The organism is Flavobacterium sp. SH_e (assembly GCF_025717045.1).
GTDB lineage: Bacteria > Bacteroidota > Bacteroidia > Flavobacteriales > Flavobacteriaceae > Flavobacterium.
Genome location: NZ_JAOVZN010000002.1, coordinates 346,029 through 456,846 on the forward strand (window position 1 = coordinate 346,029; position 110,818 = coordinate 456,846).

Sequence of the window (110,818 nt, forward strand, 5' to 3'; positions counted from 1 at the left end):
TGCGTACAAACAAACGTATGTCTAACAAAACAGCTTCTGTTGGGCAACCAAAAATTCAGAATAACAAAAACAATAATAAAGGCGGTCAAAAAAAGACATTTCAAAAAAACAATAATCAAAAATAAAAAAGGGGCGAAGATGCTAAGGAGCTAAGACGCTAAGATTTTTACCTTAGAACCTCAGAATCTCAGAACCTTAGAACCTAAAAAGAATCTATGGGAATTTTTAAAATCGAAGGAGGAACTCCTTTAAAAGGAGAAATCACTCCGCAAGGAGCAAAGAATGAGGCATTACAAATTTTATGTGCCGTGCTTCTAACAGGAGAGAAAGTAAAAATTAATAACATTCCTGATATTATAGACATCAATAAATTAATCACTTTGCTGGGTAATTTAGGTGTGAAAATTCAACGCAACGAACCAGGTTCGATTACTTTTCAAGCTGACGAAGTTAACGTTGGATATTTAGAAACAGAAGCTTTCAAAAAAGAAGGTGGAGCGCTTCGTGGTTCTATTATGATTGTTGGACCTCTTTTGGCTCGTTTCGGAAAAGGATATATTCCAAAACCAGGAGGAGATAAAATTGGTCGCCGTAGATTAGATACTCACTTTGAAGGTTTTATTAACCTTGGAGCAAAATTCAGATATAACAGAGAAGATCATTTTTATGGAGTAGAATCTCCAGAAGAAGGATTGCAAGGAACAGATATGCTTTTAGATGAAGCTTCTGTAACTGGAACTGCAAATATTGTAATGGCAGCTGTTTTAGCAAAAGGAAAAACTACTGTTTACAACGCTGCTTGTGAACCTTATTTACAGCAATTATGTAAGATGCTAAACTCTATGGGAGCTAAAATCACAGGAGTTGGATCTAACTTATTGACTATCGAAGGTGTTGAAAGTCTTGGAGGATGCGAGCATACAATTTTACCAGATATGATCGAAATTGGTTCTTGGATTGGTCTTGCGGCTATGACAAAAAGCGAAATCACGATCAAAAATGTAAGTTGGGAAAATTTAGGTTTGATCCCAAATACTTTCAGAAAATTAGGTATTACAATCGAAAAACGTAACGACGATATTTACATTCCTGCTCACAAAGATGGATATGAAGTAAAAACAGATATCGACGGTTCTATCTTAACAATTGCCGATGCACCTTGGCCAGGATTTACACCAGATTTATTAAGTATCGTTTTAGTTGTAGCAACACAAGCAAAAGGAGACGTTTTAATTCACCAAAAAATGTTCGAAAGCCGTTTATTCTTCGTAGATAAACTAATTGATATGGGAGCAAAAATTATGTTGTGTGATCCACACAGAGCTGTAGTTATGGGACATAATTTTGAATCTCAATTGAAAGCAACAACAATGTCTTCTCCAGATATTCGTGCGGGAATCTCATTATTGATTGCAGCGCTTTCTGCAAAAGGAACTAGTACAATTCAAAATATCGAGCAAATCGATCGTGGATATGAGCGTATCGATGAGCGTTTAAGAGCTATTGGAGCTAAAATTGTGAGAGCATAAGAATATTAGCCACAAATTCATGAATTACAATTAATTTTTAATTCGTGGCAAAAAAAATAGTCTGAATGACAAATGAACAAAAAGCTATAAAAGCTACATACTTTAGTATAGCTGGAAACACCTGCTTGGCCTTGATTAAAGGTCTTGCAGGTTTTTTTGGCAATTCTTATGCCTTAATTGCAGATGCGATTGAGTCGACTACAGATATATTTTCATCATTTTTGGTTCTGTTCGGAATCAAATATTCGAATAAACCTGCAGATGAAAATCATCCTTATGGTCATGGTCGTGCAGAACCTTTAATTACATTTTTGGTTGTTGGGTTTTTAATTACTTCAGCGACAATTATTGCTTACGAAAGCATTTCTAACATTGGAACTTCGCACGATTTGCCAAAATCGTGGACATTATATGTCTTAGGTGCAATTATCATTTGGAAAGAATATTCATTCCGTTTGGTGATGAAAAGAAGCCGACAAACAAACAGTACATCTTTGGCTGCCGATGCATGGCACCATCGAAGTGATGCAATTACTTCTGTTGCAGCATTTATTGGGATTTCGGTTGCCTTGATTATGGGAAAAGGCTACGAATCTGCCGATGATTGGGCAGCACTTTTTGCAGCTTTTTTTATTTTGTATAATAGTTATAAGATTTTCAGACCTGCGCTTGGCGAAATTATGGATGAAAATCTAAACGACGATTTAGTAGAAGAAATTCGTGTTGTCGCTTTGACTGTTCCTGGAATTCTTGGAACCGAAAAATGTTTTATTCGTAAAGCAGGAATGCGTTATCACGTAGATCTTCATGCAATTGTTTCGGCTAAAATTTCAGTAAAAGAAGGACACGATTTGTCTCATAAACTTCAAGATACTTTAAAAGAACAAATTCCACAGTTAGGAAATGTTTTGATACATATTGAGCCAGATGATTATCATTGTTAAAGGCTTAAAGTTGCAAAGGTTCAAAGTTACAGAGTTTATCTGTAACTGAAACTTTGTCAAAGGTTGAAATAAAAAAAACGTTTATTCTTAAGAATAGACGGTTTTTTATACAAGAAATGTTTCTCAGTTCAAGCGCCTCGAAGCTTCGGAAAGAATTTCGCAAAGTATTTAAACTTTGAACCTTTGTAACTTAATCAAGCGCATTCAAAATCTTCAATCCAAATACAACACCGTTTTGCTGAATTCCGCCTTGATAAGAATGCACATAATCTACACGGAATAATTTGAATTTTCCAAAACCTAAATTATCTAAACCAACCGTAAATTCAGAATATGGTTTTCGATCAGGAACTGCTAAAGCATGAAATCCGATATTCATTGTCGATTTTAGAAGATTTAACAACGGAATTTTATTCATAACAAAACCCGTGTCATTGTATTCAGTATGCATTTCGAAATAACTGTCGTTTGTACTATTAGAATAATACGGCATCATATTGAAAACATTCAAATAACGTTCGCTTGTTCCTATATGAGTCTGATTTCCGTTAAAATGTCTGTAATCGATAAATGATATATTTTCTGCATTAAAGAATTTTCCTGCTCTAAAATTGGTTCCTAAAACACCTTTGTTTCCAAGAGATAAATCGTAAAGTACAGAAGCACCAATTCTTTCATATTCATATTTTTTTTCGCTTGCCGCGAATGTTTTTTCGAAAGATAAATATACTGTCGGATATTTATCATCTTTAAAATTAAATCTTCCGTCTGGTCTTGAAATATATTTATTTCCAAAATTAATTCTTGATGTTACAAGAGCTTTAAATAAATGATGCTGATCAAAAGCTGGAGTTGTAAAATCGTCTGGTGCCAATGGATTATTAGACGAATAAATATCATCTTTTTTAAAGAAAGAATAATCAGTTGTATTAAAAAGCGGTTTGCGCTGTTCGTAACCAATTCTTCCTGTAAGATTTATTCCGTTTGCAATGTCTTGTCCGTAATTGATTTGAACAAATTCTAGATTGTATAACTTCATATAATTATCTTTAAAAAACAAAGAGCTTATGGAGTTGATAAACTTGCTTATAGGTTCTGCACTATTAAATTGTGCTGTTTTTGTTCCTCCAGAGCCCCAAATTGTAGCGTAATTGATATTGTTGAATCGATGGCTGAATTCGCCAATTGGACGAAAACGTTCATCTGAAAAACCGTAATTAAAAGTTGTGCTTATTGAAGTGCTTTTTCCTTCCTCTTCATTCCATTTTTTAAAAGAGAAACCTGTATCGAGATTAAAACCTTGAACCGTATTAAAACTTAAAGAAGAAATATTTAGAAGACCTTTGTATTCAAAAGAATATTTCTTGAAAGTGTTTTTATAATCATAACCCATAAAAACATCCCAAACCTTGAATTTATTGTTTTTTGCATCAATAGAATCGGTGTATTTTTTTGATTTTCTAATAATTTGCAGACTGTCTTTTTTAGCGTAATCACTGCTTTCTTCAATAGTTAAAGGAATTGGGCGAATTTCGTTCCAGAAAGCATCATCTTTTTTATTTGCATTGAGGTCAAAAGCTACCAGTTCATTCCCGAAAGTTTTCTTTTCGAAAGACGCTGGGAATTCATAATTTGAGTACACATAATTAAAGTTTCCAGAGAATTTGACACCAAAAATACCCGCATTGAATGAAAGTGTTTGCGCATTTTTAGTCCATATTTTATTTTTTGTATTGTAGCTGAAACTCTGTTTTAGAGTCATTATTTCTGTAAATTCATTTTTCATTCTGTAGCCTTTGATATTCAAATCAATGGCATAAATCGCAAAACTGTCATCTACAATATAAATGTAACCTTCAAAAACGGGTTCTTTATCGCGTTTTGGAGTCACTTTAATTTTGTTAATCTGCTGATTATTATCGTCATAAAAAGTACTTTCCAATTTGTATTTGTAATAGCTGAAAGCATTGTCTGCAATAGGAGAAATCATTTTCACATCAAAATCTAAAGTATTGTCGTAAAAGTCATAATTTGATAATGCAGCTGTGTTGTAACTGTAACCGCGGTTGTTTCCAGAAACTTTAGAAGCAATAATATTTTCTTTAAACTTGTTTGGCTTTTCGAGACTAACCTTAGAAATGGTTTCAGATAAATACAAAATTCCTGTTCCAGTCGAATCTAAATTTGAAGCCATATCTTCGCCTAAATCTACTTTTTGTCCAAGTATTTTTTTAGGAAGGTCTTTTACTTTGAACATTCCTTTCGAATAAAAATCGGCGGTATATCTTCCTGTTTTATCTGAGTTTTCTTTTTTGTTTGTAATAGCACTTCTAATAATTGCATTGGCAGGGTTGTTTTTAGGATCGATGACAACTTCGTTTAAAGCAAAACTTTCTTCTTGAAGCCTTACATCTAAAATGATCGTTTTTGATCCCGAATCAACGGCTATTTTTTGCGTTTTAAAACCTAAATATTGAAAAGTGATTTTGTTTTTTCCAATTTCTTTTACATTCAGCTGATACTTTCCTTGTTCATTTGATGTAGTACCTGCGTATGTGTTTTCTTCAAAAACCGAAACAAAAGGTAATGGATTTCCTTTATCATCTGTTATAGTTCCTTTGATTTGAGCAAAGTTTGAAATTGAAAAAAATAGAAAGGCAATTAAAGTAAAGTTTCTCATGTAAGGTGGTATATCTTACAAAAATAGAATAAGTTAAATCTGAGCTTATTAATAATTTGTTAAATTCTAAGAGAAGCTAAATGAGTAAGTTGTAAAACTTGAAGAGAGAATTATTTGGTTGAACGAAGTCGAAGCGAAGAAACTTCAATTTCGTTCAACTAAATTATTTTTTATAAAAAAGACTGAATTGCCAATTCGTAACTTTTAAGTCCGAAACCTAAAATAACGCCTTTTGCATTTCCAGATAAATAAGATTGGTGTCTAAAACTTTCGCGCGCATAAGTATTAGAAATATGAACTTCTATTACCGGAGTTGTAACGGCTTTCATCGCATCGCCCAAACCAATAGAAGTATGCGTGTATGCGCCTGCATTTAAAATAATTCCGTCAAAAGTGAAACCACATTCTTGAATTTTACCAATCAATTCGCCTTCAATGTTGCTTTGATAATAAGAAAGTTCAATGTTTGGGAATTTTTGTTTCAACGATTCAAAATAATCTTCAAAAGTCTGGCTTCCGTAAACTTCTGGTTCTCGTTTTCCTAAAAGATTCAAGTTCGGTCCGTTGATAATACAGATTTTCATAAAGTAATTTTGTTTTTAATTAAGTTATGTGCATGCATTTTACATTTCGCAAATCACATTTCACACATAAGTGTAAAAATAAAAAAAACCGCACTAATAAATAGAGCGGTTTTTATAAAAGTATGTGATATATTTTTAGAACATGAATCCAGCAGAAATCTGGAATACAGAGTTTTTGATATCAGCATTTTTAGAAGCTTCTGTCAAACCTAAACCGTAACGACCTTGTAAAAAGATACTTTCAGTAAGTTTAACACCTAAACCTGCATTTACACCGAATTCGAATGTTTCCCCGTTTTTAACATCGAAATCATTTCTTTCGCTTACTAAGAAAGAAGCTTGTGGACCAACCTCTAAGCTGAAAGTGTTATTTAAATAGAATTTAGCCATTACTGGTATAGAAATATATCCTAGTTCGTTTTTTACATCTTCACTTACTTCACTAAATTTATAAGATGCACCAACAGTAGAGTATAAAAGCTCTGGCTGAATAGAGAATTTGTCTAATAATTTTACTTCAGCTACCAAACCAGCATGGTAACTAGTAATTCCGTCTTTATTAATTTGGTCTGGAAAGTCTCCAGTTTGGCTTGCAAAGTTAACCCCTGCTTTAACCCCGATTTTTAGTAATTGTGCTTGTACTGCCGCTGATGTTGCAATAAACATAACAGCTGCTAAAATTATTTTTTTCATAAATAGGTTTTTAAAAATTGGTATTTTAAATGTTATCTAAAGTTCAAAACTACATATTTAGGATTTTATTGCATTATATTTTGGATTAAATAATTACTAAAATTCCCACTGAAAAGCGTTTTTTAAGCGAAAAAAACTACTAATTAGAATTTAATATTCTGATTATCAGTTCTGTTTTTCGTAATTTTTTTCTGTCTTATTTTAATACTTTTTGAACTTATTGGGGAGTTATTTTTGTAGTCCTAATCTTAGTTTTGTTGATGTTAAATCAAATTAATATTTAAAAATTATGAAAAAAATTGTTTTAGCTGCTATTGCAGTAATGACTTTTGGATGGGCAAATGCTCAAGAACAAACAGCAAAAGGAAAATGGTTAATTGAAACTAATACTTCTTTCGGAGCTACTAATGTTGGTAATACAGGATTCTCATTATCTAGTGTTGATGGAGAAACTACTTGGGGGTTAGGAGCAGAAGGAGGATATTTTGTAGCTGATAATTTAGCAGTTAAAGTTGGTCTTGGTTATAATGATTTTGGACATAGCGACAATGCATTTTCTTATAAAGTAGGAGCAAAGTATTATTTATTAAATAAGTTTCCTTTAGAAGCTTCTTACACTGGAGCTAGTATAAAAGGTTACGATGAAAACCCTGCTTTTATAGGTTTGCAAGGTGGTTATGCTTGGTTTCTTGGGAAAAATGTTTCTGTTGAACCAGGTTTACGCTACAATATTGGTTTAAATGACTATAAAAACGTTTTCCAATTAAACGTTGGTTTCGCTTTACACTTCTAATATTTAGTTAATCAAGTGTTTTTTTGAAAGCCTCTTCAGTAAAATGAAGAGGCTTTTTTTATGCTGAAAAATTCTAATTTTTAAATAGGCTTAATTTAAAATTAACAATTAGGATATTATTTACTATTTTATTTGTTAAATTCCTAATATAGATTTGTGAAGAAAATTTTTATATTTGATCTAATTAATTTAACCCAAAACAAATTAGAATGAAAAAAATTATCTTATCTGCCATTGCAATTATGGCTTTTGCATTTACAAATGCTCAGTCAACAAGATTTGGAATAAAAGGAGGTCTTAATATTTCAAATGTAGTTGGAGGAGATGTAGACAATAATAAAACATTAGTAGGTTTTCATATTGGCGGTTTAGCCGAAATTCATGTAGTTGAAAAGTTTTATATTCAGCCGGAGCTTTTATACTCTGCTCAAGGAGCTAAATTTGATGGACCTTTTGGATCTGATGGCGACTTAAAATTGAATTATTTGAACATTCCTGTATTAGCAAAATACTACATTGTTGATAATAAATTTAGTGTAGAAGCAGGTCCACAGCTTGGTATTTTATTATCAGCTAAAGCTGATGGTGAAGACTTTAAAGATTATACAAGGTCAACAGACTTAGGTTTTAATTTAGGAGCTGGTTATAATTTTACAGATAATCTTTCAGTGGGTCTTCGTTACACTATTGGTTTATCTCCTATTTCAGATAATGATATTGATAATTCAGAAGATTATTATGACAGTGCAAAAAATAGCAACTTGCAGCTTTCTTTAGCTTATAAATTCTAAGTAGCGATTTTTAAAATATTTCAAAAACCTTCTCTCTTAAGAAGGTTTTTTTATGTCTATATTTTTATACATATTATTTTATTTGTTAAATAAATTCATTTTTTAGTAAGTATATTTTTATATTTGACTAAATTATCTAACCCAAAAACAAATTAGAATGAAAAGAATTATTTTATCTGCAATAGCAGTTATGATGTGTGCATTTGCAAATGCACAGGAACTTAAGTATGGCGTGAAAGGAGGTTTAAATCTTTCGAATTTCACAGGTGACACTGATGGTGTTAATTTGAAATCAAAAGCAGGATTTGATTTTGGAGGATTTGTAGAAATTAAATTGTCTGATAAATTCTCTATTCAGCCAGAGCTTTTGTATTCAACTCAGGGATCAAAAGCAAAAGATCAAGTACAACAAGTTGATGATATTCTTTACAATGCAGATGTATGTTTCAATTTATCTTATCTTAATATGCCTGTAATGTTTAAATATTATGTTGCAGATAAATTTAATGTTGAAGTAGGTCCCCAAATAGGGTTTTTAACTTCTGCAAAAACAAAAACAACCCTTGATGGTTATAGTGGATCTCATGAAATGGATGTAAAAGATATTTTCGAGTCAATTGATTTTGGTCTTAATCTTGGGACTGGTTATGATTTTACAGATCATTTATCTGTAGGTTTGAGATATAACTTAGGTTTAGCAAATATTGCAAAAACGGAGTCTGGTGATGATACGAAATTGCACAATGGAGTTTTTTCAATAAATGTTGGATACAAATTCTAATCTGAAATCTAAAAGTATTTGAAAAACCTTCCTTCCAAAAGGAAGGTTTTTTTATGCCAAAAAATCATTTACTTTGTAGATATGAATTGGAGCAGATATATAAAAGATTATCAATCCTATTTAAGGATTGAAAGAGGTTTGTCTAAAAATACAATCGAGAATTACGGCTTTGATATTGAGCGTCTGTGTCTTTTTTTAGAAACCAATCAGATCGATGTTTCTCCAATAAAAATTTCCGATGAAACCTTACAGCAATTTATTTATTCGGTTGCTAAAGAAGTAAATCCGAGATCTCAGGCAAGAATAATTTCTGGATTAAAAAGTTTTTTTAATTATCTGGTTTTTGAGGATTATAGAAACGACAATCCTTTAGAATTAATAGAAGCACCAAAAACAGGACGTAAATTACCTGATACTTTATCACTTCAAGAAATTGATGCTTTAATAGAAACAATTGATCTAAGTACCAATGAAGGTGAACGAAACCGTGCGATGCTCGAAACCTTGTATGGCTGCGGACTTCGTGTTTCGGAATTAATTTCGCTCAAAATCTCTGATCTATTTTTTGATGAAGGTTTTATTAAAATAACTGGTAAAGGAAATAAAGAACGCTTTGTTCCAATTGGTTCTCTAACTCAAAAATATATTGATATTTATCGAAACGCAGTACGTACTAATTTGAATATTAAAAAAGGAGCTGAAGATACTTTGTTTTTAAACCGAAGAGGAAATCAATTAACTCGAGCTATGGTTTTTACGATAATTAAAGATCTTGCTCAAAAAATGGGATTGAAAAAAAGTATCAGTCCACATACACTTCGTCACTCTTTTGCAACGCACCTATTAGAAAACGGTGCAGATCTAAGATCAATTCAGTTAATGCTTGGGCATGAATCTATTACGACTACAGAAATTTACGTTCATTTGGATAGACGTTTTTTAAAAGAAGTAATGCATAGTTTCCATCCAAGAAAATAATTTTTTAGAATTATTATATTTATTATTACAAAAATTAATATATTGTGTTAAAATCTTATTGCAATAAAAACGAAATCGCATAAATTTGTGATTTTTCTCTCTTTTTTTGAAGTGAAAGCTTAGAATGTTTTATTTACATAAAAAAGTAGTATATGGTTTTTGATTTATATGGGAATGAAGATTGCTTAGAGGTAAATAATTTTTATAAGAAATTGTTGGCCGAAATGCCCGACTTACTTTTTCAGTTTGTTATCGATGCTGATAATAATTACTCGTTTCCTCTAATAAGTAAATCGGCAGATGAAATATTTGAACTTTCTGCACTAAATTTTAATAATGATATAAAACTAATAGTTTATGATCGAATTGTGCCGCAGGATCGTGAACTTTTTTTTCAATCTTTAATCAAAGCCAGAAAAGAAATAAAACCTTGGGAAATAGAGTTTAGGGCTACTCTTCCACAAAAAGGAATTCGCTGGTTTAAAATATCTTCCAAAACAGAATCAGGAATAAATGGAAATGTGATTTTTTATGGTCACGTTACGGATATTACAGAATTAAAAGATAAAGAAGAAAAACTGAGAATATCCGAAGAACGTTTTCAGTTTGCACTCGATGCTTCAACTGCTGGTGTTTGGGATTGGGATATGGTTACAAATAGGGTTTTTTACTCTTCTTTATCTCTTAAAATTTTGGAGCTTGATTCTGCTGATATTTTTGATGATCCCGAACGCTGGGATAAAATTGTGCATCCAGATGATCTTCCAAAATATTATTCTGATATCCACGAACATTTTGAAAATAAAATTCCATACTATGAAAATTATCATCGAGTAATGACGTCGAGTGGTAATTATAAATGGATTTTAGATCGTGGAAAAGTGATTAAACGTGATGAAAATGGAAAACCATTGCGTGTGATTGGAACTCATACAGATGTTTCAGCTCAAAAAGAAAAAGAACTTGAGCTTATGAAAACCATGAAACTCTATAGCGATCAGAATAGTCGTTTATTGAATTTTTCGCATATTGTTTCGCATAATTTAAATACGCAGGCGGGAAATATAAAATCAATTTTAGATCTTATTGATGCTGATGTTAATAAACAGACTGTGACAGAAATGTTGGAATATTTGCGTGCTGTTTCTAATGATCTCAACGATACCATTTCAAATCTTACTCAAATTGTCAAAACGCAAAGTAATATTAATATTGCTGTTGTTCCGTTAAAGCTTTGTGAATATATCGAAAAAACTATTTCGACAATTAAAGGATATGATAAACAGCGAAATGTAACCATTGTAAATAATGTTCCGAAGTATTTGACGATTAATTTTAATCCTGCATATATGGAAAGTGTTTTATTGAATTTTACGACAAATGCCATTAAATATGCACACCCAGATCGAGATCCAATAATTACATTTGATTTTGCAATAGAGCGCGAAGGTTTTAAATCTCTTAAGATTACAGATAACGGCCTCGGAATTGATTTGAAAGTTTACGGTGATTTATTATTTGGAATGTATAAGACCTTTCATAAACACGAGGAAGCCCGAGGTATTGGATTATATATTACGAGAAATCAAATTGAAGCGATGAAAGGAACGGTCGAAGTAGAAAGTGAAGTAGGAGTGGGAACAAGCTTTAAAATCGTTTTTAATGATATGTAAAACGTAAAAAGAAGGATAAAAATAAAGGCTGTCAATTGACAGCCTTTATTTTTTATTTATGATCCTTGATTATTTAGCAATATTTACAGCTCTTGTTTCTCTAATAACTGTAACTTTTACCTGTCCAGGATATGTCATTTCTGTTTGGATTTTTTGTGAAATCTCAAAAGATAAGTTTGCGGCATTATCATCAGAAACTTTTTCGCTTTCTACAATTACACGAAGTTCTCTACCAGCTTGAATTGCATATGCATTTTTAACTCCGCTGAATCCATAAGCTACATCTTCAAGATCTTTCAAACGCTGGATATAAGAGTCTAAAACTTGACGTCTAGCACCTGGTCTTGCTCCAGAAATAGCATCACAAACTTGAATAATTGGAGACAATAAAGATTTCATTTCAATCTCATCGTGGTGCGCTCCAATTGCGTTGCAAACTTCTTCTTTCTCACCATATTTCTCAGCCCATTGCATACCTAAAAGTGCGTGTGGTAAGTCACTTTCTGTGTCTGGCACTTTTCCAATATCGTGTAATAAACCAGCTCTTTTAGCTAGTTTTACATTTAATCCTAATTCTGCAGCCATGATACCGCAAAGTTTAGAAACCTCTCTTGAGTGTTGTAATAAGTTTTGTCCGTAAGAAGAACGGTATTTCATTCTACCCACAACTTTAATCAATTCTGGGTGTAAACCGTGAATTCCTAAGTCGATTACAGTACGTTTTCCAACTTCAATAATTTCGTCATCGATTTGTTTTGCTGTTTTAGCAACAACTTCTTCAATTCTTGCAGGGTGAATACGTCCGTCAGTTACTAATTTGTGTAAAGACAAACGGGCAATTTCTCTACGAACAGGATCAAAACAAGAAAGAATGATAGCTTCCGGCGTGTCATCAACAATGATTTCAACTCCAGTTGCAGCTTCAAGAGCTCTAATGTTACGACCTTCACGACCGATAATTCTACCTTTTACATCGTCAGATTCGATATTGAAAACAGAAACACAGTTTTCAACAGCTTCTTCAGTTCCAACTCTTTGAATTGTGTTGATGATAATTTTTTTAGCTTCTTGCTGTGCAGTAAGTTTTGCCTCTTCAATAGTTTCTTGAATATGAGACATCGCTTTTGTTTTAGCTTCAGCTTTTAAGCCTTCAACCAATTGCTCTTTTGCTTCTTCGGCAGAAAGTCCAGAAATTACTTCTAATTGCTGCAATTGGCTTTTGTGAAGTTTGTCAACTTCAGCTTGTTTTTTGTCTAAAACTTCAATTTTATTATTGTATTCAGCTGTTTTAGCTTCAAACTCATCATTTACTTTTTTAGCTTTTGAAAGTTCGTTAGAAACTTGAGATTCTTTATCACGCACGCGTTTTTCTACTTCAGCAACCTTTTTGTCTCTTGCTAAAATAACTTGTTCGTGTTCAGATTTAAGTTCGATAAAACGTTCTTTTGCTTGAAGAATTTTATCTTTTTTAATATTTTCAGCTTCTAAATTAGCATCTTTCAAAATTGAAGCAGCCTCTTTTTTAGCGTTTTTGATTAGGTTTGAAATATTACTTTTCTCGATAATTTTAGCTATCGCAAATCCCGCCGCAATACCTACAATACCAATAATGATCGTTATGATGTCCATGTTTGTTAGGGTTTATATATAAAAAAAGCCTACATTAATTGCTTGTATAAACTCGTAAAGACAAGTTTTGAGCTAACTCACTGTTCAAGTTTCCCAGCCAAATGGAGGGCATACTATAGTAGCGACGATTTGCTCATTCTAAATTGTTAGTGTTGAGTTTACCAAATGTGAACTAATGTAGGCAGTATCTTAGTTTCTGTAAAGAACGTTTATTTTTCGAGATATTGATCTAAAAGCGTATTTAATCTTTTAATTCTTTCGATAGTTTCTTCTCCATCGATTGCGTTATCAATTTGTTTTTGTTCAACTTGCGATGCGAATTGTAATGCGCACATTGCTAGAACATCTTGTTTGTCGCGAACAGCGTAATTTTCTTCGAATTGCTTTATCATGGCATCAATTTTTTTTGAAGCACTTCTAAGTCCTTCTTCTTGAGCGGGTTCAACCGTAAGTGGGTAAACGCGATCGGCAATTGATATTTTAATTTTAAGCTTTCCGTCCATATTACTAATCTGATAATTGTGCTATACAGTAATCAATTTCGCGAATTAATGAATTTATTTTAAGCTTTGTCTCTCTCTTGTTATTGTCGCTGCCGAGCAACGAATTGGCTATCTTAAGTGTTTCATTTTGCTTTTTCAAAGCCTCCATTTCCTCAGATTGTTTCTGGATAATTTGCGCAGCTTTGGCTAATTCTAATCGTAATACTTGATTATTTTTCTCCAAGCCTTTTGATTTTTCAAAAAGCTTTTCGACTTTATATTCAAGAGTATCAATTATTTCGGCAATTACACTCATTATACATCCTATTCATTACTTAATCCTACAAAGTTAATATTCCTTTTTATTAATGCAATTTTTTATCGATTTTTTTGCATTAAAATAGATAAATAAGTGTATTTCAATTAATTGTGTTTTTGAAGCTTTTTTCTTGCTTTTATTGGTTTATTTTTAGTTATCTTAGCAAAAATGTTGCTTATGAGATTTTCCGTACTTACCCTTTTGATTTGTAATTTTATATTTGCTCAGACGCAATATCCTAAAGATTATTTTAGACCTCCGCTTGATATTCCAATGCAGCTTTCCGGTAATTTTGGAGAGTTAAGACCCAATCATTTTCACGCTGGTTTTGATTTAAAAACCAATCAAAGAGAAGGGTTAAGTGTGCATGCCATTGCTGATGGTTATGTTTCAAGAATTAAAATTTCGACTTTTGGAAATGGAAAATGTATTTACATCACGCATTCAAATGGCTATACTTCTGTTTATGGACATTTGCAGACTCCAGTTGGGGCAATTCTGGATTATGTAAAAGCGACGCACTATAAAGAAAAGGCATACGAAATCGAAATGTTTCCAAAACCTGGAGAACTTCCTGTTTCAAAAGGAGATATTATTGGTCTTTCAGGAAATACTGGTTCTTCGGAGGGGCCGCATCTTCATTTTGAAATTAGAGATACCAAAACAGAATTTGTTATAAACCCAATTTTCTTTGGCTTTGACCAAAATATAAAAGATACAAAAAAGCCAACTTTGTCTAGTTTATACGTTTATCCTTTAGATAATGCAACCGTAAATCAGTCCAAACAGCCATTGTTGTTAAGTATGGCGCTTCAAAAAGATGGAACTTATTTGGCTTCTAAAGTGAAAGCGAACGGAAAAATAGGTTTCGGAATCAATGCTATAGATACTGATGACGTTTCGTTTAATAAGAATGGTGTTTTTAATGTCACTACTTTTTTAAACGGAAATCCGAATTATAATTATCAGTTTAATACCTATTCTTTTGATGAAATGCGTTACATTAATGCTTTCATAGATTATCAGCGTTATAAAAAAACAGGACAGCGTGTACAGAAACTTTTTATGAAAACGCCTTTTGCTTTAAGTATTATCAAAACAGATTCTTTAAGAGGTATCATAAAAACAGAACCAAATCTGGCTTCTTCTTATAGAATTGAAGTTTCTGATTATTTCGGAAATCTAAATTCTGTGACCGTTCCAATTGAATTTGATGATGCAACTCCTTTTGTAGAAGCGGAACCAATCACTTCGAAATATTTTGTGAAATACAATAGAGATAACAATTTTGAGAAAGATAATATGTCTGTTTTCTTTCCAGCCGGAACTTTCTATGAAGATTTTAATATGAATTTTGATGTTAGAAATAACAAGATTTATATTCATGATGATACAGTTCCAGTGCATTCTAATTTTACAATTACGGTAAAAGATGATTCTTATCCTGAAAATTTACGTGATAAACTTTATATAGGAAAAGGCACTAGTTATAATGGAACGATTAGAAAAGATGATATTTTTACTGCTAAAGCAAAAATTTTAGGGCAGTATGGTTTGGTTTTAGATACAATTCCGCCTGTTATAAAAATTGCAAAACCGGTTGAAGGAAAATGGATTAGTGATCAAAAGAAAATCGATTTTACAATCAGCGATTCTTTGTCTGGTATAAAATCTTATAATGGATATTTAAACGGAACCTGGGTCTTGTTTGAATATGAAAATAAAGCGAGAAGAATTACTCACACTTTTGATCCGCAATATTTAGCTGAAGGCGAAAATGTATTGAAAATTGAGGTTGTTGATAATGTAGGAAATACTACTATCTTTGAAACTCGTTTTTTTAGAAGTCAACAAAAATAAAACCCAAAATCTTTGAAGTATAATAGGTTTATATTCGTTTTTCTTTTTTCGTTTTTTAGCTGTATTGTACTAGCTCAGAATGCTCGTATAAAAGGAGTGATTTTAGATGCAGATAAACATCCTGTTCCGAGTGTGAATATTTCTTCGCAAGGAACATCAGTGCAATCAGATTTGAATGGTTTTTATGAAATTGAAGTTCCATCAAACAAAAAAGTTTCGCTGATATTTACCCACGTTTCTTTAAAAATGATGAGTTTGACGGTTAGCTTGAAAACAAATGAAGTTTTTGTTTTTAATCCGATAATGAATAATTCACAGGAACAAATGGGAGAAGTTTTTGTTTCTTCGGGTAATCGAAAAAGAGTTCAAGGAATTGCAACGATTGATACAGAAACAATAAAGAAAATTCCAGGTGCCAATGCCGGAATTGAAAATGTTTTGAAAACACTTCCAGGGGTAAATTCAAATAACGAACTGAGCACACAATATATGGTTCGTGGCGGAAACTATGACGAAAACCTAGTTTATGTAAATGAAGTAGAAGTGTATCGTCCGTTTTTGATTCGTTCGGGACAGCAAGAAGGTTTGAGTTTTACCAATACAGATTTAGTTCAAAACGTTGAATTTTCTGCAGGTGGATTTCAAGCGAAGTTTGGAGATAAATTATCTTCTGTTTTGGATATTACTTATAGAAAACCAACTCATTTTGGCGCTGCTTTTGAAGCAAGTTTTTTAGGAGGAAGCGCTGCGGTCGATTTGGTTTCGAAAAACAAAAAATGGTCTGCAGTAACTGGAGTGCGTTATAGAAACAATAGCCTTTTGGTAAATAGCCAAGATACTCAAACGAATTACAAACCAACTTTTGCAGATGTTCAGACAAATATAAATTATGATATTTCTGAAAAATGGCAAATGAGCTTTTTAGGAAATATTTCTCAGAATAAATATTCCTATCAGCCTTTGGTTCGCCAAACTAATTTTGGGACTTTAGATCAGCCAATGGCACTTTCAGTTTATTATGACGGACGGGAAAAAGATCAATACGATACTTATTTCGGAGCTTTAAAAACCACTTATAAAGCTTCGCCGACACTGACTTTAAAATTAATTGGTTCTTTATTCCATACCACAGAAAAAGAGCATTTCGATATTTTGGCGCAATATCGTTTAGGAAATGTAAATTCTGAAGATTCAGGAGATGCCTCTTCAGTTGATTTTACTCGCGGAATTGGTTCTCAATTAAATCATGCAAGAAATGATTTGGATGCTTTAATTGCTAATATCGAATTGAAAGGTACTAAAGATTGGAAAGAAAGTCAGTTGGAATTTGGTTTAAAATATACAAGAGAATCTATCCGAGATCGAGTAGTGGAGTGGGAAGTAATCGATTCTGCAGGATTTTCAATAAATCCACCTTTAGTTATCTTGCCAGAAAATAATCAGCCATATACACCTTATACAGGTCCACTTTTACCTTATCAAAATATACGAGCAACAAACTTTAATACGATAAATAGATTCTCTGGTTATGCCCAATGGAACAAACAATCTGAAATTGGCTCAAGCCGAATTTGGTATCATTTGGGTGCTCGTTTTCAAGGTTGGAATGTTTCTGGAGCTTTAGAGGAAGGAAAAACACAATTTGTAGTAAGTCCGCGAGCACAATTTGCTATAAAACCAGCTTGGGATCGTGATATGGTTTTTAGGATTTCAGTAGGATTGTATCATCAGCCACCGTTTTATAGAGAATTACGAGATTTAGACGGCGTTGTAAATCCAAATGTGAAAGCGCAGGAAGCAATTCACGTCGTTTTAGGAAATGACTATAATTTCAAAATGTGGAATCGCCCTTTTAAATGGGTTACGGAACTTTATTATAAATCACTTTCAGATGTCAACGTGTATTCGATCGATAATGTTCGTATTCGCTACGTTGCCAATAATAATGCAAAAGCTTATGCACAAGGTTTGGATTTTAGATTGAATGGCGAATTTGTGCCTGGAACAGAATCTTGGGTAAGTTTTGGCTATTTGAAAACCGAGGAAAATTACGAAGACAAAGGTTATATTGCACGTCCAACAGATCAGCGTTTGAAATTTGCTATATTGTTTCAAGATTATATGCCGAACATTCCAAGTGTGAAAGTATATTTGAATTTAGTCTACAATACAGGTTTGCCAGGTGGTGCGCCAGCTTACTCAGATCCATACTTATACCAAAACAGATTGAACGATTATAGAAGAGCAGATATTGGTTTTGCAAAAGTTTTTGTAGACGGCAGTACACAAAATACAAAAACGGGTTGGCTGAAAAAATTTAAAGAACTATCGTTAGGTCTAGAAATCTTTAATCTTTTCAATAATCAAAATGCGATTACTAATACTTGGGTTCGTGATGTGTATTCTAAAAATCAATATGCGATTCCAAATTATATGACTTCGAGAGTTTTTAACGTTAAGATAAATGCGAGGTTATAATTTGCTTCGTTATGAAACTAGTAAAATTCAATAAAAACAAAAATTACAATCAAAAATAGTATATTTGGTAATCGTATATAACCATTGTAGATGAAAAAGTATTTTAAATATATCGCCCTAATACTTGTCGGAACAGTAATTAGCTGCCGAGAAGAAGTTCAAAAACCAAAAGTAAGCTACGGTGCTTCAAATAAAGTAAGTATTACTAAAACAGATACGACTCAAATTGAAATCGCCGATTTGCCAATTCAGCTTGAAGGGACTAATTATTTAATTCATCCAGTTGGCGATTTAAGAGTTTATGAAAGGGGTTCTAAGGCTAGATTTGGTTCTTCGAGCGTGAATGATGTAAGTTTTACGATTTCTAATTTAGGAGAATATGAAATTACAGGATATCTTCAGAATTTAAAATTTCAAAAAGTAGATTCAGATTCTATTCGTCCTTTGTCAGATAAACCAATTTTGATTTTAACAGCAACTTATTTAAAACCTGTTGCAGATAAAACTCATAATAATGTTATGGTTTACACACTGACAGATTCTGATACCAACAAAGATGGTAAAATAGATACAAGTGATATTAAAACTTTGTATTTAAGCGATATCAGCGGAGAAAACTTCACAAAAGTCTCAGCTGATTTAGAAGAATTGGTAGATTGGAGTTTAATTGAATCAAAAAACCGTCTTTATTTTAGAACAATTGAAGATACTAACCAAAATGGTCAGTTTGATAAAAGCGATGTTTTGCACTATAATTATATAGATTTGGCTTCTAAAAAATGGGAAGTGAAGAGTTATAAACCTATTTGAGTTTCTAAGACACTAAGGTTTTGAGAGGCTAAGATTCTAAGTTTTTTTTAGCTTTTGATAATAAGTCTTCTCGAGTATCATATTATAAAAGCCCTGCTGAAATATAATTTTCAGCAGGGCTTATTTTTTATGTACAAAGATTAAAAAAACTTAGCTCCTTAGAGGCTCAGAACCTTAGCACATTTAAATCAATATATCACTTTCTAAATCTGATTTTTCGATTTCGAAGCCAAAATCCAAACGCTCAACCAGTTCGATTACGAGTTTTTTATACCAGTTTTCAGATTTTGGATGAATATATATTTTTTCAATCAATTGATTGATATCTACATTGATTTTTAGTCCGTCATTTAGTTTTATGTCACTTTTTGAAGTGTCGGTAATAATGCGGACTTCGCGTTCGTATTGAAAGCTTTTTCGTTTAAATAAAAAGGGAAAAAACAAATCATCAAACGGAATATATTCTTTTTTGTAGTCGATGTAATTTACTTCGCCAATATATTGGTCAAAATTATTTTCTGGTTTTAATGCTTTCTGCAATCTTCCAATAGTTGATTGAATTGCTAAGCCTTCGCTATTTTGAGTGAAAATCTGCCACATCGCAAAAGATTCATATTCATTAATATGCCAGCTGCTTATCGCAACCTGCTCGCGATGTGTTTTGTAGTAATTCAAAAAGTCCGGATTGTCAATGGCTAGCTTTTTAATTTCTTCAAAAGTAGGTTCGCTGAAAGTGCCTTCGTATTGATCTTCAAACTTGTCTGAACGCGACATGAATAATTTCTTCGAAAGCAGTAAATCCAAAAATTTTGATAAATCCAGATATTTCCATACAACGGTATCAGGGTCGTCAGGAAGTGTGATGTTTGGGTTGTTAAGATACATTTTTGTGAGGTTAAATGATTTATTCTTTAACTAACCTAAAGTTATAAAAATAAACACAGATTAAAGAAATTAAACTGAGTTTTAATATTTCCTTAATCTGTGTAAATTAATTTGGATGGATGCGCTTCTTAAGATTCGAAAGACTGCATCGTTACCAGTTTATTGTAAGTTCCGTTGAGTGCGATTAATTCTTCGTGCGTTCCTTGTTCAACTATTTTTCCTTTTTGCATTACAACAATCACGTCTGCTTTTTGAATAGTAGAAAGACGGTGTGCAATTACGATTGAAGTTCTGTTTTGCATCATGTTTTCAAGAGCAATCTGAACAAATTTTTCACTTTCTGTATCTAATGCTGAAGTTGCTTCGTCTAAAATCATAATCGGTGGATTTTTCAATACGGCACGAGCGATTGATAAACGTTGTTTTTGACCTCCAGAAAGTTTGTTTCCGCTGTCTCCAATATTAGTATAGATTCCTTGCGGAAGATCTTTTACAAACTCATAAGCATTAGCAATTTTAAGGGCTTCGATAATTTCGTCATCAGTAGCGTCTAATTTTCCTAAAGCGATGTTTGCTTTAATCGTGTCATTAAATAAAATACTGTCTTGTGTTACCAATCCCATCAAACTACGAAGCGATTGTAAATTCATGTCTTTAATATTGATTCCGTCAATCGAAATAGAACCGTCATTAACATCATAAAAACGAGTCAATAAATTGGCTATAGTACTTTTTCCGCTTCCAGATTGTCCAACAAGTGCAACAGTTTGTCCTTTTTTAATTTGAAGAGAAAAGTCTTTAAGGACAGTTTCTTCTTCGTATTTAAAGTTCACATTTTGAACGCTGATATTGTTGTCAAAAGTTGTTTTCTCAATTGCATTTTCTTTAGAAACAATAGTGTTTTCTTGTTCTAAGATTTCGAGAACACGTTCTGCGGCGGCATTTCCTCTTTTTACTCCATAAGAAGCTTTAGAAATGGCTTTTGCAGGAGTCAGAATGTTGTATGCTAATCCCATGTAAGCAATAAATGCTGCACCTTGTAAAGTTTTATCAATCAAAACCATTTGACCTCCATACCAAAGCAAAATAGCGATTACAGTAATTCCCATAAATTCGCTGGCAGGGGAAGCCAAGTTTTGACGGTTTCCAATACTATTTGATAGAGTAAAAAAACGTTCTGTAGAGTTTCTAAAAACAGTATTGAAATAGTTTTCAGAATTGTAACCTTTCACAACTTTTAATCCGCCAATTGTTTCTTCAATTGTAGATAGAAATCTTCCTTGCTCTTCTTGAGCTTTGGTTGATTGTTTTTTAAGCTGTTTTCCAATCAATGAAATGATATATCCAGAAACTGGAATAAAAATGAAAACAAATAAAGTCAGCTTAGCGCTGATGATAAGCATAGTGGTTATCGTAAAAATAATCGTTAACGGCTCTTTTACAATAAGCTCTAAAATAGCTAAAAATGAGTTTTGGACCTCATTTACGTCAGCAGAAATTCTAGAAATTACGTCTCCTTTTCTTTTTTCAGAATAAAAAGCCAAAGGAAGCTCTAGCGTTTTTTTATACAAGGCATTTCGCATATCTTTTAAAACACCATTTCTCAAGAAATTGATAAAAAACATTGCTAAATAATCGGCTAAGTTTTTTAGTAAGAAAATAGAAATGATGATGGCTACCATTACAGATAAAACGTAACCTGGTTCATGGTTTTGCTGCGCAGTTGTAATATAATAGGCTAAATAGTCTTCGGCATATTCTTTAATTTTAAAAATACCTTGATAAACTGGCTCTATTTCGACTTTTTTTCCTTTTTCAAATAATACCTGAAGCATTGGAATTAAAGCAACAAACGAAAGTGTGCTGAAAAGCGCATACAAAATATTGAAAAAGATATTTAGGAATGCGTATTTTTTATACGGGTATATAAAAGGAACTATTTTTTTGAAATTACTCATTTATTTTTTTGATATTATTTTCTTTTAATGCGATAGCGTTTCTCAGTATTGAAATTATTTGAGCACGCAATTTTTACTGCACAAAATTAATCCAATTGAGGTGTTTTCAATTTCTTTTTAGTTTTTTTTATAAAAAAAACTCTGATTTACTTTCAAGATTGTAAATCAGAGTTCAAAGATATCGAACTTGCTAATTTTGCGTACAATCTGCAAAATTGCATATATTCAGATTTTAATTCAATTGCATGTCTGCAATGATGTTTTGTATTTTTTTATCTAAGAATTTTTCTGCTTCATCAAAATCTGAAACCGATTCGATTTCAGCATTTACGCTGATATAGAATTTAATTTTTGGCTCAGTTCCACTTGGTCTTGCACAAATTTTAGAACCATCTTCTGTATAATAAATTAATACATTAGATTTCGGCATATCCATTATTGATTCTTCGTTTGTCAATAAATTCAAAGCTGTAGATGATTGATAATCTTCGACCATAATCACTCTTTGTCCGTTGATTTCTTTCAGAGGATTTTCACGTAAGTTAACCATCATCTGATTGATTTCTTCTAAACCTTCCATTCCTTTTTTAGTTAAAGAAACTAAGAATTCTTTATAGAAACCGTTTTCAACATAAAGTTGTAAAAGCTCTTTGTAAACTGAACTACCTGTAGCTTTTGCCTGAGCAGCAACTTCGCATATTAATAAAGTAGCAGCAACTGCATCTTTATCTCTAACTGCGTCTCCAACCATAAATCCGAAACTTTCTTCACCACCACCAATAAATTGAAGTTCAGGAAAATCTTTGATCATTTTAGCAATCCATTTGAATCCTGTTAAACCAACTTTGCATTCAACGCCATAGCTAGTTGCCAATTCCATGATCATTGGAGTCGATACAATTGTAGAACCTACGAATTGTTTACCATTAAGTTTTCCTGCTTTTTTCCATTGTTTCAAAAGGAAAGAAGTCATTAGAACCATAGTTTGGTTTCCGTTAAGTAAAATCATTTTACCGTCGTTATCACGAACAGCAACACCTAAACGGTCGCAGTCAGGATCTGTTCCAACAACAATATCAGAATTTGTTTTGTCAGCTAAAGCTAAAGCCATTGTTAAAGCTTCTGGTTCTTCTGGATTTGGTGATTTTACAGTTGGGAAATCTCCATCAGGAACTGCTTGTTCTGGCACAATGTGAACGTTTTTATAACCAGCTTGCGCTAAAACGTCTGGAACAGATTTAATAGAAGTTCCGTGCAATGAAGTGAAAACAATATGAAGATTGTCTTTTGCTTCAGCAGGAGTATTGAAACTTGCGTTTTCGATTGATGATTTTATAAAAGCTTTATCAATTTCAGTGTCGATATACTGAATTAAACTTTCGTTTGCGTTGAATTTGATTTTGTCATAGCTTAAAGCTTCAATTACATTGACAATTTCTTTGTCTTGCGGAGGAACAATTTGTCCGCCATCTTGCCAATATACTTTGTAGCCATTATATTCTGGCGGATTATGAGAAGCTGTTAAAACAATTCCGCATTGACATTTTAAATATTTAAGAGCAAAAGATAATTCTGGTGTTGGTCTTAAATCAGAAAACAAATAAACTTGAATACCATTTGCAGAGAAAACATCAGCTACCACTTTTGCTAAAGTGTTACTGTTATGACGGCAATCGTAAGCAATAACTACTTTTAAAGGTTCATTTGGAAAAACTTCATGCAGATAATCAGATAATCCTTGAGTGTTTTTTCCAAGTGTGTATTTGTTAATTCGGTTGTTTCCAACTCCCATAACACCTCTCATACCTCCAGTACCAAATTCTAAGTTTTTGTAGAAACTTTCTTCAAGTTCTTTTGGAGAAGTTGTCATTAATTCTTTAACTGCAGCCTGCGTTTCTTGATCGAAAGTTGGTGTCAGCCATTCGTTTACAGCGCTTAAAATATTAGGTGCTATGTTCATGTGTACTATTTTTTATGTTTTAATAAAGATAGTTTTTCAGTAAAAGTTAATTTGACTCAAAAAGATTTTTTTTTCCTGATTGGTGTCAAAAATTTACTTCGCGTGCTACTTTATATCGTTCTTCATTGTTTTTGGTTCTTAAAATAATTTCTCCTAAAAATCCAGCCAAGAAAAGCTGAGTTCCTAAGATCATTGTTGTTAGTGCAATATAAAACCAAGGGTTATTGGTGACCAAACTATATTTCATACCATTATACATATGATACAGTTTTGACACCCCAATATATCCAGCCGATAAAAAACCGATGATAAACATTATTGAACCAATAAAACCAAATAAGTGCATCGGTCTTTTTCCAAATCTTGATAAAAACCAAATGGTAATTAAATCCAGAAAACCGTTTATAAAACGCTCCATTCCGAATTTAGTTTCACCATATTTTCTAGCTTGGTGAATGACTACTTTTTCGCCAATTTTTCCAAATCCAGCATTTTTCGCCAAAACAGGAATATATCGGTGCATTTCACCAGAAACTTCGATGTTTTTAACTACGACATTTTTGTAAGCTTTTAATCCGCAGTTAAAATCATTTAATTCAACGCCCGAAGTTTTTCTAGCCGCCCAGTTAAATAATTTTGAAGGAAGATTTTTAGCTACAACAGAATCGTAACGTTTCTTTTTCCAGCCAGAAACCAAATCATATTTTTGAGCTGTAATCATTTCATACAATTCAGGGATTTCATCTGGGCTGTCTTGTAAATCAGCATCCATTGTGATAATAACATCACCTTTTGCTTTTGCAAAACCAGCATGCAAAGCCTGAGATTTACCAAAGTTTTTCATGAAACGAATGCCTTTTACATTCGGATTTTCATTAGAAAAACCTTCAATAATTTGCCAAGAACTATCTGTACTACCATCATCTACAAAAATGATTTCATAAGAGTAATTATTAGATTGCATCACTTTAATGATCCAAGCATAGAGTTCTTTAAGTGATTCCTCCTCGTTTAGAAGCGGTATAAGTATAGATAAATTCATTTATAGTTTTATTCTTGTGTAGATTTGCTTTTGAAAAATGCTGCGAAAATTAATCCAAAAATGGCACTAATTACGATTGCAAAAATAGATCCTTTTAATAATTCGAATGTAGAATAAGGACTGCTTTCTTTCATCTTAGCAACAGCTTCATTAATTGCTGAGGCTGGTGTGCCAAATTTCTGCATCATACCAACAGTATATTTGATCATAATTTCGTTCAAAGTCTCCTTTGCGCCTGGATCAATTACATTAAAAAGTACAATGTTAAAAGTTGTAGATATTAAAATACCAATTACTGCAGCTATAAAATAAGTAGTAAAAGCATCTTTAAAAGGAAAAACGCCATTTAATTCTTTCTTGGTTTTAGAAAGTAAAATGATGCTAATTGTAATACTTATTACAATTCCTAGTATTCCCATCCACCAAGCTGTAAATAAGTTTAAATCAATAGCATAGATTGTAGCGGTAACCAAAGCAGATGCAATTCCGATCATTACACCGTATGTAACTCCATTCTTTTTTATAACTTCATTAATCATATTTCTATATGTTTAAAATTAATCCACAAATATAGTAATTCCCACTATAATCGGATATAAAAAAAGCTTTTCGAAATAAACTAAAAAAAAGTGAGCTAAGTATTTGTTTATTAAAAAAGAATTGTAAATTTGCACACTCAAAAATAATTAAATTTTTAAACAAAAAAAGAGTAGAGTTGTTTACACCTTTTTCTAACCATGAGAAAGCTTCAAAATAAAAATGCTCTAAAAACAATAAATAAAAGAAAAGATGAAAAAAGGAATTCACCCAGAAAATTACAGATTAGTTGCATTTAAAGACATGTCTAATGATGACGTTTTTATCACTAAATCTACTGCAGATACAAAAGAAACAATTGAAGTTGACGGAGTTGAGTATCCAGTTGTAAAAATGGAGATTTCTAGAACATCTCACCCTTTTTATACTGGTAAATCTAAACTTATCGATACTGCAGGACGTATTGATAAATTCAAAACTAAATATGCAAAACACGCTAAAAAATAATAGCTGTTTTTCTTTAAGTACAAAAGCCTTCCGCTCTGGGAGGCTTTTTTTATGCGTTAAATTATGCTTATCATTAAAATGGCATTTTATGAAACCAGATAAATATTTGTAACTTTGGGGCAGGTAACCAAACTAATTTTTAATAAACTCAATTATTTATGAACTACATTCTTTTCGACGGCCCCGTTCGGAATGCTTTATTACCTTTTACTTTTACGAGACCAGTTGCAGATATTCTAGTTGGAATTATGACGATTCGCCAGAAATGGGAAAAATATCTTGGATCTACAATTACCACTATTACAGAGGAATATTTGTCTGAAAAATTCCCAATGGTTGAAATGGAAGAAAACGTAATGATCAATGCAGCATATTTGCCAAATGATACTCTTGCTGAGATGGTTTCTAATTTAACAGAAAATCAGGCGATTTTTAAAGGTGAAGATGTAATCGCATTTTTTACAAATGAAAACCAAGAAGAAGTCGATTTTGATTCTTACGAAATTATTCCATACAATGAAGATTGTATAACTATTGAGCATACTTGGGATATTTTCTCTAAAAATGATGCAGCAATTCGCCAAGATTTTAAATATCTGACGGAAGACCGCACGTCGCAGCCTATTCCTAAAAGCGTAAATGTAATTTCGCCAGAAAATATTTTTATCGAAGAAGGGGCAAAATTAGAGTTTGTAACTCTAAATGCTTCAACAGGTCCTATATATATAGGTAAGAATACTGAAATTATGGAAGGAACTGTAATTCGCGGACCATTTGCTTTATGCGAAAATGCTATGGTGAAAATGTCTGCCAAAGTTTATGGTGCAACAACAGTTGGGCCAGGATCTAGAATAGGAGGCGAGGTTAAAAACTCAGTTCTTTTTGCTAATTCAAACAAAGGTCATGAAGGATTTTTGGGTGATTCTGTTTTAGGAGAATGGTGTAATATTGGAGCAGATTCAAACAATTCTAATCTGAAAAACAATTACGAAGAGGTGAAATTATGGAGCTACGAAACGGAGGGTTTTGCAAAAACAGGACTTCAGTTTTGTGGTTTAATGATGGGAGACCACAGTAAATGCGGAATCAATACAATGTTTAATACAGGAACAGTTGTTGGTGTAAGTGCAAATATTTTTGGAAGCGGATTTCCTCGCAACTTTGTTCCTAGTTTTTCTTGGGGCGGCGCGGCTGGATTTACAACTTATGTAACTAAAAAAGCGTTTGAAACTGCAAGATTAGTGATGAGCCGAAGAAATATAGAGTTCGACGCAACTGAAGCTGCAATTATGGAACACATTTTTGAAGAAACTAAAAAATGGAGAAAGGACTAATTAGATAATTAGTCAATTTGAAAATTAGATAATTTTTTGCAAACCCGACAGGTTCTAAAAACCTGTCGGGTTTGTTATTTTAAGGTTTTAGAGAATTTTCTAATTGACACATTTTCTAATTCAACTTATTTGTCAATCTTGATAAAATCTCCTTTCATATTGAATTTTAATTCTAAACCATTGGTTAGTTTTGTTTCATAACCAGAAGATTCAATTTCTATTTTGGTTACGTCTTCTTTAGGAAAATTTTCTTTTATATAAGAAGCAATTTTTTTTGGAACAATAGATTTTGGGACTTTGCCAGTTTTGGCGTCCACTTCTTTCCAATTTCCTTTTTTGTCAAATTCAATTTCGATTTTATTATCAAACTGAACTTTGTATTCTGTAGAAAGAATTTCTTTGTCTTCTAAGATATAGCTCGGTTTTTTAGATCCAAAATGAGTTTTTAAGAATGTTTGTGCGTTTGCTGGAAGCGCTTCTTTTTTTATTACAGTTTTTTGAGCATTCACAGAAAGTCCAAATAGTAATCCTGCGATTAAGTAAACGGTTAGTTTTAATTTCGCTTTCATATTTTGCTGATTTTTAAATTCTTATACAATATAAGATTAAAATTTTGAAATTGAATAAAATCTGTCAGGTTTCATTTTCTGCGGGTTTGAATAATTATCTAATTGTCACATTTTCAAATTAACAGATTCTCAAAATTATCTAATTATCAAATTGGCACATTATCTAATTAAATCTATCTTTGCAGCACGAAAAAAAAATGGGTAGTCAAATAAACGATTAACCGATTAAACAAATTAACAAAGACAAATGATTACAGTTAACGATATTTCGGTTCAGTTTGGTGGAACTACACTTTTTAGCGATGTTTCTTTTGCTATTAATGAAAATGATAAAATTGCCCTTATGGGTAAAAATGGTGCGGGAAAATCGACACTTTTAAAAATAATTGCTGGTGTAAACAAACCTTCAACTGGAAGTATTTCTGCTCCAAAAGAAGCTGTAATCGCTTATTTGCCACAGCATTTACTTACTGAAGATGGTGCGACGGTTATGGAAGAAGCATCAAAAGCGTTCAGTGAGATTTTTACAATGAAAGCTGAAATCGACGAAATCAATGAGCAATTGACAGTTCGTACAGATTATGAAAGTGACGAATACATGAAATTGATCGAAAGAGTATCTGACTTAAGTGAGAAATTTTATGCGATCGAAGAAGTAAATTACGAAGCTGAAGTTGAGAAAATATTAGTTGGTTTAGGTTTTGAACGTGAAGATTTTGGACGCCAGACTTCTGAATTTTCAGGAGGATGGAGAATGCGTATCGAATTGGCTAAAATTCTTTTAAGAAAGCCAGATTTGATTTTGCTTGATGAGCCTACCAACCACATGGATATCGAAAGTATTCAATGGTTAGAAGAGTTCTTATTGAATCAGGCTAAAGCTGTTGTGGTAATCTCGCACGATAGAGCGTTTGTAGATAACATTACAAACAGAACTATCGAAGTTACGATGGGAAGAATTTACGATTATAAAGCAAAATATTCTCATTACTTAGAATTAAGAAAAGATCGTAGAATTCATCAGCAAAAAGCATACGATGAGCAGCAAAAAATGATTGCAGAAAATCGTGCTTTTATTGAGCGTTTCAAAGGAACGTTTTCTAAAACAGATGCGGTTCAGTCTCGTGTGAAAATGTTAGAAAAATTAGAGATTGTTCAGGTTGATGAAGTAGATACTTCGGCATTGCGACTAAAATTTCCACCTGCGGCACGTTCTGGTCAATATCCTGTTATTGTAAAAGAAATGTCTAAAGCGTACGGAGATCATGTTGTATTTAAAGATGCAAATATTGTAATTGAGCGTGGACAGAAAGTGGCTTTTGTTGGGAAAAATGGTGAAGGAAAATCGACAATGATTAAAGCGATTATGAAAGAAATCGGCGTTGATTCTGGAAGTGTAGAAATTGGTCATAATGCTCAGATTGGATATTTTGCTCAAAATCAAGCTGCTTTATTAGATGAAAATGCTACAATTTTTGAAACTATTGATAGTATTGCGGTTGGAGACATTAGAACTCAAATCAAAAATATCTTAGGAGCATTCATGTTCCAAGGGGATGATATTACGAAGAAAGTAAAAGTGCTTTCAGGAGGAGAGAAAACACGTTTGGCAATGATCAAATTATTGTTGGAGCCAGTTAACTTATTAATTCTGGATGAGCCTTCGAATCACTTGGATATGAAAACTAAAGATATTATTAAAGATGCTCTTCGTGATTTTGACGGAACTTTAATTCTAGTTTCTCACGACCGTGATTTTCTTGATGGTTTAGCAACTAAAGTTTTTGAATTCGGAAATAAAAGAGTAAAAGAACATTTTGAAGATGTGGCAGGTTTCTTGGCACATAAGAAAATGGATTCTATGAGAGAGATAGAGAAATAATATTTCAATTATAAATTAAAAAAAAGGCATAAGTTCAATCTTGTGCCTTTTTTTTTATAATATTTTGTTTTGATAACACTATTTTAATGCAATTTTTTTTACAGAAAGAATCTTTTTTTGTTATTTTAGTATTCCCATTTCGCGTTGACTCTAAGCAGTTAGTTATTTGATCTCAAAAAGTAAAAAACTGATTTTTAAATCAGTACAAAAAATAGTGTTTTATTTATTTGAAGTCTATGAGAAAAAGTCTACTATTTACAATCGTATTTCTGTTTTTTATAAGTCCAATTTTTTTATATGCACAAGGAGATGTAAATCAGGGTGCTGATACAATAAAAAAAGAGGAAAAATATCCGCAGTTTCAATTAAAAGGACTTCTTCAGGCAAGATATCTGGAAAGTTTTGGAGATAATGTAGATGTTTTGGGAATGCATCATTCCACAGGAGACGTAACGCAGAGTTCTTTCGATATAAAAAGAATGCGTGTTGGTTTAAATACGAAATTGAGTGAAACTACAGAAATTGTGATTTTAGTCAATTTGGCAGATTTTAAGTCAGATACAAAAGGTAAAGTTCTTGAAAATGCCTACGGAAAATATACTTTCAATAAATATATTGCATTAACAGGAGGACAATTCCGACCAGCTTTTGGTATTGAAGAGCTTGTTCCGGTTGACATTATTAAGTCATTTGATTTTTCGAATCAATATTATGAATTCGGAAAAAATGGATGGACGAGTTTTCAAATTGGAGCGTCGGCAACTGGGGCTTTTGATGTTGGCAAAATTCCAGTGAATTATGCTGTTTCGGTTTTAAATGGAAATGGAAAAAACCAAGAAATGGATAAAGACAACGGAAAGCAATTTTCTTCAAGATGGGTTTTAGGATTATCAAAAGCGCATAAAATTAATCTTGGTTTAAATGCTGGTTTCGGAAAGGTTTTTAAAGAAGATGTTTTTGCTATTGGAGCAGATATAACCAGTGATTTTAAAGTAACAGATAAACTTAGTTTTGATTTACAGATAGAATACAAACAAGGAACAAACCATAATTTATATTATTCTTTGCCAGTTGACAGCCGAACAGCTAATGTTGCCGATTATGTAATGCGAGGCATTTATTTTCTGCCCAATTTTAGATATGTGGTAAATTACAATAAACTTACAGCTCTAGAATTCTCTTGCCGTTATGAAACTTTTGATCCAAGTTTCAAGGTTGATTCAAATGTGCGCACGACTTACACGCCAATGGTCAGTTTAGAATTCGGAAAATCTTATACAGGTCGTATTGAATTGGGATTTGAAATTGATCGTTTTGATAGAAGCATCCCAGATACAACAACCTATAATGATAATTTATTTTTAATTCAGTTACAGCTCAGAATTTAATTCACTTAATTTTTGTTTTATGAAAGAAGTAAAAATTCCCCAAACTCTGATTACGCTGGCAGTTTTAATTGCCATTTGGTTTATTCCAGCTCCAGAAGGTGTTGTGATAGAAGCGTGGCATTTATTTGCCATTTTCGTGGCTACTATTTTAGGAATCATCTTAAAAGCGGCTCCGATGGGAACGATGTGCATGATTGCGATTGCCTTAACTGCAATGTCTCAGGTTTTGGCTCCTGGAGATCCAGGAAAATCAATAACATTGGCATTAAAGGGATTTGGAGATAAAGTAATTTGGCTTATCGGAATTTCATTTTTCATTGCGAGAGGATTTATAAAAACAGGTCTCGGAAACAGAATTGCTTTTTTATTCATAAAAATATTCGGAAAAAGTTCTTTAGGATTGGCTTATGGTTTAGGATTGGCAGATTTGGTTTTAGCGCCAGCTGTTCCAAGTAATACGGCTAGAGGAGGAGGAATTGTTTATCCAATTATGAAATCAATGTCGATGAGTTTTGGTTCGATGCCAGATCAGCCTGAAACGCATAGAAAATTAGGAGCATATTTAACGTTGAATAGTTATAATATGAACTTGATCGCTTCTTCTATGTTTTTAACAGGAACAGCAAGTAACCCGATGTGCCAAAAGTTTGCGCTTAATCTCGGAATAAAAATAAGTTGGATGTCATGGGCAGCCGCAGCGATTGTTCCAGGTTTATGTGCTTTTTTTGTCATTCCGTTTGTGCTGTACAAAATTTATCCGCCAGAATTAAAAAAAACAGGTGATGCGCCACAGCTTGCCATGCAAAAATTAAAAGAAATGGGAGCAATAACAAGAAACGAATGGATGATGCTGTTGACGTTTTTTATTCTTCTTTTTCTTTGGATGACAGGAGATTTGCTTTCTATAGATGCTACTTCGACAGCTTTTATTGGGTTGGTAATTCTGCTTTTAACTTCAGTTTTAACTTGGGAAGATGTTAAAGCTGAAAAAGGAGCTTGGGATACAATTGTTTGGTTTTCTGTTTTAGTAATGATGGCCAGTTCGCTTAACGAATTAGGTTTTATAGCGTGGTTTAGCGATTTGGTAAAAGCACAAATTGGCGGATTAAGCTGGCAAATGGCTTTCCCGATTATTATTTTAGTTTATTTCTTTAGCCATTATCTTTTCGCAAGTGCAACTGCACACGTTGCGGCAATGTATGCGGCGCTACTTGGTGTTGGTATTTCGCTTGGAATTCCGGGATTGTTATTAGCGTTTATGCTAGGATTTATAGGTTCGCTTTACGGAACATTAACGCATTATGGTCACGGACCGGCACCCGTATTTTTCGGGAGCGGCTACGTTGACCTAAAGAGCTGGTGGGTCAAAGGGCTTATAACGGGATTGATTATGCTCTTTATTTATATGGTAATTGGAGGATTATGGCTCCGAATTATTGGATATTTTTAAATTCTAATTCCTGGAGGAAGTAATTCTTTATATTTTGGGTTTTTTTTGAAAAACGAAACAATTTTTGGATGAATTGGAACTACTCGATAATTTTTTTCAGAACTTAAATCTAAAATATTTTTGAGTAAAGTGTTGATGATATCTTCGTTCTCGTATGAATCAGGCTTGTTGATTTTGGTTAAGAAGATTTTTTTCTCTTGAAATTGATATTCAACTGCTAACATTCCTTCAGGGATAACAGTTTCAAATTGGCGAGCAAAAGTGTTGTCTTTAATTTCCATAGTTACAGAAGTTTCCATCGTAATTCTTGTTAGGTTATTGGTAAATAGTGAATTTGGAGCCGGAAATAGTATTGAAAGAAAATTCTTTATAAGGTTTTAAATCAAGAAATATTTCGAAATGCAAAGGTAATCATTTGATTTTCAATATTAAATTATTTTTTGCAGCTATAAACTTTAAGCTATTGTTTCTGAGTTTATATTTTTTCGATTGGAAGCAATAATTAGGTCTGAAATTTGATTGCCATGACAGTAAATAAAGTAACTTTATTTTTTTTAAAATAAATGTCGTAATGGTAATTTCATTTTAATGTTATGAGTAAAATTCCAGTTTATTTTATGCCGGGTCTGGCAGCAAGTTCGTCTATTTTTGAAAGAATAAAATTGGATGAAAATATTTTTGAAATGCATCTTTTGGAATGGGAAATCCCGAAGCCAAAAGAATCTTTATCTGATTATGCACTTCGAATTAGTAAAAACATAAAAGACGAAAATCCTGTTTTAGTTGGGGTTTCTTTTGGTGGAATTCTAGTTCAGGAAATTTCGAAACATATAAAAGCACGTAAAGTCATTATTATATCGAGTGTAAAAAGCAATTTGGAATTTCCGAGAAGAATGAAAATAGGGAAGAAGACAAAAGCTTATAAACTTATTCCAATGCAGTTGATTCTTAATATTGAGAAACTAGCTAAATTTTCATTTGGCGAAAAAGTCAATAAACGAATCAAATTATATGAGAAATTTTTATCTGTTCGTGATTTAGGTTATCTGCAATGGGCTGTAGAAAGTGTAATTCTGTGGGAGCGAGATAAAATTGACGAAAATGTAGTGCATATTCACGGAGATAAAGATGATGTTTTTCCAATAAAATACATTGATAAATGCATTTTAGTTAAAGGAGGGACGCATATTATGATTCTGAATAAATACAAATGGCTGAATGAGAATTTGCCTTCGATTATTTTGGAAGATTAAAATTTCAATTTTTTACGCATATAGTTTTGTCATCCTGAAGCACGAAGGATCACACTTGTAACTTGACAAAGATTAGTGATTCTCTGTGTGGAATTTCTAGTGTGATCCTTCGTTCCTCAGGATGACAGACTAAAAGAAAGTTTAGAGTTAAAATCTAAACTCAACAATCTAAAATAAAAAATCCCAAGCTCTTTTTTAGAATTTGGGATTTTCAATATTATAATTTAAGAAAATTAGATTTTCTTCATTTGTTCTTTCATCATAGAGATTTGCTCTTTCAGCATGCCTTGTTTGTCTAATTTTTTAGCTTCGTTTAATAAATTAGTGGCTTCAAGTTTTCTTCTGCGTGACATAGCTACTCCTGCAAGGTTTAATTTAGCTACAGCTAAATCCATATCCATTGATAGTCCAAGTTCGATTGCTTTTTTGAAATGTTTCTCAGCTTGGTTGATATTCGTTTGAGATAACATGATACCTTGTAAGTAATTTAAGTATCCTTGTTGTTTTCTTACTAATGCACCTTCTGGATTTTTGATATATGATAACCATTTATTAGCCCCTTCGAAGTCTTGTTTTCTTAATTTAAGGAAGGCTAAAAGGATAAATTCGTTTTTGAAATAAAGAAAAATTGGAATTGCAGTCAATAATATAAGAAAGATTCCATTTCCGATATTACTTTCTGTAAATTGCCAAATGCCCGCCACTACAAGAAGTCCGGCTAAAATAAGTTTAATATTTTTGTGAAACATAATTAATGTAAATTTGTGATTGCAAAGATAGTAAAAGGAATTAAAAATATTTTTATAAAAGTACTTGCCAGAAAAAAAAGTCTTTGTATATTTGCACTCGGTTTTTGAATAACGATATCCAAAACCAATAAAGAGTTAATTAGATACCATTTTTAAAGATACAAAGCAATGAGCAAAAGAACATTTCAACCATCGAAAAGAAAAAGAAGAAATAAGCACGGATTTATGGACAGAATGGCTTCTGCGAATGGAAGAAAAGTTCTAGCGCGTAGAAGAGCAAAAGGAAGACATAAATTAACTGTTTCTAGCGAGCCTAGACACAAAAAATAATGTTTGTATAAACATACATAAGGCGATTACTTTTTTAGTATCGCCTTTTTTTATACCTTGTCGGTAAAAATTTTCTCAACTTTCTAGTTTTTAGCATACTAGAAATGTTTTTTAAAATCGTAAATAACTACACAATACATACAAAATGCCTAAAGACACATCAATTAAATCCGTTTTAATAATAGGTTCAGGACCTATTGTTATTGGTCAAGCTTGCGAATTCGACTATGCAGGTTCTCAATCTGCTCGTTCTATTCGTGAAGAAGGAATTGAAGTTATCTTGATTAACTCAAATCCAGCGACGATTATGACCGACCCATCTATGGCCGATCATATTTATTTGAAACCTTTAACGACAAAATCGATTATTGAAATTCTTAAGGAACATCCACAAATTGATGCTGTTTTGCCAACAATGGGAGGGCAAACTGCTTTGAACTTGTGTTTGGAAGCTGAAGAAAAAGGAATCTGGCAAGATTTCGGAGTAAGATTGATCGGTGTTGATGTTAACGCAATTAATATTACGGAAGACAGAGAGCAATTTAAACAGCTTTTAGAAAAAATTAATGTACCAACTGCACCAGCAAAAACGGCTACTTCTTACTTAGAAGGAAAAGAAATTGCTCAGGAGTTTGGTTTTCCGCTTGTAATTCGTCCTTCTTTTACACTTGGAGGAACTGGAGCAGCTGTGGTTTACAAAAAAGAAGACTTTGATGAGCTTTTAACTCGCGGACTTGAAGCTTCTCCAATTCACGAAGTTTTGATCGACAAAGCTTTGATGGGATGGAAAGAATACGAATTAGAGCTTTTAAGAGATAAAAATGACAACGTTGTAATTATCTGTTCTATTGAAAACATGGACCCAATGGGAATCCACACTGGAGATTCGATTACAGTTGCGCCAGCGATGACTTTATCTGATACAACTTTCCAAAAATTACGTGACTACGCGATCTTAATGATGAGAAGTATCGGAAACTTTGCTGGAGGATGTAACGTACAATTCGCAGTTTCGCCTGACGAAAAAGAAGATATCGTAGCAATCGAGATCAACCCTCGTGTATCTCGTTCTTCTGCTTTAGCATCAAAAGCAACTGGATATCCAATTGCAAAAATTGCTTCTAAGTTAGCTTTAGGATACAATTTAGATGAATTGCAAAATCAAATTACAAAATCTACTTCGGCTCTTTTCGAACCGACTTTAGATTATGTAATCGTAAAAATACCACGTTGGAACTTTGATAAATTTGAAGGTTCAGATAGAACTTTAGGTCTTCAGATGAAATCTGTAGGTGAGGTTATGGGAATCGGACGTTCTTTCCAGGAAGCACTTCACAAAGCAACTCAATCTTTAGAAATTAAAAGAAATGGTTTAGGTGCTGACGGAAAAGGGTATAAAGATTACGAATTAATCATCGATAAATTGACTCACGCAAGCTGGGATCGTGTTTTTGTAATTTATGATGCAATTGCAATGGGAATTCCGTTGAGCACAATTCATGAAATTACAAGAATCGATATGTGGTTCTTAAAACAATACGAAGAGCTTTATACTTTAGAAAAAGAAATCTCAAACTACAAAGTTACAGATCTTCCTAAAGAATTATTGCTTGAGGCGAAACAGAAAGGTTTTGCTGACAGACAATTAGCACACATGATGAATTGTTTGGAAAGTGAAGTTCACACTTTACGTACAGACATGAATATCAACCGTGTTTTCAAACTAGTTGATACTTGTGCAGCTGAGTTTAAAGCGCTGACTCCATATTACTACTCAACTTTTGAGGCTGATATTGAAAAAGCAAACGGAGAACGTTTCGTTGACAATGAAAGTATTGTAACAGATAAAAAGAAAGTAATCGTTTTAGGTTCTGGGCCAAACAGAATTGGTCAAGGAATCGAGTTTGATTACTCTTGTGTACACGGAGTTTTAGCGGCGAAAGAATGTGGTTACGAAACGATCATGATTAACTGTAATCCTGAAACGGTTTCTACAGATTTTGATACAGCTGATAAATTATATTTCGAGCCAGTTTTCTGGGAGCATATTTATGATATTATACAACACGAAAAACCAGAAGGTGTAATCGTTCAGTTAGGAGGACAAACAGCTCTTAAATTAGCTGATAAACTTTCTAAATACGGAGTGAAAATCATCGGAACTAGTTTTGACGCACTTGATTTGGCAGAAGACAGAGGACGTTTCTCAGACTTATTAACTGAATTAAACATTCCTTTCCCAAGATTCGGAATCGCTGAAACGGCAGATGAGGCTTCAAAATTAGCAGATACTTTAGATTTTCCACTTTTAATTCGTCCTTCTTACGTATTAGGAGGTCAGGGAATGAAAATTGTAATCAACAAAAAAGAATTGGAAGAGCACGTTATCGATTTGTTGAAAGCAATTCCAGGAAACAAATTGTTACTAGATCACTACTTAGCTGGAGCAATCGAAGCTGAAGCTGATGCAATCTGTGATGCTGATGGAAATGTTTACATCATCGGAATTATGGAGCACATCGAGCCTTGTGGAGTTCACTCTGGAGATAGTAATGCAACATTGCCTCCTTTCAACTTAGGAGAATTTGTAATGCAGCAAATTAAAGATCATACGCATAAAATTGCTAGAGCTTTAAAAACGGTAGGTTTAATCAACATCCAGTTTGCGATTAAAGATGATACGGTTTACATCATCGAGGCAAACCCAAGAGCTTCTAGAACGGTTCCGTTCATTGCAAAAGCTTACGGAGAGCCTTACGTAAACTACGCTACAAAAGTAATGTTGGGTCATAATAAAGTAACAGATTTTGATTTCAACCCACAATTAAACGGTTTTGCAATCAAACAGCCAGTTTTCTCTTTCAGTAAATTCCCGAATGTAAACAAAGCATTAGGACCAGAAATGAAATCGACAGGAGAAAGCATCTTGTTTATTGATGACTTAAAAGACGATCAATTCTACGAATTGTACTCTAGAAGAAAAATGTATTTGAGTAAATAATCTCAGATTTATTATAAAAGAAAAGCTCCAATGTAAATTGGAGCTTTTTTATTTAAGGTGTAAGTTTTTTAGTTTGAAACATCATATCTATAACTAAAAGTACCATCCGTTACTTTTGTTGTAATAGGATTAGATGTGCTGATAGGTTCTGAAGAATCTTCTACACAATTAAATGAAAATGTTCCTTTTACGGTTTTTGCATTTGTATCAACTGCAGTTACCACAACACTTCCTTCAACTGGATATTGAATGTTGGTTCCTTTGCTGTTATATGACATTTCTACTTGAGTTTTAGAAGCGTCATAAGTGGCTGCTGTAATAGGATATGTACCAACTTTAAGGTCGCTTCTTTTAATGTAAATTCTAATTTCGTCAATCAAATTTTTTCTTCCTTGTAACTGAATGTATTCACTTTCAGGATAGTAAGTGAATAATGGTTTTGTAGCGTAATCTGAACCAAATGGGTTTTGCATTTCCCACAATGTTCCATCTATTTTTGCAGTCATTGCGAATTTTGATGTTGGATTGTTGTCAGGAGTTTCGCTGCTGTCATCGCTTGAACAACTGCCCAAAATAAGGACAAAAAGAAGTAGTAAGGTTTTTGTTGTTTTCATTTTAATTAAATTTGTTAAGCCGTAAATGTAGAAAAATATGGGTTAATATTTACTTAAAAAAGTAGTAAAAATTTGAATTTTTTTGCAATAAAAAAAGCTCCAATTTTCATTGAAGCTTTCTAAATTATAAAAGTAAGATGTATTATTTTTTAAGTAATTGTTCTAAAGGCTTTAACTGTTCCATGTCGATTTTGGATTTCTGCAATACCGACATTAAAGTCATAATATTATTTGGATTCATATCTTCTCCTAAAACGCGAACTACTGCAAATCCTGTTTCTTTTCTGTTTGCAAAAATGACAAACTCTTTGATATTGTCGTCACTTCCAACATAACTTACTGAAGCACCGTCTCTACCAGAGCCAAACTTCATCAATTCCTGATATTTTGGATCTTTTAATATGGCTTTAACTTTTGTTCTTTCTGTTTCAAACTCTACTTGATTACTTTGATCAGCTTTAAAAGCTAGAATATTCATTTTGTCAAACGAGTTTAAAGCTTCGTTTTGTTCTGCAGATAATCTTGCTTTGTCTACATTCAAAATGTTTGGCGAAACATCTAAAGCGATAAAATCTTTTTTCTCCGAATTCTCAACAAAATATTTTTGAAGTGTTGGTTCAGAATTACAGCTTACCAAAGTTAGTAAAGCTATAAGTGCTAAGGTGAAGATACTTGTTCTCATTTTACTTTTTGCCTTTAGAAGCTTTTTTTAAGTCTGAACCTCCAGGAAGCTGCATTTTATCTGTTAATACTGAAATTTCGTTTATGTCAAAATTACCAGTTAAAGATAATAAAACAGTTTCATCGTTTTTTGCGCCGTCAACATACATTAATAATTCTTTTATTTGTGTGTCTGTAGCACCAGATTTTACCATGATTCTAACATTCTTTCCACCGTCATTTACACGCATTAATTCTTCTAGGCCAGCATTTTTTACATATTTATCAGCTGTAGCTTTCATGTCGGCTTCGATTTTTGGATTTTTGGTTGTAAACACTTTTAAGTAATCTAATTTTTTGATTAGAGCAATATATTGCTGCGTTTCTTTATCAGAAGCATCAACTTTTACTTTACTCATTAAATCAAACATTTTTTTGTTTACAATTACAGATGTTACATCGTCTTGACCATCAAATTTGTCAAAAGCACTTTGTGCATAAAAAGTTGTGGTAACAAATGCGAATACTAATGTTATAATGAAATTTTTCATGACTATTTTGTTGTTTAATTACTGTTTAAAAATTTTGTTTTTTGATTGTTCATATTCGTTAATGTATTGTACACTTTCAATACCTACATTAACATTGCTTGAAAGTAAGGCCAAAGCTTTTTGAGTGGCTTTTAACGCTTCTTCGGGATTGTCATAAGTTCCTAATTCTGTTTGAGAAGCCACTGCAGTTGTGTCTTTTTGCTCACTCATAAAAAAGTAGGTTCCTATTCCCAGCAAAACAACAGCCGATGCCGCAATCGATAACCACGCTACGTTACGTTTCTTAGATTGTAGTGGAATTTCATACGTCGATTTCTGTTCTTTTGCTTGAGAGAAATAGCCAAACATAGGCTTGTATTGCTCCAAATGCTGCGCAACATTTGATGAAGAAAAATATTCTTTTAATTGACTTTCCTCAGCAATAGAAGTTTCTCCCTGAAAGTATTTTTCTAATATATCTTCTATTTTATTTAGTTCCATAAAGGTGTGTATTTGTCATTGATTCTCTAATTTTTTTTCTCGCTCTCGAAAGTGCCACTCGTATCGCGGTTTCGTTCATATTAACGATTTTTGCTATTTCTTCAAATTCATATTGTTCAATATCCCGAAGCTGAATTAATAATTGCAATTGCTCTGGCATTTCATTTATAATTTTTTCGACCCATTCTAAAGTGTCTTCATCTTCAATTTTTTTATCTAATCGAGGTTCTCGATCTGTAAAATTATTGTGAACAATTTGTAGATTACTGGCTCTTTTAGATTTTAGCTGATCGAGACAATAATTTTTGGTCATTGTCATGGCCAATGCTTCGACGCTATTGTAATCTTCCAGGTTTTCTTTTTTGTTCCATAATTTCACCATTACTTCCTGAGTAGCATCTTCGGCTTCTTCAGTACTTGTAAGCAATCTTTTTGCCAGACGAAAAACTTTGTCTTTAAAAGGATTTATTAATTCTATAAATACAACTTGGTTCATTAATCTGATGGTTAATCGTTAGCTTATATAGTCAAGACGAGACACAATTATATTTGTTACATAAAAAAATAAATATTTTTTTATGTAAAAAAAAACTGATTTTATGATGAAGGTAAAACTAAAGATATTACTTTTACACTTATACCACTAAGATATTAAATGATTATGAAAACAACTTTAAAGAGCTTTCTCTTTCTTTTTTTATTCGCTTTTTCTTTACAGTCTTGTGAAGATAATGATGATGTTGCTCAACCTGCAGATGTGCAAGTTAATAGTTTTATCTGGAAAGGATTAAATGCAGTTTATTTATGGCAGGCCGATGTTCCTAATCTGGCCGATAATCGTTTTGCTACAGAGGAAGACTTAAATCAGTTTTTAAGAGGGTATTCTAAGCCAGAAGATTTATTTGAAGACTTGCTTTACAAGCCAGTAAGTAAATATCCAAACGGAGATGCGGTTGATCGTTTCAGCTGGATTGTGGATGACTATACTGTTTTAGAGCAAGAATTAAATGGAATTTCAAAAAATAATGGTGTCGATTTTAGATTAAGCCGTATAGCATCTGGATCAGACGATGTTATTGGATATGTTCGATACATTATTCCAAACTCAGATGCTTCTACAAAAGCAATTAAACGTGGAGATTTATTTACTAGTGTAAATGGCACCAAACTTACTGTTTCTAATTATGAGCAATTATTGCTAAATCAAGACAGTTATACTTTAAATCTTGCTGATTACAATGGAAGCGGATTTGTTTTAAACGGAAAATCGGTTTCTTTGACAAAAACAGTTTTAGAAGAAAACCCAATTTTAATCAATAAAGTAATTACTTCAGGAAGTCATAAAATAGGTTATTTAATGTATAATGGTTTTTATGCAGAATATGATGCCAAATTAAATCAGGCTTTTGGTGAATTAAAAGCACAAGGAGCAACAGATTTAGTTTTAGATCTTCGTTACAATGGAGGAGGATCAATTACATCTTCAACTAGACTTGCTAGTATGATTACGGGACAATTTGATGGTCAGATTTTTTCTAAAATGACATTTAATGCTAAACAAATGGAAGGTCTTACAACTGAAGACTTGGAAGATTTAAATGAAAGATTCGTTAATAATATCGACGGAACTGCATTAAACAGCTTAAATTTAAACACAGTTTATGTTATTACAACTGCGAGCACAGCTTCTGCCAGCGAATTAGTTATTAATGGTTTAAAACCTTATGTAAATGTAATTCAAATTGGAGAAACAACTACGGGTAAAAATGTTGGATCGTTTACGGTTTATGATTCTGAAACTTTGGTAACTAAAAAAGGAATCAATCCAAATCATAAATATGCAATGCAACCGTTGGTTTTAAAGATTACAAACTCAGTAAATTTTGGAGATTATACTCAAGGTTTACAGCCAACTTTTCAACAGTATGAGCAAGTAAGCACTTATGGTGTTTTAGGAGATACATCTGAGCCATTATTGAATATTGCCATTTCGCAAATTACAGGAACAACTGCTAAAAGAATATTCAATGATTCGGAACCATACAGACCTTATCTAACTGATTCTAAAATCATAAACGGATTAAGACACGGAATGTATCTTAAAACCGGACCAAAATTATTCTAAAAAATAGATTCTAATAAAAAAGGCTTTCAGAAATGAAAGCCTTTTTCGTAAAAAAAAACAAAAACTAATTCTAAATAGTTTATTAATTGTTGAAGTAAAAACCGTTTGATCCTGCGCCAGTTACTAATTCTTTTTGTAAAGCTCCAGACAAGCTATATATAAATGCTTTACTATCTCCATCGAACTTTGCATCTGCAACATAAATACGGTTGCCTTCTACAGAAAAGCCGTAGATGTAACTAGCAGCAGTTGCAACAAGTGCTGTTGTAGAAGGAGTCGTTGCATTGATTCCCATAGCATAAACTGAAGTTCCTGCTGTGTAATAAATTTTATTGTCTTCAATATCCATAAAACCAGTTCCAGCTAAACTTTCTGGGAATGCAATTTTAGAAACTGATTTATCTGATATTTTTACCTTTACAAGTTCACCAGCGCCTGTGTATGGAGCTCTTAATATGTATAAAGTACCATTTTCTTCTTCAATACAATCTGCACTATATCCAATTTCTACAGTCTCTACTGTTTTTGTCGCAATATTTACAATTAACAATTTGCTACTGCTGTTAGGCTCAGTGATGTATAATTTACCGTCTTCTAAAACTAATCTGTTTGCAGTTGCATTAAGCTCAATTTTTGATTCAACTTTATTTGTTGCTAAATCGATAACCGCAATAAAATCATCAGTATCTCCAGTTGCAGGATTAATGTAAGAATACGTATTAGCATTAGTTACATAAGCTTTTCCATCTTTTACAACACCATATCTTGGAGTTGCAAGTCCAGAGTCAATTTTTGCGATTAATTTGAAAGTATATCTGTTTACAACATTAATTACGTTAGATCCACCAGCAATGATATATGCTTTGTCTCCATCGAAAAAGATGTTTTGTAAATATCCGCCAATTAAATCACTTCCATTTTCTGCTTTATAAGCATCTTTTGTAAATAAACTAAAATCATTACTTGAGAATGATACACTTCCTACGCTTGAACTTCCTTCATTTAAAATGAAAAAACCATTGTCATAAGCTCCCTTTGGAGCGTCGTCGTCATCGCTCGAACAAGAAGCGAATAATGAAATGCTTAAAGCTATTAAAAGTAATTTACTGAATTTCATATATTAAAATTTTAAGGTTATATACATGTTAAAATTGCGACCTGGCATTGGTCTATTTTCTAAGCTTTCATAATTTTTATTTAGAAGATTTAAGACTTGAAAACCTAGTTTGAAAGACTCTAAAAATTTAAAATCATAATCGATTCCAATGTTTGAAACGGTATAATCATTTATAATATCATCAGGATTATTATCTTCGGTTGTGTAGACAAAACCATTGTAGAGAACTTGATAATAAGCACTTAATTTATTTCGAGAGTAAGAAATTGCCCCTGTAGCTTTATGAAATGGTACAAAGAAAATTTGTTTTTTAGTTTGATCGTCCTCTGATATGGTATATGTATAAGTAGCATTTACGGCGAAAATATTTTTGCCGTAGCTTTTTTTCCAGCTTAATAAAGTTTCGGTTCCGTAACTATCGACTTTGTCTTGGTTTTGCGAACTCCAGATGCCGCCAGGACCAGGAACCCATTGCAGCATGTCTTTGATTTTTATATAATAAAGATTCTGCGTCCAAGTAATGTTTTTGAAAGTAAAGACATTTCCAATTTCGCCCTGATAGGAACTTTCGGGTTTCAAGTTTGGATTTCCGCCAGTTTCCCAATACAAATCGTTATAGGTTGGAATCCTGAAATTTCTGGAAACATTTAGTTTTAAATTGTACCAATTGTTGAATTTATATGAAGAACCAAAATTGAATAAAAGCGGTGATTTATAATTATCTGTAACTTCTTTTCTAATACCAAGTTCATTTTTCCAATCAGTTCCAATATCTTGCCTTACTAATAAAGATGCAGAGCTTATTTCACGAACATGGCTTCCGAAACTGCTTCCGTAACCATTTGTTCTGCTGTAATCTACAATTGCATTAATTTGAGTAGATTTAAATAAATTATAATCTAAATCTAGTTTAGTGATCAGATTTTCGGTTTTTCCGTAAGTGAAATTATTCGTGCTGTTATCGGCAAAATATTGATAGTTTTCAAAAATATAAGCTGTTTTAAAATTGGTTTTCAGTTTTCCGAAATTTCCATCGTACTCTAATAAATTTCGATTAAAACCATTTACGTATTTGCTTTTTGTGTCTGTTTCTGTAATCAGAGAAGTATTTCTATCTGTATTTGAAGTCTGACTATAAAGTTTTAAAATGTTGTTGTCGTTTATTTTATAACCAACATTAGCATTTAAAGTAATAATATCATACTGTCCATTTTGATTCCGGCGCTGTTCGCCACGCCAAGTGTATCGATCTAAGTATTTATAATCGTTTGTCGAGCTGTTTTTTGAAAAACCAATTTGTGTACTCCATTTTTTATTGGAAATAGAAGTTTTATAATTAATCCCAATAGTATTAAAACTGCCGTAATCTAGTTTTAAATTATTCTCAAATCGATTAAAAAATAACAAATCATTATTTAAGTGAACTGTTCCACCAATAGCGCCACTTCCATAAATCACACTTCCGCCTCCAGCTTTTACACTCACAGAATTATAATCAGAACCTGATATTGTATTGAAATCGGTGCTTCCGTTCATTTGAGAATTGATATTGATTCCGTTCCAAATCACTGCAGTCTGTGATGAGGTCGTTCCTCTAAACGACACCGTAGAAAGCATTCCGCGGCCGTATTCTTTGAAATATAAAGTAGAATTGAAGTTTAATAAGTCGGTTAGTAAAGCTTCATTTTTATTGATAACAGAATCAGTAAGTTTTAAAACAGATTGCGAAGCAGCATATTTTTTCAGGTTTTTGTCTGAAACATAGACTTCTTTCAAACTCGTAATAGAATCTTTCTGCGCCAAAGAAATCTGGCACAATAGCAGTAAACAAAAAACAAACCTTAGTTTTACAGTCATAATTTCTACACTCTTTTTCCCGAGAGCTCGATAATGGTTACAAAAGGCAGGTCTCCTGGCTCGCGTCTTGCTGTTTACCTTCCCACCACGCGGGGCGTGACAGTGGCTTGTAGTTACAGCAAGCATTCGTTTGAACTAAGCTTACAGTTGCGGGTACAGCTCAAGAATTTACTTGATTCCCTTTTAATGCATTTTTAAAATCAAAAATGCAACCTTTAATTTGCTGCAAAGATAAAGTTAAAAATGTTGATTATTCAAATTTGTTTTGCGTTTCATATAAAATTATAAATAATTCGCTTTAAAAATCAATTTTTATAACTTGTCCAAAATCTACTTTATTATTGAAAGCCTCATTCAATGGAAGCAAAGTTTGATGGCATAAAATACTTCTAATTATACCTGCGTGAGCCACAATAACAATTGGCTGATCAATTTTGGAAATTTTATCAGATAGAAAATAACCAACTCTTTCATGCAGTTCGACAAAAGATTCTCCGTTGGTAACTTTAAGATTTACAAAATCTTCCATCCAAGGATTGAGTTCTTCAGACGGAATTTCGTTCCAGTTTTTTAATTCCCAATCCCCAAAATTCATTTCTTTTAAACGCTCGTCTTCCTGATAAGAAATGGTTTTGATGTTTTCCTGAATGTGTTTTGCTAAAATAACACAACGCTTTAATGGACTCGAAAAAATAACTGCTTCTTCGGGTAATTCAGAAATTATTTTACTAAAAATCTCATCAAACGGCTCTGCAATATCTACATCCGATTGTCCATAACAAATTCCTTTTTCACAGATTGTTTCAGTATGACGAACTAGATAAATTTCCATAAAAATAAAATGCTTAGGTAGAAAATAACTTCGCAAACCTGCTGCGTTGCTCCAAGACAATCTCCAGTATAACCGTCAATCCATTTTTGAAAATATCGCGCTAGAAAATATCTTGTTATAAAAACAGGAATAACGGCAAGAAGAAATTTTAAATTAAAATAAGAAAAAGCAATCAACGGAATTAAACCAAAAAAGAAAGATCCAAAAACTTCTTTCCAAGTATATTGTTTTGCAATTGGCTTGCTTTTGCTTGATGCATCTTCACGAGAATATTCATGTGTAAAAATAATACTGATCGCTGCCAAACGGCTCAAAGAATGGGCAGAAATAAACAAGAGAAAAACTAGTAAAATGTTGTTAGTAAAAAGTAAAATGTTTTCTGAAAGCAATTTAAACTTTAATAAAAAAAGTAAAACTAATCCAATAGCTCCATAAGCGCCAATTGCACTGTCTTTCATAATCATTAAGATTTTTTCCTTGGTCCAGCCTCCGCCAAAACCGTCGCAGACATCAGCAAAGCCGTCTTCGTGAAAAGCACCAGTTGTTAAAACAGAAGCAATAATTGCTAATAAAACAGAGATTTCGGTAGAAAGAAAAAATGAAAAAAGATAAAAAGCGAAAAACGAAATACTCCCAACAATCCATCCAATAAAAGGGAAATATCTTGTGGCTTTATTTAAATAATCTGGATGGTGTGTAATGTTTTTTGGGCATGGAATTCTGGTGTAAAACATTAAACAGGTAAAGAAAATGTGTAGTTCTTTTTTCATTTTGTTGGGTGAGAGTTTGGCTAAAGCCCTTTTGAGTTGTCAATATTAAACCAACATCTAAAGATGTTGGCAATTCATTTTGTATTTGTAAATCTAAATATATTAGTATTTCCTTTTCAAAATTAAATTATATTATTTTTTGAATTGCCTCCAGATTTATCTGGAGGTTTAGAAAATGTCATAGAACGAGGCTTTAGCCAAACTTTAGAGATTACTAAAACCAAATTTGATTATAAACTCTTCATACTCTTCCTGAAAAGTTTTCTTTTTATGATGCTCTTCTTGATTTTTAATATAATCTCGAACTTTATCTACAATAGATTCAGAAACCGAAACAGCAAAATAATCATCCTGCCATTCAAATTTATGTGCAGTTAACTGATTTTTGTTAATCCAATATGAAGATTCTCCTTTTAATAATTGTATTGTTTTCTGAATAGTCTGATTATTTCCTAGTGAAATTAAGCAGTGACAATGATCAGAATATCCACTAATAAAGTCGAGATGTATTTCTTTTTTTAATGAATTTTCTTTTATGTGATGCCATACTTTTTGGCGAAGATCTACCGAATTTAAAAATGGAAATCTATTTTTAGTACTCCAAACACAGTGAATGTAAACTTTAGTAAAAGGCATGTATAATATTTTGGATTCAAAGTTATAAACTTTAAACCTTAAAAGAAAGTTATTTCCTACTCACACCAGCACTTTCAAAACTAGCCATTTCATTCAAAAAAGCTTCAGCCGATTTCAAAATTGGAAAAGCAACTGCGCATCCAGTTCCTTCACCCAAACGTAAATCTAGATTTAAAATAGGTTTTGCATCCAAATAATTAAGCAATTTTGAATGTGCCTTTTCAGCAGAGCAATGGCAGAAAACAGCATTTTGTTTGATATTCGGATTTATTTTCGAAGCAATTAAAAAAGCAACCGTGCAAATGAAACCATCAACCAAAATCAACATTTTGTTTTCGAAGGCCTCGAGCATTGCGCCAGACATTTGAAGAATTTCAAAACCTCCAAAATAGGAAAGATGTGACATTAATTCGGCTTGACCGGAATAATTATCAACCGCTTTTTTGAGTAAGTTTTGTTTTAGGATTAATTTCTCATTTTCAACTCCAGTTCCTTTTCCAATGCATTCTTCAATAGCAATTCCCGTTAAAAGACTCATTAAAACAGAAGCCGTAGAAGTATTACCAATTCCCATTTCGCCAAAACCAATACAGTTTGAACCCAATTTTGCAATATTCTGAACAATCGATTTTCCTTTATTCAAACACAAAAGAACTTCAGATTCACTCATTGCAGGAACATGTAGAAAGGATTGAGTTCCTTTGGCGATTTTCGCATCAATTAATTTTGCATTTGTTGGAAAATCATAATTAACGCCAGAATCAACAATTGATAATTCAATTTTATTTTGTTTGCAGAAAACATTGATTGCCGCGCCACCGTCTAGAAAATTATTTACCATTTGTCGCGTAACATCTGGAGGATAATCGCTTACGCCATGATTCGCAATTCCGTGATCGGCAGCAAAAACGACTATATTAGGTTTTTCAATTTTTGGGTTTAAAGTTTCAAATACAGTCGCCATTTGAAATGCTAAAGATTCTAAAGTTCCCAAAGAACCAACAGGTTTTGTTTTCGAATCTATTTTTTCTTGTAAAAGTCTATTGAAATCAGATTTGCTTTCGATTTTATTTTCCGATTTCAAATCTTGAGTAGGAACATTTATTTGATGAATCTCCTTGATTTCCTTGCAAATCGGAGCTTCTGATTTTTGTTTCCAATGCAATTGCTGTAACATTGGCTGATTGTTATAATTGGTCGCTGGTTTCCCAATGCAGAAATAACCCAGCGGTTCTATGTTTTCAGGTAAATCGAGGATTTTTTTAAACTGATAATAATTCAAAATTGAAACCCAGCCCATTCCGTAACCTTGTTCTGTCAACGAAAGCCAGATGTTTTGCGCCGCACAAACCGAACTGAATTTTACAGCTTCGTTACTTCCAATTGTTCCAATCGTAAACTGATTGAGAACCGAACGATCGTAAGCAATTATAAGTCCGATAGGGGCTTCTTCGATTGCTTCTAATTTTAATGATCTGTAAAGTTCCTTTTGTTCTAGATTGTCGGTTAGCTCTTCGGCTTTTTTATTGTAATCTAAAAAGAGCTTTTTAATAGACGCTTTAACTTCATTTGATTTTATAAGATAATATCTTGTAGCATCAGCCAATCCCACAGAAGGTGCCCAATGTCCAGCCTGTAAAGCTTTTTGAATTACTTCGTCTGGAACTTCATCGCAGGTAAAATGTCGGGTGTCGCGTCGGGATTTTAATATATCGTCTAGATTACTCATGCTATAAAATTACAATTTTTAAATCCCAAATTCCAAGGTCAAACTCTAAAAAAGAAAATTCCAAATTCCAAAGCTCAGTATAGTTTTGGAATTTGGAATTTCTAATTTGGATTTTTTTTACTTGATTTTAACCGGAATTCCAGAAACCATCAAAACTACTTCATCGGCATTTTCGGCAATAAACTGGTTCATCCAACCTTGAAGTTCAACAAATTTCCTTCCGATGTGTGTTTCTGCGTGAACACCCATTCCAATTTCGTTTGTTACAATAATTATATTCGCGTTTTCTTGTTTAGCGATCGCAAGAAATTCTTTTTTAGCTTCCTCTAAGCTCAAAGCCACATCATTTTTATGATCAATAAAAAAGTTCGTTAGCCAAAGTGTTACACAATCAATTAAAGCAGTTTTTCCAGTAAAATCGATTTTACTTAAATATTTTTCTTCTTCAATGTTTGTCCAACGTTCGTCTCTTTCTTGCTGGTGACGGTCGATTCGAGTTTGAAAATCAGAATCCCATTTTCTTGCTGTTGCCACATATAAAGGTGAATTGGAAAGTTCTAAGGCTAATTTTTGAGCATGACCGCTTTTTCCAGAACGTTCGCCACCAGTGATTAAATAAAGCATTTTATTAATTGTGAATTGTTAATGGTTAGTTGTTAATTTTTTTGTTGCTAATTGACTTTTAGAAGTTTTAATAATACTGGTAATTAATTTTAGAATTATTACAGCATCGTGGTTGATGTTCTCAAATTCTTTTTCATTTTAAATAATCAGTAGCTTTTAATAATTCTAGCCAATATATAGTTTCATTAGCTTCTTTTTGAGCAATTGCAAATTTATGAATAAACGCTTTTACTTTCAGCATGTTCGGCTTCTCTTATCATAGCGCCAACACTTGTTGCAGATCTTAAAAGTTGTTTTGAAAGAATAAATTCTTTTTTAGTATTATTTAGGTATTGATAAAGTTTTACAATTCTAATAGCAAAATCAAAACTTTTATTTCTAACAATGTTGTTTTTCATAATTAACAACTAACAATTTATAATTAATAAGGGCAATGCCTACAGTTATTTCCGCAGCAAGTTCCTCTTTTTAAATGAAACCAGGCTTTGAAAACATAATTGCCATTTTCGATATAATAATCGATGCCTTCAATTAGTTTTTCTGTTTTGGGTAATGATAGAGCTTTATTTTGAAGTGCTTTTTCAGGAGTTAAGGTCTCGATATAGGCATCGATTTTGTCTTCGCAAGCTTCTTTAAAACAAACGGGACAAAGACAATCTCCGCCCTCGGAAAGATTGAATATTGGTGGATAATCGTTGCACCAGCATTTGTTTTCTACAGATATATCTCCACAGCTGAATTCTGAATCACAGCTTGAGCAAATTTTCATTTTTGTGGTATTCATGTTGTAAAGATACAATTGTTTAAATTTGTAAGAATAAAGGTAAACAAAAAAAATAATAAATACTTTACCTTTGTTCCATCCAAAACAGAAAATATGAGACATTTATTCCCTAAAATGATTTTTATAACGGCTTTTTTTATTCTTATCGGATGTAAGAAGAATGATAAAGTTGAAACTGTAAAAGTCGAAACTGCCAAAAATAGTATCGAATATGCATCAGGACTTTCAATTGTAAAATATGACGATTATTCAGTTGTAACTGTTTCAAATCCATGGCCTAATGCCAATAAAGATTTCAAATATATTTTAAAAGAAAAGGAAGCAAAAGTTCCAGATAGTCTTCAATCATACACTACAATTCAAGTTCCGTTAACGTCAGTAGTAGTTACTTCAACAACAAATATTCCGTTTTTAGAAATGCTAGAAGTAGAGAATAAACTAGTAGGATTTCCACATACAGATTATATTTCTTCAGAAAAAACGAGAACATTAATTGATAAAGGTTCTGTGAAAAACGTTGGACAAAATGAGAAACTAAACATCGAACAATTAATTGAATTATCTCCAGATTTGATTGTTACGTTTGGAGTTGACAATAATAATCCGATGTTGGACAATTTGAAAAAAAGTGGTTTAAATGTATTAATTCAAGGCGATTGGATGGAACAATCTCCGCTTGGAAAAGCAGAATGGATTAAACTATACGGAGCATTATTTGGAAAAGAAGATCAAGCAAAAGAACTTTTTGATAAAATTGTAGAAAGCTACAATCAAGCGAAAAAACTGGTTCAAGATAAACCTGCAACTTCAAAAGTATTATACGGTTCAATGTATGAAGATGTTTGGTACGTTGCAAAAGGGAATAGCTGGGTTGCGCAATTTATGAAAGATGCAAAGGCAAATTATCTTTGGGCAGATTTAAAAGGAACAGGAAGCGAAGGCTTGTCTTTTGAAAAAGTTTTGGACAAGGCAAAAGACGCAAATATCTGGATTGCTTCGGGTTCGTTTAAAAGCTTAGAGGAATTACAAAAAACGAATCCGCATTATGCAGAATTTGACGCTTTCAAGAATAAAAGTGTTTACAATTTTGAAGGTAAATTGGGCGCAACAGGCGGAACTGTTTATTATGAATTGGCACCAAGCCGACCAGATTTGGTATTGAAAGATTACATTAAAATTTTTCACCCGGATTTATTGTCAAGCTACGAATTTACATTTGCATCAAAACTGAATTAAATTGGCGAATAAAAAACGAAATACCATTTTATTTGTCATTCTGGCTTTAGCTCTTTTGCTAATGTTTTTTGCGAGTATTAGTTTAGGATCAGTTATGATTCCGCTAAAAGATGTTTTAGCGAGTTTAACAGGAGGGCAGGCGACAAAATCAACTTGGGAATATATCATTATTAATTATCGTCTTCCAAAAGCAATTACTGCAGTTTTAGTTGGAACAGGACTTTCCATTAGCGGACTTTTGATGCAGACTTTATTTCGAAATCCGCTTGCGGGACCTTATGTTTTAGGGTTAAGTTCTGGAGCAAGTCTTGGAGTTGCTTTTGTGATTTTGGGAGCAGGATTTCTTCCTCCGTTTTTAAGTGTGATAGCTTTATCGTCGTATGGAATTGTTTTAGCGTCAACTTTAGGAAGTACTTTAGTTTTGTTATTAGTTTTAGTGGTTTCACAGAGATTGCGTGATACAATGGCAATTTTAATTGTAGGATTAATGTTCGGTAGTTTTACGACAGCGATTGTTAGCGTTTTGACTTATTTTAGTACAGCAGAACAGCTTCAAAAATTTACTTTTTGGTCAATGGGAAATCTTGGAAATCTTTCATGGAGTACGATCGTAATTTTGACGGTTTGCGTTGGAATCGGATTACTTTTAAGTGCTAAAAGTATAAAACCATTAAATGCATTACTTCTAGGCGAAAATTACGCAAAAAGCATGGGATTGAATTTTAAGCAAGCACGATTAATAATCATATTTGCAACCAGTATATTATCTGGAGCAATTACAGCTTTTGCAGGACCAATTGCTTTTGTTGGTTTAGCAGTGCCTCATATTGCAAAACTGACTTTTCAGACGAGTAATCATACTATATTATTTTGGAGTACTTTATTCTTTGGATCTATTATAATGTTGTTTTGTGATATTGTATCGCAAATGCCAGGTTTTGATGTCACGCTTCCTATAAATGCTATAACGTCTATTATTGGAGCTCCGGTTGTAATTTGGCTTTTAGTAAGGAAAAGAAATTTTAAGTAAAAACTTACAAAATAATAGCATCTTAGTTTTTTAAACACATAGAAACATAGATTTTAAAACAGTAGAAAGGCGTTTCACTTTTCTAAATAAACATAGACTTGTTGGAAAATTTAAATGTTTCTTCTAAAACTAAGATATGATTACACAGAAATATTTAGATGAATTAAGTTTTAATGTAATTGGCGCATGTATACAAGTTCACAAAACTATTGGAAGAGGATTGCTTGAAAGTATTTATAATCAATGTTTAAAAGAAAAATTGAGCTATCGAAAAATAAACTTTATTACAGAAATGAAAGTTCCTCTGATTTACAGGGATAAAGAATTAAAAACAGATTTAAAATGTGATTTATTTATCGAAAATTGTTTAGTGATTGAATTAAAAGCAACATCAGAAATAAGTCTAATACACGAAGCACAGTTAATGACATACATGAAACTTTTAAAAGCGCCAAAAGGAATAATAATAAATTTTAATTGTTTTAATATTTTTAAGGAAGGTCAAAAGACATTTGTAAATGAGTATTTCAAATTACTGCCAAAATTCTAAGTTCAAAAGCTATGTGTTAATTTACAAGTAAATTTTCAAATCAACTTTTCGGCAAAAGAAAAAATCTATGTTTCTATGTGTTTAAAAATTAACTCAAAATGAACGACATTCTATCAACTTCTAGTCTAAATATTGGATACAAATCCAAGAAAGGTGTTACGACTATTGCTGAGAATCTAAATTTAAATTTAGCTTCAGGGAAACTAATCACTTTAATAGGAGCAAACGGAATAGGGAAATCAACTTTACTGCGAACGATTACTGGAATTCAAAAACCTTTATCAGGAAATGTTTATTTGAACGAAAAAAACATTTCAGATTACAATCCTTTGGAATTAGCGCAAAATCTAAGTTTGGTTTTAACCGAAAAACTGCCGCCAAGTAATCTTTCTGTTTTTGAATTGGTCGCTCTAGGTCGTCAGCCTTATACCAATTGGGTTGATAAATTGTCAGAACAAGATATTGCAAAAGTCCACGAAGCAATGAGTTTAACTCAAATCGAGCATTTAGCTTCCAAAAAGCATTTTCAAATTAGCGACGGACAATTGCAAAAAGTTTTAATTGCACGAGCTTTGGCGCAAGATACACCGTTAATTATTTTGGACGAACCAACAACACATTTAGACTTATTGCATAAAGTTTCTTTGTTCAAATTATTAAAGAAACTAACTCAAGAAACTCAAAAATGTATTCTATTTTCAACGCATGATATTGATTTGGCGATTCAGTTAAGCGATGAAATGATTATGATGACGCCAGAAAATATAATACAAGACCAACCTTGTAATTTAATTTCGAATGGAAGTTTCAGTAATTTATTCAAAGATGAAAATATTGTTTTTGATGCTGAAAAAGGGAAGTTTATTGTGAGTTAGTTTTTATTGTTTTCCAATCATTGATTTTTTGAGTAATCATCATAAAAAAAACAGCAGAAATCAGAAAGATTGAAAATTTAATTAATAGCTCAAGAAATAGATTTGAAGAATAAGAATATGTAGACATGGTCCAGGAGCTTGGCAAGTAGTCTCTATGGAAAGATGTGGCAATGATTACTATTTTCTCAATTGATATAATAAAGAAAAAGCTGAAAATTAGTTTTAAAAGAATACTTTTTTGGATTGATTTAATTCTAAGAAGTTGGCTCATAGAGAACCAAAGTAACGGTTGAAGCCAAAATCCAAACCAATATTTACCAAACATTCTGTTTAGCAAATAATTTTTACTTTCCTCATCTGAAATGTTTAATTCAATAATTGTTGCGAGAAGGAAGACAATTAAATAAGCAATTCCAATAAATGTAATGAAACGGTTTGATTGATTATTAATTTTTTGGAGAATTGGATTTTTAATAAATATTGAAAGAAGTAAGCAAATGATAATAATTATTCCATAAGTAGAAAAAAAATCTACTAATATAAATTCCAAGCTAAACAATAATCTTTGAATCATGATATAAAGTTTATTATTTTCGATTAAACAATTAAATCTTTTTCAATCCAATTTGTCTCTTCGCCTCACCAACCACAAAAGCAACAGAATTTGCAATATTAAAACTACGGATAAGCGGTGACATCGGAATCGTTAGATGATTTTCAAATCTTGCCATAAACTCCTTGCTTAAGCCAACGCTTTCTTTTCCGAAAACAAGCCAGTCGCCATCTTGAAATTCATTTTGTAAATACGATTTTTCAGAATGCGAACTCATTAAAAATACACGAGATTGATCTGGAATCTGTGCAATCCATTCTTCTACATTTTGATATTCGGTAACATCAAGATGAACCCAGTAATCCAATCCCGAACGTTTCAGGTTTTTGTCATTAATTACAAATCCGAAAGGATGAATTAAGTGAAGTCGGCTTTCTGTACCTACGCACAATCTTCCAATATTTCCGGTATTATTTGGTATTTCCGGTTCAACAAGAACAACGTTTAACATCTTTTTTTTGAGTTATGAATTATGAGTTATGAGTTTTTGGAATTATCTAATTGCCAAAATTTCTAATTATCTAATTGAAAATCGGAAACCTCTAGCACTTCGCCTGCTTTTAGGTTTTGCAAATATACATTTCCTATTCGAACCCGAACGAGACGAAGAGTCGGAAAACCAACTGCAGCAGTCATTTTTCGAACCTGACGAAATTTCCCTTCATTAATGGTAATAGATGCCCATGAAGTTGGGCCGTGACGTTCGTCTCTGATTTTTTTGGCTCTTGGCCCAAAATCGGGAATTTCGGTAACGATAAAAGCATCACAAGGTTTTGTTTTGTATTTTCCGCCATCAAAACCAATTTCTACGCCTTTTTGCAATTGTTCGATTGCTTCGGGAGTAATAACGCCGTCAACTTGAACGTAATATTCTTTGTCGACTTTTTTACTTCTAATTTGTTCACTTACTTTTCCGTCGGTTGTCAATAAAAGTAAACCTTCAGAATCTTCGTCCAATCTCCCAATAGCCATTGTTCCTTCTGGAAAATCATGCAGTTCGCCCAAAAGTTTTTTCTTTCTTTTTAATTCATAAATAAATTGGCTTAAATAGCCGTAAGGTTTAAAAAGAATGAAGTGTCTGTGCATTTTTTAATTTTTTGCAAAGATAGTCTCTTTCCTAAAATTAAAGCGAATTACTGCTTTTGTGCTTTCATTTTTTTAAGCCATCGATATACAAACCAAACAGCAGTAAAAGCAAAAATCTCTAATAAAGCCCAATAATAGTTTTTAAAAAATTCATGAAAATAACTTCCAACAGAAATATAGATAGAAGCCATACAAATTTTGATTATAATAAATTCGGCATTTGACCAGCTGGTTTTGATTTTGAAGAAATTCATAAGCTTTAGCAATTTAGTTTAATCGTAAAATGTTGTAAATAAAGATAATAAATTATGAAACGTAAATGCTTATTAGAATTCGTAATATTATAAACAGAAACACAAAAAAGAAATGCTATGGAAACTAATAATTTAGGAACGAAAAAGATAAACGGAACGCAGAAAAATATTGATGAATCTAAAGGAAAAAACGTTTCGCACGATAAAGATTTAAAAGATGCAAAACTGAACAAAGAATTGGTTACAGATCAAGACGGCGACAAAAAGATTGTAGAACGCGCTAGAAATGAAAATGAAGATATTAATAAAACGCTGCATCAAATCAATCCAGAGAACCCAAATGCAAACCGTGGTGTAGAAACTGAGGAAGAAGCAAAAAAAACGGTAGAAAATAAAGATCGTAATTCTGATATAACTTCAAATCGATATCCAAACTCGCATCCAGATAATCATAAGGATCGTGGAAACATGAAATTGGATGAAGAGGAATAATCAATACGAAATTTTCAATAAAATCCAGTCAATTTAATATCAAATAACAAAACATTAGCGGTAAGCGTTAATGTTATTGTAAACTCTTTTGAAAGCTTCGGTATCGGTTGAGATCTTCGTAAATTAGAGGAATCAATTTAAAAACATATATATAATGGCACTTTTAGAAAATAAGGTGGCTTTTGTATCTGGTGGCGGTTCAGGAATTGGGCGCGCAGTGGCAGAAGCTTACGCTCGAGAAGGAGCAAAAGTAGTAGTATCTGATATAAATGTAGAGCACGGTGAAGAAACCGTAAATAGTATAAAAGAAAATGGCGGAGAAGCTTTTTTCGTAAAAGGAGATTCGTCGAGTGCAAGTGACAACAAACACATGGTTGAGGTAACGGTTTCTAAATACGGCCGACTTGACATTGCTTGTAACAATGCCGGAATGGGCGGGCCAGCAAAACCAACTGGAGAATATGAGCCTGCAGATTGGGATAGAGTTATTGCACTAAACTTAAACGGTGTTTTTTATGCATGCCGTTATCAATTAGAGCAAATGGAAAAGAATGGAGGAGGAAGCATTGTTAATATAGCTTCTATCCACGGACAAGTTGCAGCGCCGCTAAGTCCAGCATATACGGCTTCGAAACATGCTGTTGTGGGTTTAACTAAAAACATTGCGGTAGAATATGCGCAAAAAAATATTCGTTGTAATGCGGTTGGACCTGGATATATAGAAACAGCACTTTTAAAAGACAATTTAAATAAAGAAATGATGCAGGCCGTTGCAGCAAAATCGGCGATGAATCGTTTAGGAACTGCAGAAGAAATTGCCGAATTGGTAGTTTTCCTAAATTCTGATAAATCATCATTTACAACAGGAAGTTATATTATCGCTGACGGAGGTTATACAGCAGTTTAATATATTTAGAGTATATAACAATTGAAAAGGGCGTAAACAAAAGTTTACGCCCTTTTTTATATAAAAATATTTTCTAGTTTGCTTAAATCAATATTGTTTTGGTCTAATAGAAAGAAGTGTTCTAATTGCCATTTTTGAGTTTTCTGAGCTTGTTTACTCGTAGTTTCATCCCACGAAGGATAAACTCTTGTAGCTCTAATTCCTTCTTTTTTTTGAGTCGAAAAAATTCCTTTTTCCAGCAAGATAAGTTTAGGAAATATAAATAGCCCCCAATTTTCATTTTTTCGGACGCTTACAATTACAAAATCTATGGCATCAGAATAATCAAAAGGCTCTATTGTTCCAGTTTTATTCCGTTTCCATAAAGTAACAAATTGCCCCGTTTTGGTTGGAGTAATTTTTGCCTCTCTGTAACAAATATTTTTGTTGTTGATTTGAAAACGGTAGGCATTATATTCGTCGCTTTCAGCTTCTTTTTGTAAAGAACTTAATTCTAAGCTTGCTTTGTCAAAAATGGTTTCTTTTGCTAATAATAAATCAGAAGAAGCACCTGTAAAATTCATGAAAAAATAGTTTTAAATTTTTACGAAAATTACTACAAAATAAACTTAGAAAGAAACATTCAATCCAAAATTTAATCCCCATTGAAATTGATTGAAAGATTGATTGTTTAATGGATTGATATAATAGTTCATAGCAGGCTCAACAAAAACATTGGTTTTCTTGTAAACACGGTATTGAACGGTACTGCTCAAAGTTGAACCATAAACATAATCGTTGGCATTTATATTTTGGCCAATTGTATTACCATCTAATGACACATTGTTTGAGACTAATTTACCAACAAAACCGCCCGTATTTAAATTAATTTGGGCTCTATTTTTATTAAAAACAGAATATGAAACCTCAAGAGGCATTTCGATATATCTCAAACTTTGATCAAGATTACCGCTTTGCACATTATCTTTTAAAGCTTCTTTTGTGCTGTTTGATAATAAAATATATTCTGTATTACCAGTAGTTGCCGCTATAGAATTATCGCTATAAGCTGCTCCTGGCAAAAATAGCGCATCGGTTTTGGCACTTACATACGAAACATTGGCAACACTTTGTCCTAATTCGTTAAATTTTAAACCAGAACTCACGGCCCATTTGTTATTAATGGCATATTTTGTTTTAACCCCGTACGAATTAGATTGTTTAGAATCGTTTGTATTGCCTAAAGTTTTGTCATTTTTAGTATTTTCTGAATTTGCTACACCAGCAAAAACAGCTACAGCCCATCTTTCTTTTGGATCAACTTTTTTATCTTTTTTATCCTTTTTGTCTTTTACTTCTGTTGAAGCTAAAATTCCTTTTTCTAAGTTTTGAAGTTCTTTCAATTGTACAGAATCTATTTTGCTTAAAGAAGAATTGTTTGATTTTGAATTTTCTTTTGAAGAAACTGCAACAGTATTTTCAGAAATCATTTTTACGTTTTCTTTTGCAGAAGTAACAACCGTAGTTTCAGAAATCATGTTTCTGTTTCTAGAAGACGATGTGTTTTGTTTAGAAGCTGTATTAGCATTTACAACACTATTTTGATTGTTAAGAGCAAAATTCTGATTGTTTTTACCAATAAGTTTTTCATCAAAAATAGAATTCGAAAGCTGTTTTTTTGCGTTTGAATTAAATTTGTTTTGTTTTCCAAATGCAATTCTTTCTTCAGAAATACCTTTATTAGAAGATTTTGCTGTATTTTCTAAAATAGATTTGTTCGAAGATTTTCCTGCCGATTTATTTTCTGATGAACCAGAATTCTGAAACGCAACAGATTCGTTCGGAGTATTAGCCGAACTTGGAACGCTGTATTTAGAATCTTTTTTATTGTTATTATTATTGCTATTGTTTTTAGAATTGGTATGTGCTACAGCACTTTCTTGAACTTGAATTCCCGATTCTGTATTGAATTGATTTTTTCTTGACGAATTTTCATTTAAAGAATCTGCAGTTTTACCACTATTTTTATTCTGCTCTAAATTTCTTTTGGTAGATTTATCATCTGATTTTTTGTCAAGAACAACACTATTATTATTTTCTAAACCGCTATTATTGATTTTGATATTTTCAGGCGAAGCAGTAAAATGTAAAATTGAAGGCAGAAGCAACCCTAATAATAAGCATGCAGCAGCCGACCACCAAAGAACAACTCTCTTCTTCTTTTTAGGTTTGTCTAGTTTTTCTTCAATCTGACTCCATAATTCTGGAGGCGGAACACTAGAAAAGTCTTCCATTGATGAAAAAATATCTTCTATTTTGTGCTTCTTCATGCTGTTTTAAAATTTTTTATGCTCAAAATTCGCTTTTGTAATATATGTTTGGCGCGATTTAAATTTGATTTTGATGTTCCTTCTGAGATTTTTAAAAGTTCGGCGATTTCTTTGTGTTTCATTTTCTCAAAAACATATAAGTTAAAAACCGTCCGGTATTGATCTGGTAAATCTCGTATGTATTCTAACAGTTTTTCTTGCTCTATCGGAATCGCTTCCAATTCTTCTTCTTCAATAAAATCTGTATCTGGATCAAAAACATCTAAAAAGAAACTCTCTTTTTTCTTCTTATTTAAAGTTTCGATTAACTTGTTTATAAAAATCCGTTTTAGCCATCCTTCAAAACTTCCTTCAAACTTGTATTGGCTCATTTTCTGAAAAGCAATCACAAAAGCTTCCTGAAAAACATCTTTCGCATCATCCTCGTTTTTCATGTACTTCAAACAGATACCATACAAAACAGGAGAGAACAACTGATAAATTTTCAGTTGTCCCTCTCTGTCATTTTTTATGCACAGTTTGATGTATTTTTCTAACTCGTCTTTCAAGAAATGGTTCAAATTTGATTTTGCAAAAATAGTTCTAAATAGTTTACAAAACTATCTTTTAAAAATAGTTCGAGCACCATCTTGATGGTTGCTTACAATCGTTAGGTTTTGATTGTCAAGGTTTTCTATTACGTAAGTTTTGCCTTCAAACGTAATCAAGTCATGCTCTGATTTATCAAAATATCCAATTCCTTTTTCTATCTGATAAGTACTATTTCTAATCTCCACATTATTTTTATATGTAATCACTCTTCCGTCATTAGTAAAGACAATCTTCTTTGTAAATCCAATTGTTTTTGGTGTTTCCACGTAAGGATTATGACTTCCTCCAATAGATTTTTGCCAAATCCATGTATTTGCAATTGACGATGAAGTTACTTTATGAGCTTCTAATGAATACATTGTTGTAAAAAGAAAACAGACAATAAAAGATATAAAAAGTTTCTTCATGATTGAATTATTTTAGGCTTGTAATTTTGTCTTTAATTGTTTTCTTGAAAGCGATAATAGCAGCACTTTGATCTGTAGTGTCGTTATTGTCAATATAAATTTTTGTAACGCTAGAACCTTGGCGTAATTCAAAATAAATTCCTCCTTGATCTGCAGAATCTGGAGCGCCATAAGTTTTAGTTTGTCCTTTAAGAGCTAAAATTTCAGCAGGAACTTCTTTTAAGAACAAAGTATAATCACCTCTTTTAATAGTTGTACTGTATTTGTATTGACCAAAATCAAATTGTCCAGCAACAACACCTTGGAATTTTAAAATATTATAATCATTGATTTGGAAGAATTTTTGGCAATCTGTAGCTGAACATTCAGCAAAATAACTTCCAATTACAATATTGTCAGCATTCTCAGTTGTTTTGTTGAATATAAAGCCTTTAGTAGTTTTAGGAATCAAAACAAAATCTGAAGGATATGTTGGATTTTGAGTTACCGTTTCGCCAGTTGCTGGAGATTTTTCGTAGTAATTAACCACAATCTGACAGTTGTTCTCTACAATCGAAGTAATTTTAATAGCATAACCATTTGTTGGTTTTACACCTGCAAAAAGAGCCACTAAATATTGTTTTGTAAAATCAATAGTAGGATCACTTGCAACTGGACAGCTGTTGTTATGTTTTGTAAAAAGCTCGTTCATTTTTTCTTGAGATGCGACAACGGCTACAGCGGCATTATTTGGCTGTGTTTTTACACTATAATTACATAAGAAAGGGAATCCGCTAAATTCTACATTCGTATTAGCACCACAATCAATATATTTGCTATTATCATCGCTAATAGAGCAAGCGCTAATTCCAAAGGCTACAAATAAGCCAAGCATTAATTTTTTCATGAATATTTTTTATTAGGTTTATATTTTGTAGATGGTGGTTTAGAAAAAAGGTTGCGTCTTGATTATTTTTTTTTGAAAAAAAGATAAAATGTTGGTTTAGTTTGGATTGATTATGAATTCGTGAAATTTCTAAATTTAAAACTAAGCACTACGTATTATTGCGTACTTTTACGTAAAATAAACTTAGTTATGTTTGATTATCTACCGTTTTTATTAGGTTTTGTAATAGCGCTTTTTATTGGGATCTACGTAGGCAGAATGATTTCTGGATCCAAATCTCAATCGGAAAAAGCTATTGCAGAGGAAAGATTGCATGCAGTAAACAGTCAGTTGCAAATGCAGAAAGAGCAGTTTGAAAACGAAAAAAATAATTTTCAGAAACAGCTGCAATTGCATATTTCTGACAAAGAAAACATTCGAACAGAAAAAGACAGTCTTGCGATTCAGCTTTCTAAAAAAGAAGTTGATTTTGAAAATTTATGGGAAAGGCACAAAGAGCAAAAAAGCGAAATCAACGAACTTCAGGAAAAATTCACCAAAGAATTTGAAAATCTTGCCAATAAAATTCTAGAAGAAAAATCGGCAAAGTTTACAGAGCAGAACAGCGAGAATATGAAAAATATTTTGGTTCCGCTTCAGGATAAAATTCACATTTTCGAACAAAAAGTAGATCAGACACACAAAGAAAGTATCGATTATCACGCCGCATTACGCCAGCAGATTATTGGTTTGAGCGAAATGAACGCTCAAATGAGTAAAGAAACCTTAAATCTTACCAAAGCCTTAAAAGGTGACAGTAAAATGCAGGGAAACTGGGGCGAATTGGTTTTAGAACGTGTTTTAGAAAAATCAGGATTAGAGAAAGGAAGAGAATACGAAGTACAGCAAAGTTTTACTAATTCAGAAGGGAATCGCGTTTTTCCAGATGTTATAATCAATCTCCCAGACGGTAAAAAAATGATTGTCGATTCTAAAGTTTCGCTTTCCGCTTATGAAAAATGGGTGAATGAAGAATCGGATCTTTTAAAAATAGAGTTTCTAAAAGAACACGTCATTTCTATAAAACGGCATATCGAACAGCTTGGCAGTAAAAATTATCATGATTTATATCAAATGGAAAGCCCAGATTTTGTATTGCTTTTCATTCCGATGGAACCGGCTTTTGCCATTGCTTTAAATGAAGATCCCGCATTATACACAAAAGCATTTGACAGAAATATTGTAATTGTAACGCCAAGTACGCTTTTAGCAACTTTAAGAACCATTGATAGTATGTGGACCAATCAAAAGCAGCAAGAAAATGCTTTGGAGATTGCGAGACAGGCGGGAGCTTTATATGATAAATTTGAAGGTTTTGTATCAGATTTAGTCCGAATTGGGAATAAAATAAAAGATACAAAAACGGAATACGAAAGTGCAATGAATAAATTAGTCGATGGAAAAGGAAATCTAATTTCCAGCGTCGAAAGATTGAAAAAAATGGGAGCAAAGGCAAAGAAATCCCTTCCAGATAATATTATTGCAAGAGCAATCAATTCAGATGAAAATGAATTATTGAATTGAGAATTAAAAATTTAAACACATAGAAACATAGAATTTAGATTGAGATAAAAAAGGCGTTTCACTCACATAAATACACATAGCTATGTGTGAGAAACTGTTTCTTTCTAAACTCTTTTAAAAGAAAAACAAAATCTATGTTTCTATGTGTTGAGAAAAAATAGACAAAGAATAAAGTTTAAATACATAGAATTTAGATTTAAAAAAAGGCGTTTTATTTAATTAAATACACATAGCTATGTTTTAGAAACTAGTTTCTTTTTAAACTCTTTTTAAAAGAAAAAAAAATCTATGTTTCTATGTGTTTAAAAAAACACACAACTAATCAAAAAAAAACATTCCAAAAACAAAAACATGAGTACAGATTTTAAACCCGTTTCATCATCAAAAGTTAGTATATCAGAATTAATGCTGCCTTCGCATACCAACTTTAGCGGGAAAATTCACGGAGGATATATTTTACAATTATTAGATCAAATTGCTTTTGCTTCGGCATCAAAATTCAGCGGAAATTATTGTGTAACCGCTTCTGTAGATACGGTAAACTTTTTGAAACCAATTGAAGTTGGAGAATTAGTAACCATGAAAGCTTCTGTTAATTATGTTGGAAGAAGTTCTATGATCATTGGCATTCGCGTTGAAGCAGAAAACATTCAAACTGGAGTTATAAAACATTGTAATTCATCGTATTTTACAATGGTTGCCAAAGATAAAGAAGGAAAAAGTGTTCAGGTTCCTGGATTAATTTTATCTAATCTGGAAGAAGTACGTCGTTTTAGAAAAGCCATAAAACATATCGAGGTTAGAAAAGAAGTCGAAGAACACGAAAAATTGGCAAATATAAATTCTATTCAAGACTTAGCCAGCTTAGAAAAATACAATGTCCTGTTAGAAATCAGCTAAAATTTCTTATATTTATTTAATACACATTAAATATTAGAAAATATGGTCAAGTTTGGATATACAATATTATACGTTGAAAACGTTGAAGAAACGATTTTATTTTACGAAAATGCATTTGGCTTTTCGAGAAAATTTGTCTCGCCAGATAATGATTATGGCGAATTAATAACAGGAGAAACAACGCTTTCATTTGCTTCTAAAAAATTAGCTTCAAAAAATTTACCTGACGGTTTTATCGAAAGCAGTTTAGAAGACAAGCCTTTTGCAATAGAAATTGGTTTTATAACTGAAAATGTACCAGAGGTTTTGCAGAAAGCAACTTCCTTTGGTGCCATTATGGTTTCAGAACCTGTAGAAAAACCTTGGGGACAAATTGTTGCATACGCAAGAGATTTAAATGGTTTTTTAATTGAGATTTGCACAGAAGTAAAGGGTTGATTTTTAGAAATGGATTACATACAGAATTAACCTTATTTTTTATTTTCGGCTCTAATAGTAATTCTTTTATGTTTTGGCTTTTATAAAGGAAACGAAACCATTGCTATCAATATTCATGATACGTATTTTGTTATTTCTTGGAAACATTTAATGATTCTTATTTCAATAATTTACGGATTGTTAGCTTTGATTTATTTTGCGTTGATGAAGTTCAATTTTAATCTAATAAATTGGCTGACTATTTCTCACGTTTTAATTAGTATCATAGGTTTAATAATAATTTTTATTTTGCCTAGATTAATAAAGGATAGTCTTCCAATAGATTTCTCAACAATAATGGAGGATACAAGATTTAATGAAAGGATAGGATATGGAATTTGGGGTTCTGTCTTTGCATTATTTGGAGCACAGTTTTTGTTTTTTATCAATGTAATTTATGCTTTAATAAAAGGAAGATTTTAGTCTTTTTTACCCCTCACAATTCTCATTTCACAAGAGAAAAATATTCACAAATTTTTAGCATAACTTCTAAAACTTTGCATGCAAAAATTCCGTAACTTTAAGTGTAATTATTGGGTTACGGAATTTTTTCACTGAGTACTGCCGTTCGATTTTTTCAGATCAATTAGAATCTGATTTTTAATTCTTTTATCAGAAAGAAATTGGATGACATAATTGTTTAAATGTAGACGATTATGAAAACAACTACCTTATTATTTTTATTTTTTACCGCCTTTACTGTCCTTGCCCAAGACAAATTTTTTACCAACACAGGAACAATAAATTTTGAAGCCTCTGTTCCGTTATTCGAAGAAGTAAAAGCTGTAAACAGACAGGTCGCGATTCTTTTAGAACCTAAAACAAGTACTTTTATCTGTACTGTTATCGTCAAAAATTTTCGCTTTAAATTGGATTTAATGCAAGAGCATTTCAATGACAATTATATGGAAAGCAATCGTTATCCTAAAGCCGTATTTAAAGGGAAAATCCAAAAATTTGACTTGAAAGATATTACCGAAGTTGAAAAGAAATACGAGATTAAAGGAAAACTTAATTTACGTGGCAAATCGAAAGAAATTGTTGTAAATGCTTTAATCAAAAGAGTTCCAGAAGGGATTCAGGTAATTTCAGATTTTCCAATTTTAGTTTCCGATTTTAATATCCATATTCCAAGTTCTATCGCTTCGAAAGTTTCAACAACAGCTAATACTGAACTGACGGGAATTGTTAGAAGCGAAGAATCGTTACTAACGCTGAAATAAAACTTATTTTATACAATTTATAAGCGTTTTTTCTAAATCAGTAAATTGGAATTCAAAACCTGTTTTCTGAATTTTTTCAGAAGAAGCACGCGTTCCTGTTAAGACAGCAATGCTCATTTCGCCTAGAAGAATTTTTAGAAAAAAAGGAGGTAATTTAGGAACCCATATTGTGTAATCAAACAATTTAGCAAAGGTTTTTGAGAATCTGGCATTGGTAGTATTGTCTGTTATACAGGCATTATATGCGCCTTCTAGTTTTGTGTCTTCAATACTTTTTAGATAGATCTGGCATAAATCTTCAATATGGATCCAAGGCAAATATTGTTTGCCCGAACCGAGTATTGCGCCAAAACCAGATTTAAAAGTCGGAGTTAATTTTTTTAAAAAGCCTTCATCTTTTCCTAAAACAATACCAGTTCTAATTTTGACCGTTCGAATATTTAAAGAATTCATTTTATCTGCAGCACTTTCCCATTTTTGGCAAGTAATGCCTAAAAAATCATTGGCTGGAGGCGTATCTTCTGTAAAGACTTTATGGCTGGTAACAGCACCATAAATTCCAATACCTGACGCAGAAACAAATGCTTCCAGTTTTTTATTGTTGTTTTCCAAAACCGAATAGATCATTTCGATAGGTCTTACACGACTTTCAATAATCGCTTTTTTGCGTTTTTTGGTCCATCTTTTTTCTACAATTCCTTCACCAGCGAGATGAATGATATAATCTGCGTTAAGAACGGCATTTTTATCAATGTAGTTTTTCTTAATGTCCCATTTATAATAAGTGACTCTTGGCGTATTTTCTTTATCAGAACGACTCAAGATAGATACAGAATATCCAGCTTCGATCAGAACATCTGTCAAATATTTTCCAATGAAACCAGTTCCGCCTGTTAATAGAACATTTTGAGCCATAATAGTTTATAATATATTTAACAGTATATAGTGTTTAAGGATAAGTAAAGGTACTTAAACAATGTTTACCTTTATGGCAAATTCTAAATTTTAATAAAATGGCGACTAAAAAAAAGGTAATTACCAAAGATGATATCGTTTCAAAATATATGGAAGAAGTTCTAGAAAAAGGTCAAAAACCAAAATCGGTTTATCATTTTGCCAAAGAAAATGATTTTACTGAAGCTGAATTTTATGCTTTTTTTGGAACATTAGAAGGTTTAGAAAAAGAAATATTCCGACTGTTTTTTGAAAACACAGTGAATCTTCTTCACAAAAATGAAGAATATCAGCAATATGATATGAAAAACAAAATGCTGAGCTTCTATTTTACTTTCTTCGAAATCCTAACAGCAAACAGAAGTTATGTTTTGCAAACCCTTAAAATAGACAGAAATCCGCTTAAAAACTTAGTGCAATTAACTACACTTCGAAATAGTTTTAAAGAATATGTTTCTGAAATCTTAACTGACGATTATAGATTGGAACAAGAAAGATTTCAAAAATTTCAAGAAAAAGCTATTCAAGAATCGGCTTGGTTGCAATTAATGATGACGATTAAATTCTGGATGGAAGATGAATCTCCGGCTTTTGAAAAAACGGATATTTTTATAGAAAAATCAGTGAATGCTTCTTTCGAATTAATGAATGTTGCGCCAATGAATCATCTGATTGATTTCGGAAAATTTTTGTTTAAAGAAAAAGTGTACAGCAGATAATGAAAACAATCGATTATATTCCAACTTCAAAAATAGAAAGAGCAGGAAAATTGGTTCAAACTGGTGCTAAAATTGGCGTAAACTATGTAAAGCATTATGCCGAAAAAATAGTTAACCCAGATTTGACCCGTGATAAATTGAACGAAAACAATGCAGAAGATATTTATGACGGACTGAAAAGCTTAAAAGGAAGTGCACTTAAAGTTGCTCAGATGCTGAGTATGGATAAGAACTTTCTTCCGCAGGCTTATGTAGAAAAGTTTTCTTTGTCTCAGTTTTCAGTTCCGCCACTTTCTGCTCCTTTGGTTTTAAAAACGTTCAAAAGTAATTTTGGCAAAACGCCTTATGAAATTTTTGATGAATTCAATCCAAATTCAATAAACGCGGCAAGTATTGGTCAAGTGCATTTGGCAAAGAAAAATGACAAAAAACTAGCAGTTAAAATTCAATATCCTGGCGTTGCCAATAGTATTTCTTCCGATTTGGCTTTGGTAAAACCAATTGCAATTAGAATGTTTAATCTTCAAGGAAAAGATTCTGATAAATATTTTAAAGAGGTTGAAGACAAATTGATTGAAGAAACTAACTATTTGTTAGAATTAAAACAAAGTAAGGAAGTTGTTGAATCTTGTAATAAAATAGAAAACATCACTTTTCCGAATTACTATCCAGAGTTTTCATCAGAGAAAATCATTACGATGGATTGGATGACAGGAATTCATCTTTCTGAATTTACAGCAAAAAATATCGATCAGGAAATTGGTGATAAAATTGGGCAGGCGCTTTGGGATTTTTATATGTATCAAATTCATGTTTTACGAAAAGTTCACGCCGATCCACATCCGGGAAATTTTTTAGTTGACGATCAAAATCAATTGATCGCTTTGGATTTTGGCTGTATGAAACAAATTCCAAATGATTTCTATACACCGTATTTCGAATTGATCAATAAAAATGTCATTACAGACGAAAAGCTTTTCAACCAGAAATTATTCGAATTAGAAATTCTTCGTCCAGACGATACGCCAGCAGAAATCGAATATTTCACCGAAATGTTTCATGATTTATTATCACTTTTCACAAAACCTTTCCAAAACGAAACTTTCGATTTTGCCGATGAAAAATTCTTTAACGCAATTGCCGAATTAGGAAAGCGTTTCTCAGAAGATACAAACCTCAAAAAAATGAACGGAAATCGAGGTTCTAAGCACTTTATTTATATGAATCGTACTTTCTTCGGACTTTATAATTTAATGTTTGATTTGAAAGCTAAAATTGTGGTTGAGAATTATTTGAAATACTAAAGTTTTTTGTTTCAGGTTTAAAGTTTCAAGTTTCAAGTTTGCTTAACTTTATTTATAGAACTTTGTCAAAGTTTAAAACTTTGACAAAGTTTTTTTTCGTCCAGTTTGTCATTCCGAGGAACGAGGAATCTCCACAAGTAACTTGACAAAGATTGTTGATTCTGATTGTGGAGCTACTTACGAAGATTCCTCGTTCCTCGGAATGACAATACTTTGGTTAAACGTCCAGTAAAAACTTGAAACTTGAAACCTCAAACTTGAAACAAAATAACTTTATTTCAAAATCCCCTTTTTATAAGTCGCAATTGCTCGATCTCGAGCAAAAGCATGATCAACCATAGGTTCTGCATATCCAAAATCAAATTCTGGAATCCATTTGCGGATATATTCTCCTTTTTCGTCAAATTTCTTTTGCTGAATTTCTGGATTGAAAACTCTGAAATACGGCGCCGCATCGCAACCTGTTCCAGCTGCCCATTGCCAGTTTCCGACATTAGATGCTAATTCAAAATCTAACAATTTTTCGGCAAAATAAGCTTCGCCCCATTGCCAATTAATTAGCAAATGTTTGCATAAAAAACTTGCCACGACCATACGCACGCGATTGTGCATATAGCCCGTTTCGTTAAGCTGACGCATTCCTGCATCGACCATTGAGTATCCTGTAGTTCCAGAACACCAGCGTTTGAAGTCTTCTTCGTTATTTCGCCATTGAATTCCATCATAATTGGATTTGAAATTATGATTGACGCAATTCGGAAAACTAAACAAGATTTGAATAAAGAATTCCCTCCAGATTAATTCGCTCAAAAATGTCTGATTTTTTCGGTTTGCCCAATTTACTAATTTTCTAATACTTACCGTTCCAAAACGCAAATGTGGCGAAAGATAAGAAGTGCTATCTAAAGCAGGGAAATCTCTGGTTTCTTTATAATTGGTAATTTGAGTTAAATTATGAGGCTGTACTTTTATGGAACTTCTTTGAAAACCTATTTCGGCTAAATCTGGGAACTTGAATTTATTTTTAGCGAAATTAGATTGAAATGGCACTGAATCATATTCTGGAGCCGAACCCGAAAGATGATATTTTTCTAGCCATTTGTTTTTATATGGCGTGTAAACGGTATATGGAAGCCCGTCTGCTTTTGTGATTTCTTTTTCTTCGAAAATTACGTGATCTTTAAATGAAAAAGATTTGATGTTATTTTCTTTCAATAAAGCCGAAATTGTTGTGTCCCGTTTGATGGCAAATGGTTCGTAATCTTTATTAAAGAATACGTTTTGAATGTCAAATTCATCAATAAGGGATTTCCAAACGTCTTTTGTTTTTCCTTTTTTAATTAGGATTGATGAATTAAGTTCCTTTAATTCTGAATTTATCTTTTCAAGTGAATCGTAAATGAAACTTACTCTAGCATCATTTTTTGGAAGGTGTTCCAAAATATCATCATCAAAAATAAATAGCGGAATTACTGGAAAATCTGATTGTAGGGCATGAAATAGTCCCGTATTGTCTTCTAAACGCAAATCGCGTCTAAACCAGAAAAAGGTAACTTTTTGTTTTGTCATTGTTTGTTTTTTTGCCACAGATTAAAAGAATTTAAAAGGATTTAAAAGGATTTTTTTAATCTATGAAATCTGTAACTTAATTTTTTGAATTAAACAACTCTTCGATTTTATTGTATCGGTAATCGAAAATACTTTTGAGTTTGTTTTTTACAACTAATCTATTTATGATTCTTCCTAGAAATCCGAATGGAAGTGCGTAATGAACAATATCTGTCATTTTGGTTCCGCCATCTTCGGTGCGTTCAAAAAAGTGTTTATGATGCCATAATTTATAAGGACCAAATTGCTGAATGTCTACAAAATACTCATTTTCTTTACAAGCCGTAATTTCGGTAACCCATGAAACTTTTATTCCGAAAAGTGGTTTTAAAGTATACGTAATAATCTGCCCTTGATACATACGTTTATCATCAAAATCCTGAATTTCGAAACTCATATTATCGAGTGTAATGGTCTGGAGATTTTTTGGACTGGAGAAAAAGTTCCAGCATTCTTCTACACTTGCATTAATATGTTGTATGGTTACTATTTTGTATAATTTCATCTCCTTAAAGTCAATTTACATTTTATAATATTTAAAAGGCACGAATAACATTCCGAAACATTCTCCTTTTTCTTTCTGTAAATGTTTGTGGTGAATTTTATGCGCTTTTCGAAGTCCGATGAGGTACTTGTTTTTCGTGTTTTTAAACCATTTAAAACGCTGATGAATTAACACGTCGTGAATTAGAAAATAGCAAACGCCATAAAGTGTAATACCACAGGCGATGAAAAACAAATAATTAAATCCGCCTTGAACACCAAAATAAAATAATATAATACTCGGAGTGGCAAAAATGACAAAGAAAATATCATTGCGCTCAAACGTATTTTCGTATTTCGGCTGATGGTGATCGGCATGAAAATACCACATAAATCCGTGCATGACATATTTGTGTGTAAGCCACGTAACACATTCCATGAATAGAAAAACGCCTAAAAAGATTAAAAAAGAAATCATTTTATAAATGTTGATGTTTTAAAATTATCGTTTTATTGTTTTTGAGTTTAGCTTTAGATTATAAAAGATTGACTCAAATGAGTTTGTTTTGTCATTTTGACCGAAGGGAGAAATCGCATAAGGAACTCCATAATATGAATAACCAATCTTTGGCGATTTACTAGTGTGATTTCTCCCTTCGGTCGAAATGACAAACTATACGTTGATTTTATACTAGTTTTAATTTATACGTCACAAAAGACTGTGCTAAAAGTCCTGCTTTGGTGTAATTAGAAACTCGAATTCTGGAGTTTCCAATTTCATAATACGGAGTGTTTTTTAGTTTTTTGAGCAGTTTTTTGTAATAAATATAGGCAGTATAAACTCCAAATTTAGCTTCGATTGGCAGTTTTACAATTCCTTGATAAGCGATTTGAAAATCTTCTTCGATTTCTTTGATGATTTGATTTTTCGAATCTTCGTTGAAGTTATTCAGATTTACGCCTGGAAAATAAGTTCGGTTCAAGATGGTGTTATCGTCTTTTAAATCTCTCAAAAAATTTACTTTCTGAAAAGCAGAACCCAAACGCATGGCTTCATTTTTCAATTGTTCGTATTTGTGTTCTTTTCCAGAAACAAAAACCTTTAAACACATTAAACCCACAACATCGGCAGAACCATAAATGTAGTCGATGTATTCGGCTTGAGTTTGGTAATTTGATTTTATGAGATCCATTTTCATGCTTTTTAGAAAAGCCTGAACCAAATCGTCGGTGATATTGTATTCTTTTACAGTATGTTGGAACGAATTTAAAATTGGATTTAAGCTTATGCCTAATTCCATTGCTTTGTAATATTCTTTTTCGAAATCTTCGATTAGATATTCTTTTTCATAATCATGAAACGAATCTACAATTTCATCAGCAAAACGAACGAATCCGTAAATACTGTAAATAGCATCGCGAATACTTGGTGAAAGCATTTTTACTGCAAGCGAAAATGAAGTACTGTAATTTTTGGTTACCAGTTTGCTGCATTTGAAAGAAACGGCGTCGAATAGTGATTTCATTTTTTTAAGATCTAAAAGATTTTTGAATTAATTCAGCTGCGAGTTTTCCTGAAATTAAAGCAGGCGGAACCCCTGGTCCAGGAACGGTTAATTGTCCTGTAAAAAATAGATTCTTGACTTTTTTGCTTTTTATTTTTGGTCTTAAAAAAGCCGTTTGCATTAATGTATTTGCCATTCCGTAAGCATTTCCTTTGTACGCATTATAATCAGATACAAAGTCATTTTTGCAGAACGCTCTCTTAAAGATAATGTTATTTTTAATTTTTTGCTGCGTAAGTTGCTCAAAACGAGTGATTATTTTTTCGAAATATTCTTCTCGGAGTTTTTCGGTATCTTCAATTCCAGGCGCAAGCGGAATTAAGAAAAAACCAGATTCCATTCCGTTTGGAGCTGCGGTTTGATCAGTTTTGGATGGAAAATTAGCATAAAACAACGGAGCTTCTGGCCATTTTGGATGATCGTAAATATCAGCTGCATGCTGATTAAAATCGACATCGAAAAATAAAGCGTGATGTGATATGTTTTCTATTTTTTTATCAAAACCAACAAAAAATAGGAGAGAAGAAGGTGCAAAAACTCTGCTTTCCCAATATTTTTCAGAATACATTTGATGTTCTTTTTCAAGAAGTGTTTCGGTATGCTGATAATCGGCACCGCTCAAAACAATGTCTGCTTTTAGGATTTCGCCATTAATTACAATTCCAGCTGCAGTATTATTTTCTACAATAATTTTTTCTATTGCTGAATTGGTTTTAATGGCTACGCCAAGTTCGAGAGCCAGTTTTTCGATTCCTCGAATGACATCAAACATTCCTGTTTTTGGATGCCAAGTTCCGAGACCGAAATCGGCGTAATTCATGAAGTTATAGAAAGAAGGTGTTTTGGTTGGTTTTGCGCCAAGAAACAAAACAGGAAATTCTAGAATTTGAATTAATCTTTCATTTTTGAATTTTTTCCGAATATCTGAACTTACGTTGCTAAAAAACTGATTTAGTTTTAAAGCAGTTTGCGGCGTAATTAGTTCTAGAGGAGAAACGCCAGGACGATAAACCAAATCTTTAATCGCAATATCGTAATTGCTTTTTGCTTGATTGATAAAGTTTTGCAGTTTTTCTCCACTTCCTTTTTCAATCTTTTCAAAAGTAGATTTGATGTCTTCTAAATTATCATTAATGCTGATAAAATCATTTATGCCAAAATAAACCCGATAAGCAGGATTAAGTTTTATAAGCTCATAATAATCAGAAGGTTTTTTATTGAAGTCTTGAAAAAAACGTTCAAAGACATCTGGCATCCAATACCAGCTTGGGCCCATATCAAATGTAAAACCGTTTTCTTTAAACTGTCTTGCGCGCCCGCCAATTGTACTGTTTTTTTCATATACAGTAACGTTGTTTCCTTGTTGGGCAAGGTAACAAGCGGCTGCCAAAGAAGAGAAGCCAGAACCTATTATTTGGATAGTTTTTCTCATTTGTTTAACAAATATAAGAAAAACTTAAACAAAAATAAATTAGATCATGTTAATAGTTTCTTCCATTGAATCAAAAATTTTGATTCTGTCGTTTAAAACTTTCTGATCAATGTGTTCAACCATTTTCCCCATAAGCCAGATTTCGTTATTGTTTTGTAATAATTTCTGTCCCATAGATTTTACATATTGATTGATTACGCTTCGATCTGGTTGAACTGTCATGAAAGAAATAAAAGTAATGTTTTCAAAATGTTTGGTTAAATCCTGCAAATTTTCAATTGGCATACTTTCTCCTAAATAAATGGTTTTGTAACCTCTATCTAAAATTTCATATTGCAGATATAACAATCCGATTTGGTGAATTTCATTTAACGGAAGTGATAAAACGAAAATTCGATCAGTTTTGGTTGGTTTTCTTATCTGAAGACTTTCAGTGTAAATTAATATTTTCTGCTTGATCAAATGACTCATAAAATGTTCATTTGCAGGCGTGATAGTTTCAGACTGCCATAACAATCCTAGTTCTTTTAATAATGGTAAAAAGTGTTCTTTAAAAACTTCTTTAAAAGTTTTTTCCGAAATAAGCCAATCAAACGTATTAAAGAATAGTTCTTGATCGAAATTCATCATTGCCATTTTGAAAGAAGTAATGGCATAGTTTTGAGAATTTTTTTTGGAAATTATTTCACGCACTAATTGTGGAATCCTTTCTTCAGGATATGTCGCAATTTTAGAAATCTTATAACCATATTCGTGCAATAACGTAATGTTTAAAAGTTTCTGCAGATTTTGAAGATTGTAAAATCTAATATTAGTATCGGTTCGCATTGGTTCAAGGATGTTGTATCTCTTTTCCCAGATGCGTATAGTATGCGCTTTTATTCCAGATAAGTTCTCAAGATCTTTAATACTGAAAACAGTTTTAATATTGTTTATCATTTTTTGCGATTAAGTGAACAAATGTAAAACAAAATCTTATATTCGACCTTAAAACTACATTAAAAAGATAGAGAATTAGAGGTTTAGGTATTAAAAATATATTTTTTACCTAAAATCAGGTATAGTTTTTTTAAGAAATTTATTACTTTGATAAAAAAGAGCAGTCTGCAGATTAAAAATTTCTGCAGACTGTTTTGTAAATTTTAATTTTTGATGATCTTTTTTGTACTGGAAGCATCTTTGCAGGAAAGTTTAATAAAATAAACTCCGGAAGAATAATTGCTTAGATCTACTTTTGTAAAAGTGGTATTGGGTTTTGACTCTGTCAAAAGGTTTCCAAGTGTATCAAATATTTTGTAATTCAAAACCGAATCTGCTGTTTCTATAGTTAGATTGTTCTTTGTTGGATTTGGGTAAATATTTAAACTTTGTAAATCTGTATTTGTGGATACAGATAAAGTGTTTTCTGGACTCGCGATCCAGTTGGTAGCAACAGCGTTGTCTAATTCTGCACTTATTAATTCTAGAAAATTTCCGTTCCCGTCAGCAGCAGGCCAAGGTGTAGTATTTAAATATTCAACACTGTCAATAATATTTCCGAAACCATCAGCTAAAACAAGTTTTTGTATTGAATTAGGCAGGTTTCTTGTGAATTGTCCAAAAGCAGTAAGTCCATAACGAGTTTCAAAAATTGTTTTATTGCTCACGATATAAATGCTTTTGTTTGCTTCTAAGTTTGAATTAGCTGGAAATTGATAAGATACACCAAGTTCTTTTAAATAAATACCAGTCAGATCTACATTGGTATTTCCTGTATTTTTTATTTCAATAAATTCAGAATCATTACTTACAGTGAAATTTGCATTAGTCGATGGATTGTAATTGATTTTAGTTATTACTAATGAAGGAATCACTGGAGAACTGCAGGCAGTGAAACTTCCTAGTTGGTTGGTAATCCAGTTGATTCTGTTGGATAAAAAGGTTTTTAAATTTGAAATTTCCAATGCATCGTTTGGAATAGTACCCCATTTTTCATTTTCTCTTGTTTTTGCTTCGCTAATGTAAGCAAGTGTCTGGTCGACATAGGTGCTTAGACTATTGTAGTTTAATGGTTGTCCTGGCTGGGTAAGTTCGTTCCATCTTTTCGAGAGGTAACATTTATACGTGGTATCATTGAAAAGATCAAGCCAGAATCTTGCGCCTTCATTGTCTCCGTTAGAAAATTGCCAGATATCTGCTTTGCTTCGGTCAAAACCCCAAACAAATAAATCATTTCCATAAGTTAAATTGAAGTCCCAAATTGGTCCCGCACGTAATTTTCCGCCTCTGTCTTTGTGAAAGAATGTGCTGTATTGATAACTGTCTACATTTGAAGCCAGTTCTGACAGGATCATAAAATCAACAAAAGAAGGGATATCGATTACAGATGGATAACCATTTGCTAAATTTGAATTGTGTGTTCCGGCATTTGTCTGCAGATTAAAGAACTGATTTTTAATATAAGTGTCTTGTTGCGATGTTACATTTTCTGGTTTTGGAAGCTCGTGAATAAAGTCGACCGTTCCTGAATAAGAACTCATTGTCCAGGCTACAGGATCTCCACCAGTAGTTTTATCAGCTTTTGTGATGTAGCCGCCAGTAACCGTTTCTGTGCTATTATCAGTGTCTGCTATTTTTAAGATGTTTACACGATTTGTGTTCGATTTGATTTTTTCCTGTAAAATGTATAATCCAATGTAATTTCCGTTAAGTACAACTTCGCAATATGCAGTTCTAGAAGCGTAATCACCAATTTGTCTTGCTAGATTATAGGACAAATAATCTCTTATGCAGGAAGGATCAAATGCCAGAGAATTTAAAACCCAGTCATTTTCGACAGGCATGCCTAATAAACTTACGTTGTTGTTGCTTGTGTTATTTGCTTTGAGCGTAGTAAGGCCGTAAGGCTTTTTGGGTAATGCTTGAGAACTGGAACCTCTTGTTTCTATACCAATTCGGCCATTATAATCCAAGTAAGCGGTATTATCAATATCGGTTAAATAATTTCTGCTTCCGTCTGGCCTTTTAATTATTTTCATTGACGCCAGAATTTTTGGATCATCAGGAATTTCAAGCGGGTTTCCTGTCGCAGGATCAATATCGGTATTAATAACTACGATAGGTAAATTACTGCTGCTGAAAGTTTGTGATTTTGCTGTGGTTGAGCAGAGCAAAATGAAAAGGATGAATATTTTTTTTGGGGTGTAAGGTTTTGAAAAATAGTGGTTTATCATGATTAGATTAGTTTTGTAACAAATGTAATCATAACTAATCTAACTTAGTAAAAGGGGATTTTTTTTATGAATAACTAAATAAAAACAATCTGCAAAATAGTTGTTTTGCAGATTGTTTTCTCTTAAGTTGTTTTTATAGATTTATTTACAAAAAGTTGCTCTGTTTTTTGCAGCACTTTGACTTCCTAGTTCAATTGCTTTTGTAAAATCTTTGCATGATTTTTTTTTGTCTCCGATTTTGTTATAAGCTAAACCGCGCAAATTGTAAGCCACATAATCGTTTGGATTTAATTCAAGAGAAGAAGTGCAATCTTCAATAGCTTCTTCATAATTCTGCAATTTGTAATTAACGTTTGCTCTTCCAGTATAAGCATCAGTATTCGTATCACTTAATTCGATTGTTTTGCTAAAGTCGGCATGAGCTCCTTTTAAATCGTTTAATTTAAATTTTGCAACGCCTCGATTTTGATAAGCTTCAACAAATCTAGAATCCTTGCTGATGGCTTTTGTGTAATCGGCGATTGCACTTTTGTAATTTCCGGTGGCGGCTTTGTTAAAAGCTTTGTTAAAATAAATTGCTGCGGTTTGTGACCACGACGAAAAGCTTATCATAATAAATGATAGTACTAGTAGGTTTTTCATAAGACTAATTTGGGATTAGTGATTAATTATTTCCCGACGAATTTAAGAAAGTTTTGTTTTGTAAGGGAATTTCTTTTTTAAAATAATAGTTCGGAGAAGAGAAAATATAAAGAAGGGATAAAGAGGTCTTTTCTAAATCTTTCAGGTTTTGAATCTTGCGTAAAAGAAAAAGGTCAAGTAAAATAAATTACCTGACCTTTTGTGACCCGACTGGGGCTCGAACCCAGGACCCCATCATTAAAAGTGATGTGCTCTACCGACTGAGCTATCGAGTCTTCATTTCTTCAATGAGGGTGCAAATATAAGTACTTTATTTAGCTTAACAAGCCTTTTTTTAATGAATTTTTGAATAAAATTTAATTGTCGTTGTAAGTGTTTGTTTTGTAGTGAAATATGTTTTTATATTTTATAAAGACTTTAATAATGAAAAAGAAATGTTTTAGAAAGATTTGGGGTTCTTTAATTTGCGGGGATATTTTTTAAACTCACTGATTAAGCGGAAGGAAATTATTTTACCTCAAAAATAGTTTTATATTAGCTGTGTAAATTGCGTTCTTTTTCTTTTCGAAATAGAGAAGAATTGAAGGTTATGTAAAGTAATGTGAATTTTATAATATTAGTGATCGAATGAATAGATTCTTAATGCCTATAATTTTTGTAGTAAGTTTGGTTAGTTGTCAAAACTCAAAAAAAGAAATATATGTTGCGCTTGAAAAATTTGATAATTCTTTAGATTCATTAATTGTTGGGAAAGTTTATGATGAACCCAAAATGCTGATTTTTCAAGGGGATACTTTGTATGGAAATCCTAAAGGTATTAATGAAACTTGTTATCAAATTGTTGGATCTGATTCTATAAAAGTAGATGCCAATTGTCATCTTTATAAGTTTAAAAATAATCAATTAGTAATAAATTCAAGTGAAAACTTTCTTGGGGAAAAATTTGTGCAAAAGTTTATTTATTTTAAAGATAAGATTGATAATAGATTGATTGATGATTTAAGGAAAGTTAAATCGGATACAGTTTACTTCGGTTGTCTTAAGAAATATGATGAAATGGGGAATGTAGTAAAAAAAGTCACTAACCATAATTGGAAAGAGATTCAAAAAGATGGAACAGTAGTCATTAATGAAAATCGTATTGTGGAAGTTTCCAATTATAGTGGCAATAATAAAGTAACTATATGGCGAAAAGAATACTTCAACAAACAATATAATGTAGATAGCTTAAAAAAGACAGATGTAGAAAAAATTGCTTCAAGTAGGTCCAATGATTTGGATGAAACTAATTATTCGTATAAAAGGGATAAGCATGGCAATTGGGTAGTTAAAAAAAGTGATAGAATAGAAAATCCAGATGTATATTATAGAGAGATAATCTATTAAAGCGTTTATAATTATTTAAATTTTTTAATTAGACTTTAATAGAAATTAATTCAATAAGAATGAAATAAAATAAAAAAGCCTATTTTATTACAAAATAGGCTTTCATTTTTTATAGTGACCTTGACGGTGGAGAATTCGAACCATTTAATGGAAGATTTAAAGATTTTAAATGAGGCATAACCACTTACTTAATTTATGTTATTCAAGTATTGGTCAGCTATCGCGTTCCTATTCATCTTGTACCAGAAGTATGCAACAGATTAAAAAAACTTTGGATCATTTTTAAGCTTATTATTATATATTTGATAATAGATAAACTCTGCTATCCATCATACATATCTACCCAATTTTGGGGTGATAAGTCTGATGTTGTCAGTAGTATATACTAGTTGGCAGAAATATTACACATGAAATTTCTTAACATGAAAATACTTGATTTTGTTTTAAACTTATTTTTTAAAAAAAATAATGTAACTTCAAATAAAGAAGTTGCTAACGAATCATGTAAAAAAAACAATAATTCAGTACTTTCGGATGAGGAATTATATAGAAATAATTCTTTTAATTTTTTTCAACAATTAGATAAAAACATTATAAATCAAGATATTATTGAATTATATGGTGAAGGAACTCTTATAACTCCAAATGGTAGGTCTCGTTATGGACATGTTAAAATTAAACTTTCTCTTTCGACTAAAAACAAATCAGAAATAATTTGGAATATAAGTGGAGAAGAAATTCCAAATAACTATAGAACAAGTATCATTGAGTCAGCAAAACGATTTATAGTTTTTTTTGAATGCCATAGAAAAGATTTAAAAAAAGTTACCATTGAAATTATTGGTGGTAGTAGCCATCCAACTGATTCAGATTTTTTAGCCTTTGAATTGGCTATGAGAAATGCAATATACAATTCATTTGATAAAAGATTACATCAACCAAATTTAAATAGACTATTCAATAAGAAAATTAAAGAACCTATGAAATGGGTTAATTATAAAAAGAAAAAATAAACACAACCTGCCGAATTAAAAATACTTCTGCCAACAGCTACTACAACGGATTTGGGCAATTGGCTTAATGGAAAGATGGTTTTGTATTTGGGATGTTTGGCAAATCCGAATAATGGGCTTAATTTAGTCCCAAACCCGCTGTAGTACCAGAACGTTAATCATGACTTTGAACTTAAAAAAAAGAGAGAAATCTAAAATGATATCAACTACATAATCTATGTAGAAAAAAATCCTTGATGGGATTCGAACCAAAATTACCTGTAAACAGTAGCTTTGTGAAAATTAAAAAATTATGAAAGGATTTTCGAATCATAAAAAAGCCTGCAAAATGTTTATTTTGCAGGCTTTTTAAATTTTATAGTGACCTTGGCGGTACAGAATTCGAACCATTTATTGGAAGATCTAGAGATTTTGAATAAAATCTAAATTTTAGATTTTATGAAAATTCATATTTATTTCAAATCTTATCTCTTATTAATAAAACAACTATGAAGTTTTTTTATAGCACTTTAGATCTCATTTTCATTAATTATTAACGAAGCATCGAGTTCATTTGATGTGTTACAAAGAATTATCAATATATTTGATTTAAAATTAAGTATTACGTTATCGAGCATATGTACCCGAAATGGGGATGACTTATATGACTATGTCATACAAATATACAAGTTAGTGGTAATTTTATGAACATATACAAAAGATATAAACTAGCAAAAGAAGATTTCCATAAACATAAGAAAGGAAGTCTATATAATGCCACAAAGAGTGCAGAATCCCTCTTCGATATTATGTACGAACTTGAAAATTATAGCAAAGATCAAAATCAAAGTTATCTACTTGCTAAAATTTATTATGAATTAGGCTGGAAATGGGAATGTAGAAAATTTATTAAAACCCATTTATCCTCAAACAAATTAAATTACTTAAATAAGTTGAAATGGAAACATCTATTAAATAAAGTAGAAGATTTATTTAAAGTGAGTCATTATAAATTAGTTGAATATAGAGATTTAAGAACTGCTAAAAAAAGAAATCTACCTCAAACATTATTGAGAAACGACTTTATATTTAATGAGGAAGTATATTTTATTATAGTAAGTATAAAATCAGACTTTAATGATATAATATTGTTAAATAAAAAAGTATTAAATGAAGAGGTTGAATTTAGTATAGAAAAAGAAAGTAGCATTACTAAATTTATTGAAAAAACAAACTCGCATTTATCTTGGATAAATAATTCCCATAAAGATTTAATTAATTACTATAATGAAAATTATCAACAAATTTTGAGTAGAATAGGCCGCTTAGACTATGGTAAAGCTAACGATGAATGGTATGATGGATTAAGAGTAGATAGTGTAGGCTTTCATTATAATAGTAATGAGAAGTTAGAAGGTTTTTATACAATTTATGATTATTATAATATGAATTCTGGATTTCATATTGACACTTTAGATAATTCAATTGTAGACCTATATTATAATACTGATTTATAAAAAATAACCTATTAGCAAAAACGATATACCTGACGGGGTTCGAAACTAAATTGCTTGTAAACACTGACCTTTGTAAAAATCAAAAAATACCGCAACGATTTTCAAACCATAAAAAAGCCTGCAAAATATACATTTTAAAGGCTTTTTAAATTTTATAGTGACCATGGAGGGATTTGAACCCTCACGCCCTTGCGAGCACCACCCCCTCAAGATGGCGAGTCTACCGTTTCTCCACATGGCCTTAAAAGAAAAAAGGTCGAGTAAAATAAATTACCCGACCTTTTGTGACCCGACTGGGGCTCGAACCCAGGACCCCATCATTAAAAGTGATGTGCTCTACCGACTGAGCTATCGAGTCATTGCTTTCAAGAAATCTAATTTGTTAATCACAAAATTTGTGACCCGACTGGGGCTCGAACCCAGGACCCCATCATTAAAAGTGATGTGCTCTACCGACTGAGCTATCGAGTCATTTAATTTCTTGAATGCGGGTGCAAATATAAGGAGTTTTTTTTGAAGTTTCCAAGCTATTTTATCATAAATTTGTCTTTTTTTTGGAAAAATCTCCAATCGCTTAGTTTATAAGGTTTTATTAATATGAAAAAAATAGTGTTGTTAGGTTATATGGGCTGCGGAAAGTCGACAATCGCCCAAAATTTGTCAAAAATTACAAATATTCCATTCTTAGATTTAGATAAATGCATCGAAGAAAGAGCAAATTTATCCATAAATGAGATTTTTGAGAAGCATGGAGAAGTGTATTTTCGAAAATTAGAACACGAAATGTTCGTCGAATTGCTGCAATCTTCAGAAAATAATATTATTGGTCTTGGAGGAGGAACTCCATGTTATGCCAATAATCATGAATTATTAAAAGGAGATGATGTTGTATCTATATATTTAAAGGCGTCTATTGATACCTTATATAGTAGATTGGTTCACAATAAAAGCAAACGCCCTTTGATTGCAAATATGAACGAAGAGGAAATGAAAGAGTTTATCGCGAAACATTTGTTCGACAGAAGTTTTTATTACAATCAAGCGAAACATAAAGTGTCGGTTGATGATAAATCTGTCGAAGAAACGGTTCAGGATATTTTAGAAATCTTAGCTTAATGAAGCGTAATCGCCGTTTTCAGAATTGAAAACAACTTGAACGTGTTCTAATAAAGAGGTAGAAAGCGAAATTCCTTTGAAATCTGCCTTTACTGGATATTTTTTATGATTTCGGTCAACAAGTACTGCTGTTTTGAATTTTTTAAGCGGAACGTCTAAGAAATGACGAACAGCATAGATTAATGTGGTTCCTGAGTTTAGGACATCATCAACTAGCACGAGTCCTTTATCTTTATATTCTTCAGGGCTTAATGAAGTTTGTATCGCTTCTTGCGGATTTTGTTTGTTTACTTTTACTTCACAGATTGAAACTTTTAAGGTTGAAATACTGCTAAGTACCGAAGCAATTTTTTCGGCAAAAACAAATCCGTTAGAAGCAATTCCCGCAATAACAACTTCTTCTTCGTTTACAAAAGTCTCGTAAATTTGATAAGCGATACGTTTTATTTTATGTTCGATTTCCTCGTGGGTTAGAATAATATTGTTACTCATGTTGTATTTTTTTTGCTAAGATAATTAATTAAAATTCCAAAATTTCAAAATCCAATTTTAGGATTTAATTTTCATCATGCTCTTCTTCTTCGTCATCATAAACGTCGTCTCCATAATCATCAATGTCTCTTCGGTCTTTTTTGGTTGGACGTCCTGCGCCAGTTCTTCTAGAATGTTCTTTAGATAGTTTTAATAATTCTAAATGTGCAAAAGCTTCTGGTGGAGTTTCATTTTTTTGATAAAGATCTACCAATTTTGCACCAACACGATTTTGCGGTATGTCTAAAACTGTTATAATTTGTGTAATTTGATCTTTTCTAAATGTAATTCGGTCTGTAGGAAAAACTTCTTTTGAAGGTTTTGCAACTTGCCCATTTACAGTGATCTGATTCTTTTTGCAAGCTTCAGTAACCATGTTTCTGGTCTTGTAATAACGAACGCACCACAAGTATTTATCTATTCTCATAATTTTTCTAAAATCCAAGTTAAATTCTTTACAAAAATAAATCAATATTGTATCTTGCGCACCTAAAAAAATGATAATAATGAATAAATTTAAATATTATTTTGTTTTACTACTTGCTGGTATCGCCATCGTTTCTTGTAATAAAAGTGATGACGATGATTCGTCAACAGTTCCGTTGAGAGATTTTGCAGAGCAGTATAAAGCAGATAATGATTCTATTGTGAAATTTTTAAAAACCAATTATATTGAATCAGTTACCACTGATTTTGATGTTAAAATATCAAAAATTCCAGCTGGCGGAACGCAAACTTCTATCTGGGACCAAACGACTTACACATTAGCATCAAGAGATGTTTATAGTGATGATATTACTTATAAAGTATATTATTTAATTTTAAGAGAAGGGTCTGGTCAGAACCCGACTAATACCGATAAGATTTCTACAGCATATAACTGTTATTTGTTAAACGGAACGATGGCGGATTCTTCGTATGGAATTCCTTTTACAGCTAATTTATTTCCATATGCAAACACAAATACTGTGATAGAAGGCTGGTCAGAGATTTTTCCGAAATTTAAAACAGGAACTTCTACAACTGGCGATGATGGTTCAATTACGTATAGTGATTTTGGTGCTGGTGTAATGTTTTTGCCTTCAGGTTTAGCTTATTATGCTTCGGGTAGCGGAAGCGCTATTCCTGCCTATACACCAATTTACTTTAGTTTCAAATTATTCGATCTTCAAAGAATGGATAATGAATATAATACAACAAGCAGTGGAAGAGTTTTTGTTGGTGATGGCGTTCCTGATTATTTAGAAGATGTTAATGGTGATGGTTATCTTTATGATTTTAGAAATACAACTAAATATCCTAATCCTCCAGCAAATTTAATTGATGATACTGATGGTGACGGAATCGCAGACTTTGTTGATCTTGATGATGATGGAGACGGATTTACAACTAGATTTGAGCTTACAAAACCTACAGGTGAAGTTGGTATAGTTGATGGTATTAATTATGGAATCAGGCTTTATTATCCTTGGGATCCAATGGTAGATAATCCAGCAACACCAAATGTTGATGAAACGGAACCGAGAGGAATTCCTAGAAGACCTACAGGAGCTCTTACAGATCCTTCAAAACCTGAATCTTCAACTAATGTTAGAAAATATATTGAGGAAGATTATACGGCTAGCGGAAGATTAAGAATTCATTTAGATAAAACTTATCCGATAAAACAGAATTAAAACTCTAAATTATAAATTAAAACCTGAAAGCGATTTCAGGTTTTTTTTATGCCTAATATTTTCTACTTATGAAAGGAAAGATTTCTGTAGAAGATTTTGAGAATGTGTATTTTGAAAAATAAAAAACCCCGAAATCTAAATTCCGAGGTTTTTCTATAAAGTAAGAAAACTAAAATTATTTTCTTTTAATTACTCTTTCTACAGCTTCAACAATTGCTTGATTGTTTAATTTGTATTTTTCCATTAATTGCTCTGGAGTTCCAGATTCTCCAAAACTATCTTTTACTGCTACAAATTCTTGTGGAGTTGGATTGTTTAAAGCTAATACTCCAGAAACGCTTTCTCCAAGACCTCCAAGGTAGTTGTGTTCTTCTGCAGTTACTACACATCTTGTTTTAGCAACAGATTTTAGAATTGCTTCTTCATCAAGAGGTTTAATAGTGTGGATATTGATTACTTCAGCAGAAATTCCTTTTGCTTCAAGAGCTTCAGCCGCAATAAGAGCTTCCCAAACTAAGTGTCCTGTTGCAATAATAGTTACATCAGTTCCTTCATTTAATAAAATTGCTTTTCCAATTACAAATGGTTCGTCAGCAGGAGTAAAGTTAGGCACAACTGGACGACCAAAACGTAAGTAAGCCGGACCGTGGTGATCTGCTAATGCTAAAGTTGCAGCTTTAGTTTGATTGTAATCGCAAGTGTTGATTACAGTCATTCCTGGCAACATTTTCATTAAACCAATATCTTCTAAGATTTGGTGCGTTGCTCCGTCTTCTCCTAAAGTTAAACCAGCGTGAGAAGCACAGATTTTTACATTTTTATCTGAGTAAGCAACAGATTGACGAATTTGGTCGTAAACTCTTCCTGTAGAGAAGTTAGCAAATGTTCCAGTAAAAGGAATTTTTCCTCCAATAGTTAATCCTGCCGCAATTCCAATCATGTTTGCTTCTGCAATACCGATTTGGAAAAAGCGCTCTGGGTGATTTTTTTTGAATTCATCAAATTTTAATGATCCAATTAAGTCAGCGCATAACGCTACAACATTTTCATTTTTTTGACCTAGTTCAGTCATTCCCGCTCCAAAACCAGAACGAGTATCTTTGCTTCCTGTATTTTCGTATTTTTTCATTTCTATTTTTGCTGTATGCAATAGGCATTAGGCAATAAGCATATTGCTTATGGCTTAAAGCTTAAAGCTGTTTTTAGTAATCAACTTGATCTTTAGAGTAATTTTGAGCTAATGCAGCTGCTAACTGATCGTTGTTAGGAGCTTTACCGTGCCAAGCGTGTGTATGCATCATGAAATCTACTCCGTTACCCATTTCAGTATATAATAAAATACAAACTGGTTTTCCTTTTCCTGTTCTAGATTTAGCATCAGTCAATCCTGCGATGATAGCGTCGATGTTGTTTCCTTCTTTGATTTCTAAAACATCCCAATCAAAAGCTTCAAATTTAGCACGTAGGCTTCCCATTGGTAAAACTTCATCAGTTGTTCCGTCAATTTGTTTTCCGTTAACGTCAACTGTTGCGATTAAGTTGTCTACTTTTTTAGCAGATGCGTACATAATTGCTTCCCAGTTTTGGCCTTCTTGCAATTCTCCGTCTCCGTGTAAAGTATAAATTAAGTGATTATCACCGTTTAATTTTTTAGCTTGCGCTGCTCCTAAAGCTACAGATAAACCTTGTCCTAATGAACCAGATGCAATACGAACTCCAGGTAAACCTTCGTGAGTCGTTGGGTGTCCTTGTAAACGAGAATCTAATAATCTGAAAGTTGCAAGTTCTGAAATAGGGAAGTATCCGCTTCTAGCTAAAACGCTATAGAATACTGGTGAGATATGTCCATTTGAAAGGAAAAATAAATCTTCTCCAATTCCATTCATATCAAAACCTTCTTTGCGTTCCATAATGTTTTGGTATAATGTAACCAAAAATTCAGTACAACCTAAAGAACCACCTGGGTGTCCAGAGTTTACAGCATGTACCATTCTAAGAATATCTCTTCTTACTTGGATCGTTAAATCGCTTAATTGTTGTGTGTTAGGCTTCATTTTATATGTAAAAGTTAAACTGAAGCAAAAGTAATTTTTATTTTGTGGGCAGACAAATGATTTTATGCTTTAGTTACATAGCAATTGTTAAATTTAGCCGTTTTTTTCGGATTCCGTAAAAAAATATAACGGAAGTTTTGCTTCTAAAGACTTTATAAGTGTGTTTTTTACAATTTTAAATTAATAAATAAAAAAATCCTGTTTTTTGCAGGACTTTTAAATTTGAAATTTCTATTAAGTATAACAGTGTCAATTATCACTTTCGCTATAATAATTGTTTTCTTCATCTTCAGAACCAATATCTTCTTGTTGATCATCTAACTCAGATCCTGGAATATCCAAATCGTTACCGATTTTATCGCTGTTTTGTTTCCATTCGTGATTGTTCTGATTAATGATATCTTCGCCCGAAATTTCTTCAGGATTAATATCCTCCAGTTTGTTATCCTGATTGTATATATCTTCGTTTGCCGGATAATCCATGTTTTCAAGATTTCTTTCAATTTGGTCATCCTTTATTTGATCTAACTTTTCTTCTGAATTTATCATGATTTCTAAGACTTTAAAAATTAATAATTTAAAGTTAGAGAATCTGTATTCTTTTGATGTTATATTTAAAATGATAGAAGTTGCAGTTTTTACATTTGGTTTTTATGTTTAAAAGAAGTTATTAGTGCGGAGAAACCTTCAAAATGAATTTGTAGTATCAAATGTTAAAAATCCAATTTTCAAATTAAGAAAACATTATCTAATTTTTCTAATTGACAAATTATCTAATTAATAAAATTTTCCTGAAATTAAACTATCTTTGCCGTCCCGGACGATCGGGAGAAAAACGAATTTATGAAGTTTGATTTATTACAGAAAGATCCGCAGTCGAAAGCGAGAGCGGGAAGTATTACTACTGATCATGGAGTTATAGAAACTCCTATTTTTATGCCAGTTGGAACGGTTGCATCTGTAAAAGGTGTGCATCAGCGTGAACTTAAAGAAGAAATTAATCCGGATATTATTCTTGGAAATACCTATCATTTATATTTACGTCCGCAAACTGAAATTCTTGAAAAAGCAGGTGGATTGCATAAATTCATGAACTGGGATCGTAATATCTTGACCGATTCAGGAGGATATCAGGTATATTCTCTTTCTTCAAATAGAAAAATTAAAGAAGAAGGAGTAAAGTTTAAATCGCATATCGATGGCTCTTATCACTTTTTTACACCAGAAAACGTAATGGAAATTCAGCGTACAATTGGTGCTGATATCATTATGGCTTTTGACGAATGTACGCCTTATCCTTGCGATTACAGATATGCGCAACGTTCAATGCACATGACACATCGCTGGTTGGACCGTTGTATTAATCATTTGGATAAAGTGCCTTATAAATATGGCTATGAACAAACATTTTTCCCGATTGTTCAAGGAAGTACTTATAAAGATTTACGTCGCCAGTCGGCTGAATATATCGCTAATGCAGGACAGCAAGGAAATGCAATTGGCGGACTTTCTGTAGGTGAACCTGCTGAAGAAATGTACGCAATGACAGAAGTTGTTTGCGAAATTCTTCCAGAAGATAAACCTCGTTATTTAATGGGGGTTGGAACTCCAATTAATATTTTAGAAAATATCGCGTTAGGAATTGATATGTTCGATTGCGTTATGCCAACTCGTAATGCAAGAAACGGTATGTTGTTTACAGCAAATGGAACAATCAATATCAAAAATAAAAAATGGGAAGCTGACTTTTCTCCAATCGACGAAATGGGACACACTTTTGTTGATACAGAATATACAAAGGCTTATTTACGTCACTTGTTTGCTGCTAATGAATATTTAGGAAAACAAATTGCGACCATTCATAATCTTGGGTTTTATATGTGGTTGGTTCGTGAAGCTAGAAAACATATCTTAGCGGGCGATTTTAGACCATGGAAAGAAATGATGGTTAAAAATATGAGCCAAAGACTATAAAAAGTTTCAAGTTTTTTTAGTTTCAAGTTTCAAGTTGCTCAGTGTAACCTGAAACTTGAAACGTGAAACCTGAAACTTTTAAAACTTGAAACAAAAAACTATATGCTTTCAATAATAGATAAATACATCTTAAAAAGATATCTGGGAACTTTCTCTGTGATGTTGCTTTTATTTGCACCAATCGGAATCGTAATTGACGTTTCTGAAAAAGTAAATAAAATGCTTGAAAACAAGATTCCGTTTGGAGATATTGCTTTCTATTATTACAATTTTACGATTTACTTTATTAATTCACTGTTTCCGATATTTTTGTTTTTATCGGTAATTTGGTTTACTTCGAAATTAGCCAATAATACAGAGATTATTGCCATTTTAAGTTCTGGAATTTCATTTACGCGTTTCTTGCGTCCTTATATTATAGGAGCAACAATCGTTTCTATTTTTGTTTTGCTAATGGGATTTTTTATTGTTCCAGCTGCAAGTGAAGGGTATAATAATTTTAGATATACCTATTTAAAAGGAAATGGGAAAGAACTCATGCGTGGAGAAAATACTAATGTTTACAGACAGATTAACGATCACGATTTTATTTTTGTAAACAGTTTTAATGAAGAGTCTAAAACAGCTTTCAACTTTTCTTTGGAACATTTTGAAAAAGAAAAATTGACCTATAAAATTACGGCAAGCCGTATTAAATGGGATCCGAAGAAAAAGATTTACATTTTATACGACTACACAAAACGTACAGTTGGAGGTTTAAATGATGTAATTGAAAAGTCTCCAGAAAAAAATATGGCCTTTAAGTTCGAATTGGCCGATTTGACTCCTGTTGTTTATATTGCAGAAACTTTGACTTTAGGTAAATTAATTGATTTTATTGAGAAAGAAAGAAAAAGAGGGTCAGGAAATATAAACACTTATTTAGTTGTTCTTTATAAAAAGTATAGTATTCCAGTTTCGGCATTTATTTTAACAATTATTGCAGTTTCGGTTTCTTCCATGAAGCGACGTGGCGGAATGGGAATGAATCTAGCTATTGGAATCGCAATTGCATTTTCATTTGTATTCTTTGATAAAATATTTGGTACACTTGCCGAAAAATCTACTTTTTCACCTTTATTAGCTGTTTGGTTTCCAAATATTGTTTTCGGAATCTTAGCAGTTTATTTACTACGTAATGCGAAACGATAATTTAAAAAGTTACTTAAATCTTCACTTAATTGTTTTTATCTGGGGTTTTACAGCCATTCTAGGCGCTTTAATTACAATTGATGCCGAAAATTTAGTTTGGTATAGAATGTTGCTTGCCATGATTTTTCTCGGCGGATTTATAGCAGTTAAAAAACAATCATTTCAAGTTCCGATAAAAGAATTTTTCAAACTAATTTTTGTTGGTTTATTGATTGCATTGCACTGGATTTTCTTTTTTAAAGCAATTCATGTTTCCAATGTTTCAATAACACTTTCAATATTTTCTTTAGGAGCTTTTTTTGCTTCTTTATTAGAACCATTATTTTATGGAAGAAAAGTGCTTTGGTACGAAGTTTTTTTCGGACTTATAATCATTGCCGGATTAGGATTGATTCTTCAGGTTGAAATTAAATATCTTACAGGAGTTTATTACGCTTTAGCAGCAATCATTTTAGGTGTTCTATTTACCTTAATGAATGGTAAATTGATTTCAGATCACGAGCCTTCTGTAATTACTTTTTATGAGTTTGGAGCAGGGGTTTTCTTTATTACGATTTATTTTTTATTCCAAGGAAAATTCACACCAGATTTCTTTGAAATGTCTTTAAATAACTGGGTTTTATTATTGATTTTAGCCTCAATTTGTACGGCTTACGCCTTTACAGCTTCGGTAAAAGTAATGCAGCGATTAACGCCATATACGGTAATGTTAACTACTAATTTAGAGCCAGTTTATGGGATAGTTTTGGCTTATTTTATCTTAGGAGGAAAAGAGAAAATGAGCGTCGAATTTTATATCGGAGCTGTTATAATAATCATAACAGTTATTCTAAACGGTGTTTTCAAACATTATCAGAACAAGAAAGAAAACTTGTAATAGTTTCCTTATTATTAAAATGCATTTTTATACTTTAAATAACAATTAACTTCGCCAATGATATAATATTTTTATATTTGCGGTTCGATTTACAAACAAAATTCAAAAATCCATGGAATATTTAGATTTTGAGCTTCCAATTAAAGAACTTGAAGAACAGTTAGAAAAGTGTGTTATTATTGGAAAAGAATCTGACGTTGACGTAACCCCGACGTGCAAGGAAATCAATAAAAAATTAGTAGAGACTAAAAAAGAAATATATAAAAACCTTACGGCTTGGCAGCGTGTACAATTGTCAAGACACCCAAATAGACCGTATACTTTAGACTATATCAAAGCAATTTGCGGAGATACTTTCTTAGAACTTCATGGAGACAGAGGTTTTAAAGATGATAAAGCAATGGTTGGCGGTCTTGGTAAAATAAACGGACAATCGTTTATGATTATTGGTCAGCAAAAAGGTTTTAATACAAAAACACGTCAGTACCGTAATTTTGGTATGGCTAATCCTGAAGGATACCGTAAAGCTTTGCGTTTAATGAAAATGGCAGAGAAATTTGGAATTCCAGTTTTAACTTTAGTAGATACTCCGGGTGCATATCCAGGACTTGAAGCTGAAGAAAGAGGACAAGGAGAAGCTATCGCTAGAAACATTTTCGAAATGGTTCGTCTGCAAGTGCCAATTATCACAATTATTGTGGGTGAAGGTGCTTCTGGAGGAGCGTTAGGAATTGGTGTTGGAGACCGTGTTTATATGTTAGAAAATACTTGGTACTCTGTAATTTCTCCTGAATCTTGCTCTTCTATTTTATGGAAAAGCTGGGAATACAAAGAGCGTGCAGCAGAAGCTTTAAAATTGACTTCTTCTGACATGAAAAAACAAAAATTAGTTGATGATGTAATTCCAGAACCACTAGGAGGAGCACATTATGACAGAGAAACTACTTTCAAAACAGTAGCGGAATATATTACTAAAGGATATAACGAATTGAAAGATTTATCAACAGCCGATTTAATTGCCCAAAGAATGGATAAATACAGTAATATGGGCGAGTTTAAAGAGTAAATTCATATAATATGATTAAAAATCCGAAGCCCTACGGTTTCGGATTTTTTTTTGGTTATTAACAAAAAAACTTATTTATAAACATAAAACTAGTTATAACTCGATAGCAGATTTTTTTTAAATTTTGCTACTTTCGCTATATGGAAAATTTCAAAAACTTAAACCCCGTTAAGGTCGACAAAACCACAATCATCAATTTAGAAAAAGGTAAACTTCCTCCTCAAGTTATTGACTTAGAAGAGGCTGTTCTCGGTGCGATGATGATTGATAAAAAAGGGGTAGATGATGTAATTGATATTTTACAGCCTGATGCTTTTTACAAAGACGCGCACAAACATATTTTTGAGGCGATTTTACAGCTTTTTACAGAAACTCAACCAATTGATATTTTAACGGTTTCGACACAGTTAAAGAAAAACGGAAAGCTGGATCTAGCTGGAGGAGATTTTTATTTGATTCAGCTAACGCAGAAAATTGCTTCTTCTGCGCATATCGAATTTCACTCGCGTATTATTCTTCAAAAATTTATTCAAAGAAGTTTGATTCGAATTTCATCTGAAATTATTGAAGAATCTTATGACGAGACAACAGACGTATTTGATTTGCTGGATAAAGCCGAATCTAAATTATACGAAGTAACTCAGGGAAATATCAAGCGTAGTTCTGAGACTGCTCAGAGTTTGGTTCTTCAGGCGAAAAAACGTATTGAAGAAATTGCTGGTAAGGAAGGTTTGAGTGGAGTTGCAACAGGTTTTGAGAAACTGGATGAAGTAACTTCTGGATGGCAACCTTCGGATTTAATTATTATTGCAGCTCGTCCTGGTATGGGTAAAACGGCTTTCGTCCTTTCGATGGCGAGAAACGTGAGTATTCAGTTTGGACATGCAGTTGCGATTTTCTCTCTGGAGATGGCGTCGGTTCAGTTAATTACGAGGCTTATTTCTTCTGAAACAGGATTGTCTTCAGAAAAATTAAGAACAGGTAAATTAGAAAAACACGAATGGGAGCAATTAAGTACAAAAGTAAAAAACTTAGAAAAAGCCCCATTGTTTATTGATGATACACCTTCGCTTTCGATATTCGATTTACGTGCAAAATGTCGTCGTTTGGCTTCTCAGCACGGAATCAAACTAATTATTATTGACTACTTGCAGTTAATGACTGCTGGAGGTAGTGGGAAAGGAGGAGGAAACCGTGAGCAGGAGATTTCGACAATTTCCCGAAACTTAAAGGCTTTGGCAAAAGAGCTTAACGTTCCGGTAATTGCACTTTCTCAGTTATCGCGTGCCGTTGAAACCCGTGGTTCTAGTAAACGTCCGCTTCTTTCGGATCTTCGTGAATCTGGAGCGATTGAGCAGGATGCCGATATCGTATCCTTTATCTATCGTCCTGAATATTATAAAATTGAAGAATGGGATGATGATGAAGCTTCTTCTACACAAGGTCAAGCTGAATTTATTATAGCCAAGCACCGTAACGGTGGTTTGGAGAATATTCGTCTGAAATTCTTAGGACATTTAGGTAAGTTTGATAATCTTGAAGAGTTTACGGGAGGTTATGATGATTTACCGTCAAAAATGAATCACGATGATAATCCTTTCATAACTAAAAATTTACCATCTGCTAACGAAGCTTTCGGAAGCAATTTAAATGACGATGACGACGATAGTGATGTTCCATTTTAAAAGTTAAAAAGCCTTATTATTAAGGCTTTTTTTATGTTTTTATGTTAATCGTCTAATAAAAATCAGTAGTTTAGCTAAACCAATCAGAAACTATTAATTTTTTTAAATTATTAACCAATTAACAAATGTAAATTATGAATGATTTTAATCTAGGAAGTGTTGAAGTGCCTTTAGAGGAAGGTAAAAGTTGGGCAAAAAAATACCGTGATTCACCTAAAGAGGTTGAAGAAGGTAAAGGTAAAATTGACGCTTACTTAATCCCTTTAGATGCTTTGAGATTAGTATTAAAGCAAGACATTGATGCCGTTAGAGCATACAAAGGTATTAACAATGCAGGAGAACAGACTTTAATGTTTGTGGGTACAAAACTGGACAAAAAAACCGGTATTTATGTAGATGTATTTAATGTGGGCGTATCTGAAGGATGCGAGGGAAGCGAAGTTGTTTATGACACTAGCCGTCCATGTCCTCCTTATGGTGATCCAGCTAGTCCGATGGCATAAAAATGGATGATTTTTTAATATATTCTTCTTATATCATTTTATTTATAAGTTTGATATTATATACATATAGCTTTTTCCGTAAGGAAAAAGCTAATGTCTTTTTCATTATATATATTGTTTTTAGCTTTGTCATTCAGATTTCTATGGAAGTCATGTATCATATGCGTTTAAATAATTTATTGTTGATGAATACATTTGTCATTGGACAGATGATATTATTAGGACTTTTTTATAAATCATTATTTAAAATTCAGGCACAAAAAAAAGTGGTAGTTTGGAGTATGATTTTGGCTCTACTGATCATTTTTATTCAATTATATAATGACCCAAAACAGATCTATAAATTTAACTTGTTTGAAATCACAATCTGTTCATTGTTAGTCCTTATTTTTGCTTTGATGCATTTTTATAATATGCTTGGCGATAATAAAACCTACTATTATTTTTCGATTGGAGTTGTAGCTTTTATGCTTGCTTCGACAGTATTATTGTTGGTAGGGAATTTAACGCATAACTTGTCAAATGAATTTAAATATTTGAGTTGGAGATTAAATGCATTTTTAGTTGGAGCATTTTATTTTTCGATGATTGTAGAATGGAAAGTGAGTTTTTCAAAAACGAAAAATTTAACTAATTAAAATATTTCAATTCATAATATGAGTCTCCATTCAATACCAGAAAAAGAAATTGTTGCTATTATTTTATATACCTCACTTTTCTTTATGATTGTTGCGGTAGTTTTAATTATTTTCTTTTACTTTTCTAGGCAAAAAATCATTCAGAAAGAATTAGAAAAAGTAGATTTAATACTTAGATATCAAAGAGAACAATTGCATGCTGTTATTATTACGCAGGAAGAAGAACGTAAAAGAATTGCACAAGATCTTCATGATGATATCAGTTCGAAATTAAATATTGTTTCATTAAATAGCCATTTGCTTACTGCGCCAAATCTTACAGAAACTGAAACGGCTGAAATAACCGAGAATATAATCAATTTAACTACTAAAGCTTTAGAAAATTCTAGAAAAATTGCCCATAATCTTTTGCCTCCTGTTTTTGAAAAATTTGGATTAAATGCAGGAATAGAAGAATTATGCGAGGAATTTGAAACCAGTAAATCTGTCAAAACGCATTATAAAAATGAAATCGATTTTGACGACAATGATCTCGACAGACATTTGCATATTTTTAGAATTCTTCAGGAATTAATGAATAATTCGCTTCGTCATGGAAAAGCAACCGAAATTTGGATTTCTTTTACCAATAATGAAGGGGTAAATACATGTAATTATGAAGATAACGGAATTGGTTTTGATAGTTCAAATGCAGAAAATCAAAAAGGTTTAGGAATGAAAAATATCGATAGCCGAATATCATTTTTGGAAGGAACTATTAAAATTACCTCTGAAATTAATAACGGAATCGCAGTAAATTTTACTTTTTAGATCGAATTTAGAACTTTAATAAGGTTTTTAGTCGATAAAATGGCATGTTTTGGCTATTTATTAATCATATTTTGTAATTTCGGGATACCAAACTAAACGACCAAAATCCAAAAAGATGAATGCCACTATTAAAATTGCCTTAGTCGATGATGAAATTTTGTTTCGAAAAGGAATTTCTTTCTTATTGCAGAGAGAAGAAAATGTAGAAGTTATTTTCGAGGCCTCAAACGGAGAAGATCTAATTTCTCAGTTAAATGAAAACGAAGTCAAACCCGATATAATTATTATGGACTTAAAGATGCCGGTTTTAAATGGTGTCGAGGCCACTAAAATTATTCGAAAGGCGTTTCCTGATATCAAAATAATTGCACTAACAAGTTATGATACGAAATCATTCATTGCTAATATGATTCAGGTTGGAGCTGTTGCTTATTTAATTAAAAATACTACTCCAAAAGATTTAATTCTAACAATTAGAGAAGTAGCGGCTAAAGGATTCTACTATAATGAAAATGTTTTAAAAACAATTCAGGAAACTATAGTTTCTCCTAAAAATACTAAAGGCGGTTTAGATACGAGTTTCCTTTCGCCTCGCGAAGTAGAAGTTCTCCAATTAATCTGTCAGCAGAAAACAACTGCCGAAATTGCCGAGCAGCTGTTTTTAAGTCCTAGAACTATTGAAGGACACAGAAATAATTTGCTGCTTAAAACAGAATCGCGCAATATTGCTGGCTTGGTTGTGTATGCCATTCAAAACGATTTAGCAGATTTGACAATCTAAAAAATTATGCTGTCAAAAATTGAATTGACAACACATAATACAATATGATTGTTATCACGAGAACACATAAACCTATTTTTTGAACTAAATTCATACCCTTTTCTTGGTTATTACTATCATTAAACTTCATGGTTGGTTTGTTTTTTTACATTGATTAGTTTTATGACCTGGGATAGCAAATGTATATAGAATATTTAACGGCACTATAGGTGTTTTTACCTGTTTTTTTAAGGGTGTTAATCAGGTATTTACCTCTGTTTTTTTATTTAACATTCTCTTATGCCATAAAAGGGACTATAGATTCTTTTTTTAGATAGTTCCTTTATATCTTTACTAAAATAATTTTCGGATGAATAGAAGTTTATTCTACATTTTTATACTATTAGTTACATTTAATGCCCGCGCCTCGTTCATATTACTTCCGATGGACGAAACAACTCAACAGAATCATTTAAAAGCATACGGTATTACTTATTGGTGTTTAAGCAGAGATTATAAAGCAAGTTGGCTTTTAAATTATCGTGGAGGTTCTTTCTTGCTTCCTGATGCTGATGAGATTAGAAAAGAATGCAAAATTAGAGGTGTTAGTTTCGAAGTTATTTCAGATAGCGAACAAGCTTCTATTTTAAATGAAATCTCGAGTCCTTCTCAAAATATGGAATCTGTAATTTTGGAGAAAGCTCCAAAAATTGCCGTTTACACGCCAAAAGGCAAACAACCTTGGGATGACGCCGTAACTTTGGTTTTAACTTATGCCGAAATACCTTTTACTCCAATTTATGACGAAGAAGTTTTAAGTGATCAATTATTAATGTACGATTGGTTGCATCTACATCATGAGGATTTTACTGGACAGTACGGAAAGTTCTATGCCGCCTATAAAAATACACCTTGGTATATTGATCAAAAAAAGGATGCTGAAGCTTTAGCTGCAAAATTAGGATATGCAAAAGTATCTCAGGAAAAAGGAGCTGTGGCAAAAAAAATTAGAGATTTTGTAATTGGAGGTGGATTTATGTTTGCAATGTGTTCTGCTACAGACAGTTTCGATATTGCGCTTGCAGCTGATGGAGTTGATATTTGCGAAACAATGTTTGATGGTGATCCAAGCGAATCTAATTATCAATCGAAATTAAATTACAATAACTCTTTTGCTTTCAAAAATTTCACTTTAGAAAGAAGACCTGAAGTTTATGAATTTTCGGATATCGATATGACTACCAAAAGACGTATTGTTATGGAAAAAGATTATTTCACTTTAATGGAATTTTCAGCAAAATGGGATCCAATTCCAAGTATGTTATGTCAAAATCATACCCAATTGGTAAAAGGTTTTATGGGGCAGACGACTTCATTTGATTCTTCGCTAATAAAATCTAACATATTAATTATGGGAACTTGTGAGCTAAATGGCGAATCAAGGTATATTCATGGCGAAAAAGGAAAAGGAATGTTTACTTTTTTTGGAGGACATGATCCAGAAGATTTTCAGCATCAAGTTGGAGATCCGCCAACGGTTTTAGATTTGCACCCAAATTCTCCAGGTTACAGATTAATTTTGAATAATGTTTTATTTCCTGCTGCGAGAAAAAAGAAGCTTAAAACCTAATTTAGTGAGATTTCAAACCAGATCGGAATATGATCTGATACTTTTCTTGCTGTTTGCAAAGAATCAAAATCTTCATAAAATTTAATTACTCCTGAATTAATAACTGTTACAGATGAGGATTTGTAAAAAATATTATCAAATTCAGATGCTAAACAGATATTGTTTTTGCATTTATGTTTAAGCGTTGTTTTCTGATTCTTTAATACTGAAACATATCCCATTTTTTTTAACGGAATAAAGACGGTATGTTTTTCAGGGCAATTAAAATCGCCTAAGAAAACCAAATTTAAATTAGGATATTCGCTTGGCAAAAACTTAAAATATTTGATTTCAGTTTCTGGTTGCTTTTTTTGAGTTATGGCGTGAAAATTGACTAGAGTAATTGTTTTTTTATTGATTTCGAAAGTGCCGAAATAAGGTTCGCGGTCAATTTCTAAATTAAATTTTTTCTCTAGCCAAGGTTTGTTTTTTAATTTGATTTTGTGAGTTTTCCAAATAAAAGCATATCGTTCCGTTTTATAACTGCTACTGCTTGTTGGATCACTTATTTTATAGTCCCACTTATTTCCTTTTTCGTTAAGTAATTCAGTGAGCTTTGCTACAGTTTGTGCTCCGCCGTTTCCTGCAACTACCTCCTGAATAGCAATTATATCATAAGTAGAGATAGTTTTGGCAATATAACTTAATTCGGTATACGATTTTGATTTTCCGAAGTTTTCTATATTCCATGACAGAATTTTGGTTTGCGCAAAAGATATAAATGTAAATAATAGTAGGAGAGGGCTGAGAACGTTTTTCATGTAAAAAAATAATTGTAATCAAATATAGATAATTCTCTTTCTACAATTATCAGGCCTTTCTTAGAAAATTATTTAGTGTTTTTTATATCTGTTTTTTAAAGCTGTGCTAATTATGATAATTTGTAATACTAAAAGCGCTGGAATAAATATAAGTTTCCAATCAATTTCAAGCCATCCGGTTTTTGCAGAAACAAGAACAAAACTTATTGATAAAAAAAGACAAAGTAGCATTGTTTTCATTATTATTTTATTTTGGGTTGTGTTAATTTTTGCGAATAAAATATCCGCTTTGTTTTTTGGTTTCATTGTAGGTTAATAGATTCATAACAAATTTAGATTTATTAGAATTGATATCCTTACGGAAATCCGTAAACGGATCATATTATGCTAGTTATACCAATCCAAAATCTTTTGCTATAGCAATTAAATGCACATTATTATTAGCTTTAAAGTAAATTTTTAGTTTATTAATTCTTTTTTCGATACTACTCGTTCCGTTTGGGGTAATAGACAAATCTTTAAATTCTTTTGAAATACTTTCTAAAATATATCCTTGAGATAAAAGTTTTAAAATCGAAATATCATAAGATTCAATTTCAATTAAGGCCTTATCATTAAAATTAAAAGACAAATCAGACGAAAGTATTTTTTCTTCATTATTGAATGTACTTTCAATTGCATTTCGTAATTCTATAATACTATTTCTTCCTTTAGAAACGTATGCATTAATTCCTAATTCATTGAAAAGCGTTTTAATTCTATAACTTTTGTCTTCAATAGAAAATACGATTTTCTTTAATTTAGGCTGGACGCGATTGATTGCTTCAATTAATCCATCGCCAGTTTCGATATTTGCTTTTCGATGATCTGATTTGAACGACAGATCGGTAATTAATAAATCATAAGGCTCATTTTCAACCAAAGCTTTTTTTACTTTGAGTAAACCTTCATCACAATATTTCACATGGTGAATTACTGGAACTTGTAGTTCTTCAAGTACTTGAATAACAGCGATACTAATACTGTCTAAATCTTCGGCAACTAAAACTTTTTTAAACATATAATTGTTTTATAATGGGAATGTGAAACTTATTTTTAAACCATTTTCTAGATTCGGTTCAAAATTAATAGTTCCTTTTATTGTTTTAATACGGTTTTCCACATTTTGTAGTCTTTTTTTTAAATTGACATATCCATCAGTGGTTTCTTTACTATTATCAATGTAGATTATTTGAATAATTTTTGTCTCTTTTTTAAAATTTAAGCTTATTAAAGATGCGTTACTATTTTTCGTAATGTCATTTAAGAGCTCTCGAAGTATTCTAAAAATGGTAATCTTTTTGATTCGATCAATTTCATGCCACGAAAAACTGCTTAAACCATTTACAATTATGTTTAAAGAAGAATTGGAATATTCAGAAAGCATTATTTTTAGATTTTCGAGATAGTTTTCATCTGTTAGTATGGTACTATTTTCCCTTGAAATTTTCCTAATTTTCAAATAAATCTGATCCAAATGATTAAGTAATTCTTCCTTTTTTTGAGGTTCTTCTAGATTAGAGTTTTCAATATTTGTAGATAATTTAAAAACTTCGCTTGTTAATTCGTTGTGGAGTTTTTGAGAAATCCGTACTTCACTTTTAAATATCGTATCGTCTTTTTCTCTTTTTGCTTTTAAAGTAATATGAAGAGTTATAAACAGCAATGCAAAAACACTAATAAAAATTACTACATACAAAATGTAACTTTGATTTTTTTGTATTTCAAATTGTAATTCTTTTTCTGCTTTTTGAGTTTTAAGTTCTAAATTTTCTTGTTTGTCTTTTTTGAAGTAGTATTGTATGTTGGCAAATGGATTTTTTTGTGATGATTGAATTTTATTAATGCTGTCAATGTAATGAACATAAATATTAGAATATTTCTTCAAGTCATTTCCTGTAGTAGTTCGTATTAAAGTTTCTAAAGCATATTTTTTTTGCTGATAAGTATTTATTATGCAAGCATGCTTATAAGCTGCTTCAGCATATTTTTTCGCCAATGCAAGATTTGAATCTACATAATAATCGGAAAGATTTGAGTAACTTTCTGGTAAGTTATGTTTGTCATGTAATTGAAGCCTAATCTTTAGAGCTTCTTGGTAATAAGGTAGAGCTTTAGTATCCAGTAAATTAGCGTAAGAAATGCCTATATTATTTCTCATCGTTGCATAGTCAATTAATTCAAAATCTACTAAAGTATTTGTTTTTTTCTTATTGCCATAATATCCCGTGGTAGTTAGCTGAGTATAAATTTTTATAGCTTTTTTGTGTTGTTTTTTATGCATATAAACAAGTGCAATATTAGCTAATGCATTTGCTTTCCTTCTCACGCTTGTATTTAGATAGTAGGCTTTTTTAGCATAGATAAGAGCATTGTCGAAATCCTTTGTAGCTAAATAATTGCTTGCAAAAATTTTATATGTTTCCCAAGCAAACCTTGGTTTTTTCATATATTTAAGGTGAGGCAGTATTTTTGTAGCAGTATTTTCACTTTCTAGGTAATTGCCTTCATATTGTTGTATAAGTGCTATCGAAATTAATGCATCAACATAATCTATTCTGTTTTTTTCAGGATCAGAAAGACGAATTATTTTTAGATAATTTTTGTACGCCTTTAAATATTCATTGTGATCATAATCATTATCAGCGATAATAGTCAGTCTTTTTATTTCAGCCGTATTGTCAATTTTTTTTAATACTGCATGCTTTTCCTTTTTGCATGACGTTGGTAAAACGAGCAATAGAAATACAGAAATTAAAATTTTAACTACAGATGGGACTTTCATTTATGGATTTTTAAATATTAAAAATGCATTTTTATTATAAAGGAAGATTTATAAAAATTTTAAAACCTTGATTTTCTGAATCATAAACCTCTAAAAATCCTTTTAATGTTTTAAGACGATTTTCTATACTTTTCAGTCTGTTTTTTAAATTAATACTACTATTTTGAACTTTTGTATTATTATCGACATAAATTATCTGTAGGTTTTTATCGTTTATTTTAAAAGTAAGGCTCGCTAATGATGCGTCACTCTGCTTTTTCATAGTATCGAAAATTTCTTGAATTGATCTAAAAATTGTTATTTTTTTAATGCGCTCGATTTTTGACCATGAAAAAGTATTTAAGCCATTTACAATTATGTGTAAATCAGAATGAGAATATTCAGAAATCATTTCTTTTAAACCAATTTCATAATTTTCATTGAAAGGAATAATACTGTTCTCTTTAGAAATTTTTCTGGTTTTTAAATAAATTTGATCTAAGTCATTAAGTAATTCCTCTTTTCTTTTTGGTTCTTCAAGATTAGAGTTTTGAATACGTGTCGATAATTTAAAAACGTCATTTGCTAATTCGTAGTGAAGCTTTTGTGAAATTCGTAACTCACTTTTAAATATAGCATCATCTTTCTCTTTTTTTCCTTTTAGCGTAATGTGAAAAAATAAAAAGAGTAAAATGAAAGCACTGATAAAAATTACTACATAAGAAATGTTGCTTCTATTTTTCTGTCTCTGCATCTCTAATTCATGCTCAGCTTTTTGGGATTTAAGCTCTAAATTTTCTTCTATATCTTTTTTGAAATTGTATTTTATATCAGAAAATTGATTTTTAGTCTTTAATCTGGCTTTATTAATACTGTCCGTAAAATGGATATAAATATTAGTATATTTTTTCAATTCATTTCCAGTCGCAGTTTGAACCAAAAAACTCAAGCAATATTTTTTATCTACATAAAAATTGATTTCAGAAGCCTTTTTATATCCCAATTTGGCATATTTATTTGCTAAGGCGGGGTTATTTTTTAAATAATATTCAGACAGAGCGGCATAACTGCTAGAAATATTATCACGATCATTTATTTTTAGTCTAATCTTTAAAGCTTTATTGTAAAAATCTATCGCTTTTGGATTTTTTAAGTTTTGATAGCAAATGCCTAAGTTGTTTAGCATTACTGCATAATCCATTAATTCAAAACGATCACAGCTATTTGTTTTAAATTTTTGAGCGTGATATCCCTCGGTGGTAATTTTCTCAAATATATAAGCCGCTGCGTTATATTTTTTTTGTTTCATATACACGATGCCTATACTGTTTAAGATGCTCCATTTTCGGAATGCACTGGTTTTAAGGTGCAATGCTTTTCTAAAATAGACTAAAGCACTTTCTAAATTATCGGTTTTAAAGTAATTAAATCCCTGAATAAAATAGGCATTCCAAGCAAATCTTGTTTTTTTCATATATTTTAAGTGGGGTAATATTTTAGTTACCATTTCCTCACTTTGTATATAATCACCTTGATATTGATAAATGTAAGCTAGAGATATTAATGCATCAACATGATCAATTCTATCTTTTACAGGATCTGAAAGAGAAATTATTTTAGAATAAGTCTTGAAGGCATTTTTATAATCAGAATTTTCAAAACAACTATCAGCAATAATTGTTAATCTTTTAACTTCTGCTGTATTATCAGTTTTTTTTAATACTGCATGTTTTTCCTTTTTGCAAGACGTTGTAAGAGCGAGCAAAAGAAATACAGAGATTAAAATTTTAAGTAAAGCTGGGGCTTTTTTCATTTTGAGACTTGGGAAAAACAATTCGTTAAATTAGGCAGGAATTTTAATAAAAACCTTAAATCCTTGATTTGGACTAGATGATATATCTATAGCACCTCTAATTTTTAGAATTCGATTTTCTACATTATAAAGCCCGTTTTTAAATACAATTTTCTCGGTATCTATACCTTTTCCGTTATCGGTGTAGTTAACTAAAATATTTTTTTCTGTTTGTTTAAAGTTTATCCCGACTAATGAAGCTTCACTATACTTGCGCATATTTACAAGTAATTCTTGTAATACTCGATAGATAGTGATTTTTTTATTCTTGTCAATTTCATCCCATAGAATGCTGTCTAGTCCGTTTAGAATTAAAGTTATATTCAGAGTGCTGAAACCAGAAATCATTTCTTTAAGTGATAAAATATAATTTTCATCAGTAGTAATGGTACAATTTTCTTTCGAAATATCTCGTGTTCGAGAATATATTGCATCTAAATTATTAAGCAATTGTTCTTTATTTTCTGCCAGAGAAAGATTTCTGTTTTCGGCGAAAGCCATAGTATGATAGATATCGTTTGCTAATTCGTCATGTAGTTTTTTTGAAATTCTAGTTTCACTATTGTAAGCGGCTTCAATTTTTTCTCGATTTGCTTTAGAAGTTAGATAATAATATAAAATTAAAATCAAACAAAGACTCAGGACAATTATGATATAAGATATAATGTTTCTGTTTTTTTGTCTCTCTAGCTTTAATTCATTTTGAGCTTTATGTGTTTTAAGCTTTAAGTTTTCTTCTCTTTCGCGTTTAGAGTCGTACTTTATTCTCGCAAATTGATTCTTAGCTTTTTGTGTAACTTCGTATGTACTATCAACAAGATTTATATAATCGTTCGAATAATTTTTAAGTTCTGAATTTGAACTGTTTTTAATAATCATTTTTAAAGCTGACAATCTCCCTTCTACATGATTTATCTTACTGAATTCTTTATAGCTTAAAAGCATATACTTCTTTGCTAAAGATAAATCCTTAAATTCATTGAATTCTGCAAGATGAATATAACTTTTTCCTAATCCATACGGACTTTTTAAAGTTTTTCTAATATCTAAACCTTTCTTCAAGTAATCTAAAGCACTTTCTTTATTATCTATGTAATAATAGCACAGTCCAATATTGTCTAATAATGCTCCGTAGAATTCTTGATCTCTAATTACCTCTTTTTTATTTTCTAAAGGAAGAAAGATGTTTAGAGCTTCATTAAATTTTTTCTCTTGAATTAACGTAACTGCAATATTGTTTTTTGAGGCTAATTTTTTCCACGGCTTTACATTAAGCTTTAGAGCTTTTTTATGGTATAAAATAGAATTTTTATAATCGAAAGTGTTTAGGTAATTGTTTCCTAAAGTAGTATAGAGATTCCAAGTATAAAGTTGGTTTTTTACAAGTTTAGTGTATGGCAGCGCTTTAGTAATTGTTGCTTCACTTCCAGCATAATCTCCATGAGTCTGCTGGATAATTGCCATACGATTTAAAGTGTTTATGTAATTTTCTGCATCATTTGAAGGAGAACAAATAGATATTGTTTGATTGTAATAAAAAAAAGCGCTATCATATTTATTAGTGCCGAAAAAAGCCTCTGCAATTGCAATTAGTCTATTAACTTCAGCTTTATTATGGATGTCTTTTAAACTATTGTTTGTTTTCTTTTCACAGGAGAAAAGAGTAATAAAAACAGTAATTAAAAAGGAAAATATTTGTATTCTTTTTGGTATCATGCGCCAAAAATAAAAAATCTGAATTCCTGTGAAAGAGTATAAATACCTGTTTTTACAAAAAGTGCATTTTTTTTATTTTCTAGTATTCATTTACAGTGATATACAAACAAACCCTCTGAGTGAGGGTTGTCAAAATTTTAAAATGTTGTAAAACTTATCTTTATAAAACTTAAACTGCTCTCATTCCAGTAGCAATTGCAAGTCTATTCCAAGAATTAATTGTAATAATAGCTAAGATGATTTCGGCAAGGTATTTTTCGTCAAATAATTGAGCGGCGTTTTGATAAACTTCATCAGAAACATGATTGCTGATTAAAGTTACTTGTTCTGTTAAAGCTAAGATTGCTTTTTCTTCTTCCGTATAAACATCGGCTTCACGCCAAGCACTTGTTAAGTATATTCTCTGTTCAGAAATTCCATGTTTTCTTGCATCAGCAGTGTGCATGTTTATGCAATAAGCACAACCATTTATTTGGGAAGCACGTATTTTAATTAATTCCTTGTGAACAGGAGTTAATGAAGTAGATGCAATATATTTTTCTAGGTTTAATAAAGCATTATAAGCTTCTGGAGCGACATTCGGGATAACAATTCTTGATTTCATTTTTTTGTGTTTTAAAAGTTCATTACAAAGGTCAATAATGTATGCTTTTAAAAACTTGAACTACTTCAAGAAATTCAAATCAGACTTTTCCAGCTCTTATTTTACTCATAAATTCTGCTGAAAAATCCAGATAGGAGGCAAGCATATATTGTGGAACTCGCTGAACAAATTCTGGGAAATGGTCATTAAAGTGATGATATCTTTCTTCCGCTGACATTGTAAATAAGAATTTGATACGCATTTGCATAGCGCCAAAACTTTTTTGAGTAACTATTCTGAAGTACCTTTCTAGATTCGGTATTTCAATCAGCAGAGATTCTAAAATTGTTTTGTCAATAGCAATGACTTCTGAATTTTCTACTGCCTGTAAATAAAAGCTTGAAGGAACATGATTGTGGTAACTTAAATAATCAGTAATCCACCAATTTTCGATACCAAATTGCAACGTTTGTTCAGCTCCTTTAGAGTTAATAATATACTGCCGCATACAGCCTTTAACAACAAAATACATAGTGTTGCATATTTGACCTTCTTCTAAAATATGTTCTTTCTTTTTTATTTTAGAAAGTTCTAGGCATGATTCTAATTTATCAATATCTGAAGGTTCAAGAGAAATGAATTTTTGAATATGATCCAAAAGAGCTTTGTGCATAAAACAGTTTTAGTTTTATACAAATGTACTTTTTAAATTTTGTTTTTTAGAAAAACAGGACAATTGAAACTTCTTTAAACAAAAAAACCATTCGCGTTAACGAATGGTTTTATATAATAAGTAAGTAATCTTAAATTGAGTTTATAAAACGTTTATTTTACTTTATTAAGAATAGCTTTGAAAGCTTCTGGGTGGTTCATAGCTAAATCTGCAAGAACTTTACGGTTCAATTCGATTCCATTAGCTTTAACTTTCCCCATGAATTGAGAATAAGACATTCCTTCTAATCTAGCTCCAGCGTTGATACGTTGAATCCATAATGAACGGAAATTTCTTTTGTTTTGTTTTCTATCGCGGTAAGCGTAGCTCATCGCTTTCTCTACTGCATTCTTAGCAACTGTCCAAACGTTTTTACGTCTTCCAAAGAAACCTTTGGCTTGCTTCATTATTTTTTTTCTTCTTGCTCTTTTAGCAACTGAATTTACCGATCTTGGCATAATTTTAATGTGTTTTTGTAGCAGGCGTCCTGAATTGAATCAAAGGAACTTAATGGCCATACTCCAAGGTTATATAAATAATTTTTTAACCTAAAGAATTATTAGATAATTCTTAATTGTTGTTTGATGCTTTTCATATCTGTTTGGTGAACTAGCGCTGAGTGAGTCAAAGCTAATTTACGTTTTTTAGATTTTTTAGTCAAGATATGACTTTTAAAAGCATGCTTTCTTTTAATCTTTCCAGAGCCAGTAACTTTAAAACGTTTCTTAGCGCTAGATTTTGTTTTCATTTTAGGCATTTTTCCTAGTTTTTTAATTTATTCTTACTTACTTATATCTTCAGTCTAAAAGTTTAAAAGTTTAAAGTCAAAAGTCAGTTTATGACTTTCGACTTTAAGACTTTAAGCTTTCGACTTATTTCTTTTTCTTAGGAGCAATGAACATGATCATTCTCTTTCCTTCCAGAACAGGCATTGCCTCAACTTTACCATGTTCCTCTAAGTCCTGTGCAAGACGTAATAATAGAATCTGACCTTGATCTTTGTAAATGATAGAACGTCCTTTAAAGAAAACGAAAGCTTTTAATTTAGCTCCTTCTTTCAAGAATTTTTCAGCGTTCTTTCTTTTAAACTCATAATCGTGCTCGTCAGTTTGAGGACCAAATCGAATTTCTTTTACAACAACTTGAGAAGATTTAGCTTTTAAAGCCTTATCTCTTTTCTTTTGTTCGTAAACAAATTTCTTGTAGTCCATGATTTTACAAACCGGTGGTTCAGCGTTTGGCGAAATTTCAACTAAATCCAACTCAAGTTGGTCAGCTAAACGTAGCGCATCAGCTATTTTAAAAACCCCAGGTTCAATGTTTTCCCCTACAAGACGTACTTCTGGAACACGAATAAGGTTGTTTATTCTGTGTGCATCTTTTTTTTCTACGCGAGGTTGAAAACCTCTGTTACTTTTTATTGCTATGACTTTCTAAATTTAAGTTAAACTGTAAATACTTTTAATGTCTTTTTTATTTCTTCGTCTACAATCGCAGCAAATTCTTCGATTGAAACTGTAATATTACCTTTTCCTTCTTGTCCGTGACGGCGAATAGAAATAGTACCATTTTTCTCTTCTTCCTCACCAACGATAAGCATAAATGGGATTTTCTGCATTTCTGCATCTCTAATTTTCTTACCGATAGTTTCATTTCGGTTGTCAATTAGGGCGCGAATTTCGTGATTTTCTAGCAAATCTAAAACTTTTTTAGCATAATTTTCGTATTTCTCGCTCAAAGACAAGATAATAGCTTGTTCAGGCATTAGCCAAAGTGGGAAATTTCCTGCCGTGTGCTCTAATAAAATTGCTATAAAACGTTCCATAGATCCAAAAGGAGCTCTGTGAATCATAACAGGGCGATGTAATTCATTATCAGCGCCTTTGTATGTCAATTCAAAACGCTCAGGTAAATTATAATCTACCTGGATAGTTCCTAACTGCCATTGTCTTCCCAAAGCATCTTTTACCATGAAATCAAGTTTCGGACCATAAAACGCTGCTTCACCATATTCTACAACAGTATTAAGACCTTTATCTTTTGCTGCGTTGATGATGGCGTTTTCAGCTTTTTCCCAGTTTTCATCAGTACCAATATATTTGTCTCTGTTTTCTTGATCTCTTAACGAAATTTGAGCTGTAAAGTTTTCAAAACCTAAAGAACCAAATACATACAATACAAGGTCAATTACTTTTTTAAACTCCTCATCCAATTGTTCTGGAGTACAGAAAATATGCGCATCATCCTGAGTAAAACCTCTAACACGAGTTAAACCGTGCAATTCACCAGATTGCTCATATCTATAAACAGTACCAAATTCAGCATAACGCTTAGGCAAATCTTTATATGACCAAGGTCTTACATTGTAAATCTCACAGTGGTGAGGGCAGTTCATTGGTTTTAATAAGAACTCTTCACCTTCTGCTGGAGTGTGAATTGGTTGGAAACTATCTGCACCATATTTAGCATAGTGACCAGAAGTTACATATAATTCTTTCTGACCAATATGTGGACTAACAACTTGCTCGTAGCCAGCTTTCTTTTGAGCTCTTTTCAAAAATTGCTCTAAACGCTCTCTCAATGCAGCTCCTTTTGGTAACCATAAAGGTAAACCTTGACCCACTTTTTGAGAAAAAGCAAATAATTCAAGCTCTTTTCCAAGTTTACGGTGATCACGACGTTTAGCTTCCTCAAGAAGTTCAAGATATTCAGTTAAATCTTTTTGTTTTGGAAAAGAAGTTCCGTAAACACGAGTTAACTGTTTGTTTTTCTCATCACCTCTCCAGTAAGCACCAGCAACACTCATGATTTTTACAGCTTTGATAATTCCAGTGTTCGGAATATGTCCACCGCGGCATAAATCAGTAAAAGTAGAATGGTCGCAGAAAGTAATAGTTCCGTCTTCAAGATTTGAAATCAATTCAGTTTTGTAAACGTTATCTTTATACATTTCTAAAGCTTCTGCTTTAGTCACTGGACGCATTTTAAAATCAAACTTTCCTCTTGCGATTTCAAGAATTCGGTCTTCGATTTTTTTAAAATCAGCTTCAGAAATTTTCTGGTCTTCAAAATCAACGTCATAATAAAACCCATTAGCAATTGCAGGCCCAAGAGTCAATTTAATTCCAGGGTACAATTCCTCAAGAGCTTGAGCCATTACGTGCGAAGTCGAATGCCAGAAAGCTTTTTTACCTTCAGCATCATTCCAAGTATATAATATAAGATTACCGTCGGTCGTTAATGGAGTCTCGGTTTCAATAGTTGTACCATTAAAAGATGCAGAAATAACATTTCTTGCAAAACCTTCGCTAATGTTTTTAGCGACCTCCATTGGAGTTACGCCCGAAGCGAACTCTCTAATTGACCCATCGGGTAAAGTAATCTTGATCATTGTTTATAATTTTGTGAATGCAAATATACATGATTACAAAAATACATACAATATATATGTAGAAGTTTACTCTATTATATATAAGTATAGTTTTATTGTGCTGTCATATGAGAGAAAGTCCCATTTGTGACCCGACAGGTTTTCAAAACCTGTCGGGTTTTATTTTTTATACATATATAAGGAGAAAACCCTGGCTGCATGCTGAGCGCAGTGAAGCGCATCCAGTTTTGTAATTTGTAATTTAAAAGATTGGGATTTCGGTAATAATTAGGAGCTATTTCCCGCTATGCGCTGCAATCTTTTCGGGCCGAACCCCGGCCCAAAAAGGATTTCCGCTCCTATCGGGGCTATGGATGCGGTTTCAGAAGAGTCAATTCGGGAAAAAGAAGATTTCGGAAGCATGAAAAACGGCTTGAAAAAGGCGGTAAAGATTGAGAATCCATTAAAAATGGATATCAGAAAGTCTGATAAAATAAGAAAATGCCAAACATATTAAGAAAAACCCCACATCGATCAAAAAATATCCAGAATGTAAACCTGCCGTTATGAGACAGTTAAGAAAAATAGCGAAAAAAGAATGGAAATAGTT

General features: G+C 32.1%; 109 protein-coding genes, 4 tRNA genes, 1 pseudogene and 1 riboswitch (1 of these 115 running past the window's edge). Of the genes and pseudogenes, 47 read left to right on the plus strand and 67 right to left on the minus strand.

Annotation, left to right across the window (positions count from 1 at the left end):
• The 3 genes from OD917_RS04570 to OD917_RS04580 form a co-directional block, all read left to right on the plus strand.
• Positions 1 to 125 carry the final stretch of a DUF4290 domain-containing protein gene (locus OD917_RS04570; protein ID WP_263522367.1) on the plus strand. Its footprint begins 598 nt before the window's first position, so only the last 125 of its 723 coding nucleotides appear in the window; its start codon lies beyond the left edge, outside the window; its stop codon occupies positions 123 to 125.
• 90 nt (positions 126 to 215) lie between these two features.
• Positions 216 to 1,529, plus strand: a complete 1,314-nt coding sequence (gene murA / locus OD917_RS04575) for a UDP-N-acetylglucosamine 1-carboxyvinyltransferase (RefSeq protein WP_263522368.1) — start codon at positions 216 to 218, stop codon at positions 1,527 to 1,529.
• Between the two features lie 65 nt (positions 1,530 to 1,594).
• Complete coding sequence (locus OD917_RS04580; RefSeq protein ID WP_263522369.1) at positions 1,595 to 2,473, plus strand: cation diffusion facilitator family transporter; 879 nt, start codon at positions 1,595 to 1,597, stop codon at positions 2,471 to 2,473.
• A gap of 190 nt (positions 2,474 to 2,663) precedes the next feature.
• On the opposite strand, the gene OD917_RS04585 is transcribed toward OD917_RS04580, so the two are convergent.
• The 3 genes from OD917_RS04585 to OD917_RS04595 all read right to left on the minus strand — a co-directional run bounded on the left by OD917_RS04585 (position 2,664) and on the right by OD917_RS04595 (position 6,430).
• The gene (locus tag OD917_RS04585) at positions 2,664 to 5,153 is read right to left on the minus strand and encodes a DUF5686 and carboxypeptidase regulatory-like domain-containing protein (protein WP_263522370.1); all 2,490 of its coding nucleotides are present in this window, start codon (positions 5,151 to 5,153) and stop codon (positions 2,664 to 2,666) included.
• Positions 5,154 to 5,323: 170 nt separating this feature from the next.
• Entirely contained in the window at positions 5,324 to 5,737 is a 414-nt protein-coding gene (gene aroQ, locus OD917_RS04590) for a type II 3-dehydroquinate dehydratase (RefSeq protein WP_263522371.1), read from the minus strand.
• Positions 5,738 to 5,872: 135 nt separating this feature from the next.
• Positions 5,873 to 6,430 (minus strand): porin family protein, encoded by a 558-nt coding sequence (locus tag OD917_RS04595; RefSeq protein WP_263522373.1) that lies wholly within the window; start codon positions 6,428 to 6,430, stop codon positions 5,873 to 5,875.
• Between the two features lie 289 nt (positions 6,431 to 6,719).
• On the opposite strand from OD917_RS04595, the gene OD917_RS04600 reads away from it, so the two are divergent.
• The 5 genes from OD917_RS04600 to OD917_RS04620 all read left to right on the plus strand — a co-directional run bounded on the left by OD917_RS04600 (position 6,720) and on the right by OD917_RS04620 (position 11,446).
• A complete protein-coding gene (locus OD917_RS04600; RefSeq protein ID WP_263522374.1) occupies positions 6,720 to 7,223 on the plus strand; it encodes a hypothetical protein in 504 nt (167 codons plus the stop codon).
• 209 nt (positions 7,224 to 7,432) lie between these two features.
• Positions 7,433 to 8,014, plus strand: coding sequence for a porin family protein (locus tag OD917_RS04605; RefSeq protein ID WP_263522375.1), 582 nt, complete (start codon positions 7,433 to 7,435; stop codon positions 8,012 to 8,014).
• A 157-nt stretch (positions 8,015 to 8,171) separates the two neighbouring features.
• Positions 8,172 to 8,795 (plus strand): porin family protein, encoded by a 624-nt coding sequence (locus tag OD917_RS04610; RefSeq protein WP_263522376.1) that lies wholly within the window; start codon positions 8,172 to 8,174, stop codon positions 8,793 to 8,795.
• An 81-nt stretch (positions 8,796 to 8,876) separates the two neighbouring features.
• Positions 8,877 to 9,773, plus strand: a complete 897-nt coding sequence (xerD, locus tag OD917_RS04615; RefSeq protein WP_263522377.1) for a site-specific tyrosine recombinase XerD — start codon at positions 8,877 to 8,879, stop codon at positions 9,771 to 9,773.
• 152 nt (positions 9,774 to 9,925) lie between these two features.
• Positions 9,926 to 11,446: a sensor histidine kinase gene (locus OD917_RS04620; protein ID WP_263522378.1), complete on the plus strand. Its 1,521-nt coding sequence runs from the start codon at positions 9,926 to 9,928 to the stop codon at positions 11,444 to 11,446.
• Positions 11,447 to 11,515: 69 nt separating this feature from the next.
• Here the strand turns inward: OD917_RS04620 and rny are convergent, their stop codons facing one another.
• From rny to OD917_RS04635, 3 genes are all read right to left on the minus strand, one after another.
• Positions 11,516 to 13,075, minus strand: a complete 1,560-nt coding sequence (gene rny, locus OD917_RS04625) for a ribonuclease Y (RefSeq protein WP_111285842.1) — start codon at positions 13,073 to 13,075, stop codon at positions 11,516 to 11,518.
• A 209-nt stretch (positions 13,076 to 13,284) separates the two neighbouring features.
• On the minus strand, positions 13,285 to 13,578 hold the full coding sequence (locus tag OD917_RS04630) for a cell division protein ZapA (protein ID WP_111285845.1): 294 nt from the start codon (positions 13,576 to 13,578) through the stop codon (positions 13,285 to 13,287).
• Positions 13,579 to 13,582: 4 nt separating this feature from the next.
• Entirely contained in the window at positions 13,583 to 13,873 is a 291-nt protein-coding gene (locus OD917_RS04635; protein WP_111285848.1) for a hypothetical protein, read from the minus strand.
• A 180-nt stretch (positions 13,874 to 14,053) separates the two neighbouring features.
• On the opposite strand from OD917_RS04635, the gene OD917_RS04640 reads away from it, so the two are divergent.
• The 3 genes from OD917_RS04640 (at position 14,054) to OD917_RS04650 (ending at position 19,024) form a co-directional block, all read left to right on the plus strand.
• Positions 14,054 to 15,736, plus strand: a complete 1,683-nt coding sequence (locus OD917_RS04640; protein ID WP_263522379.1) for a M23 family metallopeptidase — start codon at positions 14,054 to 14,056, stop codon at positions 15,734 to 15,736.
• A 12-nt stretch (positions 15,737 to 15,748) separates the two neighbouring features.
• On the plus strand, positions 15,749 to 18,214 hold the full coding sequence (locus tag OD917_RS04645; RefSeq protein WP_263522380.1) for a TonB-dependent receptor: 2,466 nt from the start codon (positions 15,749 to 15,751) through the stop codon (positions 18,212 to 18,214).
• A gap of 90 nt (positions 18,215 to 18,304) precedes the next feature.
• Entirely contained in the window at positions 18,305 to 19,024 is a 720-nt protein-coding gene (locus OD917_RS04650; protein ID WP_111285852.1) for a hypothetical protein, read from the plus strand.
• 183 nt (positions 19,025 to 19,207) lie between these two features.
• Here OD917_RS04650 and OD917_RS04655 read toward each other — a convergent pair whose 3' ends face one another.
• From OD917_RS04655 to OD917_RS04675, 5 genes are all read right to left on the minus strand, one after another.
• Positions 19,208 to 19,909, minus strand: a complete 702-nt coding sequence (locus OD917_RS04655; protein WP_263522381.1) for a DUF2971 domain-containing protein — start codon at positions 19,907 to 19,909, stop codon at positions 19,208 to 19,210.
• A 128-nt stretch (positions 19,910 to 20,037) separates the two neighbouring features.
• On the minus strand, positions 20,038 to 21,867 hold the full coding sequence (locus tag OD917_RS04660) for an ABC transporter ATP-binding protein (RefSeq protein ID WP_263522382.1): 1,830 nt from the start codon (positions 21,865 to 21,867) through the stop codon (positions 20,038 to 20,040).
• A gap of 232 nt (positions 21,868 to 22,099) precedes the next feature.
• Entirely contained in the window at positions 22,100 to 23,827 is a 1,728-nt protein-coding gene (locus OD917_RS04665) for a phospho-sugar mutase (protein WP_263522383.1), read from the minus strand.
• Positions 23,828 to 23,912: 85 nt separating this feature from the next.
• Complete coding sequence (locus OD917_RS04670) at positions 23,913 to 24,869, minus strand: glycosyltransferase family 2 protein (RefSeq protein WP_263522384.1); 957 nt, start codon at positions 24,867 to 24,869, stop codon at positions 23,913 to 23,915.
• Between the two features lie 8 nt (positions 24,870 to 24,877).
• The gene (locus OD917_RS04675; RefSeq protein ID WP_263522385.1) at positions 24,878 to 25,408 is read right to left on the minus strand and encodes a DUF4199 domain-containing protein; all 531 of its coding nucleotides are present in this window, start codon (positions 25,406 to 25,408) and stop codon (positions 24,878 to 24,880) included.
• Positions 25,409 to 25,658: 250 nt separating this feature from the next.
• On the opposite strand from OD917_RS04675, the gene OD917_RS04680 reads away from it, so the two are divergent.
• Positions 25,659 to 25,913 (plus strand): type B 50S ribosomal protein L31, encoded by a 255-nt coding sequence (locus OD917_RS04680; RefSeq protein WP_011921626.1) that lies wholly within the window; start codon positions 25,659 to 25,661, stop codon positions 25,911 to 25,913.
• A gap of 158 nt (positions 25,914 to 26,071) precedes the next feature.
• Positions 26,072 to 27,247, plus strand: coding sequence for a GlmU family protein (locus OD917_RS04685; protein WP_263522386.1), 1,176 nt, complete (start codon positions 26,072 to 26,074; stop codon positions 27,245 to 27,247).
• A gap of 125 nt (positions 27,248 to 27,372) precedes the next feature.
• On the opposite strand, the gene OD917_RS04690 is transcribed toward OD917_RS04685, so the two are convergent.
• The gene (locus OD917_RS04690; RefSeq protein WP_263522387.1) at positions 27,373 to 27,816 is read right to left on the minus strand and encodes a PepSY-like domain-containing protein; all 444 of its coding nucleotides are present in this window, start codon (positions 27,814 to 27,816) and stop codon (positions 27,373 to 27,375) included.
• A 247-nt stretch (positions 27,817 to 28,063) separates the two neighbouring features.
• Here OD917_RS04690 and OD917_RS04695 point away from each other — a divergent pair, with 247 nt between their 5' ends.
• The 3 genes from OD917_RS04695 (at position 28,064) to OD917_RS04705 (ending at position 32,536) form a co-directional block, all read left to right on the plus strand.
• Positions 28,064 to 29,698, plus strand: a complete 1,635-nt coding sequence (locus tag OD917_RS04695; RefSeq protein ID WP_263522388.1) for an ABC-F family ATP-binding cassette domain-containing protein — start codon at positions 28,064 to 28,066, stop codon at positions 29,696 to 29,698.
• A gap of 236 nt (positions 29,699 to 29,934) precedes the next feature.
• Entirely contained in the window at positions 29,935 to 31,086 is a 1,152-nt protein-coding gene (locus OD917_RS04700; RefSeq protein WP_111285872.1) for a porin, read from the plus strand.
• 19 nt (positions 31,087 to 31,105) lie between these two features.
• Positions 31,106 to 32,536 (plus strand): anion permease, encoded by a 1,431-nt coding sequence (locus OD917_RS04705; RefSeq protein ID WP_263522390.1) that lies wholly within the window; start codon positions 31,106 to 31,108, stop codon positions 32,534 to 32,536.
• Here OD917_RS04705 and OD917_RS04710 read toward each other — a convergent pair.
• Positions 32,533 to 32,835 carry a GNAT family N-acetyltransferase gene (locus OD917_RS04710; protein ID WP_263522391.1) on the minus strand — a complete coding sequence of 101 codons (303 nt, stop codon included), beginning with the start codon at positions 32,833 to 32,835 and terminating at the stop codon, positions 32,533 to 32,535. The two genes, OD917_RS04705 and OD917_RS04710, sit on opposite strands and share 4 nt — an antisense overlap.
• A gap of 294 nt (positions 32,836 to 33,129) precedes the next feature.
• On the opposite strand from OD917_RS04710, the gene OD917_RS04715 reads away from it, so the two are divergent.
• Entirely contained in the window at positions 33,130 to 33,789 is a 660-nt protein-coding gene (locus OD917_RS04715) for an alpha/beta hydrolase (RefSeq protein WP_263522392.1), read from the plus strand.
• Between the two features lie 233 nt (positions 33,790 to 34,022).
• On the opposite strand, the gene OD917_RS04720 is transcribed toward OD917_RS04715, so the two are convergent.
• Complete coding sequence (locus OD917_RS04720; RefSeq protein ID WP_011921618.1) at positions 34,023 to 34,538, minus strand: hypothetical protein; 516 nt, start codon at positions 34,536 to 34,538, stop codon at positions 34,023 to 34,025.
• Positions 34,539 to 34,706: 168 nt separating this feature from the next.
• Between OD917_RS04720 and rpmH the strand changes: the two genes are divergently transcribed.
• Positions 34,707 to 34,868, plus strand: a complete 162-nt coding sequence (gene rpmH, locus OD917_RS04725) for a 50S ribosomal protein L34 (protein ID WP_008464848.1) — start codon at positions 34,707 to 34,709, stop codon at positions 34,866 to 34,868.
• Between the two features lie 145 nt (positions 34,869 to 35,013).
• A complete protein-coding gene (gene carB / locus OD917_RS04730; RefSeq protein WP_263522397.1) occupies positions 35,014 to 37,869 on the plus strand; it encodes a carbamoyl-phosphate synthase large subunit in 2,856 nt (951 codons plus the stop codon).
• Between the two features lie 68 nt (positions 37,870 to 37,937).
• On the opposite strand, the gene OD917_RS04735 is transcribed toward carB, so the two are convergent.
• The 5 genes from OD917_RS04735 to OD917_RS04755 all read right to left on the minus strand — a co-directional run bounded on the left by OD917_RS04735 (position 37,938) and on the right by OD917_RS04755 (position 40,670).
• The gene (locus OD917_RS04735) at positions 37,938 to 38,483 is read right to left on the minus strand and encodes a DUF6252 family protein (protein ID WP_263522398.1); all 546 of its coding nucleotides are present in this window, start codon (positions 38,481 to 38,483) and stop codon (positions 37,938 to 37,940) included.
• A 142-nt stretch (positions 38,484 to 38,625) separates the two neighbouring features.
• Positions 38,626 to 39,165, minus strand: coding sequence for a DUF4252 domain-containing protein (locus OD917_RS04740; RefSeq protein WP_263522399.1), 540 nt, complete (start codon positions 39,163 to 39,165; stop codon positions 38,626 to 38,628).
• 1 nt (position 39,166) lies between these two features.
• Positions 39,167 to 39,694 carry a DUF4252 domain-containing protein gene (locus OD917_RS04745; protein ID WP_263522400.1) on the minus strand — a complete coding sequence of 176 codons (528 nt, stop codon included), beginning with the start codon at positions 39,692 to 39,694 and terminating at the stop codon, positions 39,167 to 39,169.
• A gap of 18 nt (positions 39,695 to 39,712) precedes the next feature.
• The gene (locus tag OD917_RS04750) at positions 39,713 to 40,174 is read right to left on the minus strand and encodes a hypothetical protein (protein ID WP_263522401.1); all 462 of its coding nucleotides are present in this window, start codon (positions 40,172 to 40,174) and stop codon (positions 39,713 to 39,715) included.
• Positions 40,161 to 40,670: an RNA polymerase sigma factor gene (locus OD917_RS04755; protein WP_263522402.1), complete on the minus strand. Its 510-nt coding sequence runs from the start codon at positions 40,668 to 40,670 to the stop codon at positions 40,161 to 40,163. Before OD917_RS04755 ends, OD917_RS04750 begins: the two co-directional genes overlap by 14 nt.
• A 165-nt stretch (positions 40,671 to 40,835) precedes the next feature.
• Between OD917_RS04755 and OD917_RS04760 the strand changes: the two genes are divergently transcribed.
• Entirely contained in the window at positions 40,836 to 42,299 is a 1,464-nt protein-coding gene (locus OD917_RS04760; RefSeq protein ID WP_263522404.1) for a S41 family peptidase, read from the plus strand.
• Positions 42,300 to 42,381: 82 nt separating this feature from the next.
• Here the strand turns inward: OD917_RS04760 and OD917_RS04765 are convergent, their stop codons facing one another.
• The 9 genes and pseudogenes from OD917_RS04765 to OD917_RS04805 all read right to left on the minus strand — a co-directional run bounded on the left by OD917_RS04765 (position 42,382) and on the right by OD917_RS04805 (position 50,648).
• The gene (locus tag OD917_RS04765; protein ID WP_263522405.1) at positions 42,382 to 43,416 is read right to left on the minus strand and encodes a YncE family protein; all 1,035 of its coding nucleotides are present in this window, start codon (positions 43,414 to 43,416) and stop codon (positions 42,382 to 42,384) included.
• Positions 43,417 to 43,419: 3 nt separating this feature from the next.
• Positions 43,420 to 45,273 carry a TonB-dependent receptor plug domain-containing protein gene (locus OD917_RS04770; protein WP_263522406.1) on the minus strand — a complete coding sequence of 618 codons (1,854 nt, stop codon included), beginning with the start codon at positions 45,271 to 45,273 and terminating at the stop codon, positions 43,420 to 43,422.
• A gap of 27 nt (positions 45,274 to 45,300) precedes the next feature.
• Positions 45,301 to 45,505: riboswitch (cobalamin riboswitch) on the minus strand.
• Between the two features lie 66 nt (positions 45,506 to 45,571).
• Positions 45,572 to 46,105 carry an alpha-ribazole phosphatase gene (gene cobC, locus OD917_RS04775; protein WP_263522407.1) on the minus strand — a complete coding sequence of 178 codons (534 nt, stop codon included), beginning with the start codon at positions 46,103 to 46,105 and terminating at the stop codon, positions 45,572 to 45,574.
• Positions 46,090 to 46,875: an adenosylcobinamide-GDP ribazoletransferase gene (locus tag OD917_RS04780; RefSeq protein WP_263522408.1), complete on the minus strand. Its 786-nt coding sequence runs from the start codon at positions 46,873 to 46,875 to the stop codon at positions 46,090 to 46,092. The genes cobC and OD917_RS04780 overlap by 16 nt, the downstream gene beginning before the upstream one ends.
• 204 nt (positions 46,876 to 47,079) lie before the next feature.
• On the minus strand, positions 47,080 to 47,511 hold the full coding sequence (locus OD917_RS04785; protein ID WP_263522410.1) for a transposase: 432 nt from the start codon (positions 47,509 to 47,511) through the stop codon (positions 47,080 to 47,082).
• A gap of 49 nt (positions 47,512 to 47,560) precedes the next feature.
• Complete coding sequence (cobT, locus tag OD917_RS04790) at positions 47,561 to 49,240, minus strand: nicotinate-nucleotide--dimethylbenzimidazole phosphoribosyltransferase (protein WP_263522411.1); 1,680 nt, start codon at positions 49,238 to 49,240, stop codon at positions 47,561 to 47,563.
• 117 nt (positions 49,241 to 49,357) lie between these two features.
• Positions 49,358 to 49,864 carry a bifunctional adenosylcobinamide kinase/adenosylcobinamide-phosphate guanylyltransferase gene (gene cobU / locus OD917_RS04795; RefSeq protein WP_263522412.1) on the minus strand — a complete coding sequence of 169 codons (507 nt, stop codon included), beginning with the start codon at positions 49,862 to 49,864 and terminating at the stop codon, positions 49,358 to 49,360.
• Between the two features lie 18 nt (positions 49,865 to 49,882).
• Positions 49,883 to 50,262: pseudogene (locus OD917_RS04800) on the minus strand (four helix bundle protein).
• Positions 50,263 to 50,285: 23 nt separating this feature from the next.
• Entirely contained in the window at positions 50,286 to 50,648 is a 363-nt protein-coding gene (locus OD917_RS04805) for a DUF5522 domain-containing protein (protein ID WP_263522413.1), read from the minus strand.
• 93 nt (positions 50,649 to 50,741) lie between these two features.
• On the opposite strand from OD917_RS04805, the gene OD917_RS04810 reads away from it, so the two are divergent.
• From OD917_RS04810 to OD917_RS04825, 4 genes are all read left to right on the plus strand, one after another.
• A complete protein-coding gene (locus tag OD917_RS04810; RefSeq protein ID WP_263522415.1) occupies positions 50,742 to 51,884 on the plus strand; it encodes an ABC transporter substrate-binding protein in 1,143 nt (380 codons plus the stop codon).
• A 1-nt stretch (position 51,885) separates the two neighbouring features.
• A complete protein-coding gene (locus OD917_RS04815) occupies positions 51,886 to 52,914 on the plus strand; it encodes an iron chelate uptake ABC transporter family permease subunit (protein ID WP_411970316.1) in 1,029 nt (342 codons plus the stop codon).
• Between the two features lie 136 nt (positions 52,915 to 53,050).
• Positions 53,051 to 53,464: a GxxExxY protein gene (locus OD917_RS04820; RefSeq protein ID WP_263522416.1), complete on the plus strand. Its 414-nt coding sequence runs from the start codon at positions 53,051 to 53,053 to the stop codon at positions 53,462 to 53,464.
• Positions 53,465 to 53,562: 98 nt separating this feature from the next.
• Positions 53,563 to 54,339, plus strand: a complete 777-nt coding sequence (locus OD917_RS04825) for an ABC transporter ATP-binding protein (RefSeq protein WP_263522417.1) — start codon at positions 53,563 to 53,565, stop codon at positions 54,337 to 54,339.
• On the opposite strand, the gene OD917_RS04830 is transcribed toward OD917_RS04825, so the two are convergent.
• The 4 genes from OD917_RS04830 to OD917_RS04845 all read right to left on the minus strand — a co-directional run bounded on the left by OD917_RS04830 (position 54,326) and on the right by OD917_RS04845 (position 56,292).
• Positions 54,326 to 54,913 carry a hypothetical protein gene (locus OD917_RS04830; protein ID WP_263522418.1) on the minus strand — a complete coding sequence of 196 codons (588 nt, stop codon included), beginning with the start codon at positions 54,911 to 54,913 and terminating at the stop codon, positions 54,326 to 54,328. The genes OD917_RS04825 and OD917_RS04830 overlap by 14 nt on opposite strands.
• Before the next feature lie 31 nt (positions 54,914 to 54,944).
• Positions 54,945 to 55,403 carry a tRNA (cytidine(34)-2'-O)-methyltransferase gene (locus tag OD917_RS04835; protein WP_263522419.1) on the minus strand — a complete coding sequence of 153 codons (459 nt, stop codon included), beginning with the start codon at positions 55,401 to 55,403 and terminating at the stop codon, positions 54,945 to 54,947.
• Positions 55,404 to 55,465: 62 nt separating this feature from the next.
• Positions 55,466 to 56,038 carry a pseudouridine synthase gene (locus OD917_RS04840; RefSeq protein WP_263522420.1) on the minus strand — a complete coding sequence of 191 codons (573 nt, stop codon included), beginning with the start codon at positions 56,036 to 56,038 and terminating at the stop codon, positions 55,466 to 55,468.
• 47 nt (positions 56,039 to 56,085) lie between these two features.
• On the minus strand, positions 56,086 to 56,292 hold the full coding sequence (locus tag OD917_RS04845) for a hypothetical protein (protein WP_263522421.1): 207 nt from the start codon (positions 56,290 to 56,292) through the stop codon (positions 56,086 to 56,088).
• Between the two features lie 117 nt (positions 56,293 to 56,409).
• Here OD917_RS04845 and OD917_RS04850 point away from each other — a divergent pair, with 117 nt between their 5' ends.
• Both OD917_RS04850 and OD917_RS04855 read left to right on the plus strand, forming a co-directional pair.
• On the plus strand, positions 56,410 to 56,784 hold the full coding sequence (locus OD917_RS04850; protein WP_263522422.1) for a hypothetical protein: 375 nt from the start codon (positions 56,410 to 56,412) through the stop codon (positions 56,782 to 56,784).
• A gap of 154 nt (positions 56,785 to 56,938) precedes the next feature.
• A complete protein-coding gene (locus tag OD917_RS04855; protein ID WP_263522423.1) occupies positions 56,939 to 57,691 on the plus strand; it encodes an SDR family NAD(P)-dependent oxidoreductase in 753 nt (250 codons plus the stop codon).
• 56 nt (positions 57,692 to 57,747) lie between these two features.
• On the opposite strand, the gene OD917_RS04860 is transcribed toward OD917_RS04855, so the two are convergent.
• From OD917_RS04860 to OD917_RS04880, 5 genes are read right to left on the minus strand one after another with little or no spacing between them, the layout of a single operon-like run.
• Entirely contained in the window at positions 57,748 to 58,254 is a 507-nt protein-coding gene (locus OD917_RS04860) for a MepB family protein (protein ID WP_263522424.1), read from the minus strand.
• 45 nt (positions 58,255 to 58,299) lie between these two features.
• Positions 58,300 to 60,000 (minus strand): outer membrane beta-barrel protein, encoded by a 1,701-nt coding sequence (locus OD917_RS04865; RefSeq protein ID WP_263522425.1) that lies wholly within the window; start codon positions 59,998 to 60,000, stop codon positions 58,300 to 58,302.
• Positions 59,997 to 60,560, minus strand: a complete 564-nt coding sequence (locus OD917_RS04870; protein WP_317048476.1) for a sigma-70 family RNA polymerase sigma factor — start codon at positions 60,558 to 60,560, stop codon at positions 59,997 to 59,999. The genes OD917_RS04865 and OD917_RS04870 overlap by 4 nt, the downstream gene beginning before the upstream one ends.
• A gap of 39 nt (positions 60,561 to 60,599) precedes the next feature.
• Positions 60,600 to 60,998 (minus strand): hypothetical protein, encoded by a 399-nt coding sequence (locus OD917_RS04875; RefSeq protein ID WP_263522426.1) that lies wholly within the window; start codon positions 60,996 to 60,998, stop codon positions 60,600 to 60,602.
• A gap of 7 nt (positions 60,999 to 61,005) precedes the next feature.
• Complete coding sequence (locus OD917_RS04880) at positions 61,006 to 61,884, minus strand: protease complex subunit PrcB family protein (RefSeq protein WP_263522427.1); 879 nt, start codon at positions 61,882 to 61,884, stop codon at positions 61,006 to 61,008.
• A 189-nt stretch (positions 61,885 to 62,073) separates the two neighbouring features.
• Here OD917_RS04880 and rmuC point away from each other — a divergent pair, with 189 nt between their 5' ends.
• From rmuC to OD917_RS04900, 4 genes are all read left to right on the plus strand, one after another.
• A complete protein-coding gene (gene rmuC, locus OD917_RS04885; protein ID WP_263522428.1) occupies positions 62,074 to 63,447 on the plus strand; it encodes a DNA recombination protein RmuC in 1,374 nt (457 codons plus the stop codon).
• Between the two features lie 351 nt (positions 63,448 to 63,798).
• Positions 63,799 to 64,347, plus strand: coding sequence for an acyl-CoA thioesterase (locus OD917_RS04890; protein ID WP_263522429.1), 549 nt, complete (start codon positions 63,799 to 63,801; stop codon positions 64,345 to 64,347).
• 42 nt (positions 64,348 to 64,389) lie between these two features.
• Complete coding sequence (locus tag OD917_RS04895; RefSeq protein WP_263522430.1) at positions 64,390 to 64,785, plus strand: VOC family protein; 396 nt, start codon at positions 64,390 to 64,392, stop codon at positions 64,783 to 64,785.
• A gap of 695 nt (positions 64,786 to 65,480) precedes the next feature.
• Positions 65,481 to 66,047, plus strand: coding sequence for a YceI family protein (locus OD917_RS04900; RefSeq protein ID WP_263522431.1), 567 nt, complete (start codon positions 65,481 to 65,483; stop codon positions 66,045 to 66,047).
• Positions 66,048 to 66,050: 3 nt separating this feature from the next.
• On the opposite strand, the gene OD917_RS04905 is transcribed toward OD917_RS04900, so the two are convergent.
• Positions 66,051 to 66,962 (minus strand): TIGR01777 family oxidoreductase, encoded by a 912-nt coding sequence (locus OD917_RS04905; RefSeq protein ID WP_263522432.1) that lies wholly within the window; start codon positions 66,960 to 66,962, stop codon positions 66,051 to 66,053.
• Positions 66,963 to 67,060: 98 nt separating this feature from the next.
• Between OD917_RS04905 and OD917_RS04910 the strand changes: the two genes are divergently transcribed.
• Positions 67,061 to 67,720 carry a TetR family transcriptional regulator C-terminal domain-containing protein gene (locus tag OD917_RS04910; protein ID WP_263522433.1) on the plus strand — a complete coding sequence of 220 codons (660 nt, stop codon included), beginning with the start codon at positions 67,061 to 67,063 and terminating at the stop codon, positions 67,718 to 67,720.
• Complete coding sequence (locus OD917_RS04915; protein ID WP_263522434.1) at positions 67,720 to 69,024, plus strand: ABC1 kinase family protein; 1,305 nt, start codon at positions 67,720 to 67,722, stop codon at positions 69,022 to 69,024. The genes OD917_RS04910 and OD917_RS04915 overlap by 1 nt, the downstream gene beginning before the upstream one ends.
• A 273-nt stretch (positions 69,025 to 69,297) precedes the next feature.
• On the opposite strand, the gene OD917_RS04920 is transcribed toward OD917_RS04915, so the two are convergent.
• The 9 genes from OD917_RS04920 to OD917_RS04960 all read right to left on the minus strand — a co-directional run bounded on the left by OD917_RS04920 (position 69,298) and on the right by OD917_RS04960 (position 78,241).
• Entirely contained in the window at positions 69,298 to 70,593 is a 1,296-nt protein-coding gene (locus OD917_RS04920; protein WP_263522435.1) for a cryptochrome/photolyase family protein, read from the minus strand.
• Between the two features lie 76 nt (positions 70,594 to 70,669).
• A complete protein-coding gene (locus OD917_RS04925; RefSeq protein ID WP_263522436.1) occupies positions 70,670 to 71,137 on the minus strand; it encodes an SRPBCC family protein in 468 nt (155 codons plus the stop codon).
• 15 nt (positions 71,138 to 71,152) lie between these two features.
• Entirely contained in the window at positions 71,153 to 71,593 is a 441-nt protein-coding gene (locus OD917_RS04930; RefSeq protein ID WP_184167177.1) for a sterol desaturase family protein, read from the minus strand.
• Positions 71,594 to 71,801: 208 nt separating this feature from the next.
• On the minus strand, positions 71,802 to 72,641 hold the full coding sequence (locus tag OD917_RS04935; RefSeq protein WP_263522438.1) for a phytoene/squalene synthase family protein: 840 nt from the start codon (positions 72,639 to 72,641) through the stop codon (positions 71,802 to 71,804).
• A 4-nt stretch (positions 72,642 to 72,645) separates the two neighbouring features.
• Complete coding sequence (locus OD917_RS04940; RefSeq protein ID WP_263522439.1) at positions 72,646 to 74,112, minus strand: phytoene desaturase family protein; 1,467 nt, start codon at positions 74,110 to 74,112, stop codon at positions 72,646 to 72,648.
• Between the two features lie 39 nt (positions 74,113 to 74,151).
• On the minus strand, positions 74,152 to 75,051 hold the full coding sequence (locus OD917_RS04945) for a MerR family transcriptional regulator (protein WP_263522440.1): 900 nt from the start codon (positions 75,049 to 75,051) through the stop codon (positions 74,152 to 74,154).
• A 203-nt stretch (positions 75,052 to 75,254) separates the two neighbouring features.
• Entirely contained in the window at positions 75,255 to 77,324 is a 2,070-nt protein-coding gene (locus OD917_RS04950; RefSeq protein WP_263522441.1) for a CotH kinase family protein, read from the minus strand.
• A gap of 141 nt (positions 77,325 to 77,465) precedes the next feature.
• A complete protein-coding gene (locus OD917_RS04955) occupies positions 77,466 to 77,966 on the minus strand; it encodes a tetratricopeptide repeat protein (RefSeq protein WP_263522442.1) in 501 nt (166 codons plus the stop codon).
• A gap of 202 nt (positions 77,967 to 78,168) precedes the next feature.
• A tRNA-Lys gene (locus OD917_RS04960) sits at positions 78,169 to 78,241 on the minus strand.
• A 352-nt stretch (positions 78,242 to 78,593) separates the two neighbouring features.
• Between OD917_RS04960 and OD917_RS04965 the strand changes: the two genes are divergently transcribed.
• From OD917_RS04965 to OD917_RS04975, 3 genes are all read left to right on the plus strand, one after another.
• Entirely contained in the window at positions 78,594 to 79,352 is a 759-nt protein-coding gene (locus OD917_RS04965; RefSeq protein WP_263522443.1) for a hypothetical protein, read from the plus strand.
• A gap of 422 nt (positions 79,353 to 79,774) precedes the next feature.
• On the plus strand, positions 79,775 to 80,365 hold the full coding sequence (locus OD917_RS04970; protein ID WP_263522444.1) for a hypothetical protein: 591 nt from the start codon (positions 79,775 to 79,777) through the stop codon (positions 80,363 to 80,365).
• Between the two features lie 683 nt (positions 80,366 to 81,048).
• Positions 81,049 to 81,861 (plus strand): hypothetical protein, encoded by an 813-nt coding sequence (locus OD917_RS04975; RefSeq protein WP_263522445.1) that lies wholly within the window; start codon positions 81,049 to 81,051, stop codon positions 81,859 to 81,861.
• Between the two features lie 158 nt (positions 81,862 to 82,019).
• Here the strand turns inward: OD917_RS04975 and OD917_RS04980 are convergent.
• From OD917_RS04980 to OD917_RS04990, 3 genes are all read right to left on the minus strand, one after another.
• Positions 82,020 to 82,102 (minus strand) — tRNA-Leu (locus OD917_RS04980).
• Between the two features lie 44 nt (positions 82,103 to 82,146).
• A tRNA-Lys gene (locus OD917_RS04985) sits at positions 82,147 to 82,219 on the minus strand.
• 40 nt (positions 82,220 to 82,259) lie between these two features.
• Positions 82,260 to 82,332: transfer RNA gene (locus tag OD917_RS04990), tRNA-Lys, on the minus strand.
• A gap of 126 nt (positions 82,333 to 82,458) precedes the next feature.
• Between OD917_RS04990 and OD917_RS04995 the strand changes: the two genes are divergently transcribed.
• Positions 82,459 to 82,977, plus strand: coding sequence for a shikimate kinase (locus OD917_RS04995; RefSeq protein ID WP_111285958.1), 519 nt, complete (start codon positions 82,459 to 82,461; stop codon positions 82,975 to 82,977).
• Here OD917_RS04995 and OD917_RS05000 read toward each other — a convergent pair.
• Together OD917_RS05000 and OD917_RS05005 are read right to left on the minus strand one after the other, a co-directional pair.
• On the minus strand, positions 82,969 to 83,469 hold the full coding sequence (locus OD917_RS05000; protein WP_263522446.1) for a phosphoribosyltransferase domain-containing protein: 501 nt from the start codon (positions 83,467 to 83,469) through the stop codon (positions 82,969 to 82,971). The genes OD917_RS04995 and OD917_RS05000 overlap by 9 nt on opposite strands.
• A gap of 64 nt (positions 83,470 to 83,533) precedes the next feature.
• Positions 83,534 to 83,935 (minus strand): RNA-binding S4 domain-containing protein, encoded by a 402-nt coding sequence (locus tag OD917_RS05005; protein WP_263522447.1) that lies wholly within the window; start codon positions 83,933 to 83,935, stop codon positions 83,534 to 83,536.
• A 79-nt stretch (positions 83,936 to 84,014) separates the two neighbouring features.
• Between OD917_RS05005 and OD917_RS05010 the strand changes: the two genes are divergently transcribed.
• Positions 84,015 to 85,184 (plus strand): FKBP-type peptidyl-prolyl cis-trans isomerase, encoded by a 1,170-nt coding sequence (locus OD917_RS05010; RefSeq protein ID WP_263522449.1) that lies wholly within the window; start codon positions 84,015 to 84,017, stop codon positions 85,182 to 85,184.
• 175 nt (positions 85,185 to 85,359) lie between these two features.
• Here the strand turns inward: OD917_RS05010 and OD917_RS05015 are convergent, their stop codons facing one another.
• From OD917_RS05015 to OD917_RS05025, 3 genes are all read right to left on the minus strand, one after another.
• Positions 85,360 to 86,313, minus strand: coding sequence for a transketolase family protein (locus OD917_RS05015; RefSeq protein ID WP_263522450.1), 954 nt, complete (start codon positions 86,311 to 86,313; stop codon positions 85,360 to 85,362).
• A 73-nt stretch (positions 86,314 to 86,386) separates the two neighbouring features.
• Complete coding sequence (locus OD917_RS05020) at positions 86,387 to 87,238, minus strand: transketolase (RefSeq protein ID WP_263522451.1); 852 nt, start codon at positions 87,236 to 87,238, stop codon at positions 86,387 to 86,389.
• Positions 87,239 to 87,487: 249 nt separating this feature from the next.
• Positions 87,488 to 87,787, minus strand: coding sequence for a hypothetical protein (locus tag OD917_RS05025; protein ID WP_263522452.1), 300 nt, complete (start codon positions 87,785 to 87,787; stop codon positions 87,488 to 87,490).
• Between the two features lie 294 nt (positions 87,788 to 88,081).
• Between OD917_RS05025 and tgt the strand changes: the two genes are divergently transcribed.
• From tgt to OD917_RS05075, 10 genes are all read left to right on the plus strand, one after another.
• A complete protein-coding gene (gene tgt / locus OD917_RS05030; RefSeq protein ID WP_129748101.1) occupies positions 88,082 to 89,212 on the plus strand; it encodes a tRNA guanosine(34) transglycosylase Tgt in 1,131 nt (376 codons plus the stop codon).
• A gap of 102 nt (positions 89,213 to 89,314) precedes the next feature.
• A complete protein-coding gene (locus OD917_RS05035) occupies positions 89,315 to 90,403 on the plus strand; it encodes an LptF/LptG family permease (protein ID WP_263522453.1) in 1,089 nt (362 codons plus the stop codon).
• The gene (locus tag OD917_RS05040) at positions 90,390 to 91,280 is read left to right on the plus strand and encodes a DMT family transporter (protein ID WP_263522454.1); all 891 of its coding nucleotides are present in this window, start codon (positions 90,390 to 90,392) and stop codon (positions 91,278 to 91,280) included. Before OD917_RS05035 ends, OD917_RS05040 begins: the two co-directional genes overlap by 14 nt.
• 112 nt (positions 91,281 to 91,392) lie before the next feature.
• Complete coding sequence (locus OD917_RS05045; protein ID WP_111285976.1) at positions 91,393 to 92,346, plus strand: acetyl-CoA carboxylase carboxyltransferase subunit alpha; 954 nt, start codon at positions 91,393 to 91,395, stop codon at positions 92,344 to 92,346.
• A 140-nt stretch (positions 92,347 to 92,486) separates the two neighbouring features.
• A complete protein-coding gene (gene dnaB, locus OD917_RS05050) occupies positions 92,487 to 94,031 on the plus strand; it encodes a replicative DNA helicase (RefSeq protein ID WP_095931682.1) in 1,545 nt (514 codons plus the stop codon).
• A 164-nt stretch (positions 94,032 to 94,195) separates the two neighbouring features.
• Complete coding sequence (locus OD917_RS05055) at positions 94,196 to 94,534, plus strand: hypothetical protein (protein WP_263522457.1); 339 nt, start codon at positions 94,196 to 94,198, stop codon at positions 94,532 to 94,534.
• Between the two features lie 2 nt (positions 94,535 to 94,536).
• Complete coding sequence (locus OD917_RS05060) at positions 94,537 to 95,172, plus strand: hypothetical protein (RefSeq protein ID WP_263522458.1); 636 nt, start codon at positions 94,537 to 94,539, stop codon at positions 95,170 to 95,172.
• An 18-nt stretch (positions 95,173 to 95,190) separates the two neighbouring features.
• Positions 95,191 to 95,982, plus strand: a complete 792-nt coding sequence (locus tag OD917_RS05065) for a sensor histidine kinase (RefSeq protein WP_263522459.1) — start codon at positions 95,191 to 95,193, stop codon at positions 95,980 to 95,982.
• Between the two features lie 115 nt (positions 95,983 to 96,097).
• Entirely contained in the window at positions 96,098 to 96,763 is a 666-nt protein-coding gene (locus OD917_RS05070) for a response regulator transcription factor (RefSeq protein WP_263522460.1), read from the plus strand.
• A gap of 349 nt (positions 96,764 to 97,112) precedes the next feature.
• On the plus strand, positions 97,113 to 98,372 hold the full coding sequence (locus OD917_RS05075; RefSeq protein ID WP_263522461.1) for an asparagine synthetase B: 1,260 nt from the start codon (positions 97,113 to 97,115) through the stop codon (positions 98,370 to 98,372).
• Here the strand turns inward: OD917_RS05075 and OD917_RS05080 are convergent.
• The 12 genes from OD917_RS05080 to thrS form a co-directional block, all read right to left on the minus strand.
• On the minus strand, positions 98,369 to 99,172 hold the full coding sequence (locus OD917_RS05080) for an endonuclease/exonuclease/phosphatase family protein (protein WP_263522462.1): 804 nt from the start codon (positions 99,170 to 99,172) through the stop codon (positions 98,369 to 98,371). The genes OD917_RS05075 and OD917_RS05080 overlap by 4 nt on opposite strands.
• Before the next feature lie 72 nt (positions 99,173 to 99,244).
• Entirely contained in the window at positions 99,245 to 99,478 is a 234-nt protein-coding gene (locus OD917_RS05085) for a hypothetical protein (RefSeq protein ID WP_111285990.1), read from the minus strand.
• Positions 99,479 to 99,563: 85 nt separating this feature from the next.
• Positions 99,564 to 100,232 carry a response regulator transcription factor gene (locus OD917_RS05090; protein ID WP_111285992.1) on the minus strand — a complete coding sequence of 223 codons (669 nt, stop codon included), beginning with the start codon at positions 100,230 to 100,232 and terminating at the stop codon, positions 99,564 to 99,566.
• A 9-nt stretch (positions 100,233 to 100,241) separates the two neighbouring features.
• Positions 100,242 to 101,996, minus strand: coding sequence for a tetratricopeptide repeat-containing sensor histidine kinase (locus tag OD917_RS05095; RefSeq protein WP_263522463.1), 1,755 nt, complete (start codon positions 101,994 to 101,996; stop codon positions 100,242 to 100,244).
• Between the two features lie 34 nt (positions 101,997 to 102,030).
• On the minus strand, positions 102,031 to 103,788 hold the full coding sequence (locus OD917_RS05100) for a hypothetical protein (RefSeq protein WP_263522464.1): 1,758 nt from the start codon (positions 103,786 to 103,788) through the stop codon (positions 102,031 to 102,033).
• Positions 103,789 to 103,818: 30 nt separating this feature from the next.
• Complete coding sequence (locus OD917_RS05105; protein WP_263522465.1) at positions 103,819 to 105,543, minus strand: tetratricopeptide repeat-containing sensor histidine kinase; 1,725 nt, start codon at positions 105,541 to 105,543, stop codon at positions 103,819 to 103,821.
• A gap of 169 nt (positions 105,544 to 105,712) precedes the next feature.
• On the minus strand, positions 105,713 to 106,147 hold the full coding sequence (locus OD917_RS05110; protein ID WP_111286000.1) for a carboxymuconolactone decarboxylase family protein: 435 nt from the start codon (positions 106,145 to 106,147) through the stop codon (positions 105,713 to 105,715).
• 79 nt (positions 106,148 to 106,226) lie between these two features.
• Positions 106,227 to 106,799: a Crp/Fnr family transcriptional regulator gene (locus OD917_RS05115; protein ID WP_263522466.1), complete on the minus strand. Its 573-nt coding sequence runs from the start codon at positions 106,797 to 106,799 to the stop codon at positions 106,227 to 106,229.
• A gap of 152 nt (positions 106,800 to 106,951) precedes the next feature.
• Complete coding sequence (gene rplT, locus OD917_RS05120) at positions 106,952 to 107,296, minus strand: 50S ribosomal protein L20 (protein WP_008464948.1); 345 nt, start codon at positions 107,294 to 107,296, stop codon at positions 106,952 to 106,954.
• Positions 107,297 to 107,397: 101 nt separating this feature from the next.
• On the minus strand, positions 107,398 to 107,595 hold the full coding sequence (gene rpmI, locus OD917_RS05125) for a 50S ribosomal protein L35 (RefSeq protein WP_026727505.1): 198 nt from the start codon (positions 107,593 to 107,595) through the stop codon (positions 107,398 to 107,400).
• A 115-nt stretch (positions 107,596 to 107,710) separates the two neighbouring features.
• Positions 107,711 to 108,265, minus strand: a complete 555-nt coding sequence (infC, locus tag OD917_RS05130) for a translation initiation factor IF-3 (RefSeq protein ID WP_111286002.1) — start codon at positions 108,263 to 108,265, stop codon at positions 107,711 to 107,713.
• A gap of 17 nt (positions 108,266 to 108,282) precedes the next feature.
• Positions 108,283 to 110,229: a threonine--tRNA ligase gene (gene thrS, locus OD917_RS05135; RefSeq protein ID WP_263522468.1), complete on the minus strand. Its 1,947-nt coding sequence runs from the start codon at positions 110,227 to 110,229 to the stop codon at positions 108,283 to 108,285.
• Positions 110,230 to 110,818 lie beyond the last annotated feature (589 nt).

Excerpts from the sequence above, each read along its gene's own strand:
- OD917_RS04975 (WP_263522445.1), top strand. The coding sequence starts at position 81,049 with ATGAACATATACAAAAGATATAAACTAGCAAAAGAAGATTTCCATAAA.
- OD917_RS04715 (WP_263522392.1), top strand. The coding sequence starts at position 33,130 with ATGAGTAAAATTCCAGTTTATTTTATGCCGGGTCTGGCAGCAAGTTCG.
- OD917_RS04810 (WP_263522415.1), top strand. The coding sequence starts at position 50,742 with ATGAGACATTTATTCCCTAAAATGATTTTTATAACGGCTTTTTTTATT.
- OD917_RS05100 (WP_263522464.1), bottom strand. The coding sequence starts at position 103,788 with ATGAAAAAAGCCCCAGCTTTACTTAAAATTTTAATCTCTGTATTTCTT.
- murA (WP_263522368.1), top strand. The coding sequence starts at position 216 with ATGGGAATTTTTAAAATCGAAGGAGGAACTCCTTTAAAAGGAGAAATC.
- rmuC (WP_263522428.1), top strand. The coding sequence starts at position 62,074 with ATGTTTGATTATCTACCGTTTTTATTAGGTTTTGTAATAGCGCTTTTT.
- OD917_RS05090 (WP_111285992.1), bottom strand. The coding sequence starts at position 100,232 with ATGTTTAAAAAAGTTTTAGTTGCCGAAGATTTAGACAGTATTAGTATC.
- cobT (WP_263522411.1), bottom strand. The coding sequence starts at position 49,240 with ATGAGTAATCTAGACGATATATTAAAATCCCGACGCGACACCCGACAT.
- OD917_RS04895 (WP_263522430.1), top strand. The coding sequence starts at position 64,390 with ATGGTCAAGTTTGGATATACAATATTATACGTTGAAAACGTTGAAGAA.
- OD917_RS04845 (WP_263522421.1), bottom strand. The coding sequence starts at position 56,292 with ATGAATTTCTTCAAAATCAAAACCAGCTGGTCAAATGCCGAATTTATT.
- rpmH (WP_008464848.1), top strand. The coding sequence starts at position 34,707 with ATGAGCAAAAGAACATTTCAACCATCGAAAAGAAAAAGAAGAAATAAG.
- OD917_RS05025 (WP_263522452.1), bottom strand. The coding sequence starts at position 87,787 with ATGATAAATTCAGAAGAAAAGTTAGATCAAATAAAGGATGACCAAATT.
- OD917_RS04585 (WP_263522370.1), bottom strand. The coding sequence starts at position 5,153 with ATGAGAAACTTTACTTTAATTGCCTTTCTATTTTTTTCAATTTCAAAC.
- OD917_RS04635 (WP_111285848.1), bottom strand. The coding sequence starts at position 13,873 with ATGAGTGTAATTGCCGAAATAATTGATACTCTTGAATATAAAGTCGAA.
- OD917_RS05040 (WP_263522454.1), top strand. The coding sequence starts at position 90,390 with ATGCGAAACGATAATTTAAAAAGTTACTTAAATCTTCACTTAATTGTT.
- OD917_RS04760 (WP_263522404.1), top strand. The coding sequence starts at position 40,836 with ATGAAAACAACTTTAAAGAGCTTTCTCTTTCTTTTTTTATTCGCTTTT.
- OD917_RS04820 (WP_263522416.1), top strand. The coding sequence starts at position 53,051 with ATGATTACACAGAAATATTTAGATGAATTAAGTTTTAATGTAATTGGC.
- OD917_RS05060 (WP_263522458.1), top strand. The coding sequence starts at position 94,537 with ATGGATGATTTTTTAATATATTCTTCTTATATCATTTTATTTATAAGT.
- OD917_RS05045 (WP_111285976.1), top strand. The coding sequence starts at position 91,393 with ATGGAATATTTAGATTTTGAGCTTCCAATTAAAGAACTTGAAGAACAG.
- OD917_RS04700 (WP_111285872.1), top strand. The coding sequence starts at position 29,935 with ATGAGAAAAAGTCTACTATTTACAATCGTATTTCTGTTTTTTATAAGT.
- OD917_RS05000 (WP_263522446.1), bottom strand. The coding sequence starts at position 83,469 with ATGAGTAACAATATTATTCTAACCCACGAGGAAATCGAACATAAAATA.
- OD917_RS05005 (WP_263522447.1), bottom strand. The coding sequence starts at position 83,935 with ATGAGAATAGATAAATACTTGTGGTGCGTTCGTTATTACAAGACCAGA.
- OD917_RS05065 (WP_263522459.1), top strand. The coding sequence starts at position 95,191 with ATGAGTCTCCATTCAATACCAGAAAAAGAAATTGTTGCTATTATTTTA.
- OD917_RS04935 (WP_263522438.1), bottom strand. The coding sequence starts at position 72,641 with ATGAAATCACTATTCGACGCCGTTTCTTTCAAATGCAGCAAACTGGTA.
- OD917_RS04630 (WP_111285845.1), bottom strand. The coding sequence starts at position 13,578 with ATGGACGGAAAGCTTAAAATTAAAATATCAATTGCCGATCGCGTTTAC.
- rny (WP_111285842.1), bottom strand. The coding sequence starts at position 13,075 with ATGGACATCATAACGATCATTATTGGTATTGTAGGTATTGCGGCGGGA.
- OD917_RS05095 (WP_263522463.1), bottom strand. The coding sequence starts at position 101,996 with ATGAAAGTCCCATCTGTAGTTAAAATTTTAATTTCTGTATTTCTATTG.
- OD917_RS04705 (WP_263522390.1), top strand. The coding sequence starts at position 31,106 with ATGAAAGAAGTAAAAATTCCCCAAACTCTGATTACGCTGGCAGTTTTA.
- OD917_RS04805 (WP_263522413.1), bottom strand. The coding sequence starts at position 50,648 with ATGAATACCACAAAAATGAAAATTTGCTCAAGCTGTGATTCAGAATTC.
- OD917_RS04695 (WP_263522388.1), top strand. The coding sequence starts at position 28,064 with ATGATTACAGTTAACGATATTTCGGTTCAGTTTGGTGGAACTACACTT.
- OD917_RS04710 (WP_263522391.1), bottom strand. The coding sequence starts at position 32,835 with ATGGAAACTTCTGTAACTATGGAAATTAAAGACAACACTTTTGCTCGC.
- OD917_RS04740 (WP_263522399.1), bottom strand. The coding sequence starts at position 39,165 with ATGAGAACAAGTATCTTCACCTTAGCACTTATAGCTTTACTAACTTTG.
- OD917_RS05085 (WP_111285990.1), bottom strand. The coding sequence starts at position 99,478 with ATGAAACCAAAAAACAAAGCGGATATTTTATTCGCAAAAATTAACACA.
- OD917_RS04665 (WP_263522383.1), bottom strand. The coding sequence starts at position 23,827 with ATGAACATAGCACCTAATATTTTAAGCGCTGTAAACGAATGGCTGACA.
- OD917_RS04920 (WP_263522435.1), bottom strand. The coding sequence starts at position 70,593 with ATGACAAAACAAAAAGTTACCTTTTTCTGGTTTAGACGCGATTTGCGT.
- OD917_RS04915 (WP_263522434.1), top strand. The coding sequence starts at position 67,720 with ATGAAAACAATCGATTATATTCCAACTTCAAAAATAGAAAGAGCAGGA.
- OD917_RS04600 (WP_263522374.1), top strand. The coding sequence starts at position 6,720 with ATGAAAAAAATTGTTTTAGCTGCTATTGCAGTAATGACTTTTGGATGG.
- xerD (WP_263522377.1), top strand. The coding sequence starts at position 8,877 with ATGAATTGGAGCAGATATATAAAAGATTATCAATCCTATTTAAGGATT.
- OD917_RS04995 (WP_111285958.1), top strand. The coding sequence starts at position 82,459 with ATGAAAAAAATAGTGTTGTTAGGTTATATGGGCTGCGGAAAGTCGACA.
- OD917_RS05110 (WP_111286000.1), bottom strand. The coding sequence starts at position 106,147 with ATGAAATCAAGAATTGTTATCCCGAATGTCGCTCCAGAAGCTTATAAT.
- OD917_RS05075 (WP_263522461.1), top strand. The coding sequence starts at position 97,113 with ATGAATAGAAGTTTATTCTACATTTTTATACTATTAGTTACATTTAAT.
- OD917_RS05010 (WP_263522449.1), top strand. The coding sequence starts at position 84,015 with ATGAATAAATTTAAATATTATTTTGTTTTACTACTTGCTGGTATCGCC.
- OD917_RS04925 (WP_263522436.1), bottom strand. The coding sequence starts at position 71,137 with ATGAAATTATACAAAATAGTAACCATACAACATATTAATGCAAGTGTA.
- carB (WP_263522397.1), top strand. The coding sequence starts at position 35,014 with ATGCCTAAAGACACATCAATTAAATCCGTTTTAATAATAGGTTCAGGA.
- OD917_RS04930 (WP_184167177.1), bottom strand. The coding sequence starts at position 71,593 with ATGATTTCTTTTTTAATCTTTTTAGGCGTTTTTCTATTCATGGAATGT.
- OD917_RS04780 (WP_263522408.1), bottom strand. The coding sequence starts at position 46,875 with ATGAAAAAAGAACTACACATTTTCTTTACCTGTTTAATGTTTTACACC.
- OD917_RS05070 (WP_263522460.1), top strand. The coding sequence starts at position 96,098 with ATGAATGCCACTATTAAAATTGCCTTAGTCGATGATGAAATTTTGTTT.
- OD917_RS04900 (WP_263522431.1), top strand. The coding sequence starts at position 65,481 with ATGAAAACAACTACCTTATTATTTTTATTTTTTACCGCCTTTACTGTC.
- OD917_RS05035 (WP_263522453.1), top strand. The coding sequence starts at position 89,315 with ATGCTTTCAATAATAGATAAATACATCTTAAAAAGATATCTGGGAACT.
- OD917_RS04850 (WP_263522422.1), top strand. The coding sequence starts at position 56,410 with ATGGAAACTAATAATTTAGGAACGAAAAAGATAAACGGAACGCAGAAA.
- OD917_RS04690 (WP_263522387.1), bottom strand. The coding sequence starts at position 27,816 with ATGAAAGCGAAATTAAAACTAACCGTTTACTTAATCGCAGGATTACTA.
- dnaB (WP_095931682.1), top strand. The coding sequence starts at position 92,487 with ATGGAAAATTTCAAAAACTTAAACCCCGTTAAGGTCGACAAAACCACA.
- OD917_RS04620 (WP_263522378.1), top strand. The coding sequence starts at position 9,926 with ATGGTTTTTGATTTATATGGGAATGAAGATTGCTTAGAGGTAAATAAT.
- OD917_RS04680 (WP_011921626.1), top strand. The coding sequence starts at position 25,659 with ATGAAAAAAGGAATTCACCCAGAAAATTACAGATTAGTTGCATTTAAA.
- OD917_RS04755 (WP_263522402.1), bottom strand. The coding sequence starts at position 40,670 with ATGAACCAAGTTGTATTTATAGAATTAATAAATCCTTTTAAAGACAAA.
- OD917_RS05080 (WP_263522462.1), bottom strand. The coding sequence starts at position 99,172 with ATGAAAAACGTTCTCAGCCCTCTCCTACTATTATTTACATTTATATCT.
- thrS (WP_263522468.1), bottom strand. The coding sequence starts at position 110,229 with ATGATCAAGATTACTTTACCCGATGGGTCAATTAGAGAGTTCGCTTCG.
- OD917_RS04655 (WP_263522381.1), bottom strand. The coding sequence starts at position 19,909 with ATGTATCTTAACAACCCAAACATCACACTTCCTGACGACCCTGATACC.
- OD917_RS04910 (WP_263522433.1), top strand. The coding sequence starts at position 67,061 with ATGGCGACTAAAAAAAAGGTAATTACCAAAGATGATATCGTTTCAAAA.
- OD917_RS04830 (WP_263522418.1), bottom strand. The coding sequence starts at position 54,913 with ATGATTCAAAGATTATTGTTTAGCTTGGAATTTATATTAGTAGATTTT.
- OD917_RS04785 (WP_263522410.1), bottom strand. The coding sequence starts at position 47,511 with ATGCCTTTTACTAAAGTTTACATTCACTGTGTTTGGAGTACTAAAAAT.
- OD917_RS04970 (WP_263522444.1), top strand. The coding sequence starts at position 79,775 with ATGAAAATACTTGATTTTGTTTTAAACTTATTTTTTAAAAAAAATAAT.
- OD917_RS04765 (WP_263522405.1), bottom strand. The coding sequence starts at position 43,416 with ATGAAATTCAGTAAATTACTTTTAATAGCTTTAAGCATTTCATTATTC.
- OD917_RS04880 (WP_263522427.1), bottom strand. The coding sequence starts at position 61,884 with ATGAAAAAATTAATGCTTGGCTTATTTGTAGCCTTTGGAATTAGCGCT.
- OD917_RS04950 (WP_263522441.1), bottom strand. The coding sequence starts at position 77,324 with ATGATAAACCACTATTTTTCAAAACCTTACACCCCAAAAAAAATATTC.
- OD917_RS04890 (WP_263522429.1), top strand. The coding sequence starts at position 63,799 with ATGAGTACAGATTTTAAACCCGTTTCATCATCAAAAGTTAGTATATCA.
- OD917_RS04660 (WP_263522382.1), bottom strand. The coding sequence starts at position 21,867 with ATGAGTAATTTCAAAAAAATAGTTCCTTTTATATACCCGTATAAAAAA.
- OD917_RS05105 (WP_263522465.1), bottom strand. The coding sequence starts at position 105,543 with ATGATACCAAAAAGAATACAAATATTTTCCTTTTTAATTACTGTTTTT.
- OD917_RS04675 (WP_263522385.1), bottom strand. The coding sequence starts at position 25,408 with ATGATTAATGAAGTTATAAAAAAGAATGGAGTTACATACGGTGTAATG.
- OD917_RS04905 (WP_263522432.1), bottom strand. The coding sequence starts at position 66,962 with ATGGCTCAAAATGTTCTATTAACAGGCGGAACTGGTTTCATTGGAAAA.
- cobU (WP_263522412.1), bottom strand. The coding sequence starts at position 49,864 with ATGCTTTATTTAATCACTGGTGGCGAACGTTCTGGAAAAAGCGGTCAT.
- OD917_RS04865 (WP_263522425.1), bottom strand. The coding sequence starts at position 60,000 with ATGAAGAAGCACAAAATAGAAGATATTTTTTCATCAATGGAAGACTTT.
- rpmI (WP_026727505.1), bottom strand. The coding sequence starts at position 107,595 with ATGCCTAAAATGAAAACAAAATCTAGCGCTAAGAAACGTTTTAAAGTT.
- OD917_RS04835 (WP_263522419.1), bottom strand. The coding sequence starts at position 55,403 with ATGTTAAACGTTGTTCTTGTTGAACCGGAAATACCAAATAATACCGGA.
- OD917_RS04840 (WP_263522420.1), bottom strand. The coding sequence starts at position 56,038 with ATGCACAGACACTTCATTCTTTTTAAACCTTACGGCTATTTAAGCCAA.
- OD917_RS04965 (WP_263522443.1), top strand. The coding sequence starts at position 78,594 with ATGAATAGATTCTTAATGCCTATAATTTTTGTAGTAAGTTTGGTTAGT.
- OD917_RS04940 (WP_263522439.1), bottom strand. The coding sequence starts at position 74,112 with ATGAGAAAAACTATCCAAATAATAGGTTCTGGCTTCTCTTCTTTGGCA.
- OD917_RS05020 (WP_263522451.1), bottom strand. The coding sequence starts at position 87,238 with ATGAAGCCTAACACACAACAATTAAGCGATTTAACGATCCAAGTAAGA.
- tgt (WP_129748101.1), top strand. The coding sequence starts at position 88,082 with ATGAAGTTTGATTTATTACAGAAAGATCCGCAGTCGAAAGCGAGAGCG.
- OD917_RS04595 (WP_263522373.1), bottom strand. The coding sequence starts at position 6,430 with ATGAAAAAAATAATTTTAGCAGCTGTTATGTTTATTGCAACATCAGCG.
- OD917_RS04860 (WP_263522424.1), bottom strand. The coding sequence starts at position 58,254 with ATGAATTTTACAGGTGCTTCTTCTGATTTATTATTAGCAAAAGAAACC.
- OD917_RS04720 (WP_011921618.1), bottom strand. The coding sequence starts at position 34,538 with ATGTTTCACAAAAATATTAAACTTATTTTAGCCGGACTTCTTGTAGTG.
- aroQ (WP_263522371.1), bottom strand. The coding sequence starts at position 5,737 with ATGAAAATCTGTATTATCAACGGACCGAACTTGAATCTTTTAGGAAAA.
- OD917_RS04875 (WP_263522426.1), bottom strand. The coding sequence starts at position 60,998 with ATGAAGAAACTTTTTATATCTTTTATTGTCTGTTTTCTTTTTACAACA.
- OD917_RS05115 (WP_263522466.1), bottom strand. The coding sequence starts at position 106,799 with ATGCACAAAGCTCTTTTGGATCATATTCAAAAATTCATTTCTCTTGAA.
- OD917_RS04955 (WP_263522442.1), bottom strand. The coding sequence starts at position 77,966 with ATGAAAAACCTACTAGTACTATCATTTATTATGATAAGCTTTTCGTCG.
- OD917_RS04670 (WP_263522384.1), bottom strand. The coding sequence starts at position 24,869 with ATGAATTTATCTATACTTATACCGCTTCTAAACGAGGAGGAATCACTT.
- OD917_RS04855 (WP_263522423.1), top strand. The coding sequence starts at position 56,939 with ATGGCACTTTTAGAAAATAAGGTGGCTTTTGTATCTGGTGGCGGTTCA.
- OD917_RS04610 (WP_263522376.1), top strand. The coding sequence starts at position 8,172 with ATGAAAAGAATTATTTTATCTGCAATAGCAGTTATGATGTGTGCATTT.
- OD917_RS04770 (WP_263522406.1), bottom strand. The coding sequence starts at position 45,273 with ATGACTGTAAAACTAAGGTTTGTTTTTTGTTTACTGCTATTGTGCCAG.
- OD917_RS04735 (WP_263522398.1), bottom strand. The coding sequence starts at position 38,483 with ATGAAAACAACAAAAACCTTACTACTTCTTTTTGTCCTTATTTTGGGC.
- OD917_RS04650 (WP_111285852.1), top strand. The coding sequence starts at position 18,305 with ATGAAAAAGTATTTTAAATATATCGCCCTAATACTTGTCGGAACAGTA.
- OD917_RS04745 (WP_263522400.1), bottom strand. The coding sequence starts at position 39,694 with ATGAAAAATTTCATTATAACATTAGTATTCGCATTTGTTACCACAACT.
- OD917_RS04685 (WP_263522386.1), top strand. The coding sequence starts at position 26,072 with ATGAACTACATTCTTTTCGACGGCCCCGTTCGGAATGCTTTATTACCT.
- OD917_RS04945 (WP_263522440.1), bottom strand. The coding sequence starts at position 75,051 with ATGATAAACAATATTAAAACTGTTTTCAGTATTAAAGATCTTGAGAAC.
- rplT (WP_008464948.1), bottom strand. The coding sequence starts at position 107,296 with ATGCCAAGATCGGTAAATTCAGTTGCTAAAAGAGCAAGAAGAAAAAAA.
- OD917_RS04750 (WP_263522401.1), bottom strand. The coding sequence starts at position 40,174 with ATGGAACTAAATAAAATAGAAGATATATTAGAAAAATACTTTCAGGGA.
- cobC (WP_263522407.1), bottom strand. The coding sequence starts at position 46,105 with ATGGAAATTTATCTAGTTCGTCATACTGAAACAATCTGTGAAAAAGGA.
- OD917_RS04580 (WP_263522369.1), top strand. The coding sequence starts at position 1,595 with ATGACAAATGAACAAAAAGCTATAAAAGCTACATACTTTAGTATAGCT.
- OD917_RS04825 (WP_263522417.1), top strand. The coding sequence starts at position 53,563 with ATGAACGACATTCTATCAACTTCTAGTCTAAATATTGGATACAAATCC.
- OD917_RS04605 (WP_263522375.1), top strand. The coding sequence starts at position 7,433 with ATGAAAAAAATTATCTTATCTGCCATTGCAATTATGGCTTTTGCATTT.
- OD917_RS05015 (WP_263522450.1), bottom strand. The coding sequence starts at position 86,313 with ATGAAAAAATACGAAAATACAGGAAGCAAAGATACTCGTTCTGGTTTT.
- OD917_RS04640 (WP_263522379.1), top strand. The coding sequence starts at position 14,054 with ATGAGATTTTCCGTACTTACCCTTTTGATTTGTAATTTTATATTTGCT.